Source organism: Lysinibacillus sp. PWR01, assembly GCF_043359455.1.
Lineage (GTDB): Bacteria > Bacillota > Bacilli > Bacillales_A > Planococcaceae > Lysinibacillus > Lysinibacillus fusiformis_F.
Map to the genome: position 1 here is coordinate 1 of NZ_JBHERJ010000100.1, position 89,487 is coordinate 89,487.

An 89,487-nucleotide genomic window follows, 5' to 3' on the forward strand; every position below is an offset into this window, starting at 1 on the left:
TTGACTCCCTTGGGATAGCGAGATAGGCAAAACTCTAAACGAAGCGGCTCGGCGCTCGCCCACAGGAAAGCAAGTAGCCTGCAACAGAAATCCATTTCTACCTTTCAATTGACTGTTTTGTTTTTCAACACTAAGAAAAGGCGACTACGCTATAAGAGCGTGGTCGCCTTTTTGATGGTTTAACCCGTCTCTCAGAAATCTGCTTTGTATTGTAAAAGATAAATGAAGAATATGTAAAGCTGACATCTGCCTGACACAAAAGCCCTTTATAGTAAACGATGTAGACGAGAAATGAACAAAGGGACGAGCATCAATAAGGGTTTGTCGGTTTGACACTAATAATAAGTAGGGAGAGTGATGAAATGCCAATAGTTACTTCATTTAATCCAAATGGTCGTCAAGAAATTAAACAAGCGATCTCTTATCCAGATTATGCGTTATTAAAAACCAAGCTTCAGCATGTTATGCAGCGGGACAAGCATGCGGGTTTAGACGGTAAATATTTGATACGTAGTACGTACTTCGATAATTTTTCCAATAAAGTGTTAAATGAAAAAAAAGAGGGCTTTATCAATCGAGACAAATATCGGGTTCGCATATACGGCAAGTCTAGTGCTGTTATTAATCTGGAGCGGAAGAGTAAACGTAACAATGTTACCTTTAAAACAAAATGTGCAATATCTCAAGCTGAGTATGAAAAAATGCGTATCGGGGAGATATCCTGGATGGAGAATGATGACCGAGGGTTAATTCGAGATTTATATCAAGAGATAAATTACAACCAGCTAAGACCTACTACGGTAGTGGATTATGAGCGAGAGGCCTATATCTATCCGTTTGGTAATGTGCGTGTGACGTTTGATAGTAAGGTGCAATCAAGTCTACGCAACACTGATATGTTTAATCAAAACTTGCCGATGGTGGATGTACTGGAGCCAAATCTTGTGATCTTAGAGGTAAAGTACGATGAATATCTGCCAGACATCATCAAGTATTTACTACAGTCGGTGGATACTCGTGCAGAGGCCTATTCAAAATATCAGCTTAGTCGTATGTACGGCTAATAATAAAGGAGAATGAACAATGGATACAATTAAATTTAGTGATATTTTTAAATCCAACTTTTTAGAAAAAACAACCTCATTTTCATTAATCGATTCCATTATTGGTTTAGTAGTCGCGTTTTTTATTGGGCTTTTCATTTACGCTGTTTATAAGAAAACCTTTAATGGTGTCATTTACTCACATTCATTCAATATCTCATTACTTATTATGACAATGGCAACAGCATTAGTGATTATGGGAATCAGTTCAAATGTTCTGCTGTCACTTGGTATGGTTGGTGCTTTATCCATTGTACGTTTCCGTACACCTATTAAGGACCCAATGGATTTAGTCTATATTTTCTGGGCAATTGTTTCAGGTATTTTATGTGGTGCTGGCTTTATCCCATTAGTGATTATTGGTGCTGTTTTAATCGGACTTGTATTGCTAATATTCGTTAATAAAATAACAGTAGAAAACCCTTATTTATTGATTGTAAAGTTTGAAGAAGAGCTAGCAAACGCTGAGATCGAGCGAATTATTGCTGCACAAACAAAAAAGTTCGCTCTCAAATCCAAATCCATTATGCAACAGAATGAAATCGAAACTACTTATGAAATTCGTGTAAAACAAAATGATGCAAAATTGATGGATGAGCTAACAAAGGTAGCAGGTGTAAAATCAGCCATTATGCTGAGCTATGATGGGAATTTCACAGCGTAATGACCTCATTAGCAAAAAGGACTACGATGAGAGGTGACGGCTATGATTAAAACACGAATTGTCTACCTGTGCATGGCAATTTTACTCCTTCTCTTTGTCGTGATATATGCTGTACTTCCGAATGTAGGCATTGAAACGAAAAATTCAGAGTTCTCCTATGAGAATATAGTATTTAATAAAAATAAAGTAACCACAGTTGATATTGAAATTGCGGAGGAAGATTGGGCTGATATGCTCGAAAATGCTTCGGCTGAGGAATTAAAACAGGCAGATATTACAGTAAACGGCAAGAAAATTGAGAATGTTGCTATTCGTACAAAGGGCAATCTATCATTACGATCGGTTGTCAATAGTGACTCAGATCGCTATAGTTTAAAAATCGATTTTGATTATTATGATGATACACAAAGCTTATATGGCTTAAAAAAATTAAATTTAAACAATAATTATAGTGATTCTACATTAATGAGAGAGTACATCTCCTATGAACTGATGGAGCAAATGGGTTTACCAACACCGGCACACTCCTATATGTATGTCACAGTGAATGGTGAGGAACGAGGCTTGTTCTTAGGAGTAGAAGCAGTGGATGAGACATTCCTAGCTAATAACTATGGCTCTAATGATGGCTTTTTATTTAAGCCAGATGGGACAGGCAGCGATTTAAAATATATTAGTGACGATATCGAAGACTATACAGGCATCGGATTAAAAACAAATGAAGGTAATATTGATCAATCCAAGTTGGTTGAAATGCTAGATGCTATTAATAATGGTGGAGACATAGAAAAGTATATTGATGTTGATGAAATGTTACGTTATTTTGCCGTCAACACAGCTCTTGTGAATTTAGATAGTTATCAAGGGAATATGAAACATAACTATTATTTATATGAACAGAACGGTGTGTTTTCTATTATTCCTTGGGATTACAACATGTCCTTTGGTGGCTTTGGGGCTGGAGGAGGTAGAATAGCAGGAGGAAACGGAGAAAATCCAGCTGACGCTTCTACTAATATGGAAAAACCAGTGGCACAAAACAATGGACAACCCGCTCAGGCAGGTGATGGGGGTATGCAACAACGAGGTGGCGGATTCAACATGGGAATGGGCATTTCTGGCGACTTGTTAGCTGATAGTGCTATTAATTTTAGTGTGACAACCCCTGTTTCTGGCACAACATTAGAGGAGCGACCACTCCTAAATGCATTACTTGCTAATGAAGAATACCGTGCCAAATATGAAGGGTATCTAGAAGAACTAGCAACAACCTATTTAACAGAAGACTATGTCCAATCTATTACTAAAAACTTAGCGGTGCTATTAACTACCTATGTGGAGGCAGATCCAACTAAATTCTCTACTACGGAGCAGTTTTTGGAAGCAGTTGAAGGTGAAGAAAGCTTGCCTGAATTTGCTAAACAGCGCTCAGCATCTATATTAAAGCAGCTGTCTGGGGAGCTTGTAGTGGAAGCATCTACGTCTTCTCAGGGCAATATGGGTATGCCAATTCCAAATGAAAATGGTGAAATGAATTCGATGCCAGACGATTTTGATCCAAGTCAGCTACCAGAGGACTTTGATCCATCAAAGAGCCCGCCTTTTAATAGAGAGGGCGAGGGTCCGAGAGCAGGACAAAATGGGGAACAAATGCAACGCCCAGATGGAAACGGGGCTCCAATGGGTATGCCGGGTGCGAATGGTGAAGCAGCCAATCAGGAACCTGTTATTGATAAAAATATGGTGTTTACAGCCATTACATGCCTAGTGCTACTCCTTTTCGCACTTCTCTTTGTTGTTAAATTTAAACGCAGAGGTCGTTAAAAAATAACCATATCCAATATCTTTGGGTATGGTTTTTGCTTTTTATCGTGTTAAAATAAAGCATTCTTTTCTGAGGGGTCTTTTCATATGAATGAACAGCAATTTGATAAACATTTGCACATTAACACGGTGGGAGAGCAATATGGTTTTCCTAAACTTGCACACTATCACCGTTATGAGCCAACGCCATACAGTGGGTTGGAGCAATTATTCGCAGCGTATGAGATGCCTGACAATCCAGTATTTATTGATATGGGGTGCGGGAAAGGGCGAGTTCCCATTTATGTGCACCATAAGTTCCATATTCCAACTGTTGGGATAGAAATGGATGCAGGATTTTATGCAGAGGCAGAAGAAAATAAACGTAGTTATCTTCAAAAAATGAGAGCACATGCACCCATCAAATTTATTCATACAATAGCAGAAGCTTATGAAATAAAGTCACGTGACAATGTGTTTTTCTTTTTTAATCCTTTTTCCATTCACATTTTTCGTTCAGTCATTCATAATATTTGGAAATCCTACGAGCAGCGAATGCGAGATATTCATATAATTTTATATTATCCGCCTTACGATTATTTACAATTTTTACATCATGGAACACCATTTGAATTGCTTCATGAAGTACATTTAGAAAATGAAACAAATATAAATGAGCGCCTTTGTGTGTTTGAATTAAAAAAAGCTTAGAGTATGGGGGAACCCACTCTAAGCTTTTTCCTATTTACAGTACAGATATAAACAATTTGTTACTCTTATTCTCATAATTATTTTCAGGGAAATAATCGTAATAGATGGAGGGGGTGTTTAAATCAACTAGACTTTATTGTGAAAAAACAATTTCATCTGATAGTTTTGTACTAGTCTATGGTTTGAATTAAAAGATAATTCACAAATAACTAATTATACTGAAAAATCACTCTAGACTAAATATAAAGAATGTTTTACAATGAAAAAGGCTTATATGAATAATATTTTTCTTTTGTTTTTAGATAGTTATAAATAATTATTTTAGCTATTGAGTAAATGATTTTAATTGTTTATAATTATCAGAAATATCTAATATTTGAGAAATTTTCAGGGGGAATTTAATTATGAGAGAGAGCAAAAAGCTTAAGAAGTTCGGTTCACTTTTAGTAGCATCTTCATTACTTGCTGGTGTTCTTGCTGGTTGCGGTAACGGAGACGATTCAAGTTCTGGCGGAGGCTCATCATCAGGCGGAGGTTCATCTGATGGCGATACAATTAAAATTGGTGCCAACTTAGAACTTTCAGGGAATGTAGCATCTTATGGTTCCTCTATTGGGCTAGGTGCAGAGCTGGCTGTAAAAGAAATTAATGATGCTGGCGGTATTGATGGTAAGAAAATTGAACTGATTAAAGTAGATAATAAATCAGAGAACTCTGAAGCAACTTCAGCTGCTATTAAACTAGCAACGCAGGATAAAGTAGTAGCAATGCTAGCACCTGCAACTTCAGGTAATACAGTAGCAACTGTTCAAATTGCAAATGATAATAAAATTCCTATTGTTACTGGTTCTGGTACAGCACCAAATATCACAGTAAACGAGGATGGCAGTGTTAATGAATATGCTTTCCGTACATGCTTTATTGACCCATTCCAGGGGATTGTAGCGGCTAATTTTGCTTCAGGTGAGCTAGATGCGAAAAATGTAGCTATTTTCGCAGATAATGCATCAGACTATGCAAAAGGTTTAGCAAAATCATTTAAAGAAACGATTACGAAGAGTGGCGGAAAAGTTGTAAAAGAAGAAGCTTATGTAGCGAAGGATACAGACTTCCGTACACAATTAACAAATATTAAAGCGGCAAATCCAGACTTTATCTTTATCCCTGGATATTATGAAGAAGTTGGTTTGATTGTTAAACAAGCACGTGAAATGGGCATTGATGTACCTCTAATGGGGGCTGATGGTTGGGATTCTCCAACTTTAATCGAATTAGCTGGCGCGGATGCATTGAATAACACATTCATCACAAACCACTATTCTGCTGAAGACCCAGATCAAAAAATTCAAGATTTCGTAAAGGCATTTAAAGCTGCAAATGGTGACAAAGCGCCTGACGCATTCAACGCACTTGGTTATGACACAATTTACTACATTGCGGATGCGATTAAACGTGCAGGCTCTACGGATGGGGAAGCAATTAAAAATGAATTAGCTGCAACAAAAGATCTTTCTTTAGTAACAGGTACTTTCTCAGTTGACGAAAATCATAACCCAATTAAAACAGCAACAGTTCTTGAATTTAAAGACGGTAAACAAGTGTTCAACTCTAAAGTTAATCCTTAATGTTTTGTAAGCAAGGGGGAGGCGGGTAAACACGCCTTCCTTTTTTGTGTGCTAGATAACTAGAATCGTAGTGCAAAACATAACTATTAGTATCGATCTATGTACTTATTTTTCAATTTTCAGAAAATTTAAAGGAGTGAATGCACATGGAATGGATACAGCAACTTGTGAATGGTATTTCACTTGGAAGTATCTACGCGTTAATAGCGCTAGGGTATACGATGGTATACGGTATTATCAAGCTGATTAACTTTGCTCATGGTGATGTCTTCATGATTGGGTCATTTATTGGCTTTTACGCAATTGCTAAATGGGAGCTTGGATTCTTCCCAGCACTATTATTGGCGATGTTAGTTTGTGCGATCTTTGGTGTTTTAATTGAACGTATTGCCTATAAACGATTACGAAATGCTACACGTATCGCAGCTTTAATTACAGCGATTGGTGTATCGCTATTAATCGAATATACAACGATTTTCTTCAGAGGGGCTCAGCCAGCAGCTTATCCTGAAGTTTTCAAAAATAAATCACTAGATATTTTTGGCGTACAAATCAGCAGTACATCCATCTTAATTTTATCAGTCGCAGTTGTACTGATGATTCTTTTACAATTCATCGTACATAAAACAAAAATCGGTAAAGCGATGCGCGCCGTTTCCCATGATGCAGATGCTGCTCGCCTAATGGGTATTAACGTTGACAATACAATTTCTGCAACGTTTGCGATTGGTTCAGCTTTAGCTGGTGCAGCAGGTGTTATCTTCGGTGTTTATTATACAAAAATTGACCCATTAATGGGTGTTATTCCTGGTGTTAAAGCATTTATCGCAGCTGTTCTTGGTGGTATTGGTATCATCCCTGGCGCTATGGTTGGTGGTATGTTACTAGGTGTTGTAGAGTCCTTAGTAAGTGCACTTGGCTTCTCGTTATGGCGTGATGCAGCGGCATTCGTTATCTTAATTTTAATCTTAATCTTCAGACCATCGGGTATCTTTGGTAAAAATGCCCGTGAGAAAGTGTAGGTGAGCGGTTTTATGAAAAAGTCTAAAGTTTTCTGGGGCTATGCCGTAATAGCGCTAGTCATCTATGCAGTTGTACAGTTATTGATTACGACAGAAGTAATTGATTTGTACTATAAAAATATGTTGATCACGATGTGTATTAACATCATGCTAGCTGTCAGCTTGCATATTGTTATTGGGGTTACTGGGCAATTCTCTATTGGGCATGCTGGGTTCCTTGCAGTTGGAGCATATGTATCGGCTATCATTACAACAAAGTTAATGCTGCCATTCCCATTGGCTATCCTTTTAGGGGCTGCTGCAGCAGCAGTTGCTGGTCTCATTGTAGGGATTCCAACGCTTCGTTTAAAAGGGGATTATTTAGCGATTGCCACACTAGGGTTTGCCGAGATTATTCGTATTATCTTTTTAAATACGGATTATGTTGGTGGCGCAGCAGGGATGCAGGTTAAATATTTATCTAACTGGACGTATGCATTCTTTGGCGTAGTGTTAACGATTCTAGTCATCTCGAACTTTACAAATTCTCGACATGGGCGTGCGTGTATTTCCATTCGAGAAGACGAAATAGCAGCGGATGCTATGGGTATTAACACAACTTACTATAAAGTTGTTGCATTCGCTATTGGTTCTTTCTTCGCTGGTCTAGCTGGCGCTATTTTTGCACATAACTTTTACATTATCCAACCGACAACATTCGGTTTCTTAAAATCATTTGATATTTTAATTTACGTTGTACTCGGTGGTTTAGGAAGTCTTTCTGGTTCAGTGATTGCTGCGATTTTCTTAACATTCGTGTCTACTTATCTCGCAAATTTCCCAGAAACGCGTATGATTATTTACAGTTTAGTATTAATTATCGTAATGCTTTATCGTCCAACAGGCTTGATGGGAACGAAAGAGATCACGCAATTATTTAAGTTTGGTAAAAAAGGAGGTACAAAATAATGACTGGAAACCTTCTTATCAATGTTGAAAACATGGGTATTCAATTCGGCGGTTTAAAGGCAGTACAGGGTGTTAATATGTACCTTAATCAAGGCGAATTGGTAGGACTTATTGGACCAAATGGTGCTGGGAAAACAACGAGCTTTAATATGTTAACAGGGGTATATACACCAACGGAAGGTACAATTACTTTTAATGGTATGAAAATAAATGGACTTGCACCCTATCAGGTTACACAGAAAGGGATCAGCCGTACATTCCAAAATATCCGCTTATTTAAAGAGCTATCTGTACTAGACAATGTGAAGGTAGCCAACCATTCTCTTGCTAAGCATTCTATGTGGTCTTCTATTTTTCGTTTGCCAAACCATTTCAAAGGTGAGGCCGAAATGGAAAATCAATCAATTGAGTTCTTAAAAATCTTTGGCTTAGATGTCTATAAGGATGAGCTGGCAAAAAATTTGCCATACGGGATGCAGCGTCGTTTAGAAATTGCTCGTGCGTTAGCGGCAAATCCAAAACTACTGTTATTGGATGAACCAGCAGCAGGGATGAACCCACAAGAAACACATGATTTAATGGAGTTAATTGCATTTATTCGTAAAGAGTTCGGCTTAACAATTTTGCTGATCGAGCATGATATGAGCTTAGTCATGGGAATTTGTGAACGCATTTATGTACTCGATCATGGACAATTAATCGCTGACGGGACGCCAGAAGAAATTCGCAACAATCCAAAGGTAATAGAAGCGTACCTTGGTGAGGAGGTTATCGGCTAATGCTAAAAGTACAAAATATCGATGTTTATTATGGCAACATCCAAGCATTAAAGGGCCTCTCTTTAGAAGTAAACGAGGGTGAAATTGTAACGTTAATCGGAGCAAACGGTGCTGGAAAAAGTACGCTCTTAAAGACATTGTCAGGTTTATTGAAGCCAAAAGGCGGCATTATTGAATACGAAGGCTTCTCTATTGCTGGGAAAGCGGCACAAACTATTGTGAAATCAGGAATTTCCCACGTTCCAGAAGGTCGTCGTGTTTTTGCCAATATGTCCGTTGAAGAAAACTTAGAGCTTGGAGCATATCTGCGTAATGATAAAGCAGGTATTAAAAAAGATATGGATCATGTTTTCGAGTTATTTCCACGATTATTAGAGCGTCGGAAACAGCAGTCAGGCACATTGTCTGGTGGGGAACAGCAGATGCTTGCGATGGGTCGTGCTTTAATGGCCAAACCAAAGCTATTATTAATGGATGAACCTTCGATGGGTCTTGCACCGTTAATGGTTAAAAATATCTTCAATATTATTGAGCAGGTCAATAAAGAAGGAACAACCGTATTACTTGTTGAGCAAAATGCTAATATGGCATTATCGGTCGCTAACCGTGCATATGTACTTGAAACGGGACGTATTGTTCTATCCGGTTCAGCAAAAGAGCTACAAGAGAGCGAGCAAGTAAAAGCAGCTTATTTAGGCGGATTATAAAAATGGTAGGGCATCTCATTTATGAGATGTCCTTTTAGTGTTGAAAAACAAAACAGTCAATTGAAAGGTAGAAATGGATTTCCGTTGCAGGCTACTTGCTTTCCTGTGGGCAAGCCGCTTCGTTTAGAGGCTTGTCTGTCCTGCTATCCCACGGAAGTCAAGTAGCCTTCCACTCCAACCCACTAACTTTTTAGTAAAGGTGCTCATTACTCATTTTATTGAGGGGTGTCGTAACGAATCACTTCTCCATATTGAAAATAAGAGTCTATCCTACAAATAATGGGCAGTTTTGTTCACTACCGCTAGTATGAAAGATAAGGAAAAGACACTTTTGCACATGGTTGATTGGAGTGACTCTGGTGGAACGGAAATCAACCCCTCGCCTTTCAAAATTCCTTTTTCCTCCGTTATAATCACTTTTTTCTTGCATGATGAAAGAAAATCAGAGGTAGCATTTCTACTTTACTTTTTGGTAAGGTTGAAAAAAGGAGTGATGCTTTTTGAAGAATTCAGCACAATATTTTATTGAACATTTAAAGTTAGCCGAACATCCAGAAGGGGGCTATTACATTTCATCATTTCGTGCATCAGACGATATAGCCGTGAGAGATGTTCAGAGGCCCATTTATACAAGTATTTATTTCCTATTACGCTCACAAGATATTTCCCATCTACATCGCTTGCAATCGGACGAGCTATGGTATTATCATGCAGGCAGCCCACTAACCGTTCATATGATTTTCCCAGATGGTACATATGAAGCGAAGAAGCTTGGTTTGAATGTAGAAGCAGGGGAAGTACCCCAAATTGCAGTGCCAAAGCATACAATTTTCGGTTCGTCGGTGGAAGAGTCTGATACGTTTAGTTTAGTTGGATGTATGGTGGCGCCAGGCTTTGACTTTGAGGACTTTGAATTGTTTACACAGGAAGAGCTTTTAGCAGATTATCCTCAGCACGAGGAAGTCATTCGTAAAATGGCCTACAAAACAATTGAATAGAAAAATAGCCGTCTCAATTATTTTGAGACGGCATGATTTATTCACCATAATATTTCTTCAGGATAATTAAGTTGAATTTGAATATCATGCAATGCTTGTTTCGTTGCAATAGCTGCTTCCATCAGGTGGGATTTTAATGCTACATATTCATGGTCCTCTATCATTAATCGTACAGCAAATGCCGCTAAATGTGCTTGACGTTCCTCTTTACTTAATTCGATATATTCTAGATTCAGAACATCCACGTACTGTGTTGCAAAACGGAAGGTAAATGGATTTTTAGCATGTAACATTCTTAAAAACACAACATAATCTTCTTCACTCACCTCTTGTTCCAAACAATCAGCAATAGCCGCTTGAAATTTGCGTATAATAGCTATCTCATGATTCCACATTGAAGCATTGTTTAATTTTTGGTGCAAATCAATAAAATCATTTAATGCGATTGCACTAAAGATAATTTCTGGCCAAAGAATTTCTGTTGAAAAATAGACATTCTTATTTGGAAAGATTAATTCATGTTGTGTTAGAACACTCTTATTAAGTCCATTACTAACAAAATCTAGGTGATGTTCGCCAAGCATAGCATGTCTTAGTTTATAGCAAACGCTTAAAATACGTAGTCGAGGACCCTGATAATCATAGTATTTATTTTCATCACCAGTTACTTTATAAATAGCATTAATTAGTTCATCTAAATCCCAATAATCGGCGCTAATTCGAACTCCTGTTAATTGCTCTGTGCTTTGAATGGATATCATAGTCCTCGTCCCTCCTCTTGAATGCCTATTTGAGTGTGTAATTAAGTAGTTTGAATAGTTCTGTACGTTCCTTCTCTGTTAAATCACGCCATTGCCCCACCTTTAAGTTACCAAGCTTAATATTCATAATACGAATACGTTGTAGCCGCTTAACGGAATACCCTAGTGCAGAACACATTCGGCGAATTTGGCGGTTTAAGCCTTGCTCTAAAATGATTTTAAACACCTTATCCGAAATCCTTTCCACATGGCATGGTAAGGTTGTTGTATCTAAAATATCGACACCACTACCCATTTTTTGGATAAATTGTGTCGTTATAGGCTTGTCAACTTGAACAATGTATTCTTTTTCATGATGATTTTCAGCACGTAGAATTTTATTGACGATATCGCCATCATTCGTTAATAACAATAACCCCTCTGATTCCTTATCAAGACGTCCGATATGAAAAATACGCAAGGGATGATTGACAAAATCAACCACATTGCCTTTTATATGTCGTTCTGTCGTACTTGTAATACCAACAGGTTTATTTAGAGCAATGTAAACAAGTTGTTGTTCTTTCTTTACCTCTTTTCCATCAACGCAAACAATGTCCCCTGCTTCAACTTGACTACCAACTGTCGCCAGTTCCCCATTAATCGTTACTTTTCCTTCTTCTATCCATTTATCAGCGCCACGACGAGATATGATGCCTGTTTCACTTAAATATTTATTAATACGCATAATGTTCTCCTATATTTTATATTATTTTTAAGTATACCTTAACGCCATGCTTACAGTGAATGCTAGAAGCTTTTCTAGCAAAAATAAATTAGTTGGAAAAGTTTTTGAAAAAGTTGAAATTATTTTATGTTTCTGACAATATATTAGATGAGAGGGTTTCTATGAAAATATTGTTATTCCGATATAAAATAACGTTTTTTCTAGATAGTTCTCATTAAATTGTGTAAAGGGGAGAAGTAAAATGGTTTATGCATTTCCAAACACTGAAGGATCGGTAGTTCAATTCAAAGAGAAATATGATAATTATATTGGTGGCGAATGGACACCCCCAGTGAAGGGTCAGTACTTTGATAACGTTACTCCTGTTACTGGACAAGTTTTTACACAAGTAGCACGTTCCACAGCTGAGGACATTGAACTTGCATTAGATGCAGCACATGCTGCTAAGGATGCATGGGGCAAAACATCACCGACAGAACGCGCAAACATTTTACTTAAAATTGCGGACCGTATCGAGCAAAATTTAGAAAAGCTAGCCGTTGCCGAAACATGGGATAACGGTAAAGCGGTACGCGAAACATTAAACGCAGACATCCCTCTTGCAATTGATCATTTCCGTTATTTTGCTGGGGTATTACGTGCTCAAGAGGGCTCAGTAAGCCAAATTGATAATGATACAGTTGCTTATCATTTCCATGAGCCAATTGGTGTAGTTGGTCAAATCATTCCTTGGAACTTCCCATTATTAATGGCTGTATGGAAGCTTGCACCAGCACTTGCAGCTGGAAACTGTGTCGTATTAAAACCTGCAGAGCAAACACCAGCATCGATTATGGTGCTTTTAGAATTAATAGAAGACCTACTACCTTCAGGTGTCATTAATGTTGTGAATGGATTTGGCTTAGAAGCAGGGAAACCGCTTGCATCAAATCCACGTATTGGTAAGATTGCCTTTACAGGTGAGACGACGACAGGTCGTTTAATTATGCAATATGCTTCTCAAAACCTTATTCCAGTAACATTAGAATTGGGTGGTAAGTCACCGAACATCTTCTTTGAAGATATTATGGATAAAGATGATGCCTTTTTAGATAAAGCTGTTGAGGGCTTCGTACTATTTGCTCTAAACCAAGGAGAAGTATGTACATGTCCTTCACGTGCACTGGTTCAGGAATCTATTTACGATAAATTTATGGAACGCGTATTACAACGAGTAGAAGCCATTAAAGTTGGTAACCCACTTGATCCAAACACAATGATGGGTGCACAGGCTTCTAGTGAGCAAATGGAAAAAATTCTTTCTTATTTAGATATTGGTAAGCAAGAAGGTGCAGAATGTCTAATTGGTGGAGACAAAAATAATGTAGGTGAAGGCTTTGAAAATGGCTACTACATTAAACCAACTGTTTTCAAAGGGCATAATAAAATGCGTATATTCCAAGAAGAAATTTTCGGACCAGTTGTTGCTGTCACAACGTTTAAAACGAAAGAGGAAGCATTGGAAATTGCAAATGATACATTATATGGCTTAGGTTCCGGTGTTTGGACGAGAGATATTAATACAGCATATCGCTTCGGTCGTGAAATCCAAGCTGGCCGTGTTTGGACAAACTGTTACCACGCTTATCCTGCACATGCTGCATTCGGTGGCTACAAAATGTCAGGTGTTGGTCGTGAAAATCATAAAATGATGTTAGCTCATTACCAACAAACGAAAAACTTATTAGTGAGCTACAGTGAAAACAAACTTGGTTTCTTCTAAATCGTAGGGAGGTGCATGAGCGTGGTTGAACGTGTATTAGCAACGGAAGAAGCGCTGGCACTAATCGATCTATTAAAAGAGAAACATGGGCCCGTTATGTTTCATCAATCGGGCGGATGCTGTGATGGCTCCTCGCCAATGTGTTATCCAGAAGGCGACTTGCTAATAGGTGATCAGGATGTGTGCCTTGGTGAGATTGGTGGTGCTTCCTTCTACATGCACAAAAATCAATATGATTACTGGAAGCATACACAAATCATATTGGATGTGGTGGATGGCAGAGGTGGCATGTTCTCACTTGAGGGCGTAGAAGGCAAACGATTTCTAACAAGGTCAAGAGCCTTCACATCAGAAGAGCTACAAGAGCTAGGGTTAATTTAACGAAGTATTGGTACAGCGGCAAAGTTTTTCTGCCGCTGTTTTTTATCTTGAGTCAGAAATGTTTATTGTATGGAAAGTGAAGCGTTAGGACACACGACTTTCTATTTTTTAGGAGAGATCAATAACTGTTTTGGTATTCAAGTGTCCTCTGGAAGCCTCGATATTAATTTTTATGAAAAAGAGTATGTAAAGCGATATTTTTCGATGAATTTCGTAGAAAAAGGAATAGATTTAATCGATCCTTTAAGGTCATGGAAAATAATAGTTTTCTTGTGGTTTTTGCTAACATCGGCAATACCTCCTTTTTAGGTTGTTAATATTTTCTATTAAATCAAATAAAGTAAGTAACATACATTAAATTATGTTTACTTTTTATGTTAATTGTTACAAAGAGGGTGAATCTTTCTTACATTATGTAACGTAAAACGAGTAAAGGAGTGTGCTAAATATGGATTATGTGATGATTGAAAATGAATTTGCAACTACGGTAGAGGATGTATCAAAAGCTGCAGGATGGACAGTGGACCGTAAAATTGTTTTAGCTATTGCTAGTACATTTGTAGCGTCAGGAAAAACTTTTGATGCAGCGAAGTATAAAAATGTTTTACAAGAAATGAAGAAGCAATCTTCATGGATGTCTCCTTTACGAACAACAGTTGGGTATAGTATTGCTGCCAATTTGATGGGGCAAGATGATGCTGAAAAGGCAGTAAAGAATATACTTACAAACGTGGGCATCTTAAAGGAAGAGAAATTCAGAAGCGGCAATTTTAGCTATATCGGGGCACAATTCTTGACAGAGGATGAAAACGATAAAAAGGCGCATGCACAGGCAGCTAGAGCCTTATTTGATGCTATTCGTAAACATCACCCATTTTTAACATCTTATGAGGACATTCCTTATGCAATATTATTAAGTAGTCCATCTGATGATGTTGAGCTGCGTGCGGAAACAATGAATCGATACTATAAAGAACTACGAACATATAATTTTAATGCTGGTAATGAGCTCCAATGGCTTTCACAGGTATTAACATTTTTATCACCACAATTTGATGGTCAGCTAGTACCAGATGTTGTAACACTTCGTGATACGCTCAAAAAGCAAAGTGTGAAAGTCAAGGCCATGCATTATCCTTTACTTGGCTTTTTAGCCATACTTAATCTAAATAAAGCGCAACTTCAAGGGATGATTGATTTATATCATGAATTAAAGGCCATGAAATTATTAAAATGGCATCATGAATTTGTGCTCTTTATGGCTGTACAAATTGCTATTTATGATATGGCCAAGGTGCAAAAATCTTTGTCCATGACCATTATGTCTTCGATAGAGTTATTAATTCAAGCACAGCAAGCAGCAATGATCGCAGCGGTTAGTGCAGCCGCCATTGCATCTAGTTCAAGTTCTTCGTGATAGAATAAAGAAGAACTTAATTATTTGGAGGTGCATTTGAAGGATGAAGGAAACAAAACTGTGGATTAATGGTCAGTGGCAAGGTGCAGAGGAAAGCTATGAGCTAGCTTCTCCATATAGCGGTGAGGTTATTGCTCATGTAGCAAAAGCATCTATTCAAGATGTAGAGAGAGCTATCGAAGGTGCACAGCAGGCATTCCAATCGTTAAAAAAAACAACAGCCTACGAACGTGCCGAAATATTATATAAAGTTGTTGATAGAATGCGACAACGAAAAGAAGAACTTGCAGAGATTTTAGCCTTAGAGGCAGGAAAGCCTTTAGTCGCAGGATTAGCGGAAATTGATCGTACAATCGCAACCTATCAATTTGCAGCAGAGGGAGCTAAACAGTCAAAAGGTGAGACTGTTCCAATGGATGCAGCCCCTGGAGCAGGGGATCGAATAGGCTGGACAAAAAGGGAACCCTTAGGTGTGATATCGGCCATTACGCCATTTAATTTTCCATTCAATTTAGTGGCACACAAGTTAGGTCCAGCATTTGCAGTAGGTAATACGGTTGTATTAAAGCCAGCAACACAAACACCACTAAGTGCTATCGTTATGGCTGAAATTTTCCGTGAGGCAGGATTACCAGATGGAGCATTGCAGATTGTGACAGGAAGTGGAGGCGAGCTTAGTGACACACTGGTCACACATCCATACGTCAAAAAAGTAACGTTTACAGGTAGTGGTAAAGTTGGTTTGAGAATCAAAGAAAAAGTCGGTTTACGTAAAGTAACTTTAGAGCTAGGTTCTAATGCAGCAGTAATTGTCGAACCCTCTACGCCAATAAATAAAATTATCAGTCGTTGTGTAAGCGGTGCTTTTAACTTTGCTGGACAAGTATGCATTTCGTTACAACGTATTTATGTGCATTCTTCCATTATTGATGAATTTACTAAAGCATTTGTTGCAGAAACTGAAAAGCTTATAGTTGGAGATCCATTAAATAAAACTACAGATGTCAGTGCCATGATTCATTCAAACGAAGTGGAACGCATCAGAGAGTGGATTGAGGAGGCACAACAACAGGGTGCCGTGATTGCAACTGGGGGCGTATTTACAGAACGTACTTTAACACCAACAGTAATGACTAATGTGACAGCTGATATGAAAATTGTCTGCCAGGAAACATTCGCACCAATCGTCTCAATTGTTTCATATGAAACATTAGACGACGCAATTCGACTAGTAAACGAGTCGGACCTTGGCCTAAATGCAGGTATTTACACGAATATATTGTCAGATGCTTTATATGCAGCAGATGAATTACAAGCTGGTGCTGTCATTATTAATGATATTCCGACATTCCGGGTAGATAACATGCCATATGGTGGTGTAAAGATGAGTGGTTATGGACGTGAAGGAATTAAGTGGGCAATAGAGGAAATGACTGACATGAAATTTATTTCGATGAAAAAATCGTTCTAAATTTGCATCAGCTCTTTTTCTGCGATACGATGACGAAAGAAAATCATGAGAAGGGAAGTTGCAAGAATTATGCCAAACAACGCTGTACCAATGAGCCAATCGCGTACGGTTCAATCGCGTCTCGTATTACCCCCAGACACAAATAATCACAATTCTATTTTCGGTGGAAGAGTGTTAGCTTATATTGATGAAATTGCTGCTATTACAGCAATGAAACACGCAAAAGGTCTTGTAGTGACAGCTTCTATTGACTCGGTTGATTTTTTATCCGCTGCACATGTAGGAGATATTCTTGAAATTGAGAGTATTGTTTCGTCTACAGGACGTTCTTCAATGGAGGTTTATGTTCGCGTTGTTTCTCGCAATATTGAGACTGGCGAGGAAAAATTAACGACAGAATCATTTGTCACGATGGTTGCAGTAAATGAGGAAGGGAAACCAGTACCAGTTCCTTCGATTTACCCTGAAACAGATGAAGAAAAGCGTTTATTTGAAACCGGGCCAGCAAGACGAGAGCACCGTAAACAAAAACGTGCATTGCCGCATTAAGGAAAAAGGGAACTCTAAATGAGTTCCCTTTTTTTACATATTTAGCTCATTGACAACATTAATGAGTGAGTCAGAAGAAGAGGAGACTAGCGTAGCCCCTTGCGATAATTCCGTAATTAAATTAGAAATGGCTGAAATATCTCTTGATGTATTTACATATTGTTGTTGAATGCCAGAAACTGCATCAGCAATATCATTAAATGACTTGGATAAACTTTCTTGTGTATTGACACTATGCTGAATTTTTTGATCGACATTCACAACTGAATTAGCCATTGTCGTAATATTACTTTCCGTTTCCTTAATGAGGTGAGAAACATTTTGTACGGCGTTTTTAGTTTCTTCAGCAAGTTTACGCACTTCCTCAGCTACTACCGCGAAACCTTTCCCATGTTCTCCAGCTCGAGCAGCCTCAATAGAAGCATTTAATGCTAATAGATTTGTTTGATCAGCAATGCCTGTAACAAGCCCAACGATTTCGGAAATTTTTTGAGAAGAGGTACGTAATTGATTCATCGTTACTTCAAGACCGTTGACACTTTGCAAAATAACTTGGATTAAATCATTTTGTTCTTTCAACTGCTGTTGGCCCCGTCTTGATTTTTCTTGTGTATCTGCTACGAAGCTCAATCCTTGCTTGGTCGCTACAGCAATATCATCTGTTTGCGAGGAAATCACTAATAATGATGCGGCCGTTTCTTCACTAATGGCATTAAGCTCCTCTGCAGTACTTTGAATCGTCGTTACAAGGGAATTTTTTGTTGCATCCGCTGCAGAGCGAATACGTTCTTCCTCTTTTTCATATGCCTCAATCACAAGTTGTTGCTCAAAGTTAATGATTTTACAAAAAGCATTTATAGCACGAATAGCATCTGTTTTGGAGATATCTACTTCGTTCACAAAGTTTGCGAAAGTAGTAGTGAGTGACTGAAATGAGGCAATATACCATTTTGACTGCAAGCCAATTCGAACGTGGGCCTCAGCAATGGCTTTTCGTTCAGCAATGTAGGCATCATTAATACGACTTTCAAAAATGTCACTTAAATGTTTATGTAACGTAATCTTCAAACGATCAATATGTGATGTTCTATTAATAATATCAAGTAAATCTTGGCTCAAACTAATGGCTACATAAAATTTCTCCACCATTTCAGGAATTAAGTCTTTAGCTAAAGGCTGTAGTTGCTTAATGATGGCTAAATCTTCAAGTGTTAAATTTAAAAGTTGTAATTGTTTTTGAAGATTGGGGTGGTTCAATACATCTAATTGTACACCGCTCTTAAAATTTTCAGGTGTTAATGTAATTGAGTAGCTAGAACTACTGTTTTTTGAAAACCAACTCATTATTATTTGCTCCATTCTTAATATCCATAATAAATTGTAAGTAAATAAGCACTTTTAGAATTTGTTAGGTTTGTAAACTTAATAAATAAATGGGATTAAATCTATTTTACTATTATTTGCTGAATATTTGGTTAAAAAATTGGTTATTTCTTTATTTTTTTACTTTATTGTTAGTCCAAATGGTGAAGCGATGTAGATTTGAATTTAAAATAGGAAACCTGTAAAATACGAACTGTTTAGTAATAGAAAAATTGTACGTAAAAAGAATAGGAGGAGGGATGGTATGGAGAAAAAACGTTTTAAATTTGTTATTCCAGTCATGGTGATTGTCGCCATTGGTTCCGTTTATATGCTACGAAACTATCATGCTGAGGTACCAGATGTTGATCAATTATTAATTACAATATGCGCATCTTTAGGATCAGGGGTACTAGCCTACTTTTTATTTCCACAGCAGGGCGATAATAAAATTGATGACAGAGGACCGTATTAATAGATTGAAAAAACTGCTCGTTTGCGCAACAAAACGAGCAGTCTTTTTTATGGTTTAAAGAGTTTAAACCAGCCCTTATGTTTAAAGATGGCCAACATAAAGATAACGATAATAATCATAATCCCAAGTACAATAAAATAGCTATATTGTCCATGAAGCTCCGGCATATTATCGAAATTCATCCCATACACACCAGCAATGAAGGTAAGTGGGATAAAGATTGTTGAGACAATTGTTAAAGTCATCATAATACCATTCATGCGACTAGAACTCATAGCCATATAACTATCCCGCATATCCGCTGTAAGCTCTCGATTGGATTCAACCATCTCTGTTAGCTTAAGTAGATGGTCATAGATATCTCCAAAATAAGCTCTTTCCGATTTCTTTAGTGAGAAACGGTAAGAATTAAGAACGCGATATAAAAGATCACGCATTGGTAAAATAGTACGTCTTAAGTCAAGCAAGTCACTACGGAACTCGAAGACAATCTTCATGGCATTTACGTTGCTTTGGTATGTAAGTTCACCTTCTAATGCATTTAGATGATCTTCAATTTTGTAAACGAGTGGAAAATAACTATCAACAATTTTATCAATGGTTTGATACGTTAAGTATACGGTACCGCGCTCCCAATTCTTCGGTTGGTTTTCTAGCATCTTCTGCACCTTATCTATTTCAGGGACAGGACTTTTATGGAAGGTTACGATAAATTTATTGGAGGCAAATATATTAACCTCCTCCGCAGCTAACGTCTCTTCGTTTACTCGATGAATGACAAAAAAATGAAAATCATCATAAAAGTCGAGCTTCGGACGCTGTAATCTCATTAAGCAATCCTCAATAGCAAGAGGGTGAAAGTGAAAAAATGTATCCAACAATGATTCTTCCTCGGCTGTAGGACAATTAAAATCAACCCAATACCATTCAAATTCTTGCTGATGTATCTCTTCTAATGGAAAATCCTTTAACAGTTGTTGTTGTTTTGTAATGCCAATGGTGCTTATCACGGTTTTCACCTCAAATTATTTACTACAAAATATAGTTAGTGCTCCTCTTTAAAGCATACCCAACCACCAAACAAAGTAGTGGCAAAAAATCTAGAAGGTTTTGTAAAGCCTGCACTTTGTAAAAGTGTTAAAATACCCTCTTCACTCATAAAAGAAAGAGAGCGAATGGATTTCTCCATCTCTGCTACATCAGACACAGAAAGTCTAGTATGTTGTAGCCAATAGGAACGCCATAAATCAAATTGTAGCTCTGTTTCTAAAGAGCCTTGCTGACCATACTTTGCAACAAGGACAAATGGTGCTCCAGGTTTTAAATATTTTGCTATTTCTTTTAATGTCACCAGCTTTTCTTCATCATCCCGAATAAAATGCAAGACGAGAATACAGCTTGCTGCATCATACTGTGTGGAGGGCAGCGGAGCATCGAGTATTGTAGCCTGATGGAATGACATATTATTAGGTAGAGCGAGCAAACGCTCTTTAGCTATGTTAAGCATGGATTCTGATGGATCAATGCCCGTGAATGACCAGTGTGGTCTTCCTTCTGCAAGCTGTAAAATTTCATTGCCACTCCCTGCACCCACAACTAACATGTTAGCATTTTCTGGAAGTTTTGAATGATAAAAGGTTTGTATTAAACGCAGCATGGCATCATAACTGGGCAACGTACGGCGAATTCCCTTTTCATATTCATTTGCTAATGTGTTGTTAAATTCCATCTCTCATCACAGCCTCTCAAAAAATTTTTAAAAAATCCTTTTTAATGTGAAACTATTGCGGGTATAGTTCCGTAAATAGTAGTACATAAAACATAGATAATGTTCAAAGAAAGGGTTGATATATATGGAGACTAAATGGTCTAAAGTAATCATACACGCAAGTGCATTTTTTGCGCCATGGTTAGTGCCCATTATTTTCTTTTTAATTAGTTCGGATGAGGAAGTTAAGGCAATTTCTATTCAAGCATTGCTATTCCAAATTGTCATGGGCGTTTTAATTGCTATCTCTGTTGTTTTAAGCTTCGTCCTTATTGGCTTACCATTTTTAATCATTTTCGGCATTATGCTATTTGTTGTACCGATTATCGGTATCGTAAAAGCATTGTCTGATGAGCCTTGGCGTTATCCAATTGTTGGTCGTTGGGTATAATTTTCATAGACGCAAGTATATGCTAGTTGCATATGCTTGCGTTTTTTCTATGACTAATAAGGGTACATTAGGTATATGAGGAAATTATAAAACCGTACACAAATGATCGAAAAGGTGTTATTTTCGGCGCTTAAAAAGGTATTTTCAAGACTTTCCACTTTTCTATGGGCGAAATCATTGCAATTTTTTTCAAGCGTTTTGTATAATATACTCAAAGAAAGTCAAAGATAGTCAAAGTCAGTGAAGCAAGCGAGGTGTATTCCTAAAATGCGTAATATATCAGACATCATAGAAGGTTACTTAAAGCAAGTACTTGAATTAGGTGGAGAAGGGCATATTGAAATTAAACGTAGTGAAATCGCTGATAAATTTCAATGTGTACCATCACAAATAAATTATGTCATTAATACAAGATTTACTGCCGAGCGGGGTTACCTTGTTGAGAGCAAACGTGGTGGTGGTGGATACATTCGAATTTTACGTGTCCGCGCGAATTCACAGATTGATTTAATCGACGATGTTCTCAGGCAAATTGAAGGTGGGGCATCACAAACGATGGCAGAAGATTTGGTTTATCGACTGATTGATGAGCAGGTAATTTCAAAGCGAGAAGCGAAATTAATGTTAGCAGCAATTGATCGCTCCACGATCGACTTGCATCTCCCATTAAGAGATGTCATTCGATCAAAAATATTGCGAGCAATGCTGACAACAATTAAATATGAACAGCAAAAATAGTGAGGTGATGGAAATGATATGCGAACATTGTAAACAACGTAATGCAACAGTTACAGTAACACAAGTTCAAAGTGGGCAAAAGGTGGAGCACCATTATTGTGACGTCTGCGCCTCACAATTCCATCCATTTCATGCAGAGTTTAAACAAGAGCCAGTATCTATTCAACAGTTATTGTCTAACTGGTTTGGCTCTCCTACATGGCAAAAGGTGGGGGAAAAACAACAGGTACAACCACAACAGCAAACATGCCCACAATGTGGATTTTCGTATAAGCAATTTTTAAAAGAGGGAAAATTCGGGTGCCCAAGCTGTTATGACACATTTAGTGAACATTTGCCGAAGCTTTTTAATCGCATTCAGGCAGGTCCACAACACATTGGTAAAATGCCTGGTGCTCGCAGCAATGTGTATGTTATTAAAAAGCAAATAGAGGATATCCGCAAGCGTATGAAGTCCGCCGTAGAGGAAGAACAATTTGAAGAAGCGGCGAAGCTACGTGATGAAGTTAAAGAGCTAGAAAAACATCTACAATTTGAAGGTGGTGATGTGTCATGATGATTGAATCATTTTTAGAGCGTGCGACGCCAACCTGGATGCATATCAAAGATGATTACTCAGATATTGTCATTAGCACACGGATACGCCTTGCTCGAAATTTAGATGGGTATCGTTTTCCATTAGCCTTTTCAGAGAATGAGGCATTGCAGGTGGAACAGGCCGTTACACATGCTGTAAGCGATAGCCCAACGCTTCAAAATGATTATGCTTATTTTGCTATAAAGGATTTAACGCCTTTACAGCGTCAAATTCTTGTAGAAAAGCATTTGATTAGTCCGCAGCTGGCTAAAAAAGAGCAAGTGGGCTCTATACTACTTTCTGAAGATGAATCCGTTAGCATTATGGTGAATGAAGAGGATCATTTACGCATTCAATGTATGACAGCAAGTTTTCAACTTCAAAGTGCCTATGAACAAGCAAATAAGATTGATCGTATCCTAGAGAAAGTATTACCGTATGCTTTTCGAGATACTTTTGGTTATTTAACAAGTTGTCCAACGAATATTGGTACGGGTCTACGAGCGTCCGTCATGATGCATTTACCCGCTCTAACACTAACGGGGCAAATGAATCAAATTATAAATGCCATGACACGCTTAGGAATGACTGTAAGAGGTATATATGGTGAAGGAAGCGAAAATTTAGGGAATGTTTATCAAGTGTCTAACCAAATTACACTTGGAAAGACAGAGGAAGATATTTTAGCAGACATACAAAGTGTCGCTGAAAAGATTATTCAAAAAGAACGACATGCAAGAGGTAAATTAATGGAAAAGGCGGAGCTTGCTCTAGAAGATAGAGTATATCGAGCTTTAGGCACCCTTACACATGCGAGAATTTTGACAAGTGAGGAAGCCGCGACTTGCCTATCTAATGTTCGTCTAGGAGTAGATTTACAGATGATTGATGGTATACAAGAAACAACCTTAAATGAATGTGTTGTTTGTATGCAACCAGGTTTTTTACAGCACTATGCAGGTGAGGTACTGCCACCTGCTGAACGAGATCGTGTACGAGCGGAAATGCTTCGCGAGACATTATCTCAAGAATATGCGAATAAGCCTATAAATGGGGAAAAAGGAGAGGATTTATATGATGTTTAATCGTTTTACACAACGCGCGCAAAAAGTATTACAGCTTGCTCAGGAAGAGGCTATTCGTTGGAAGCACGAATCTATCGGTACAGAGCATATACTATTAGGGCTTATACGTGAAGGCGGCGGTATTGCTGCGAAAGCGTTAGAAGCCATTGATATTAGTCCTCAAATGATTGAAGCTGGAATTGAAGAATTAGTTGGTAAGGGCAAAGAAGATGTCGGTCCAATCGTTCACTATACGCCAAGAGCTAAGAAAGTAATTGAACTATCTGTTGATGAGTCACGTAAATTAGGTCACTCCTATATCGGCACAGAGCATTTATTATTGGCGCTTATACGTGAAGGCGAGGGTGTGGCAGCTCGCGTTTTAAACAATGCGGGAGTCGGCTTAAATAAAGCTCGTCAGCAAGTATTATTGCTATTAGGTAATAATGATAATGCACAATCTGGTCAACAAGCAGCTCAAGCTGCCAATACGCCAACATTAGATAGCCTAGCACGTGATTTAACACAAATTGCACGTGAAGGTACATTAGATCCTGTTATTGGTCGAAGCAAGGAAATTACACGTGTGATTGAAGTTTTATCGCGTCGTACGAAAAATAACCCTGTATTGATTGGTGAGCCAGGTGTTGGTAAAACAGCGATTGCTGAAGGATTAGCACAGCAAATTATCAATAATGAAGTACCAGAAATCCTTCGTGACAAACGTGTGATGACACTAGATATGGGTACAGTTGTTGCAGGTACAAAATATCGTGGTGAATTTGAAGACCGTTTGAAAAAAGTGATGGATGAAATTCGCCAAGCAGGTAACATCATTTTATTTATCGACGAATTGCATACATTAATTGGTGCAGGTGGTGCTGAAGGTGCGATTGATGCATCGAATATATTAAAACCATCTTTAGCACGTGGTGAGCTTCAATGTATTGGTGCCACAACACTTGATGAGTACCGCAAGTATATTGAAAAGGATGCAGCTTTAGAGCGTCGTTTCCAACCAATCCAAGTGGATGAGCCGACAGTGGAAGAAGCTATTCTAATCATTCAAGGCTTACGAGATCGTTATGAAGCACATCACCGTGTAAAAATAACAGATGAAGCGATTGAAGCAGCGGCAAAAATGAGTGATAGATATATTTCAGACCGCTTCTTACCCGATAAAGCGATTGACTTAATCGATGAAGCAGGTTCTAAAGTACGCTTACGTTCATTCGCAGTGCCACCGAACTTAAAGGCACTTGAGGATAAGCTTGAAAATGTTCGTTCTGAAAAAAATGCAGCCGTATCAGGTCAAGAATTTGAAAAGGCAGCAGCACTAAGAGATACTGAGCAAAAGCTGAAGGATGAAATTGAAGCTACACGAAAAAATTGGAAAGAAGAGCAAGGTAAAGCCGAATCTAAAGTGACTGTGGATGATGTAGCAGCAGTTGTATCAATGTGGACAGGAATCCCAGTAGCTAAAATTGCTTCTGAAGAATCTTCGAAGTTATTACAGCTTGAAGAAGAGTTACACAAACGTGTAGTAGGGCAAAGTGAAGCGGTAGAAGCCATTTCTCGTGCAATACGTCGTGCAAGAGCAGGCTTAAAAGATCCAAAACGACCAATTGGTTCATTTATCTTCTTAGGACCTACAGGTGTTGGTAAAACAGAGCTTGCAAGAGCACTTGCTGAAGTAATGTTTGGCGATGAGGATGCGATGATTCGTGTTGATATGTCCGAGTATATGGAAAAACATTCGACTTCTCGCTTAGTAGGTTCACCTCCAGGCTATGTAGGCTTCGATGATGGTGGCCAACTGACAGAGAAAGTTCGCCGTAAGCCATATTCAGTCGTTTTATTAGATGAAATTGAAAAGGCACACCCTGATGTATTCAATATTCTATTGCAAGTGCTTGAAGATGGTCGTTTAACAGACTCTAAGGGACGTGTAGTAGACTTCCGTAATACAGTGGTCATTATGACTTCAAACGTTGGTGCGGATGCATTAAAATACCAAAAGAGCCTTGGTTTCAATGTAGGCGGTGCAGAGTCTAAGCATAAAGACATGAAGGGTACGATGTTAGAAGAATTGAAAAAGGCATTCCGTCCAGAATTCTTAAACCGTATCGATGAAATGATTGTCTTCCACGCATTAGATAAAGAGCATTTAAAAGAAATCATTGCAATGATGGGCAATGCATTAACAAAACGCTTGAAAGAACAAGATATTTCGTTAGAGTTAACAGATGCAGCACTTGAAAAAATTGCTGAAGAAGGTTATGACCCTCAATATGGTGCTCGTCCACTACGTCGTGCATTACAAAAGCAAGTAGAGGATCGACTATCAGAAGAATTACTAAAAGGTAATGTAGAGAAGGGTAATCAGGTTATCATTGATTATGTAAACAATGAATTCATTGTAAAGAAAAAAGAGGGAGTATCCATCTCTAAATAATTTCATGGAAAGACAGTGAGGCTTTAAGTGCCAAGCTGTCTTTTTTTCTGTACAATTAAGGATAAGAACAAATATTCGAGGTGAAAGCAATTTGGCAAAGAAAAAAACGAAATTTGTATGTTCAGGCTGTGGCTATGAATCAGCAAAATGGATGGGAAGATGTCCTGGATGTGGTGAGTGGAATAAAATGGTCGAAGAAGTGGAGATGGTTGCTAAAGGTCCACGTGGAGCATTTCAACATTCTGCTACAGTTACCCAAAAGGCAATTCCGATTATCCAGGTTGAAGCTACTGAGGAATCCCGTGTAGCGACGGAAATGGGCGAACTCAATCGCGTATTGGGTGGTGGTATTGTGCCTGGTTCTCTAGTATTAATTGGGGGCGATCCTGGGATAGGAAAATCAACATTACTATTACAAGTTTCCGCATTACTTTCGAATAAAGGGCATCGCGTACTTTATATTTCTGGAGAGGAATCCATTCGTCAAACTAAATTACGAGCAGAGCGTTTAGGGGTGATTTCTCAAGAGCTTTACATATACTCCGAAACGAACCTAGAGTTTTTAAACCAAACCATTGATGAAGTCAAACCTAAGTTTGTCATTGTCGATTCCATTCAAACGGTCTTTCATCCAGAAGTAACAAGCGCACCAGGTAGTGTATCACAGGTTCGTGAATGTACAGCAGAGCTTATGCGAATCGCTAAAACAAAAGGCATTGCTATTTTTCTAGTAGGGCATGTAACAAAAGAGGGGCAAATTGCTGGGCCTCGTATTTTAGAGCATATGGTTGATACTGTACTGTATTTTGAAGGGGAAAGACATCATAATCATCGTATTTTACGGAGCCAAAAAAACCGCTTTGGCTCTACAAATGAAATTGCCATATTTGAGATGCTTCAAGGAGGTTTAAAGGAAGTTCTAAACCCTTCAGAGTTATTTTTACAGGAGCGTTCACAGGGTGCAGCGGGTTCAACTATTGTTGCATCAATGGAGGGGACAAGACCAATTCTTGTGGAAATTCAATCCTTAGTTACACCTACAAGCTTTAACTATCCTAAACGTATGGCAACGGGTGTCGATCAAAACAGAGTACAATTGCTAATGGCTGTACTGGAAAAGCGTATGGGCCTCATGCTACAAGCTCAGGACGCATATATTAAAGTTGCTGGTGGTGTCAAATTGGATGAGCCAGCAATAGATTTAGCGGTGTTGACGAGCATTGTATCTAGTTTTAAGGATCAGGCAGTGCGTGCAACCGATTGTTTTATTGGTGAGGTAGGGCTGACAGGTGAAGTCCGCCGAGTGTCACGTATAGAGCAGCGAGTCATTGAAGCAGCGAAGCTTGGATTTAAAAGAGCTTTCATTCCAGCTTCGAATATTGGGGGCTGGGAATTTCCACAGGGAATTGAAATTGTTGGCGTAGAGACGATAAAAGATGCATTAAATGCTTGTTTTAGAGAGTTGTAAAAGAAAGTGTGCATGTTGGATATCATTCTGACATGCATTTTCCTTCATTTTTGAAGATCATATCGGAAACTCAAATAAAGGAATAATCGTCCTAAATAATAGCTGATGAAGGGATAAAGGATTGTCATTTTATACGTACTAAAATAGAAGTTTGTAAAATTATGTCTAACTGACCTATTCTTGTTTCACAACATCAAAAATAATGAGATTTTGACTGAGCTCATGAAAGATTTTCTACCGTAAACTATGTATAATCTTAACTAACAATTAGGAGGTGACAGCTTGTGAAAAAATTTGTTCAAATTGCGTTTTTACTGATTGGAGGAGCATTGGGCCTTGTTTTCTTACCGCCATTATACGAATTGCTTCATTTATCATCTAATCCTTGGCTAGATAATCCTTATGTATCAGTAGCTCTAGGCGCACTTTTACTGTTTACACTATCTTTTGCATTTTCCGATTACTTTGTAAGGCTCATTAGCTGGATGGAAGAAGTGCTGTTTAAGGTTCCTATCGGAGATTTATTATTTGGTACGTTTGGTTTAATAATTGGGTTGATTGTCGCTTACTTTTTAGGCTTTGCCATTGATAGTGTACCATTCCCTGTTATTACGGAAGTACTTCCAATTATCCTGTCATTTGTATTAGGGTATTTAGGGTTCCGTCTAGGTTTTAGAAAAAGAGATGAGCTCATACAGCTTTTTACATTACGTAGTACCAATACGAAGAAAAAAGCTGCTGAAGGTGCTGAACTTCAAGAAGTTCGTGGGAGCTACAAATTGCTAGATACAAGTGTTATTATCGACGGTCGTATTGCTGATATTTCTGAAACAGGTTTCATCGAAGGCGTTCTAGTTGTACCCCAATTTGTGCTCACTGAGCTTCAGCATATAGCTGATTCTTCCGATACATTAAAGCGCACAAGAGGTCGGCGTGGTTTAGATATTTTAAAAAAATTACAAGATGAGCGTAAGACAAAAGTTGAAATTACGGACGAGGATTTTGAAGATGTACAAGAGGTAGATTTAAAGCTTGTACGTCTTGCGAAAAAAATGGGTAACGACACACAAATTGTTACGAATGATTTTAACCTGAATAAAGTCTGTGAGCTCCATCATGTAAAAGTATTAAATATTAATGATTTAGCGAATGCAGTGAAGCCTGTGGTCATACCAGGTGAAGATATGCAGGTTGTGGTTATAAAGGATGGCAAAGAGCATAATCAGGGAGTTGCCTATTTAGATGATGGAACGATGATTGTTGTTGAAGGTGGTCGTAGTTATATCGGACAGGCAATTACAGTTACAGTTACTAGTGTGCTGCAAACATCAGCAGGTCGTATGATATTTGCTAAGCCGAAGGACGATTAGGATGTGGGAAAATGCAATATGAAGTAGTTCTACCTGCAGCAGGAAGTGGGAAGCGTATGGGTGCAGGGCAAAATAAATTATTTTTAAAACTTTTGGAGAAACCTATTCTGATACACACGCTAGAAGTGTTTCAACAAGATCCCTCCTGCACAGGTATTTGGCTTGCCGTTAAACCAGAAGAACGTGCATATATTCAAAAGCTGCTAGAGCAGTTTGAGATTACGAAAGTGAAGGGTTTACCTGATGGGGGGGCTGAGCGTCAGCATTCAGTTCATTCATGCATGAAAGAGATGCAACAGGTAGATATTGTGCTTGTCCATGATGCAGCACGTCCGTTTATTACGCATGATATCATTGCAAAGCTTGTACAGAACGCGCATGATCACGGTGCAGCCATTGCAGGGGTTCGTGCGAAAGACACGATGAAAAAAGTATCAACGAATGGCATTATTGAGGAAACGGTTGATCGCGAAAGCCTATGGATGGTACAAACACCACAAGCATTCCGCTTTGAGTTAATTATGGAAGCGGAGGACGTAGCTGAAAAAGTAGGTTTTCTTGGGACAGATGAGGCGATGCTAATGGAGCGTCTTGGACACCAAGTACACATCGTAGAAAGTAGTTATGAAAATGTAAAAATGACGACACAAGAAGATCTAGTATTTGGTGAGGCAATCTTGCGTAAGCGTGAATCGTTCAATCTTTAAGAAATATTATTTATATAGGCTATTCATTCGAAAGTGTTGAGGATGAATAGTCTTTTTATATGTTGTGATTCGTAAAATTACATCTTTGTTTCGAAATATGTCAATTCATATAAGTACGATAATGATATACGGATAGTCGAATGAGAAACGGAGGCGTGGGAAGTGGACGAAAGTTGGTAGTGGCTTAAATAAATTGGGTTTTATCCATGTGATCGTCTTACGTGTAATGAAATAGTGGATATATGTTTAATAAGGTAATAGAATAGATGAAAAAGATGTGAGGGGTGTTTATTGTGTCATTAAATGAATGGTTAAATCAAAAGGTTCCCGAAATTACAGGTTCATTAACAAGTATAAATAAACAGTACATCGACGTTGACAACTCAATAGGCTTTGATGGACGGGATCGGGTTATAAAAATAATAGATAATTTCCATGAGGTGCTGTTTCCTGGCATTTATACGAAAAGACCTATTGATGAAACAAGAGTGAACGTAGTTTGCAGTAATAAGCTGCGAGAAACAGCAATAGATTTACGGGATATTATCGAAAAAGTATTGTTTTATAATATGGAGGACAGTGATCCTGCCAATTGCGAGAAGTATTGCCGTGAACAAGCAGACAAAATTGTTATGAATTTGATTAATCGGTTTCCTGCCATTCGTCAAGTGTTACAAACAGATATTCAAGCGGCATATAATGGTGACCCAGCAGCTCTATCCACAGAGGAAATTTTGCTAAGCTATCCATCTATTGTGGCTGTTTATATTCACCGAATCGCACATGAGCTATATGAGATGGGCGTACAAATTGTACCTCGTATTATGTCAGAATACGCACATCGATTAACGGGTATCGATATTCATCCGGGGGCTACCATAGGAGAATCATTCTTTATTGACCACGGAACAGGGGTCGTCATCGGTGAAACTTGTACTATTGGAAAGAATGTGAAAATTTATCAAGGTGTAACATTAGGTGCACTAAGCTTCCCGTTAGATGAAAACGGTAATCCGATTAAGGGCATTAAGCGTCATCCGAATATTGCTGACAATGTTGTCATTTATGCTGGTGCTACGATTTTAGGGGGCGAGACGACGATTGGGCACGATTCCGTCTTAGGGAGTAATATTTGGCTAACACATTCTGTTCCCCCTTATTCACGTGTTTACAATTCACAGCCATCACCGAATATTAGCAACAGTCAAATGAAAAATATAGAGTATCATATTTAAAAAATGTTGGGCAGTCTAGGGAGTATAACTTTCTAAACTGCCCATTACTGCTAGAGAAGGATAATTATTAAAGCGCTTTTCAAACACCCTTTGGCAAACTTTGATATGATAATGATAAATATTAATTAAAGGAAGATGAATATGTTTCGAATTGGACAAGGTTTTGACGTACATGCATTTGAAGAAGGGCGTCCATTAATTATTGGTGGCATTACAATTCCGCATGAAAAAGGATTAGTAGGACATTCTGATGCGGATGTTCTTTTACACACTGTCACAGATGCAGCTCTAGGAGCAATTGGAGAAGGGGATATTGGCCGTCATTTTCCAGATACAGACCCTGCATTTAAGGACGCAGATTCAGCAAAATTATTAGAGTACATTTGGAAAATTGTTGAGGATAAGGGTTATGCTCTAGGTAATGTGGATTGTACCATTATGGCACAACGTCCTAAAATGGCACCCTATATTGGACAGATGCAACAGCGCATTGCTGAATTATTACACGCAGAGCCTTCACAAGTAAATGTTAAGGCAACAACAACCGAACGATTAGGCTTTACAGGTCGCGAGGAAGGTATAGCGGCAATGGCCACGATTCTTTTGATTAAGAAATAAATGTGGATGAACTCCGCTTTTATTTCCTGTAACAGAGTGGTAAAATGAACAAAGTCAATTTTTTGATCGAAAATTTAGGAGGCTTTTAATTATGACGAAAGAAGTTCGCGTTCGTTACGCGCCATCTCCAACAGGTTTTTTACATATCGGTGGAGCGCGTACAGCATTATTCAATTATTTATATGCAAAACATCATAACGGTAAATTCATTGTACGTATTGAAGATACGGATATTGAACGTAATGTAGAGGGCGGAGAAGCATCTCAGCTAGATAACCTAAAATGGTTAGGTATTGAATATGATGAGTCCATTGATATTGGTGGACCTTATGCGCCTTATCGTCAAATGGAACGTCTTGATATTTATAAAGAGCACGCTGAAAAACTATTAGAGCAAGGTGTAGCCTACAAGTGTTTCTGTTCCTCTGAAAAACTTGAAGCATCTCGTGAAGAACAAAAAGCAAGAGGTGTAGCAGCTCCAACTTATGATGGTACATGCCGCCACCTATCAGCAGATGAAGTCGCAGCGAAAGAAGCGGCGGGTGAGCCATATACAATCCGTATGCGCATTCCAGAAAATGTAACATATGAATTTGAGGACTTAGTTCGTGGACAAGTTACATTTGAGTCTAAAGATATTGGTGATTGGGTACTTGTAAAAGCAAATGGTATTCCAACATACAACTATGCAGTTGTTTTAGACGATCACTTTATGGAAATCTCTCACGTTTTCCGTGGTGAAGAGCATTTATCGAATACACCAAAGCAAATGATGATCTTTGATGCATTTGGTTGGGAATATCCACGCTTTGGTCATATGACATTAATTATTAACGAAAACCGTAAAAAGCTATCTAAGCGTGATGAATCGATTATTCAATTTGTTACGCAATATAAGGATTTAGGCTATCTTCCTGAAGCAATGTTCAACTTCTTTGCATTACTTGGTTGGTCTCCAGAAGGGGAAGAAGAGATTTTCTCAAAAGAAGAATTTATTAAAATCTTTGATGAAAAACGTCTTTCTAATTCACCGTCTATGTTCGATAAGCAAAAACTAACATGGATGAATAATCAATATATTAAAAAACTATCTTTAGAAGAAGTGGTCGCACTATCTTTACCTCACTTACAAAAAGCAGGCTTATTACCTGAAGAACTTACTGCAGAGCAACATGCATGGGCGACGGATTTAATTGCACTTTATCATGACCAAATGAGCTTTGGTGCAGAGATTGTCGAATTATCTAGCCTATTCTTTAACGAGCATATTGAATATGATGAAGAAGCAAAAGAGGTTTTAGCAGGAGAGCAAGTACCTGAAGTAATGGCAGCGTTTAAAGCGCAATTGGAGGAACTAGAAGAGTTTACACCGGATGCGGTAAAAGCTGCGATTAAAGCTGTACAAAAGACAACTGGCCATAAAGGTAAAAATCTGTTTATGCCAATCCGTGTTGTGACAACAGGTGAAACACATGGACCAGAGTTGCCAAACGCCATTTGTTTAATTGGTAAAGAGAAAGCAATTGACCGTGTAGAAAAATTTGCGCAATAAAGAGAAATTTATTGACAATTTATTCTTTCGTTGTAAAATGTATTTACATTGAAAAAGCGTTGATAAGGAGAAGTAAGTAGCGCATGCTCTTAAGAGAGGACCATCATCGGCTGAAAGTGGTCTGAGCCTAGGCAAAACTGAAATGCACCTTTGAGCATAAGGCTGAACGATAGTAGGCTTTATCGAGTCGTCCCCGTTAAAGGATGTCCAAAGTGGAAGGATTTTTCCTTCAATCAGAGTGGAACCACGCAAATCAAGCGTCTCTGTCATTCCTTTTAGGAGTGATAGGGGCGCTTTTTTATTCATCAGAAAAGGAGAGTGAAATACAATGGGTATTCAAATTTTTAACTCATTAACAAGACAAAAAGAAACCTTCGTCCCGCTAGAAGAAGGTAAGGTGAAAATGTATGTCTGCGGTCCAACTGTTTATAACTATATCCATATTGGGAACTCACGTCCTGTAATTGTTTATGATACAGTACGTCGTTATTTTCAATATAAAGGCTATGATGTAAAGTTTGTGTCCAATTTTACGGATGTAGACGATAAAATTATTAAAGCAGCAAATGAGTTAGGTGAAGAAGTGCATGAATTAACAGAGCGCTTTATTGCAGCCTATTTTGAGGATGTTATGGCACTAGGATGCAAAAAAGCAGATGTTCATCCACGTGTGACAGAGCATATGGACGATATCATTCAATTTATTCAAGTGTTAATCGATAAGGGCTACGCTTATGAGTCTGCTGGAGATGTGTATTATCGTACTCGTAAATTTGATGGCTATGGTAAACTATCGCACCAATCAGTTGACGATTTAAAAATCGGTGCTCGTATTGAAGCAGGCGAGAAAAAAGATGATGCATTAGATTTTGCTTTATGGAAAGCGGCTAAGCCAGGTGAAATTTTCTGGGAAAGCCCATGGGGAGATGGCCGTCCAGGTTGGCACATTGAGTGTTCTGTAATGGCTCGTGAACATTTAGGAGATACTATTGATATTCATGCTGGTGGGCAGGATTTAACTTTCCCACATCACGAAAATGAAATTGCCCAATCAGAAGCACACAATAATAAGACATTTGCTCGTTATTGGATGCATAACGGGTATATTAATATAGATAATGAAAAGATGTCCAAATCTCTTGGGAATTTCATTCTTGTGAATGATATTCGTAAACAAATTGACCCGCAGATACTACGTTTCTTTATGTTATCTGTCCATTATCGCCATCCAATTAACTTTGCGAAGGATTTAGTAGAAGCTGCTGCTGCAGGTTTAGAGCGCATTCGTACAGCTTACAACAACGTGAAACATCGCCTTACGACTACAGTAAGCTTAGGTGACCATTCAGAAGAATGGCTTAGCAAAATTGCGGAACAAAAAGCACAGTTTGAAGAGGCAATGGATGATGACTTTAATACAGCCAATGCGATTTCTGTATTATTTGAAATAGCTCGTATTGCTAATATTTACTTAAATGAAGCCAATACGTGCAAGAAGGTATTAGAAACCTTTATTGAAACTTTTGAAGTACTAGGTGACGTCCTAGGTATTGAATTCGCAAAAGAAGAAGAACTATTAGACGAAGAAATTGAAGCATTGCTACAAGAGCGCGTGGAGGCACGTAAAAATCGTGATTTTGCTCGTTCTGATGAGATCCGTGACCATTTGCAAGCCCAAGGTATCATTTTAGAAGATACACGACAAGGAACTAGATGGAAACGAGGGTAATTAAGTTGGATAAACTTCGCAATGAAGATGTTAAACAATTAAATGCGCTGGCGTTAGCCTATATGGGTGATGCTGTATTGGAACAAAAAATCCGAGAATATTTGTTACGCTCTGGTCGTGTTAAACCTAATACACTTCATCGAGAGGCAACTCGCTACGTATCAGCAAAAGCGCAATCTATGATTGTTCATCGCATGATGGATGAAAATTATTTAACAGAGGAGGAATTGGCTGTGTTCCGCCGTGGACGCAATGCCAAATCCGGCTCTGTACCAAAAAATACTGATGTCCAAACCTATCGTAATAGCTCAGGCTTTGAGGCGGTGCTTGGTAGTTTATATTTATTAAATGAACTAGAACGCCTCTACGAAATCATTGCATATGCTATTCAAATAATCGAGGAATCAAAAGGAGTGTCTAAATAATGGCAGAACAAAATGGTGAAATTATTGCCGGTAAAAACCCAGTGTTAGAAGCACTTCGTTCAGGCCGCGATATGAATAAAGTATGGATTGCAGAAGGAGTAAAAAAATCGGGTGTCAATGAACTGCTAGATTTAGCCCGAGAACGTGGTGTTATAGTTCAATTTGTCCCAAAAAAGAAAGTTGATCAATTATCAAGTGCCAATCACCAAGGAATCGTTGCTTCTGTTGCCGCATATGAGTATGCTGAACTTGAGGACTTATTTGCAGCAGCAGCTAATAAACAGGAAGATCCTTTTTTCTTAATCCTAGATGAGTTAGAGGACCCTCATAATCTAGGGTCTATTATGAGAACAGCTGATGCTATAGGAGCACATGGTATAATTATTCCTAAGCGTCGATCAGTGAGTTTAACAGCAGTAGTGGCAAAGGCATCTACAGGTGCGATTGAACATGTTCCCGTTGTACGTGTAAACAATCTTGCTCAAACAATCGATGAATTAAAAGAACGCGGCGTGTGGATTGCGGGTACAGATGCGAAGGGGTCTGCAGATTATCGAAAGATGGATGCAACATTACCATTAGCCATCATTATTGGCAGCGAGGGCAAGGGAATGGGTCGTTTATTAAAAGAAAAATGCGATTTTTTATATCACCTACCAATGGTTGGGCATGTCACATCACTGAACGCATCAGTAGCAGCGGCTCTTTTAATGTACGAAGTGTATCGTAAACGTCAAGAAGCGATTGAATAACAATGAAAAACATTTTGCTTGTTGATGGCTATAATATGATTGGATCTTGGAAAGAGCTGCGGCCATTGCGTGATACGAATTTTGAAGATGCGCGAAGAAGGTTGATAGAACTCATGGCTGAATATAAAGCGGCAATGGGTTGGCGCGTAATTATTGTTTTTGACGCACACCTTGTACCAGGAGTAGAGCAATCTTATATAGAAAATGATGTAGAAGTCATTTATACACGAAAAAATGAAACAGCAGATGAACGTATTGAAAAAATGACGCATGAATTAAAGGCTAGAAATGTACAGATTCATGTAGCAACCTCTGATATGGCAGAGCAAAGTGTTATATTTGGGAATGGCGCTCTTAGGAAATCGGCTAGAGAGCTAGAAATTGATACAAGTATTATCCAACATAAAATTACGCATGATGTGAAGCGAAAACAAGAAAGTAAGCCACCTTCTCGTATAGAATTAAAGCCAGATGTTGCGCTCGCCTTTGAAAAATGGCGACGAGGGATGAAATGATTGATTGACGCATATTTTCCAATTCCGTTATACTGATTCTAATTATCTGTTGTGGCTGAGGTGATACCATGTTTAAAAATAGCATTGTACAAGTGACACAAGATTTTGAACGATTCAATGATGAAGAGCTTATTGAAATGGTGCATCAAGGTAATACAGATGCGTTGGATTATTTAATTACGAAATACCGTTTGTTAGTAAGAGCGAAGGCAAGATCCTATTTCTTAATTGGAGCAGATAAGGAAGACATTGTACAGGAAGGCATGATAGGCTTATATAAAGCGATTCGTGATTTTAAAGGAGATAAGCTTGCATCTTTCAGGGCTTTTGCAGAGCTATGTATTACAAGGCAGATCATCACGGCCATTAAAACAGCAACTAGGCAAAAGCATATACCTCTAAATTCCTATATCTCTTTGGACAAGCCTATATTCGACGAAGAGTCAGACCGAACGCTTATGGATGTGCTAACAGGTGCTATTATGGATGATCCAGAAGAATTGATGATTCATAGAGAAGAGTTTGGATATTTAGAAGAAAAGATGAGTGAGATTTTAAGTGAATTAGAGCTACAAGTTTTAGCCTTATATCTAGACGGTCAGTCTTATCATGAAATTTCCGCTAAATTAAATCGTCATGTGAAATCTATTGATAATGCATTGCAGCGGGTAAAGCGCAAATTAGAACGTCATTTAGTGCTTGAGGAAATGTCTTAGTCTGTCTTAGTCCGTATAGGCCTTTATTGACATTGACAAATATAGGTGTTAGTCTTAAAAAGACAAAGTGCCGAAAAAGGTGATTATATGGCAAAAAAAGTCGTGCTAAATTGCGAGAAATGTGGTTCGAGAAATTACACGTTCCCAGCTAAAGAAGGCTCAACTGTACGTCTCGAATTAAAGAAATTTTGCTCGCATTGCAATGAACATACAATGCATAAACAAACGCTATAAAATGATATGTAAATAGACAGATTTGATTGATTCGGAGGTTAAGCTAGAATGGGCAAGATCAAAGGCTTTTTCAGCGATGTAATGTCGGAAATGCGCAAAACAAGCTGGCCGAAAAGTAAAGAACTGACGAAATATACAGTCGTTGTAATTTCAACTGTTGTCATTATGGCTTTATTTTTTGTGTTAGTTGACTTAGGTATTTCATCATTATTCCGCTGGTACTTAGATTTATAATTTAGTAAATAGCATATTTTTGAAATAGCCCGTCCATTGCAATAACGGGTTTTTTCGTTTGTTTTATCTTCATTCAGCAGAAAACGCCATCTAATGGATCGATGAAGTGGGTGGAGTGAAGAGCAGAGCAGTAAATCTCCTCATTATGATAAATACTACTAGGAGAGTATGATAGTAGCGATAGATGACTATGCTAGTTTCGGTATATATCATCGAGCTTTCGCAAGCAATTAGCGAAAGCTATATTTTTCTAATGAGATGTTTGTGAAAAGAGTAAAAATGCATTGAGCTTATCGCGATTCATTTTCACTTTTATTTGTAAGGGAGGGACGGACGAGAAGTCCTAGTAGTTATGGAGAAAAATTGGTATGTTGTTCATACGTATTCAGGGTATGAAAACCGTGTAAAAGCAAACCTAGAGAAACGTGTAGAAACAATGGGAATGCAAGATAAAATCTTCCGTGTGATTGTTCCTGAGCATGAAGAAACAGAAATGAAAGATGGGAAAAAACGTACAATGATGCGTAAAGTTTTCCCTGGTTATGTGTTAGTAGAGTTAATCATGACAGATGACTCTTGGTATGTAGTTCGAAATACGCCTGGTGTTACGGGCTTTATCGGTTCGTCTGGTGGAGGAGCAAAACCAACACCTTTATTACCAGAAGAAGCGGATCGTCTACTGCAACAAATGGGTATGACTGATAAAGTTGTAGAAGTGGATATTACTGTTGGTGAAGCAGTGGAAGTATTAGAAGGGCCGTTTGCTCATTTCCAAGGGCGTGTTGAAGAAATTGACACAGAAAAAGGCAAAATAAAAGTGACGGTTGATATGTTTGGACGCGAAACAATTATGGAACTAGATTTCGAACAAGTTCAAAAGTTATAGTTCTAACAATAGAATGTTACATGCTAATTGGTAGATGTTTCGCAGATTTTGTTAATTACTACTTGCTTAAAAAAATTAAAAGTGGTATCATTTCATAGGTCAGACTGTCATACTTTTGTTTGACGTCTGTAATGATAATTTTAATGTTATCGGCAATTAGCTGACAGACAGATATTGAGTGGGAGGGGCAACCCAATTACCACATCACGGACTTAAGGAGGTGTGTCTCGTGGCTAAAAAAGTTATTAAAGTTGTAAAACTTCAAATCCCTGCTGGTAAAGCTAACCCAGCTCCACCGGTTGGTCCTGCATTAGGTCAAGCGGGTGTGAACATCATGGGATTCTGTAAAGAATTCAATGCGCGTACTGCTGATCAAGCTGGTCTTATTATTCCAGTTGAAATTTCAGTATTCGAAGATCGTTCTTTCACTTTCATTACAAAAACTCCACCTGCAGCAGTTCTACTTAAAGTAGCAGCTGGTATCCAATCTGGATCTGGTGAACCAAACCGTAAAAAAGTGGCAACGGTTAAACGTGATAAAGTTCGCGAAATCGCTGAAACTAAAATGCCAGACCTTAACGCTGCTTCAGTGGAAGCTGCTATGTTAATGGTTGAAGGTACTGCACGAAGCATGGGTATTGTTATCGAAGACTAATCCCATTTACTTGATGTTTTGTTTTTTGGAAGGTTGCGAAGTTTCTTTGTGAACACGCAACCTTTATTCGTGGGAGGTAAAATCCGCTATAACCACAATCAAGGAGGAAATATATAATGGCTAAAAAAGGTAAAAAACTGCAAGATGCAGTAAAGTTAATTGATCGTAACTCACTATACAATGCACAAGAAGCAATCGAACTTGCTCAAAAAACTAGCACAGTAAACTTCGACGCTACTGTAGAAGTTGCTTTTCGCTTAGGTATTGATACTCGTAAAAACGACCAACAAATCCGTGGTGCAGTAGTGCTACCAAACGGTACTGGTAAAACTCAACGCGTATTAGTATTCGCAAAAGGTGAAAAACTTAAAGAAGCTGAAGCAGCTGGTGCTGACTATGTAGGCGATGCAGAATACATCCAAAAAATCCAACAAGGTTGGTTTGACTTTGATGTAATCGTAGCAACTCCTGACATGATGGGCGAAGTTGGTAAACTTGGTCGTGTATTAGGACCTAAAGGTTTAATGCCAAACCCTAAAACTGGTACAGTTACTTTTGATGTAACAAAAGCTATCGAAGAAATCAAAGCTGGTAAAGTAGAATACCGTGCTGATAAAGCTGGTATTATCCACGCTCCTATCGGTAAAGTTTCTTTCTCAGCAGAAAAATTAGTAGAAAACTTCTTAGCTGTTTTTGACGTAGTGCAAAAAGCAAAACCTGCTGCAGCTAAAGGTACTTACATGAAATCTGTAAATATTACAACTACAATGGGTCCAGCTATTAAAGTTGACGCTTCTAACGTAGTAGTAAAATAATTTATATATATGTATTGACGATAGTGGCTATACGTGATACTATAGTTGCTGTTGTGAATTATCCATTTGTACCGTAGACAGTAGGAGTGACTTGTCACTTAATGTTCCTACCGAGGACATCGGAATTCAGATTCTTATTTAAAGATGATGACTTTCAGCCTCTGTGTCTATTTGACTCGGAGGCTTTTCTTTTGTCGGTATAAATGACCCATTCTAATAGGAGGTGTCATCATGAGCAAAGCAATCGAAAACAAACAAGTACAAGTTCAAGAGATTACTGAAAAATTCCAAGGCGCTGCTTCTGTAGTAGTTGTGGATTACCGTGGTCTTAATGTTGCACAAGTAACTGAGCTTCGTAAACAACTTCGTGAAGCTGGCGTTGAGTTCAAAGTTTACAAAAACACTTTAACTCGTCGTGCTGCTGAAGCTGCTGGCCTTGAAGGAATCAACGAAGTATTAGTTGGTCCTAACGCAATTGCGTTCTCAAATGAAGATGTTGTAGCTCCTGCTAAAATCATCAATGAGTTCGCTAAGAAAAACGAAGCTTTAGAAATTAAAGCGGGTATTATTGAAGGTACTATCTCTTCTGTTGAAGATGTTAAAGCACTTGCAGAACTTCCATCACGCGAAGGTCTACTTTCTATGCTTTTATCTGTACTTCAAGCTCCAGTGCGTAACTTCGCACTTGCAACAAAAGCTGTTGCAGAACAAAAAGAAGAACAAGGCGCGTAATTTAATACGCACTAAAACTTCTGCGGCATGACCGCAAAAAATAAAACATTATCCAATTAGGAGGAAATTATAATGAATAAAGAGCAAATCTTAGAAGCTATCAAAGCTATGACAGTTCTTGAATTAAACGATTTAGTAAAAGCTATCGAAGAAGAATTCGGTGTAACAGCTGCTGCTCCAGTAGCAGTAGTTGCTGGCGGTGCTGCTGCAGCTGAAGAAAAAACAGAATTTGACGTAGTATTAGCATCTGCTGGTGCAGAAAAAATCAAAGTAATCAAAGTGGTTCGTGAAATCACTGGTTTAGGTCTTAAAGAAGCTAAAGAAGTAGTAGATAACGCTCCTAAAGCTCTTAAAGAAGGCGTTTCTAAAGATGAAGCTGAAGCAATCAAAGTTAAACTTGAAGAAGTTGGCGCATCTGTAGAAGTTAAGTAATCTCGCGTTACTTTTTAACAAAAGGAAAGCTCGTCATTTTGGCGAGCTTTTTTCTTCATTCTGAGGAGGCGTGAAAATGTCAGATCACTATTATACAAGTAAGCCTCAAACTGAAAGTAAACCACGTCACTGGACATTCAAGTTACTAGGGCATACGTTTTCATTTGAAACGGATGCAGGTGTATTTAGTAAAAGCGAAGTAGATTTTGGATCCCGTGTTTTAATAGACGCTTTTCAAATGCCTGATATTGATGGTGCGATTTTTGATGTAGGTTGTGGATATGGGCCGATAGGGTTATCGATTGCCAAAACTAATCCAGATCGTACCGTTTTTATGATGGATATAAATGAACGTGCAGTTGCGCTTTCGCAAAAAAATGCGCAAGTGAACGGTGTTCAAAATGTGCGAATATTTGTGAGTGACGGCCTATCGATGGTTGATAAAGATGTAGAAGCAGCAGCTATCTTAACGAATCCACCAATTCGTGCGGGGAAGGAAACGATTTTCCGCTTTTACGATGGAGCTTACGATCGGCTAGTGTCTTCGGGTGAGCTTTGGATAGTCATTCAGAAGAAACAAGGAGCGCCATCGACAGTAAGTTACTTGGAAGAAAAGTTTTCAGAAGTCGATATTGTAGAAAAGAAAAAAGGGTACTGGATAGTACGCGCAAAAAAATAAATGAAATATGTATAATTTATTGACTTGACAAATCGGCTATGATAATATGATACAATGCAAAAATATTATTTTGAGGTCGTATGCCCTTTTTGTATAGAAATGTTTTAATATGGGTATACTTGCCAAGATAAGTTTAGTTAACCGAAAATGAGATCTTTTTGAAGACTCGTTTTCTTTTTGTCTTTCGAAATCATACACTATTTGTATGAATTTGCAAAGACCTAATATCGCTTTATTGAGGGGTGAATGAGTTGACAGGTCAACTAGTTCAGTACGGACAACACCGCCAGCGTAGAAGCTTTGCGCGTATTAAAGAGGTGCTTGAGCTTCCAAATCTGATTGAGATTCAAACGGCGTCTTACGAGTGGTTCCTTGAAGAAGGTTTACGTGAAATGTTCCGTGACATTTCGCCGATCGAGGACTTTACAGGTAATCTTTCATTAGAATTCATCGATTATTCATTAGGTGATCCTAAATATGATGTTGATGAATGTAAAGAGCGAGATGTTACTTACGCAGCTCCATTACGTGTGAAAGTACGTCTTTACAACAAAGAAACAGACGAAGTGAAAGAACAAGATGTCTTCATGGGTGATTTCCCGTTAATGACAGAAACAGGTACGTTCATTATCAACGGTGCTGAACGTGTTATCGTTTCACAATTAGTTCGTTCACCAAGTGTGTATTTCCATGATAAAACTGATAAAAACGGTAAAAAAGGTTTTGGAGCTACAGTAATTCCAAACCGCGGTGCTTGGCTAGAGTATGAAACTGATGCCAAAGACGTAGTTTATGTGCGAATTGATCGTACTCGTAAGCTACCAGTAACAGTGTTACTACGTGCGTTAGGTTTCGGTTCAGACCAAGAAATTATCGATATTATCGGTGATAACGAGTATTTACGTAATACGTTAGAAAAAGATAACTCTGAAAGTACAGAAAAAGCACTTTTAGAAATCTACGAACGTTTACGTCCAGGTGAGCCACCAACAGTAGAAAGTGCGAAAAGTTTATTATACTCTCGTTTCTTCGATGCAAAACGTTATGATTTAGCGAATGTTGGTCGCTACAAAATGAATAAAAAGCTTCACATTAAAAATCGTTTATTCAATCAAACGATTGCTGAAACGCTTGTAGATCCAGAAACAGGCGAAATTTTAGTAGAAAAAGGTACTGTACTAGATCGTCGTACTTTAGATAAAATCCTACCTTACCTAGAAGATTCATCAAAAGGTATTGGTTATCGCACTTTATCACAAGTCGGTGGAGTGCTTGAAGATGATGTAACCATCCAATCTATTAAGATTTATGCTCCAAAAGATGAAGCGCAAAAAGAAATTAATATCATTGGTAATGCGTACATTGATGAAGAAGTGAAGAATATTACTCCTGCTGATGTTTTATCTTCAGTAAGTTATTTCTTCAACTTACTTTACCAAGTAGGAGCAACAGATGATATTGACCATTTAGGTAACCGTCGCCTACGTTCTGTTGGTGAGTTACTACAAAACCAATTCCGTATTGGTTTGTCTCGTATGGAACGTGTAGTACGTGAGCGTATGTCAATTAACGACACAGCTGCAATCGTACCACAACAATTAATCAATATCCGTCCAGTGATTGCGTCAATTAAAGAGTTTTTCGGAAGCTCTCAATTATCACAATTCATGGACCAAACAAACCCATTAGCAGAGTTAACGCATAAACGTCGTTTATCTGCATTAGGTCCTGGTGGTTTAACGCGTGAGCGTGCTGGTTTCGAAGTACGTGACGTTCACTATTCTCACTATGGTCGTATGTGTCCAATCGAGACACCAGAGGGTCCAAACATTGGTTTAATCAACTCATTATCTTCATTTGCCAAAGTAAATAAATTTGGTTTCATTGAGACACCTTATCGTCGTATTGATCACGAAACAGGTCGAGTAACTGAACAAATTGATTATTTAACAGCTGATGAAGAAGATAACTACTATGTAGCACAAGCAAATTCATCGTTAAATCCAGATGGTACTTTTGCTAATGATGAAGTTGTAGGTCGTTTCCGTGGGGATAACACTGTATTCAATAAAGCGCAAATGGACTACATGGATGTATCGCCTAAACAAGTAGTCTCTGCAGCGACTGCATGTATCCCGTTCTTAGAAAACGATGACTCGAACCGTGCACTTATGGGTGCCAACATGCAACGTCAAGCAGTTCCACTTCTTAACCCAGAAGCACCATTCGTTGGTACTGGTATGGAACATGTTGATGCGCGTGATTCAGGTGCAGCTGTAGTAGCGAAGTATGATGGTATTGTTGAGCATGTTGAAGCTCGTTCTATCCATGTTCGCCGCATTGAAGTTGTAGACGGCAAAGAGGTTAAAGGCGATTTAACAAAATATAAATTACAAAAGTTCATTCGTTCAAACCAAGGTACTTCATATAACCAACGTCCACTTGTAAAAGTTGGCGAACGTGTGAAGCCTCGTGATATATTAGCAGATGGTCCATCAATGGAAAAAGGCGAACTAGCTCTTGGACGTAACGTATTGGTTGCATTCATGACTTGGAACGGTTTTAACTATGAGGATGCTGTTATTATGAGTGAGCGCCTTGTAAAAGACGATGTCTATACATCTGTTCATATTGAAGAATATGAATCAGAGTCTCGTGATACAAAGCTTGGGCCTGAAGAAATCACTCGTGATATTCCTAACGTTGGGGAAGATGCACTTCGTAACCTAGACGAACGTGGAATCATCCGCATTGGTGCGGAAGTACGTGACGGTGATATTCTTGTAGGGAAAGTAACACCTAAAGGGGTTACAGAATTAACTGCTGAAGAGCGTTTATTACATGCAATCTTCGGTGAAAAGGCTCGTGAGGTTCGTGATACATCATTACGTGTACCACATGGTGCTGGCGGTATCATTCTTGATGTGAAAGTATTTAACCGTGAAGATGGCGATGAATTACCACCAGGTGTTAACCAATTAGTTCGTGCTTACATTGTTCAAAAACGTAAAATACGTGTTGGGGACAAAATGGCCGGACGTCATGGTAACAAAGGGGTTATCTCTCGTATCTTACCGGAAGAAGATATGCCGTTCATGCCAGATGGCACGCCTGTTGATATCATGTTAAATCCACTTGGTGTACCTTCTCGTATGAATATCGGACAAGTTTTAGAGTTACACTTAGGTATGGCTTCTCGCTACCTAGGCGTTCATATGGCAACACCAGTATTTGATGGAGCTAATGAAGAAGACGTTTGGGAAACAATGGAAGAAGCAGGGATGAACCGTGATGGTAAAACAATCCTGTATGATGGACGTTCTGGTGAACCATTTGATAACCGTGTATCTGTTGGGATCATGTACATGATCAAACTTGCTCACATGGTTGATGATAAACTTCACGCGCGTTCAACTGGCCCTTACTCACTTGTTACGCAACAACCACTTGGTGGTAAAGCGCAATTTGGTGGACAACGTTTTGGTGAGATGGAGGTATGGGCACTTGAAGCATACGGTGCTGCATATACACTTCAAGAAATCCTAACGGTTAAATCCGATGACGTTGTTGGTCGTGTGAAAACATATGAAGCCATCGTTAAAGGTGAAAGTGTACCAGAGCCAGGTGTTCCTGAGTCATTCAAAGTATTGATTAAAGAACTTCAATCTCTTGGTATGGATGTTAAGATGTTAACAGTTAATGATGAAGAAGTAGAGCTTCGCGATTTAGACGAAGAAGAAGATCTTCAACCAGCTGATGCACTTAACATTGCACCACAGCCAGATACAGAAGAAGAGCCAGTAGAGTCTTTTGAATAATGGAAACCCAAATTCACAATCGTGAATAAGGTCAAACTTATTTTTCAAATTAGCCGGGCAGGATTTAACGCCCTGCCTGGCTTTTTCTTTTAATAAATCATTCTATTTCTAATCCTTTGCCAAAGAAACAATACTTTGCAAGCGATTATCGAGCTGCGTAAAAGAGTCTTTATAAAGACCTATACTAGAGGGAGGTAGGCTCCTTGATAGACGTTAATGAATTTGAATATATGAAAATCGGTTTAGCATCCCCTGACAAGATTCGTTCTTGGTCATATGGTGAGGTTAAAAAGCCTGAAACAATTAACTACCGTACATTAAAACCAGAAAAAGATGGTTTATTCTGTGAACGTATCTTTGGTCCAACTAAGGATTGGGAATGTCATTGTGGTAAATATAAACGTGTACGCTATAAAGGCGTCGTTTGTGACCGCTGTGGTGTTGAAGTAACACGCGCTAAAGTTCGTCGTGAACGTATGGGACATATCGAATTAGCAGCACCAGTTTCTCATATCTGGTACTTCAAAGGTATTCCTAGCCGTATGGGTCTAATTTTAGATATGTCACCTCGTGCCCTTGAAGAAGTTATTTATTTCGCTTCATACGTTGTGATTGATGCAGGTGCTACTAATTTAGAAAGTAAACAATTACTTTCTGAAAAAGAATACCGTGCATACCGTGAAAAATTCGGAAACACATTCGAAGCATCAATGGGTGCAGAAGCAATCAAAAAATTATTAGGCAAAATTGACCTAGAAGATGAAACACAATCTTTAAAAGAAGAGTTAAAGTCTGCTCAAGGTCAAAGACGTACTCGTGCCATTAAACGTCTAGAAGTTGTTGAATCTTTCCGTAACTCAGGAAACTCACCTGAATGGATGATTCTGGATGTACTACCTGTTATTCCACCAGAGCTTCGTCCAATGGTGCAATTAGATGGTGGTCGTTTCGCGACTTCAGATTTAAACGATTTATACCGTCGTGTAATTAATCGTAATAACCGTTTAAAACGTTTATTAGATTTAGGTGCTCCAAGCATCATCGTACAAAACGAAAAACGTATGTTACAAGAAGCTGTTGACGCATTAATCGATAATGGTCGTCGCGGACGTCCTGTAACAGGCCCTGGTAACCGTCCATTAAAATCACTTTCACATATGTTGAAAGGTAAACAAGGTCGTTTCCGTCAAAATCTACTTGGTAAACGTGTTGACTATTCTGGTCGTTCCGTTATCGTAGTAGGTCCAAACTTAAAAATGTACCAATGTGGTTTACCAAAAGAAATGGCTATCGAGTTATTTAAGCCATTCGTTATGAAAGAATTAGTAGAACGTGGTCTTGCTCATAACATTAAATCTGCTAAACGTAAAATCGAACGTTTAAACAACGACGTATGGGACGTTTTAGAAGATGTTATCCGTGAGCACCCAGTATTATTAAACCGTGCACCAACGCTTCACCGTCTTGGTATTCAAGCATTTGAACCAACACTAGTTGAAGGTCGTGCTATCCGTCTTCACCCATTAGTATGTACAGCCTACAACGCTGACTTCGATGGTGACCAAATGGCGGTTCACGTACCATTATCAGCAGAAGCTCAAGCAGAAGCTCGTCTTCTAATGCTTGCTGCACAAAACATCCTGAATCCAAAAGACGGTAAACCTGTTGTTACACCTTCTCAAGATATGGTATTAGGAAACTACTACTTAACTCTTGAACGTGAAGACGCACGCGGTGAGGGTACTGTTTTCTATGGTCCAAACGAAGTTTTAATTGCATATGATACAGGTCATGTACACTTGCATACACGTATCGCGATTAAAGCAAGTTCATTAAATAATCCAACATTCACGGAAGAACAAAATAATATGTTCTTACTAACAACTGTTGGTAAAGTAATCTTTAATGAAATCTTGCCAAAATCATTCCCTTATATTAATGAGCCAACTGATTTCAACTTAGAGCAAGTAACACCTGAAAAATACTTCGCTAAGTTAACAATTGATGAAGAAACACTAAAAGAGCTTGAATCAGATAGTGCTTATAATAACTTAGATGAAAAAGGGAAAATTGATGCACAACGTACAGCTGTATTGCGCAAATACTTTGCATCAGTCCCTGTTGTAAATCCATTCCGTAAGAAGTTCCTAGGAAATATCATTGCTGAAGTATTTAAACGTTTCCACATTACTGAAACATCTAAAATGCTTGACCGTATGAAAAACCTAGGTTTCAAATATTCAACACGTGCGGGTATTACTGTAGGTGTATCTGATATCGTGGTATTACCTGATAAAGGTGAAATTTTAGCAGAAGCTCAAGAGAAAGTAGATAAAGTTCAAGCACAATTCCGTCGTGGTTTCATTACAGAGGATGAGCGCTATGATCGTGTAATCTCAAGCTGGAGTGCTGCAAAAGATGAAATTCAAGCGAAACTGATGAAGTCACTTGAGAAAACAAACCCAATTTTCATGATGTCTGATTCAGGTGCCCGTGGTAACGCATCTAACTTTACTCAGTTAGCTGGTATGCGTGGTCTGATGGCCAACCCGGCTGGTCGTATCATCGAACTTCCAATCAAATCTTCATTCCGTGAAGGTTTAACAGTATTAGAGTACTTCATCTCAACTCACGGTGCTCGTAAAGGTCTTGCCGATACAGCTCTAAAAACTGCCGATTCAGGTTACTTAACGCGTCGTCTTGTTGACGTTGCACAGGATGTTATTGTCCGTGAAGATGACTGTGGTACTGACCGTGGCTTAACGATTGGTGCATTAATGGAAGGCACAGAACTAATCGAGGCTCTAGATGAACGTATTGTTGGTCGTCATACTAAGAAAACAATCTTCCACCCTGAAACTGGTGAAGTTATTCTTGCAAAAGACGGTTTAATCGACCAAGATATCGCTCGTGTAATTATCGAGACTGGTATTGAAGAAGTGACAATCCGCTCAGCATTTACATGTAATACAAAACATGGCGTATGTAAAAAATGTTACGGCATGAACTTGGCAACAGGTGAAAAGGTTGAAGTTGGGGAAGCAGTTGGTATTATTGCGGCTCAATCAATTGGTGAACCAGGTACACAATTAACAATGCGTACATTCCATACAGGTGGGGTTGCCGGAGATGATATTACACAAGGTCTTCCACGTATCCAAGAGATCTTTGAAGCACGTAATCCAAAAGGTCAATCTGTTATTTCAGAAATCGAAGGTACTGTTTCAGATATCACAGAAATTCGTGAAGGCTTAAAAGAAATCACTATTCAAGGTGACGTAGAAACTCGTAAATATCAAGCACCTTATAATGCACGTTTAAAAGTTATCGAAGGTGATAATGTAGAACGTGGTCAAGTTTTAACAGAGGGTTCTATCGATCCAAAACAATTGTTAAAAGTCAAAGACGTTTCAACTGTTCAAGAATATTTATTAAAAGAAGTTCAAAAAGTATACCGTATGCAAGGGGTAGAAATTGGTGATAAACATATCGAGGTAATGGTCCGCCAAATGCTTCGTAAAGTACGTGTAATTGAAGCTGGAGATACAGATTTATTACCAGGTTCATTACTAGATATCCACCAATTTGCAGAGGCAAACGCAGATGCTGTCATGAGTGGCAAAAATCCTGCAACTTGTCGTCCTGTTATCCTGGGTATTACAAAAGCTTCTCTTGAAACAGAATCATTCTTATCTGCAGCATCGTTCCAAGAAACAACACGTGTATTAACAGATGCAGCAATTAAGGGTAAACGTGATGAGCTTCTTGGATTAAAAGAGAACGTAATTATCGGTAAACTTGTTCCGGCAGGTACTGGTATGCAACGTTACCGTCAAATCCGCATCGAAAAAGATGAGCTTGACACAGAAGGCGTTTCTGCTGAATAGACATTAAAATAGGACCGAAGAGATGGAATTCCACCGTCTCTTCGGACTTTTTAAAGATATTAGTTGACAGTGTAAATGAGTAATGATAATATATTGAAGGTTGATAGTTAACTGTCTATACTTCGGAGGATATGAAAATGTCTTATGATAGAGTAAGGGCTAGTCAAACAATCATAGGTACAAAGCAAGCAGTAAAAGCAATGCAAGCCGGTTCAGTGAAAGAACTTCTTGTGGCACTTGATGCAGACAATTGGGTAACCGATTCGGCCATATCTTTCGCGAGAGAAATCGGTATACCAGTTATTCTTGTTGAGTCAAAAAAGGAACTGGGCAAGGCCTGTGGAATCCATGTTGGAGCTGCGGTAGTTGCAATTACTGTAGAGTAGTTTTTGTGTATTAAACACAAAGACTTTGTTTTTACCCAAAAAATGAACCACCTGGATGTGTGGTATTAACAAGGAATAAATGAAGGGAGGAAATATCGATGCCTACAATTAACCAATTAGTACGTAAGCCTCGTCAATCTAAAATCACGAAATCAAAATCACCAGCGTTAAACAAAGGATATAACTCATTTAAAAAATCTTTAACTGATGTTAAATCACCACAAAAACGCGGTGTTTGTACTCGTGTTGGTACAATGACACCTCGTAAACCGAACTCAGCGTTACGTAAATACGCTCGTGTACGTTTAACTAACCAAATTGAGGTTACAGCTTATATCCCAGGTGAAGGCCACAACTTACAAGAGCACAGTGTTGTTCTTATCCGTGGCGGACGCGTAAAAGACTTAGCGGGTGTTCGTTACCATATCGTACGTGGAGCTCTTGATACAGCTGGTGTAAACGGTCGTTTACAATCACGTTCTAAATACGGAACAAAACGCCCTAAAGAAAAAAAATAATTTAACGTTAGATAACGTTATTTAATACTGAGCCTCATACTAATTGTCACAAATATCGAATCTTGCTAGCAGATTTGATATTTGATCGACAAATACGATAAGGCCAACTTTATAAAATAATCGATAACTATTCGAAAGGAGGAAAACACATGCCTCGTAAAGGTCCTGTTTCCAAACGTGACGTGTTACCAGATCCAATTTATAGTTCAAAACTAGTAACTCGTTTAATCAATAAAATGATGGTTGATGGTAAAAGAGGTACTTCTCAAAAGATTTTATACGGTGCGTTCGAACTTGTTAAAGAACGTTCAGGTGAAAATCCAATTGAAGTATTCGAAGCTGCTCTAAATAACGTAATGCCAGTTCTTGAAGTTCGCGCTCGCCGTGTTGGTGGTTCTAACTACCAAGTACCGGTTGAAGTACGTCCAGAACGTCGTACAACTTTAGGTCTTCGTTACCTAGTTAACTACTCTCGTCTTCGTGGTGAAAAAACTATGGAAGAACGTTTAGCTAACGAAATTCTTGATGCTTCTAACAACACTGGTGCATCAGTTAAGAAACGTGAAGACATGCACAAAATGGCAGAAGCGAACAAAGCATTCGCTCACTACCGTTGGTAATTTAGCCTATGTGTTAGCTAACAGGCTAACACAAGGTCTCTTATACAGTCTTTACCCCAATATGGAAGGAGAAATTTCCTATGAAACGCGAATTCTCACTTGAGAATACTCGTAATATTGGGATCATGGCTCACATTGATGCTGGTAAAACAACAACAACTGAGCGTATCCTTTATTACACTGGTAAGATTCACAAAATCGGTGAAACTCATGAAGGCGCTTCTCAAATGGACTGGATGGAGCAAGAGCAAGAACGTGGTATTACAATCACTTCTGCTGCAACAACAGCCCAATGGGCAGGCCACCGTGTAAACATCATTGATACTCCTGGACACGTAGACTTCACTGTAGAAGTTGAACGTTCATTACGCGTACTTGACGGTGCTGTTACAGTACTAGATGCTCAATCTGGTGTTGAGCCTCAAACTGAAACTGTATGGCGTCAAGCTACAACTTATGGTGTTCCACGTATTGTATTCATTAATAAAATGGATAAAACAGGAGCAGATTTCTTATATTCTGTAGGAACTCTACATGACCGTTTACAAGCAAACGCTCACCCTATCCAATTACCTATCGGAGCTGAAGATCAGTTCTCTGCAATCATCGACCTAGTTGAGATGAAAGCTACTTTCTATGGCGACGAAAAAGGTACAGCAGTAACTGAAGGAGAAATTCCTGAAGAATACCGCGAACAAGCTGAAGAATACCGTGAAAAACTAATTGATGCTGTTGCAAGTGTTGATGAAGAAATCATGGAAAAATATTTAGAAGGCGAAGAAATTACTGTTGCGGAACTTAAAGCGGCAATCCGTCGTGCTACAATCGCAGTAGAATTCTACCCAGTAATCTGTGGTACAGCATTCAAACACAAAGGCGTACGTCCAATGTTAAATGCTGTTATCGATTACTTACCATCTCCAGTTGATGTACCAGCAATCAAAGGTACTTCAGTAGATGGTGACGAAGAGTTAGAACGTAAATCTTCTGATGAAGAGCCATTCTCAGCTCTTGCATTCAAAGTTATGACTGACCCATTCGTAGGTAAATTAACTTTCTTCCGTGTGTACTCTGGAACATTAGATTCAGGTTCATACGTGCAAAACTCTTCTAAAGGTAAACGTGAGCGTGTAGGTCGTATCCTACAAATGCACGCTAACTCTCGTGAAGAGATTTCAAAAGTATTTGCTGGGGACATCGCAGCAGCAGTAGGTCTTAAAGACACTACTACTGGTGATACTCTTTGTGACGAGAAGAACCTAGTTATTCTTGAATCAATGGAGTTCCCTGAGCCAGTAATTTCTCTTTCTGTAGAACCAAAATCAAAAGCTGACCAAGATAAAATGGGTCAAGCTTTACAAAAACTTCAAGAAGAGGATCCAACTTTCCGTGCTCATACTGACACAGAAACTGGACAAACAATCATCTCAGGTATGGGTGAACTTCACCTTGATATCTTAGTTGACCGTATGCGCCGTGAATTTAAAGTAGAAGCTAACGTAGGTGCTCCAATGGTATCTTACCGTGAAACATTCCGTAGCTCTGCAAAAGTTCAAGGTAAATTCACTCGCCAATCTGGTGGTCGTGGACAATACGGAGACGTAACGATTGAGTTCTCTCCAAATGAAGAAGGTAAAGGATTTGAATTCGAAAACGCTATCGTTGGTGGTGTAATACCTCGTGAATACATCCCTGCAGTTGAAGCAGGTCTTCGTGACTCTCTTGACCGCGGTGTAGTAGCTGGTTACCCTCTAATCGACATTAAAGCGAAATTAGTATTCGGTTCTTACCATGACGTTGACTCGAATGAGATGGCGTTCAAAATTGCTGCATCTATGGCTCTTAAAGAAGCTTCGAAACTATGTGACGCTGTTATCTTAGAACCAATGATGAAAGTAGAAGTTGTAATTCCAGAAGAATACCTTGGCGATATTATGGGTAACATTACTTCTCGTCGCGGACGCGTTGAGGGTATGGATGCTCGTGGTAACTCACAAGTTGTTCGTGCAATGGTTCCTTTAGCAGAAATGTTTGGTTATGCAACAACACTTCGTTCTGCAACACAAGGTCGTGGTGTATTCTCAATGACATTCGATCATTATGAAGAAGTACCAAAATCAATTGCTGCTGAAATCATCAAAAAAAATAAAGGTGAATAATTGAATTTTCATCTTGCATAAAGTATAACTAATTTGTAAGCTATGATTGCAGGATAGGGGATGGGCCCGTTCTCTGTCGGCATTCATTCTATAAATTTCAAAAATAAAACATATAATTTTGAGGAGGCAATCTCTAATGGCTAAAGAAAAATTTGACCGTTCTAAAACGCATGCTAACATTGGTACAATCGGACACGTTGACCATGGTAAAACTACTTTAACTGCTGCAATCGCTACAGTTCTTTCTAAAAAAATGGGTGGTACAGCTAAATCATACGCTGACATCGATAACGCTCCAGAAGAAAAAGAGCGTGGTATCACAATCAACACTTCTCACGTAGAATATGAAACAGAAACTCGTCACTATGCACACGTTGACTGCCCAGGACACGCTGACTATGTTAAAAACATGATCACTGGTGCTGCACAAATGGACGGCGGTATCTTAGTAGTATCTGCTGCTGATGGCCCAATGCCACAAACTCGTGAGCACATCCTTTTATCTCGTCAAGTAGGTGTTCCATACTTAGTAGTATTCATGAACAAATGTGATATGGTTGATGACGAAGAATTATTAGAATTAGTAGAAATGGAAATCCGTGATCTACTATCTGAATATGACTTCCCAGGTGACGATATTCCTGTAATTAAAGGTTCTGCTCTTAAAGCTCTTGAAGGTGAACCAGAATGGGAAGAAAAAATCGTTGAATTAATGGACGCTGTAGATTCTTACATCCCAACTCCAGAACGTCAAACTGACAAACCATTCATGATGCCAGTAGAGGACGTATTCTCTATCACTGGTCGTGGTACAGTTGCAACTGGCCGTGTTGAACGTGGTCAAGTTAAAGTTGGTGACGTAGTTGAAATCATCGGTATCGCTGAAGAAGCAAAATCTACTACTGTAACTGGTGTAGAAATGTTCCGTAAATTATTAGACTATGCTGAAGCTGGTGACAACATCGGTGCTTTACTACGTGGTGTTGCTCGTGAAGAAATCCAACGTGGTCAAGTATTAGCTAAACCAGGTTCAATTACTCCACACACTAACTTCAAAGCTGAAGTTTACGTTTTATCAAAAGAAGAGGGTGGCCGTCATACTCCATTCTTCTCTAACTACCGTCCTCAGTTCTACTTCCGTACAACTGACGTAACAGGTATCTGTAACTTACCAGAAGGCGTTGAAATGGTAATGCCTGGTGATAACATCGAAATGACAGTTGAACTTATCGCTCCAATCGCTCTTGAAGAAGGTACTAAATTCTCTATCCGTGAGGGTGGCCGTACTGTAGGCGCTGGCGTAGTTGCTTCTATCCAAAAATAATTTTAGCTTTCGCTAATTTTCAAACCAATCTGTAGGGACGCTTACAGATTGGTTTTTTGTGTTAAAATAAGGGATATTAAATGGTTTTAAATAGTGTATGTATACATAATAGCTAGCATGTCATCTAGGATAAATAAAGGAGAGGAGAATTGAATATGGACATGAAAATCTTGCTCATTGAAGATGATCCATCAATTTTTAATATGATTCAAGAACGTTTTGCACAATGGTCATTACAAGTGGTTGGTCCAAAAAACTTTCAAAAGGTGATGGATGATTTTATAGAGGAGAAACCACATCTTGTGCTGATTGATATTCAATTACCTGCCTATGATGGCTTTCATTGGTGTCGAGAAATTCGTCATTTATCCAAAGTACCCATCCTGTTTCTCTCTTCTCGAGACCATCCAATGGATATGGTGATGGCTATGCAAATGGGAGCAGATGATTTTATACAAAAGCCATTCCATATGGAAGTGCTACTTGCGAAAGCACAGGCGATTTTACGAAGAACCTATGACTATGTTGAAGAGAAAATGGACGTTACACGTTTTAATAGTGCCGTTATTGATTATACAAGAAGTGAGATTATGTTTGATGGAGTCACTGCGTCCTTAACGAAAAATGAGCTTTTCATTTTACGAATTTTAGTAGAACAGGTTAATCAGATTGTTTCAAGAGACGAATTAATGAGAAAGCTTTGGGATGATGAACGTTTTGTTAATGATAATACTTTGTCGGTAAATGTTAATCGATTACGTACAAAACTAGAGGATATTGGTTTACCCGAAGTGATTCTAACAAAAAAAGGACTTGGATATATGGCAGTCAGCCAGGGGACGTGAAAAACATGCTATTATTATTTATAAGAGAACGCTTTGCATGGATCGGTTATTTCATTTTCATATTTACACTTCTAAATGTACTATTTTCTTTAGATGTTGGTTTAAATAGTATTTCAATATGGTATGTAAACATTAGTTTGCTTGTTAGTTTTACGCTCTTTTTTATCTGGCGTTATGTCACTGAAGTTGGGAAATTAAAAGATTTCCTGGGAAATATGGACGGCTACCACCTTGATGAAGCGCATAAAAATAGACTCGTTTTAACTCCTTTTCAGGAAGCAAGCTTTCGAAAAATAGAAAGTGTCTTTTATGAGAAGAACATGGAGTTAAATCAAGCTAAAGTGCTGCTACAAGAGTATTCAGATGAGTTGTTGGCTTGGGTTCATGAAGTAAAGGCCCCTTTAACAACTATTAATTTATTGTTAGAGCATGTTGAGGATATATCATTGCGTCGAAAATTAGAGAATGAATGGCTGAGACTACATCTTTTAGTCGATCAACAGCTACATCAAACAAGATTAGCCTCTATTGAAAAGGACAACTATTTAAATGAGGTTGAGCTGAAACCGATTGTCTATAAAGAAATTAGGGATATGCAGGCTTGGTGTATTGAAAAAGGCATTGGCTTTGAAGTCGCTGAGCTTACAGAGACAGTTCTGACTGATGGCAAGTGGCTGGCGTTTATTGTTCGACAAATTCTCTCGAATGCCATAAAGTATAGTCCAGCAAATTCTGAGGTCACAATTTTTACTGAACATGACCCAACAGGTGCGACATTATTACATATAAAAGATGTAGGTTTAGGTATTCCTTTAGAGGATTTACCTCGAATTTTTCAAAAATCATATACGGGAACAGCAGGGAGAGAATCCTCACAATCTACAGGTATGGGTCTTTATTTGGCATCTAATGTAGCTCGAAAAATCGGTATTCGTATTTATGTTCAATCGAATGTTGGAGAAGGCTCATTATTTACACTACGTTTTCCCTTACAAAATGAATATGTCAAACTAACAGGTAGATGACGAAATTGTCACCTACCTTTTTATATTGTCATGTAAAACGCACGAATGATTAGATGTGTCAGGGTACACTTGAACTATAGAAAGGGGTGTTATCAAGTGACAGTTTTAATTGGTCGTAAAATAAAGAAAGTGTATGGAAAAAAATCAACGGCTCAAGAGGTATTAAAGGGTATTGATTTAGAAGTGAATAAAGGTGAATTTGTAGGCATTATGGGCCCTTCTGGTTCAGGTAAAACCACGCTTTTAAATGTCTTATGCTCAATTGACTTTGCGACAGAAGGTGTTATTGAGATAAACGGTCACAGTTTACGTGGTATGAAAGAAAAAGCTTTAGCAAACTTCCGACGAGAGCAGTTGGGATTCATATTTCAAGACTATAACTTACTAGATACCCTCACAGTAAAGGAAAATATCCTTCTGCCATTAGCTATCAGTAAGTTACCGAAAGCTGTTGCGGAAAGTCGAGTGAAGGAGCTCACTTCTTTGCTTGGAATTACGGAAATTTTAAATAAATACCCCAACGAAATATCAGGTGGACAAAAACAGCGTACCTCTGCTGCACGTGCACTTATTACCAATCCATCATTGGTATTTGCAGACGAACCCACTGGTGCATTAGATTCTAAATCAGCCACAGCCCTTCTTCAAAATCTACAAAATATTAATGAAACAAAAGAGGCAACAATTATGATGGTTACACATGATGCTGTAGCTGCAAGCTTCTGTACACGTGTTTTATTTCTAAAGGATGGGCTTATCTATAGTGAACTTTATAAGGGCGATAAAACAAGGCAGGCCTTTTTCCAAGAAATTATGCATACACAAAGTGTGCTAGGCGGTGACGGGTATGAGTCTTAGTAAGCTAGTGCTTCAAAGTATGAAGAAAAATATGAAGCACTACTATCTGTATTTCTTTGCACTTATTTTTAGTGTTACATTATATTTTTCTTTTGTCACATTGCAAAATAATTCTGAAGTGTGGGCTGCTGTTCAAATGAGTGGAACGGCTGCGGCAGGATTTAAAGCAGCCACTTATATTCTCTATTTTATCGTTTTGTTCTTCGTTCTGTATGCAAATCATTTATTTATGAAGCGTCGAAGTAAGGAAATAGGCTTGTATCAATTGATTGGTATGACTAAGGGGCTAATCGTGCGCTTATTAGCGATTGAAAACATCCTCTTATTTGTTGGAGCCGTTATTATAGGTATGTTGGCTGGCTTCTTTAGCTCTCGTGTGTTTGCCATGATTTTGCTACGTATACTTGAAAAAGAGGCTCTTGTAACCATGACCTTTAGTACACAAGCTTTACAGCAGTCGATGATTGTATTTGCTATTTTATTGATCATCGTTCTTATATAGATGGCCTGGATGATTCATCGCGTTTCATTGTTATCACTATTTAGCGCAGCAAAACAAGCAGATGAGCGTGTGAGACGTTTTAGTGCATTACAGATGGTTATTGGCTTTATGGGTCTTATACTGATTGTTTATGGCTACTATGCGTCTACAAAGCTGTTTGATATCGAATCTGCTGGTAATTTATTTATTAATATGATTATTATTTTAGCTACTACAATAGGTGGAACATTCCTTGTTTTTCGTTTCTCTGTAGCATTTATTATGAATACTATTCGCTTAAAGAAAAAAGGGCATCTATCCATCCAAGATGTATTAGCATTAACACCCATAATGCACCGCATGAAGAGCAATGCAAAGTCATTAACGCTGATCACCGTGTTAACGGGCGTTTCTCTAGGTGTGACGACGCTGTCCTATATCGCCTACTATTCCTCAGAGGCGTCTGCATATAGCCAAGTACCTGGTGATTTCATATTGCTTGAAGAGCAGGGGCATTCATTCTTAGAGAAGTTAGAGGAAAATAACATTGCCTATGATAAAATAGACTATCGTTTGCAGGGAGTAACTGCTTCTGTAGGTCAATTGATGTCTAAAAAGCAGCAGGATAACCCTTTATATACGATGGAGGGGACGATCTATACCATTTCCCTTTCTGATTATCAGCAAAGTGTTCCAGAAGCCAAGTTATCGGGCAACGAGGTTATCCTAACAAACTATGGTGGTTATATGGCCGAGATGTTCCCGTTAGAGAAAGATCATGATTTAGTAGTATCTGCAGGAGAACTTGAAGAAACATTTCATGTCGTTGATGTTCATGATAAGAGTGTTATAAGTGGTATTGTAACGGCTGGGGGCGGAGGACCTATCTTTGTTGTGACAGATGATATGTTTAAAAGTTTAACTACGCAAGCAGCGCTTTATCCTTGGCATCATCAAACGACGATTACTTTAAAATCGAATGAAGATATAGCAGCAGCAGAGAAATTATATATTCAATCAAATGCAGGCATTATTATGGCTGTAGATGATAAGGGGAAAACACAGCAATATACACAATCATCCTACGAAGGAAAACGTAAAGACAATATTGAATCATTAGGTCTTACAATATTTACAACAGCATTTTTAGGATTAGCATTCTTAATGACAACAGGTAGTATTCTATACTTTAAACAAATGTCTGAGGCAGAGGAAGAACGTGGTTCTTATACAATCCTCCGAAAGATTGGATTTGCCGAAAAAGATATCATGAAGGGTATTTATATGAAGCAAGCCTTTAATTTCGGAGTTCCATTAGTTATTGGGTTATTGCATAGCTACTTTGCTGTTAAGTCAGGGTGGTTTTTATTCGGGACAGAGTTAACAGCTCCCTTGTGGATTGCAATGTGCTGTTATATAGCCTTATATACGATTTTTGCGATTCTTTCGGTAGGTTATTATAAAAAAGTTGTACGTGAATCGTTGTAATATTAAATAAGTAGAAATTCGAAAACAGTGTGGTGTTAATACATTACACTGTTTTTTAGTGCAAAAATATTGAAATTGCAAAAAGCCTTGACTTTCAATTATCAGAATAATAAAGTTTAACATGTTAGTAATTTAGTGTATGAAAGTAGAGTGTAACAATGAATGCAGTAATTGCGGCAGTCGCCGTTATGTTAATATTAAGCTTACTTCGTATCAATGTCGTTCTTTCCTTAGTTTTAGGCGCTTTTGTAGGTGGTCTTACAAGTGGGATGGGTATTGAGTCAACCGTTCAATCATTTACAGAAGGATTAGGGGCAGGGGCAACCATTGCATTAAGTTATGGCCTACTTGGGGGCTTTGCGATAGCAATAGCCAAAACAGGAATACCCGAATTAATGATAGCTGGGATGTTAAAGATTTTAAATGGTGAAAGTAATAGAAAAGGTCTAGTGAAGGTATTAATATTTTTCCTTATTTTTGTGATGTCTATTTTATCTCAAAATGTCATTCCTATTCATATTGCCTTCATTCCATTATTAATTCCGCCCATTTTAAAGATTTTAAATATGTTAGAAGTCGATCGACGTATAATTGCAACGTTAATTGCAGTAGGTTTAATTGGTACTTATAGTTTTGTACCTGCTGGTTTTGGAGCAATCTTTCAAGATATCGTTGCTACACAAGTGTCAGAAGCAGGAATGGCCGTATCTTCACGTGATGTACCTGCAGCAATGGGGATTCCTGTATTCGGAATGCTAATTGGATTGATAATCGCCTTTGTTGTATACCGCAAGCCAAGGCATTATAAGCATAGTGAAGTGGTTACGGAATCTTTAAATGTAAATGTCAGCAAATTTATGATGTTTTCGACGGCGCTTGCATTAGTGGTATCACTATGCGCTCAAGTGTTAACAGATTCAATGATTGTGGGTTCGTTTGCAGGTATTATGATTATGTATTTTACAGGTGCACTTAAATGGAAAGAAGCCGATGATATTCTTTCTGAAGGAATGAAGATGATGGCCTTTATTGGCTTTGTTATGATTGCTGCAAATGGTTTTGCAGCGGTTATAAATGCAACAGGTGATGTGGATAGCTTAATTACAAGCTCGATCACCTTACTAGAAGGAAATAGAAGTCTCGCTGTCTTCATCATGTTAGTAATAGGACTAGTTGTGACGATGGGGATAGGTTCATCTTTCGCAACGGTGCCTATCATTGCAACGCTGTTTGTTCCGCTAGCACAAGGTTTAGACATGAGTCCTTTAGCGATTCTATGCTTAATCGGTACAGCGGGTGCTTTAGGAGATGCGGGTTCGCCAGCATCCGATTCTACATTAGGACCAACAGCTGGGCTAAATGTAGACGGCCAGCATCATCATATTTGGGATACCTGTGTTCCGACATTTATCTTCATTAACATACCACTAATCCTGTTTGGCTGGATTGCCTGTGTGTTCTTTCTATAATAAAGAGGTGGTTTCTATAAAGATAGAAACTACTTTTCTTTTTTTGAGTTATTTGGAATGTGCGAAAATGTTGATATGACAACCTTTAGTGTTGCAATATGTAGAGAAATTTTATATACTAATAAACGGCTTAATAAAGCGAAGAAGTAGTAGTATTAAGAATATCTACAACATTTAAAAGAATTTAGCGAAAAGACTTGCTTATTCTTTTTTTATTGTATATAATGTTGAATGTTGGTCTTTGACTGCGATGAAACGAGAGGTTGCCGACACACCCGGCCGCTTTGCCATGGCGGTGTGTGGGAAAATTTTCGTGGAGAATGTCTAGAAAATAGGCGAGAAGGAGGGAAAATAATGGCAAAACAAAAGATTCGTATTCGTTTAAAAGCGTATGATCACCGTATTTTAGATCAGTCTGCTGAGAAAATTGTGGAAACTGCAAAACGTTCAGGTGCAAGTGTATCAGGTCCGATTCCACTTCCAACTGAGAAGTCTGTGTACACAATTCTTCGTGCGGTTCACAAGTACAAAGATTCTCGTGAACAATTCGAAATGCGTACGCATAAACGTCTGATCGATATCGTTAACCCAACGCCACAAACTGTTGATGCGTTAATGAAACTTGATTTACCATCTGGCGTTGATATCGAAATCAAACTTTAATGGTAAAAATAATATAACTTTTCAAAATTTACAGGAGGTGTGACAAATGGCTAAAGGAATCTTAGGTAGAAAAATTGGTATGACACAAGTTTTCGCTGAAAACGGCGATTTAATCCCGGTAACAGTTATCGAAGCTACGCCAAACGTAGTTCTTCAAAAGAAAACTGTTGAAACAGACGGCTACGAAGCAATTCAAGTTGGTTTCGAAGACAAGCGCGTTAAGCTTTCTAACAAACCTCAACAAGGTCACGTAGCAAAAGCGAACACTGCTCCTAAGCGCTTCATTCGTGAATTCCGCAACGTGAACGTTGGAGAATACGAAGTTGGTCAAGAAGTCAAAGTAGAAATTTTCGCAGAAGGCGATGTAATTGATGTAACTGGTGTTACTAAAGGTAAAGGTTTCCAAGGTGTAATTAAACGCCACGGACAATCTCGTGGTCCTATGGCCCACGGTTCTCGTTACCACCGTCGTCCTGGTTCAATGGGTCCAGTTGCTCCGAACCGCGTATTCAAACAAAAGAAATTACCTGGTCAAATGGGTGGCAATGTAGTTACAATCCAAAACTTAGAAATCGTGAAAGTTGATGCGGAGCGTAACTTACTACTTGTTAAAGGTAATGTTCCTGGTTCTAAAAAAGCTCTAGTTACAGTTAAATCTGCAATTAAAGCTAAGTAATCACTTAAGGAAAGGAGGAAACAGGAATGACAAAAGTATCTGTACTTAGTCAAACAGGTGCTTCAGTTGGTGAAATCGAATTAAACGATGCGATCTTCGGAATCGAGCCAAATGAAGCAGTATTATTCGACGCAGTAGTAGCTCAACGTGCTTCTCTTCGTCAAGGTAATCACAAGGTTAAAAACCGTTCTGAGGTTGCTGGTGGTGGTCGTAAACCATGGCGTCAAAAAGGAACTGGTCGTGCTCGTCAAGGTTCTATCCGTTCTCCACAATGGCGCGGCGGTGGTATCGTATTCGGTCCTACTCCACGTAGCTATTCTTATAAATTACCTAAAAAAGTTCGCCGCTTAGCTCTTAAATCTGCTTTATCAGCTAAAGTAGTAGAACAAAACTTCTTAGTTCTTGATGCTCTAACTCTAGCAGCACCAAAAACAAAAGAATTCACAAAAATTCTTAAAGATCTTTCTTTAGAGAAAAAATCTTTATTCGTAACTGCTGACCTAGATGAAAACGTAGCATTATCTGCTCGTAACATCCCAGGTGTAACAGTTTTAACTGCAAATGGAATCAACGTTCTTGATCTATTAGGTCATGAAAAAGTTGTATTCACTAAATCTGCAGTAGAAAAAGTTGAGGAGGTGCTTGGATAATGGAAGCACGTGATATTTTAAAACGTCCGGTCATTACTGAGCGTTCTTCAGAACTTATGGCAGAGAAAAAGTATACTTTCGAAGTAGACACTCGCGCTAACAAAACTCAAGTAAAAGACGCTGTAGAAGAAATCTTTGGCGTAAAAGTTGAGAAAGTAAACGTTCTTAACTACAAAGGTAAATTCAAGCGCGTTGGCCGTTACGGTGGTTACACTAACAAACGTCGTAAAGCGATTGTTAAATTAACTGCTGATAGCAAAGAAATTGAATTATTCGAAGTGTAATCCTTAATGGATTTATGATTTGAACACTCAAGAAGGAGGGAAAACACAATGGCGATTAAAAAGTATAAACCTACCTCTAATGGTCGTCGTAACATGACGTCATTAGACTTTGCGGAAATTACAACTAACAAGCCTGAGAAATCATTGCTTGAACCAACTAAACGCAAAGCTGGTCGTAACAACCAAGGTAAAATCACTGTTCGTCATCATGGTGGTGGTCATAAGAAGCAATACCGTGTTATCGATTTCAAACGTGTTAAAGATGGCATTCCGGCAAAAGTTGCTACTATTGAATATGATCCAAACCGTTCTGCGAATATCGCATTAATCAACTACGCTGATGGAGCAAAAGCTTACATCTTAGCACCAAAAGGTCTAGAGGTTGGTCAAACAATCGTTTCTGGTCCAGATGCTGATATTAAAGTAGGTAATGCATTACCATTAGCAAACATTCCAATGGGTACTACAATCCATAACATCGAGTTAAAACCTGGTAAAGGTGGACAATTAGTACGTTCAGCTGGTACTTCTGCTCAAGTACTTGGTCGTGAAGATAAGTACGTAATCGTTCGTCTTCAATCTGGTGAAGTACGTTTAGTGTTAGCTACTTGCCGCGCTACAATCGGTCAAGTTGGTAACGAACAACACGAACTTGTACACATCGGTAAAGCAGGTCGTAGCCGTTGGTTAGGTAAACGCCCAGAAGTTCGTGGTTCTGTAATGAACCCTAACGATCACCCACACGGTGGTGGTGAAGGACGTTCTCCAATCGGACGTAAATCACCAATGACTCCTTGGGGTAAACCAGCACTTGGTTACAAAACTCGTAAGAAGAAAAATAAATCGGATAAATTTATTATCCGTAGTCGTAAAAAATAAAGTGGTTAAACTACGGTTCTATGTGAGAGCCGTGGTGGAATCACGGAGGGAGGTTCCTACATGGGTCGCAGCTTGAAAAAAGGACCTTTTGTTGATGACCACTTAATGAAAAAAGTGGAAGTACAAGAGGCTTCTGAGAAAAAACAAGTTATCAAAACTTGGTCACGCCGTTCTACAATCTTCCCGAACTTCATCGGTTTAACGATTGCTGTATATGATGGACGTAAACATGTTCCTGTATACGTAACAGAAGATATGGTAGGCCATAAACTTGGTGAGTTCGCACCGACACGTACTTACAAAGGTCACGGTGCAGACGACAAGAAAACAAGACGCTAATTTTGAGAGGAGGTAAATCCTAATGACACAAGCTAAAGCTATCGCTCGTACAGTACGCATTGCTCCTCGCAAAGTACGTCTAGTTGTAGACTTAATCCGAGGTAAGCAAGTTGGTGAAGCAGTTGCAATTTTACGTCATACTCCAAAAGCGGCGTCTCCAGTCGTTGAGAAAGTATTAAAATCTGCAGTTGCTAATGCTGAGCACAACTACGATCTTGACATCAACTCTTTAGTAGTTTCTGAAGTGTTCGTTGATGAAGGTCCAACTTTAAAACGTTTCCGTCCACGTGCGCAAGGACGTGCAAGCGCAATTAACAAACGCACAAGCCACATCACTCTAGTGGTATCTGAGAAGAAGGAGGGTTAATCCGTGGGTCAAAAAGTACATCCAATAGGACTGCGCGTTGGTATTATTCGTGACTGGGAGTCAAAATGGTACGCTGAAAAAGACTATGCAACTCTACTTCACGAAGACATCAAAGTGCGTAAATATATTGAAACGGCTCTTAAAGACGCTTCTGTTTCTAAAGTAGAAATCGAACGTGCTGCAAACCGTGTAAACATTACAATTCACACTGCGAAACCAGGTATGGTAATCGGTAAAGGTGGTACGGAAGTTGAAAACCTTCGTAAATACCTTAGCGAGTTAACTGGTAAACGTGTACACATCAACATCATTGAAATTAAACGTGCAGATCTTGACGCTCGTCTAGTAGCTGAAAACATCGCTCGTCAATTAGAAAACCGTGTATCATTCCGTCGTGCGCAAAAGCAAGCGATCCAACGCACAATCCGCGCTGGTGCAAAAGGAATTAAAACACAAGTATCTGGTCGTTTAGGTGGCGCTGATATCGCGCGTGCTGAACACTATAGTGAAGGAACTGTTCCACTTCATACTCTACGTGCTGACATTGACTATGCACACGCAGAAGCTGACACTACTTACGGTAAATTAGGCGTTAAAGTATGGATCTACCGTGGTGAAGTTCTTCCTACGAAGAAATCTGTGGAAGGAGGCAAATAATATGTTATTGCCTAAACGCGTAAAATACCGTCGTGAACACCGCGGCAACATGCGTGGCGAAGCGAAAGGCGGCAAAGAAGTATCATTCGGCGAGTGGGGCTTACAAGCTCAAACTGCTAGCTGGATTACTAACCGTCAAATCGAATCTGCCCGTATCGCGATGACTCGTTACATGAAACGTGGCGGTAAAGTTTGGATTAAAATCTTCCCACACAAACCTTACACTAAAAAACCTCTAGAAGTCCGCATGGGTTCTGGTAAAGGTTCTCCTGAAGGTTGGGTAGCAGTAGTAAAACCAGGAAAAATTATGTTCGAAATTGCTGGTGTATCTGAAGAGATTGCACGTGAAGCACTTCGTTTAGCATCACATAAGCTTCCTGTTAAATGTAAGATCGTAAAACGTCAAGAAACTGGTGGTGAATCTAATGAAAGCTAATGAAATCCGTGACCTTGCCACTTCTGAAATTGAATTAAAAGTGAAATCACTGAAAGAAGAGCTTTTCAACCTTCGCTTCCAATTGGCGACTGGTCAATTAGAAAACACAGCTCGTATTCGTGAAGTGCGTAAAGCAATCGCGCGTATGAAAACTGTTATTCGTGAAAGAGAAATCAGTGCAAATAACTGATAAAGGAGGTTTTCAAGTATGACTGAGCGTAATCAACGCAAAGTTTACACGGGCCGCGTAGTTTCAGATAAAATGGACAAAACTGTTACTGTTTTAGTTGAAACTCACAAAAAGCACAAGCTTTACGGTAAACGTGTAAAATACTCTAAAAAGTTTAAAGCTCATGATGAGCAAAACCAAGCGAAAATCGGTGATATCGTACGTATCATGGAGACTCGCCCGCTATCAGCTACTAAACGTTTCCGTCTAGTTGAAGTTGTAGAAAAAGCGGTTATTATTTAATAACTATTTCGGAACAACCATTTCCGAAGGGAGGTAACCTAAGTGATCCAACAAGAAAGTCGTATGAAAGTTGCTGACAACTCAGGTGCACGTGAAGTTCTTACAATTAAAGTGCTTGGTGGCTCTGGCCGTAAAACTGCTAACATCGGTGATATCGTTGTTTGTACAGTTAAGAAAGCAACACCAGGTGGCGTTGTCAAGAAGGGTGACGTTGTTAAAGCTGTTATCGTTCGTACTAAATCAGGCGTACGTCGTAAAGACGGAACGTACATCAAATTTGATGAAAATGCTTGTGTAATTATTCGTGATGATAAATCACCACGCGGAACTCGTATTTTCGGACCTGTTGCACGTGAATTACGTGACAGCAACTTCATGAAAATCGTTTCTCTAGCTCCAGAAGTTCTTTAATTTCATGATAGTGCCAATCAAGGAGGTGCGACAGCATGCATGTAAAAAAAGGTGACAAGGTTAAGGTTATCACTGGTAAGGACAAAGGCAAAGAAGGAGTAATCCTAGCTGCTTTCCCTAAACAAGATCGCGTTCTTGTTGAAGGTGTGAATATCGTGAAAAAGCACGTTAAACCTAACCAATTGAATCCACAAGGTGGGATTGTAAGCCAAGAGGCTGCAATTCACGTTTCGAACGTAATGCTAATCGATCCTAAATCTGGCGAGCCGACTCGTGTAGGTTATAAAATCGAAAACGGTAAAAAAGTTCGTGTTGCAAAAAAATCAGGTGCAGTAATCGACTAATTAGTAAATAAAAGAAGGGAGGTACACACATGAGCCGCCTAAAAGAAAAATATTTAAATGAAGTTTCTCCTGCTCTTATGAGCAAATTTGGATATAAATCAGTTATGCAATTGCCGAAAGTTGACAAAATCGTTATCAACATGGGTGTTGGTGATGCTGTTCAAAACTCTAAAGCATTAGATGCAGCTGTAGAAGAATTAACAATTATCACTGGTCAAAAACCAGTTGTAACTAAAGCGAAAAAATCGATCGCAGGTTTCCGTTTACGTGAAGGTATGCCAATCGGTGCTAAAGTTACATTACGCGGTGAGCGTATGTATGAATTCTTGGACAAATTAATCTCAATCTCACTTCCTCGTGTACGTGACTTCCGTGGTGTTTCTAAAAAAGCATTCGATGGTCGCGGTAACTACACTCTAGGTGTTAAAGAGCAACTAATTTTCCCAGAAATCGATTACGATAAAGTTTCAAAAGTACGCGGTATGGACATCGTGATCGTAACGACAGCGAACTCTGACGAAGAAGCTCGCGAGTTATTGACACAATTCGGTATGCCGTTCCAAAAGTAATTTAAACAAGGAGGGCGAAAACGTGGCTAAAAAATCTATGATCGTTAAACAACAACGTAAGCAAAAGTTTAAAGTGCAAGAATATACACGTTGTGAACGCTGTGGCCGTCCACACTCTGTATATCGCAAATTTAAACTTTGCCGTATTTGTTTCCGAGAACTTGCATATAAGGGACAAATTCCTGGCGTGAAAAAAGCCAGCTGGTAATCCCCTAATTTGGGAAGGAGGTAAATGTAATGACAATGACTGATCCGATTGCAGATATGCTTACTCGCATTCGTAATGCGAACATGGTTCGTCACGAGAAGTTAGAAGTACCGGCTTCCAACGTGAAAAAAGAAATCGCTGAAATTTTAAAGCGTGAAGGTTTCGTACGTGACGTAGAATACGTGGAAGACAACAAGCAAGGTATTATCCGTATCTTCTTAAAATACGGTAAAGATAACGAGCGTGTTATCACTGGCTTAAAACGTATTTCTAAACCTGGTTTACGTGTATATGCTAAAACAAATGAAGTGCCTAAAGTACTGAACGGTCTTGGTATCGCTTTAGTGTCAACTTCACAAGGTTTATTAACAGATAAAGAAGCTCGCGCTAAACAAGTTGGCGGCGAAGTTCTAGCATACGTTTGGTAATTAGCAATAAATGAATGGAGGTGCAACTAAATGTCTCGTGTAGGTAAAAAAATTATCGAGGTACCAGCTAACGTAACTGTTACTGTTGCAGCTGACAACACTGTTACTGTTAAAGGTCCTAAAGGCGAACTTGTTCGTTCTTTCCACCAAGATATGAAAATTGAGCAAGAGGGTAACGTAATCTCTGTATCACGTCCTTCTGAATCAAAAGAACACCGCACAAACCACGGTACTACTCGTGCGCTTCTAGCGAACATGGTTACTGGTGTTTCTGCAGGTTTCGAAAAAGCTTTAGAACTTATCGGTGTTGGTTACCGTGCGCAATTACAAGGCAAAAAACTTGTACTTAACGTAGGTTATTCACATCCAGTAGAGTTCACACCTGAAGATGGTCTTGAAATTGAAGTTCCTTCTAACACTAAAATCATCATTAAAGGTATCAGCAAAGAGCGCGTTGGTGCTCTTGCATCTAACATCCGTGACGTTCGTCCACCAGAGCCATATAAAGGTAAAGGTATCCGTTACGAAGGCGAATACGTTCGTCGTAAAGAAGGTAAAACAGGTAAATAATGCTGCCTAAGCATTAGAAAGGAGTGACCCTTGTGATTACGAAACAGGATAAAAATCAAGTTCGTAAAAAACGTCATGCGCGAGTTCGTTCTAAAATTTCGGGTACTGCAGAGCGTCCACGCTTAAATGTATTCCGTTCTAACAAGAACATCTACGCTCAACTTATCGATGACGTAGCAGGTGTAACAATTGTTAGCGCATCTTCTCAAGAAAAAGGTTTTGAAGGTACTGGTAGCAATGTTGACACTGCATCAAAAATCGGTGAAACAATCGCGAAACGCGCTGCGGAAAAAAATATTACTGCTGTAGTTTTTGACCGTGGTGGTTACTTATATCATGGACGCGTAAAAGCTTTAGCTGAAGCTGCACGTGAGAATGGTTTAGAATTTTAATAAGAAGGAGGGACACATTTCATGAGTCGAATTGACGCAAACAAACTTGGAGAACTTGAAGAACGCGTAGTTACTATTAACCGTGTTGCTAAAGTTGTTAAAGGTGGACGTCGCTTCCGCTTCACAGCACTAGTTGTTGTTGGCGATAGAAACGGTCATGTAGGTTTCGGTACTGGTAAAGCTCAAGAGGTTCCAGATGCTATCCGTAAAGCTGTTGAAGATGCGAAGAAAAACTTAGTAGAAGTGCCACGTGTTGGTGGAACAACTCCACACTTAGTGCTTGGTCGCTTCGGTGCAGGAGAAATCTTAATTAAACCTGCTGCTCCTGGTACAGGGGTTATCGCTGGTGGTCCAGTACGTGCAGTACTAGAACTTGCTGGTATTACTGATATTCTTTCAAAATCTCTTGGATCTAACACACCAATCAACATGGTACGTGCAACTGTTCAAGGTTTAACTGAATTAAAACGCGTAGAGGACGTAGCTAAATTACGTGGTAAATCAGTGGAAGAAATATTAGGATAAGGGGGGAAAGATAATGGCTAACAAATTAGAAATCACCCTTACTAAATCTGTGATTGGTACTAAACCTGCACAACGCAAAACAGTTGAAGCTTTAGGTTTACGTAAATTACACCAAACTGTAGAGAAAGCTGATAACGCAGCTACTCGCGGCATGCTTGATAAAGTAGCTCACTTAGTTACTGTAAAAGAAATTTAATTTCCAATTATTGAACAAGGAGGTGCCACCCACTATGAAACTGCATGAGTTAAAACCAGCAGAAGGTTCTCGTAAGCAACGCAACCGCGTTGGTCGTGGTATCGGTTCTGGTAACGGTAAAACAGCAGGTAAAGGTCATAAAGGTCAAAACGCTCGTTCTGGTGGCGGTGTACGCCCAGGCTTTGAAGGCGGTCAGAACCCATTATTCCGTCGTTTACCAAAACGTGGCTTTACGAACATTAACCGTAAAGAATACGCTATCGTTAACCTAGATGCTTTAAACCGTTTCGAAGACGGTGCAGAGGTAACTGCTGCATTATTACTTGAAACTGGTCTAGTGAGCAATGAAAAAGCTGGAATTAAAGTTCTAGGCAATGGAACGCTTAATAAAAAGCTTACTGTCAAAGCTCATAAATTCTCAGCTTCAGCGAAAGAAGCAATCGAGAATGCCGGCGGAACTACTGAGGTGATTTAATGTTTCAGACAATCTCTAACTTTATGCGTGTTCGAGATATAAGAAATAAAATCATTTTCACACTTTTAATGTTAATCGTTTTTCGTATTGGAACTTTCATTCCAGTACCTAACGTTGACGCTAATGTATTAAAGGCAACTGATGAGTTTAACCTCGTTGGTTTCCTCAATACTTTTGGCGGTGGTGCTTTAAAGAACTTCTCGATCTTTGCGATGGGGATTATGCCTTACATCACAGCCTCAATTATTGTTCAGTTATTGCAAATGGACGTAGTACCGAAGTTTGCTGAATGGGCAAAGCAAGGTGAAGTCGGAAGACGTAAACTTGCACAATTTACACGCTACTTTACTATTATTCTTGCTTTCATTCAATCATTCGCAATGTCATTCGGTTTTAATAGAATGTATGGCGGGTCATTGATTAAGGAAGAAGGAGTTTTAACATACGTTATAATTTCTATTGTATTAACAGCGGGTACAGCATTCCTAGTATGGCTTGCTGATCAAATTACTGCGCATGGCGTTGGTAATGGTATTTCTGTTGTAATTTTCGCAGGTATCGTTGCGGCATTACCTACAGGTATCAACCAAATCTATGCACAACAAATCGAGGGTGCTGGTGATAAGTTATTTATCAACCTAATTATCCTTGGTCTACTTGTTTTAATTTTGCTTGCGGTTGTTATTGGAGTTATCTACGTGCAACAAGCACTACGTAAAATTCCAATTCAATATGCAAAACGAGTTACTGGACGTAACCAACAGACTGGTGGTCAACAAACGCATTTACCGTTAAAAGTAAATGCTGCAGGGGTTATTCCTGTAATCTTTGCTTCAGCGTTTATGATGACACCTCGTACGTTAGTTCCGTTCTTCGGTGAAAATAATGTTACAACATTCATAAATAACGCGTTTGATCATACAAAACCTGTTGGAATGATTATTTATGTAGCATTAATCATCGCATTCACATATTTCTATGCATTCGTACAAGTGAATCCAGAAAATGTGGCTGATAACTTGAAAAAGCAAGGTGCTTATATTCCAGGTATTCGTCCTGGTGAAAACACTCAAACGTATTTAACAAGCGTGTTATATCGTCTGACATTTGTCGGCGCGATTTTCTTAACTGTTATTTCAGTAATGCCGGTTATATTCATAAACTTTATGAATCTACCTGCCTCAGTGCAGATCGGTGGTACTAGTATTATTATCGTAGTCGGCGTAGCGCTCGAAACGATGAAGCAGCTAGAATCTCAACTTGTTAAACGTCACTACAAAGGCTTTATGAAATAATGTTGGTTTTTAGGGAACGTTCCATCGTTTCCTTTAATCAGCAAACCTTTTGTGGGAGGAATATTTCCTAATGAATATCGTTTTAATGGGTCTGCCAGGTGCTGGTAAAGGTACGCAGGCAGATAAAATTGTTGAGAAGTACGCAATTCCTCATATTTCTACAGGCGATATGTTCCGTGCTGCAATTAAAGAAGGTACTGAACTTGGCTTACAAGCTAAATCGTTTATGGATCAAGGTGCACTTGTACCTGATGAAGTAACGATTGGTATTGTTCGTGAGCGACTGGCTAAACCTGATTGTGAAAAAGGATTCTTATTAGATGGTTTCCCACGTACTGTTCCTCAAGCTGAAGCTCTAGATAGCATTCTTGCTGATCTAGGTAAAGCTATTGAGCATACATTAAACATTCAAGTTGAAAAGGATGAGTTAATTGCTCGCCTTTCAGGTCGACGTATTTGTAAAACTTGTGGTACATCCTATCATTTAATTTTCAATCCTCCTGCTGAGGAAGGGAAATGTGATAAAGATGGTGGCGAGCTTTATACACGTGCAGATGATAATCCTGAAACGGTTGCGAACCGTCTGGAAGTAAATATGAAACAAGCACAACCTCTACTTGATTTCTATCAAGCTAAAGGTGTGTTAACTAATATAGATGGACAGCAAGATATTAACAAAGTGTTTGCTGATCTTGATGCTCTATTACAGGGCAGCCGCAGCTGATACCCGGCTCCGGGCGCAGAGTACTGCTTCCGCGGGAGGCATGCGGGAGCAACAACGAAACATAATTTTTTTGAGAGTTGCAAAAGCATATTGTGCCCGGTATATATTTCTTCTTAAAAGTGCAACATACCTTTTGGAGGAGTATAATGGGTTTCGTGGAAGCATCTGTGTAACGGGTATGAATATCTCATCCAAGACATTCCGGTATTCGTGTAAACATGGGAGATTCAGTGCCCTTACTGGTTCTGTATATTCCGTGGATTGTGTGAAGCGAAACCAGACGAGCGTCTTTCAAACATCTCTCATACAATCCAAACATATGTTGAAACGAGGTTGCTTCTAAAGTTGCAGCAGATATCCGTTTGATGTAACGATGAGAACTTTAATTTGCATATAGAGAGGAGACAGAGTAGATGGCGAAAGATGATGTAATTGAAGTCGAAGGGACAGTTGTTGAGACTTTGCCAAACGCGATGTTTAAGGTAGAATTAGAAAATGGACATGTGATTCTAGCACACGTATCTGGTAAGATTCGTATGCACTTTATCCGTATTCTACCTGGAGATAAGGTTACTATTGAGTTATCTCCTTATGATTTAACTCGCGGTCGTATCACATACCGTTTTAAATAATCTTTTGCGCTCCGGACTACTAAGGAGGTTAGGTTAGATGAAAGTGAGACCATCTGTGAAACCGATCTGCGAAAAATGTAAAGTAATTCGCCGACGCGGTAAAGTAATGGTAATCTGTGAAAATCCTAAACATAAACAAAAACAAGGTTAATTCTAAAGGAGGTGCACAACGTACATGGCACGTATTGCTGGTGTTGATATTCCTCGCGACAAACGCGTTGTAATTTCATTAACGTACATTTTCGGTATTGGTAAAACTACAGCTCAGAAAGTACTAGCTGATGCAGGTATTTCAGAAGATACACGCGTACGCGACTTAACTGAAGATGAGTTAAACAAAATCCGTGAACAATTAGATTCTTACAAACTTGAAGGTGACTTACGTCGCGAAACTTCATTAAATATTAAACGTCTGATGGAAATCGGTTCATTCCGTGGTATCCGTCACCGTCGTGGCTTACCTGTTCGTGGTCAAAATACGAAGAACAATGCGCGTACGCGTAAAGGTCCTCGTAAAACAGTTGCGAACAAGAAAAAATAATTGGTAAAGGAGGTTCCTTCTTAACATGGCTCGTAAACAACAAACTCGTAAACGTCGTGTGAAAAAGAATATCGAATCTGGTATCGCACACATTCGTTCTACATTTAACAATACAATCGTAACGATTACAGATATGCAAGGTAACGCTGTATCTTGGTCAAGTGCTGGTGCTCTTGGTTTCCGTGGTTCACGTAAATCTACACCATTCGCTGCTCAAATGGCTGCAGAAACTGCTGCTAAAACATCCCTTGAACATGGTCTGAAAACGTTGGAAGTAACTGTTAAAGGTCCTGGTGCTGGTCGTGAAGCTGCTATTCGTGCACTTCAAGCTGCTGGTTTAGAAGTAACTGCTATTAAAGACGTTACTCCAGTTCCTCACAATGGTTGCCGTCCGCCAAAACGTCGTCGCGTGTAATGGGTGCGTCTCATATTGTATGAGAACATCATTTTTTGTACAGACTGTCTTGTGCAGATAATAAACGATACGTCATTGACGATCGAATCTATGATGGAAAGAACCTATACATTCGATGTTTTGAAGGAGGGTAAATAAAATGATCGAAATTGAAAAACCAAAGATTGAAACGGTGGAGATCAGCGAAGATTCCAAATATGGAAAGTTTGTTGTAGAACCGCTTGAACGCGGATATGGAAACACTTTGGGTAATTCTTTACGTCGTATCCTTCTGTCTTCATTACCAGGAGCTGCTGTCACTTCAATTCAAATTGATGGTGTTCTTCACGAATTCTCAACTGTAGAAGGCGTAGTAGAAGATGTAGCTTCAATCATTTTGAACGTGAAAAAACTAGCTCTTAAAATCTACTCTGACGAAGAAAAAGTTATTGAGATTGATGTTAAAGGCGATGGTACAGTTACGGCTGCTGACATTACACATGACAGTGACGTGGAAATTTTAAACCCAGATCTATATATTGCAACAATCGCTAAAAACGGTCATTTACGTATGCGTATGTATGCACAACGCGGCCGTGGTTACACTCCTGCTGATCAAAACAAACGTGAGGATCTTCCTATCGGCGTGATCCCGATCGACTCTATTTACACTCCAGTATCACGCGTCAATTTCCAAGTGGAAAATACTCGTGTAGGTCAGTCTTCTGACTACGACAAACTTTCTCTTGATGTGTGGACAGATGGCAGCATCGGTCCGAAAGAGGCGATTTCGCTCGGAGCAAAAATTTTAACCGAGCATCTTAACATCTTCGTTGGCATGACAGATGAGGCACAAACTGCTGAAATCATGGTCGAAAAAGAAGAAGATCAAAAAGAAAAAGTTTTAGAGATGACTATCGAAGAACTTGATCTTTCTGTTCGTTCTTATAACTGTTTAAAACGCGCTGGTATTAATACAGTACTAGAACTTGCGAATAAATCAGAAGACGATATGATGAAAGTTCGTAACCTTGGACGTAAGTCATTAGAAGAAGTAAAAGCGAAGTTAGAAGAGCTTGGTTTAGGATTACGCAAAGAAGACTAAGCGATTTAAACACAACTAACAAGATCAGATTTTTTTCTATAAAGGAGGGAAACATCCATGGGTTACAGAAAACTTGGTCGTACAAGTTCTCAACGTAAAGCGATGTTACGTGACTTAGCTACTGATTTAATCATCAACGAGCGCATCGAAACTACTGAGGCTCGCGCTAAAGAAGTACGTAAAGCTGTTGAAAAAATGATTACTTTAGGTAAACGCGGAGATTTACATGCACGCCGTCAAGCTGCTGCATTCGTCCGTCGTGAACTAGTAACAACGACTGATGCAGAAGGTAACGAAACAACATCATTTGCACTTCAAAAGTTATTTGATGATGTTGCACCACGTTATGCTGAGCGTCAAGGTGGTTACACTCGTATTCTTAAAGTAGGTCCTCGTCGTGGTGACGGTGCACCTGTTGTTGTGATTGAACTAGTTTAATCATAAGAGAAAACTTGTGGTGAAGAGGGTGGGAATCACCACCCTCTTTCTTTATAAATGATTTATACGACAAATAATTAAGCTGAGCGTTATGATGAGCGGACACTTAAGGGTGTGGCGTCTCGTTTAGCTCTCCGCACCTCATTCAGGAGAAATAAGGGCTTGAGCACCCGTATTTCTTGTAAATGTAACGACTAGCGCATTTCTATCGAATGAGGTGCGCGCTTTTTTATTAGATTAGATGGCGCCAATTTGTGGTGCTTTTTTTAATATATGGATGGTATTTTGTTATTTAATAAGCCATTATTAATTTGAGTTGTTATTGTAGTATTTTTCTTTTATCGACATACGGATTGTAGTAGAATTCATACATAAAAAAGTGTAAGTTAGTTAGTAGAGCTGAGCGTAGAGAGAGGAGTTCTAGATATGCCTGAAATTTTATCTTTAAATAATGTGACTTTTTCATATACACCAGAAATTCAAAACAGTCGTAATGCTGTTGAAAATGTTAGCTTTGCTGTTGAAGAAGGCGAATGGATAGCTATAGTCGGACATAATGGTTCGGGTAAGTCCACGATTGCTAAGCTGATGAATGGTTTATTATTTCCTCAGCAGGGAGATGTGCGAATACTACGAGAACCCTTAAATGAAGAAAATCTTTGGGAATCCCGCTCCTTAATGGGAATGGTTTTTCAAAATCCTGACAATCAATTTGTTGGTGCAACGGTACAGGATGATGTTGCATTTGCTTTGGAAAACAATGGCATCCCCTTTGAAGAAATGGTGAAGCGTGTACATGCGGCACTGGACCAAGTAAAAATGAGTCAGTTTTTAGACCATGAGCCACATCATTTATCTGGTGGACAGAAACAGCGTGTTGCCATTGCTGGGGCACTTGCATTAAAGCCAAAGCTTTTAATTTTAGATGAGGCGACATCCATGTTAGATCCTCAGGGACGTGCAGAGGTTTTACAAACTGTCCAAACATTACGTGCGGAAACAGGATTAACAGTTTTATCTATTACACATGATTTAGAAGAGGCAATGTTAGCAGATCGTGTTCTTTTTATGAATGATGGTAAGAAATTTGCAGAAGGCACACCTGCTGAAATCTTTGCACTAGGGGACAAGTTGGTTGAATTTGGACTGGATTTGCCATTTGCCTTAAAGTTATCAAAGCTATTGCAAAAGGAAGGTGTTCCATTAATGGGACAACATATGACAGAAGAAGAGTTGGTGAATGATTTATGGACATCAAACTTCAACAAGTAAGCTATGCCTATGCAAAAGGAACTCCCTTTGAAAAACGGGCATTATTCGATGTAGATTTTGACATCCCATCCCATACTTATCAAGCGATTATTGGCCATACTGGTTCTGGAAAATCAACGATTCTTCAGCATTTTAACGCACTTCTAAGACCTACTTCAGGAGAAGTACATATTGGGGATCGCATAATTGTCGCTGGTAAAAAAGCAAAGGATTTAAAAGCAGTACGACAAAAGGTAGGTATTGTCTTTCAATTTCCGGAGCATCAATTATTTGAAGAGACAGTGTTAAAGGATATTATGTTTGGTCCAATGAACTTTGGTATATCAGAGGAGGAAGCTGAAGCTCGTGCAAGAGAACTTGTCAGCTTAGTTGGTTTACCTGATAACGTTCTGGATAAATCACCATTCGATTTATCAGGCGGTCAAATGCGTCGAGTAGCTATTGCAGGTGTTTTAGCGATGGATCCAGAGGTTATTGTATTAGATGAACCAACAGCAGGCCTTGATCCACGAGGTCAAAAAGAAATTATGGATATGTTTTATCAGCTGCATCAAGAACGTCATCTTACAACCATTCTAGTGACCCATAGTATGGAGGATGCAGCTCGTTATGCAGATAATATTGTGATCATGCATGAAGGAAAGAATGTCTTAAGTGGAACACCACGAGTTATTTTTAAAGATGTTGATACCTTAAAGAAATTCCGTTTGGAGCCACCACGTATTGTCCGCTTTCAACAAAAGATCGAGCATATGATGGGTCATTCTTTGTCTAAGGTTTGTTTGACAGAGGAGGAGCTTGCTGCTGAAATTGCTCAAGCGCTCAGAGAGGAGCGTGCGGAGTCATGATGGAAAAAATGATCTTTGGCCGCTTCTTACCGGGTAATTCACCCGTGCATAAACTTGATCCACGGTCAAAGCTAATCTTTGTGTTCGCCTTTATTATTATTGTGTTTTTGGCTAATAATACGGTGACATATGCCATGTTACTCGCTTTCACGCTACTGATTGTCTTAGTATCGCGCATTCGTCTGTATTTTTTAATTAATGGTCTCAAACCTGTGCTCTTTTTAATGGCCTTCACATTCCTTCTCCATATTTTTATGACAAAGGAAGGCGTCCCTATTTTTGAATCAAAATTCATTACGATTTATGATGAAGGGATTAAACGGGGAATATTCATTTCAATCCGTTTTCTAGTATTAGTATTTATGACGTCAATTTTAACGTTAACAACATCACCTATTTCTATTACAGATGGTATTGAAGTTCTGTTGAATCCATTAAAAGCAATAAAAGTACCTGTCCATGAATTGGCTTTAATGATGTCCATCTCATTACGCTTTATTCCAACCCTAATGGATGAGACGGACAAGATTATGAAGGCTCAAATGGCACGGGGCTCTGATTTATCATCTGGACCAATTAAGGACCGTATAAAGGCAGTAGTGCCGTTGCTTGTCCCGCTCTTTGTCAGCGCCTTTAAGCGAGCGGAGGATTTAGCAACAGCGATGGAAGTAAGAGGCTATCGTGGTGGAGAAGGACGTACAAGATACCGTAGGCTAAAATGGGATATGGGGGACACATTTGCGCTTGTATTATTAGTAGCAATAGGCGTATTGCTATTCTTCTATAGAAGTTAAAGGAGTAGGCTTTATGCGACGATTAAAAGTAATTATAAGCTATGATGGAACGCTTTTTTCTGGCTACCAAGTACAGCCAGGGGAGCGCACAGTGCAGGCTGAGCTTGAGCGTGTTCTAGCCATTATGCATAAGGGAGAAAAGGTGAAGGTAACTGCAAGTGGCCGTACTGATGCTAGAGTTCATGCGACAGGGCAAACTTTGCATTTTGATACACCACTTTCCATCCCAACAGAAAAGTATAGTAAGGCTTTGAATGTGCAACTACCTAGAGATATTCGCGTATTATCGGTAGAGGAAGTGGCACATGATTTTCATGCGCGTTACAGCGTGGCTGGGAAGCGATACCGTTATATTTGGTCTTGTGAGCCTATTCAAAGTCCATTCCGCAGATATTACACTGTGGAGACAAATGGAGTTAAACCCGACGTAGAGGCGATGCAAGAGGCTGCTAAGGCTATCATTGGTACACATGACTTTTCTTGTTTTTGTGCAGCGAATACAAGCGTGAAAGATAAAGTACGCACAGTAACAATGCTGCAGTTTGAATGGCATGGAGAGGAGCTACATATGGTGATTGAAGGTAATGGCTTCTTATATAATATGGTACGTATTATTGCAGGTACTCTTTGGGAGGTTGGCATTGGTCGACGGAAGATCGACAATGTGTCGCAGGTAGTTGCTTTAGGGGATCGTGATAAGGCAGGAAAAACCGCACCACCACAAGGTCTATACTTAGAAAAAGTGTTCTATTAGTGGTGTTCTACAATTCTGAACAACTTCACCAGGTGTTTAATGAAATTGCTTGACTTTAAAAGTCATTCATTATATGATAACAGATGGTATTTTCATTACCACCACAAATAAGCCCCGAAACTTATAGTGTAGTCTAATGAAAAATAACGGTAATCGAATCGATTAGGAGGATATATACATGCGTACAACATTCATGGCTAAAGGTCACGAAGTAGACCGTAAATGGTTAGTAGTTGATGCAGAAGGCCAAACTCTTGGACGTTTAGCTTCTGAAGTAGCTGCAATCTTACGTGGTAAACATAAACCAACATTCACACCAAACGTTGACACAGGTGATCACGTAATCATCATCAACGCTGACAAAATCCATTTAACTGGTAACAAATTAGAGGGTAAACTTTACCGTCACCACACTCAATTTGCGGGTGGTTTAAAAACTCGTACTGCTGGTGAAATGTTAGATAAATACCCAACAAGAATGATCGAATTAGCAGTTAAAGGAATGCTTCCTAAAAACTCTTTAGGTCGTAAAATGTTCACTAAACTTAATGTTTACACTGGAACAGAGCATCCACATGCTGCACAAAAACCAGAAGCATACGAGCTTCGCGGATAATATAAATTAAGAGGAGGATATTACTTTGGCACAAGTTCAATACATCGGCACTGGTCGCCGTAAAAGCTCTGTAGCTCGCGTACGTTTAGTACCAGGTACAGGTAAAATTGTTATCAACAAACGTGAAATCGAAGAATACGTACCATTCGCTGCATTACGCGAAGTAATTAAACAACCATTAGTAGCTACTGAAACTACAGGAAGCTATGATATCCACGTAAACGTTAACGGTGGTGGATACACTGGTCAAGCTGGTGCTGTTCGTCACGGTATCGCTCGTGCTCTACTTCAAGTAGACCCAGATTTCCGTGCTGCATTAAAATCAGCTGGATTACTTACTCGTGATTCACGCATGAAAGAACGTAAAAAACCAGGTCTACGCGGCGCTCGTCGTGCACCTCAGTTCTCAAAACGTTAATATCGGCTTTTCAAGACTCTTTTCACTTATGTGGAAAGGGTCTTTTTTGTTTTTAGGTGCGTAGGATAAAAATCTCTAATACAGAATGGTCTTCTTAGACACATTTTTCAATCGCTAAGAAGTGATTTATTCATCATATAGATTCAAAATTCTAAAGAAACATGAAGACCTTAATCTATGTTGAGTACTTATAAAAAAGTTATGATAATCATTTACTAAAAGGAATATCTTATTCCATACAAATAAATATGTAAAAAGGATCTTCTGCCGCTCTTATGGTTGCTAGCAATAAGCCAGTCACCCTTATATTCAAGAATGATCTGAGCTAACACTATCCATTTAACAATCAGCCTGTACTTTTTTGCGATGGATGTTAAATCTAAATATTTTTCAGAAATATGGTAACTGATATTGATTATTATTCTCATTGATCCTACAATAAAAGATGGACTAAGTAAACTGGTCCAATCTAAAAGAGAATGGAGGATTATCTGTATTTTTTGGGTGTAAAAATGATTTTAGCGGTGCCGATGTGTTTGCTGCTTTCTTTATTATCGACATGCATGTCAACAGTACTAACGAGTAACATAGAGTTATCAAATGTGGCGTCTGCATAGTCAAAAACAAATAAAATATTAAATATGGAATGAACGGGAACACAAGTAGCGACGGGGATTGTTGTAACAGTATACAGGCGTGTGGAGGTGCCGGTTTTTTCACAGTGGACTATAATTGCACTTTTTACTCAGGTAGGGGGTGTTATTTTTTTTGCGAAGAAATTGGTAAGTTTGATAATAAATAAGAAGGGGTGTTTGTGGTATGAAGATTGCGTGGCGTATTTTGTATAGTGCTAAAAGATACTGGTTACAGCTAAGTTTTGGGCTTCTTGGTGTAATTGTAGCTACAATATCCGGATTTTATTTGCCATGGGCGTTAAGGGAACTGACTAGTCTTGCGACAGAGGGAAGTGAGAATTTTGCTACTGGTGCGCTGTATATTGGTCTTGCCTTGCTTGGGGCAACCGCCTTACAAGCAATCGCCACTTCAGCGGCTGGCTATTTGAATCATTATGCGGGTATGCATTATGTATCGGATTTGAGGACAAAGCTTTACGGAAAGTTTCAGCGAATGAGTTTGCGTTATTTTAATAAAAGCCGAACGGGTGATTTGACTGGTCGAGTAGTGAATGACGCGATGGAGGCAGAGATCTTTTTGGCGTATGTCATTCCTGAGTTTGTGATCAATGTATTGACTTTTATTGGCGTAGGAATTTTGCTACTAACGATCAATGTCAAGTTGGCTTTGCTTAGCCTCACTACGATTCCTTTTCTTTTAGCAATTACGATTTGGCAAAGTAAGCGCCTATCGCCGATGTGGAAAGAGAATGCCAAGGCACGTGGAGAAATATCGGGCAAAGTGCAGGAGAACTTATCTGGAATTAAAGAGATCCAGATTTTCAATCGTCAGCATGTAGAACAGCGTAGGATATCACAATTATCATTAAAACAAGCGAACACGTATTTAAAAGCACGCTTTCTCTATGAGACTTCGTATCCTTTGCTCGCCTTTGTAACAGCACTTGGAACCGTTCTAGTTGTCATTGTAGGCGGTAGATTGGTAGCAACAGGGGAAATTAGCATTGCTGATATCATCGGTTTTATTGCTTACTTAGGGCTGTTTTATACCCCAGTTAAGACGTTTTCGGCATTGGCAGAAAGAGCAGGGCAAGCGAGCGCGGGTTGCAAACGCGTGTTTGAAGTTTTGGATCAACAATCGGATATTCAAGAAAAGAAAGATGCGATTGTTCTACCTCGAGTAACAGGAAAAATTGATTTTCAGAATGTTTCTTTTGCCTATCAAGATGGGATACCTATTATAGAGAATGTTAATTTAACGATTGCCCCTGGGCAGTCCGTTGCTTTAGTTGGTACAACGGGTGTAGGTAAATCGACGCTGGCTAGCTTAATCAACCGTTTTTATGATCCCCAAGAAGGTTCAATCGAAATTGATGGCATTGATCTTCGTGATGTAACGTTGGAAAGTCTACGAAGTAATATCTCGATGGTTTTGCAGGATACGTTTTTGTTTGATGGCACAGTGTATGACAATATTGCATATGGTTGGAAAGATGCGACGAATGAACAAGTTTTGGAGGCAGCAAAGGCAGCGAATGCCCATAGTTTTATTGAACAGATGGACGAAGGGTATGACACAATTATCGGTGAGCGTGGCGTGCGTCTGTCAGGGGGACAAAAACAACGGCTGTCGATTGCCAGAGCGATACTGCGCAATGCCCCCATTTTGATTTTGGATGAAGCGACCTCTTCTTTGGATACAAAGACGGAAAAAGAGATTCAGCAAGCGCTTGATGAGATTGCTAAAGGGAGGACGACATTGGTGATTGCCCACCGTTTGTCCACAATTCGTCGTGCCGATAAGATTGTAGTACTTGATGGAACGGGGATTGCCGAAGTTGGTACCCATGATGAATTAATCAGTCTCGATGGAATTTATGCACACTTGCATGCTACGGGAAATGACGAACATCCTGCAGTTACAATGGGATCAAGAGAGGAGAGTGGACCTCCGATTTTTCAGAATAGTTAATGAATAGATTAAGAACACGTGGTGTAGAAGTGACACCCGTAGTTTGGAGGAGCTAGCATAAATAATTCTTCCTAACCCCTACTCAGCCACAGCACAGCACACATAGGGTATTGTTCCCTAGAAGTGTAAAACTGATGCTGTGCTTCTTTTCTTGACGCTCAGATTTCGAATGCTCAGCGTGCTGTTTATAATCCCTCGCTCTCAGCGCATTTTAGCAAGTTTAATACGCTTTAGAACCCCTCCTTAAGTTAACGATTACAACTGCGCTCAGATTCCGCTTGTTTTAAAATCTGCTCAATTTCATAAAAACCTAGTTTTTTTGCATGCTGTAATGGTGTGACCCCATCTCGATCGCCAATAGTCATATCAGCACCATAATCCACTAATAACTGCACAATTTCTTGATGTTTCTCCCCACCATTTCCTAATATGACAGCCTCCAATAGAGCTGTCCAATGTAAATTGTTAATGTGATTGACATGAATGTCTGAGTGATTAAGTAGCTCACGGACTACCTCCACATGCCCACGTTCTGATGCGGGAATGATGGCAATTCCACCAAAGCGATTAGTCAGCTTTGTATCTGCCCCTGCCGCTATGGCAAGTTTAACGATTTCTAAATAACCCGATGCACCTGCATGTAAAAGAACGTTCTCAAGGTTATTATCTCTTATATTAATATCAGCACCATGTTGGATGAGTACCTTCACAGTATCCACCTGATTATGATAAGTGGCAGCTAGGACAGCGGTTCTTCCATACGGATCCGTTGTATTAATATTGATGCCATTTTGCAGAAGTGCTAATACTTTATCCTTATCACCGTTTGCTGCTGCAAGTATCAATTGATCAATCATTTTTCCACCTTCATTTCTTTGGGTTGTCCACTAGTGGTATAGAACTGTAGCCGACTTTTTGTTTATAAAAATATGGTAACACGTAGCGAATTGCACGAGTAATATTAAAAAAATATGCTAGGCTTAGCTTTTTCATATAATAAAAAATGGTGAGGTAGTTGTTTGCGATTAAGTATATCTAGAAAATAATAATTAGCTTTTTTACATAAACATCACTATTTCTGTACAGATTTAATATATATTAAAAATATTTTCGTATAAGTTTATGTTTTTTTAAGAAATTATTTAGGGGGAGTTTAACATTCCACTTTAATATAAGTTTCAGAAGGTACAACAAACCTTTCATTTTACTTGAGATTTGTCATTATGGGTTTGATGTAACTCAAAAATATAAACTAACCGATGGAGGTAAGTAGGTATGAAAAAATTATTGATAGTATCTGTTGCAGCAATGGCATTACTTGCAGCATGTCAAGATAAGGAGCCTGCAAAAGGCAATGCTACGAATAGTGAGGAAGTCAAAACAGAAAGTGCTGCAACAGAAAATACAGTGAAGGATCCATTAACGAAGGGACAAGAAATGGCCAATATCCTAGGTAGTACGAATTGGCAAGGTACAAAAGTTTATGATAAAGATAACAATGATTTAACTGAGGCGAACGCAAACTTCATTGGTTTAGCAAAATACGATACTGAGACAGGTCATTATGAATTCTTTGATGCTACTACGGGTGAAAGCCGTGACGATAAAGGGACGTTTTTTATCACAAACGATGGGAAACAAAGAATTTTAATTTCTGATTCCAAAAACTATCAAGCTGTTGTAGAGATTACTGAGCTAAACGATAGCATTTTTACTTATAAAAGAATGGGTAAAGATACTGCTGGCAATGATGTAGAAGTATTTGTGGAACATATCCCATATAAAGAAAAAGAGTTGGCATTTACAGATTCAGATAAAACGCTAGTTGCTTCAACAGGTGATATTGTGACAGATGTTGACGGAGACAAAATTTTAGCTGGCACACTATGGCATGGAACTGTTGTGTTAGATGAAGCGGGTAATGATGTAACAGAGTACAATTCAAATTTCATCAGTATTGCAAAATATGATGCAGATACAAATAAATATGAGTTCTTTAATCCTGAAACAGGCGAGAGCCGTGGGGACTATGGTTACTTTGATGTCATTCATGATAATAAAATAAGAGCCCATGTTTCTATCGGTGATAATAAGTATGGTGTTGCTCTTGAAATTACTGAAATCAATGATAAGAAGTTCACGTATAAGCGAACAGGTAAAGACAAAGATGGTAATGAGATCACTGTATTTGTAGAGCATGAGCCATATGAAGGTGAACTTAACCCTACATTTACAATGCAATAAATTTGTTCTTCCTCCCTTAATATAGAAGAAATTAAAACTCTCAAGTTTGTGACTTGGGAGTTTTTTTTACTTTCTGGCATAGTTCATCCACTAATTTCGTACACTAAATGTAAAAGGGTGGTGGATATGGGTGAAGCGCTGGCTTGCACTAGGAGTAATTATGCTTATGAGTATAGTGGTCGTGGCATATGAAACAAATGCTTCGGACCGTAACTTCTTCTTACCGGACCCACTTGGTGGCATAAAAATTGTCATTGATGCAGGGCATGGTGGTGAGGATGGAGGAGCTTCAAAGGGCGAAGTGATTGAAAAGGATATTACACTTGCAATTGCTCAGCATGTGGAGAAGCAATTAAAGAAAAAAGGCGCAACGGTTATAATGACACGAACAAAAAATGGGGATGTAATTGATGAGCATGCGCCATCAGAAAAATATGGAACATTAAGAGAACGAAAAAAGCAAGATATCTTCCTTAGAAAGGATATCGTGGAAAAGGAAAAGCCTGATGTATTTATAACAATTCATGCTAATGCCATACCTGAATCAAAATGGCGTGGCGCACAGGTATTTTACCATAAGGAAGGACATGCTGATGGGGAGATTCTTGCCAAGAGTATTCAACAATCCATTCGCACTAATTTAAAAAATACAGACCGCGAAGCATTGTCTATTAAGCAAATTTATTTATTGAAGAAAGTGGAAGTACCTGCAGCATTAGTGGAGACTGGTTTCATTAGTAATGATGAGGAACGAGCATTATTAATTGACAAGAACTATCAAGAAAAAATGGCAGATGCCATAGTTGAAGGTATAGAAGAGTATCTATTAGCTAAAATTGAGTAGAGCAACATCTACAACGTAAATTAAATCATTATGATATACTAATATCGAGACAATATAAGGGGAGTGTTCGTCGTGATTACTGAACAACAAGTACGAGAAATACTAGGACAACTACAAGATCCATTTTTACATAAATCGCTTGCAGAAACAGATGGTATTACGAACGTAGCAATAAAAGAAGAAAAAAATCATGTCAGTGTAAAAATTGCGATTGCTAAACTGAATACACCTGAGCAATTACAGCTACAAATGAAAGTTGTTGAGGTGCTGAAAGAAGCGGGAGCAAGTACGGTTGGCATTCGTTTTGAAGAACTATCGACAGAAAAATTACAAAGCTTCCGTGGCACAGCAACAGAGTCAGAAGCACAAGATATTTTGTCTCCACTCAGCACAGTACAAGTAATTTCAATTGCTTCTGGTAAAGGTGGAGTTGGTAAATCTACAGTATCAGTTAACTTAGCTGTTGCTTTAGCACGTCTAGGAAAGAAAGTCGGCTTAATCGACGCAGATATTTATGGATTTAGTGTGCCCGATATGATGGGTGTGACGGATATGCCTAAAGTAGTGGATAATCGTATTTTCCCAGTAGATCGCCTTGGTGTAAAAATGATTTCAATGGGCTTTTTTGTGGAAAATAACGCACCGATCGTATGGCGTGGCCCAATGCTAGGTAAAGTATTAGACCAGTTCTTCCGTGATGTTGAGTGGGGTGAGTTAGACTATCTATTATTAGATTTACCTCCAGGCACAGGTGACGTTGCATTAGATATCCATCAAATGCTACCATCATCAAAAGAAATCGTTGTAACAACACCACATCCAACAGCAGCATTTGTTGCAGCTCGTGCAGGGGCAATGGCGCTTCAAACAGACCATGAAATTTTAGGCGTTATTGAAAACATGGCTTGGTTTGAATCTAAATCAGGTGACCGAGAATTTGTCTTTGGGCAAGGAGGAGGACCTAAGCTAGCTGACGAACTACGTACAGAGTTGCTTGGACAAATCCCACTTGGGCAACCAGATTGGACAGATGAAGATTTCGCTCCTTCTGTATATGCTGAAAAACATACAACAGGACAAATATATTTAGACATCGCGACGAAAATCATTGATAAATTAAATAAATAATAAAAAAAACGGATTTCCACCAATTTATTGGGGAAATCCGTTTTTACATGACCAAGGTTACTCGGTACTTTTTTGTTCCTTATCCGATCCGCCACCACTATCGCCACTTGCTTCTTTTTTATCGCCACTTCCTGATGAACCTGTTTCGCCACTTTTTTTAATAAGTTCCTGCCATTTAGATTGCATTAAAGGGCTTTCGATTGTTTCCTTTACGACTTCCTCCATTTGCTTGCGCATATTGGATGATTTGAGGATAGTTTCTAACTGCTTTTGCATATCGGGTTGTCCGAAAAATGCCTCCATATCCTTTTGGAAAGTCGGATCTTTTATTAAGTTCTTCATAATATCCTGTTGCTGTTTTTGCATGCTTTTCGCAACAGTTTCTTTAAACTTTGGATCTTCAAAGGTTTTCTTCCAAAAGTCTTCGGCTTCCTTGGAAAGTAAAGTTTCCTCGGTAGCTTTTTTCACTTCATCATGCTCTAAAATCAAAAGCTCACGGAAACTCGGCTCTTCCAAAAGCTGTCGCAATGCCTTTTTACCATCCTCTGTTTGCAAAGAGTCAATCATGATTTTTTTTATTTCATCATAGGACATGGTAGAGGTTTTATCTTGTGAACAGGCAGCAAGAAAAAGCATTAGAATCAGTAATAAGGTGAATTTTCGCATCGACAATCAGTCCTTTCTCTAGATAGACTCTTTCAATTATTGTTCACATTTCTCTGGACTTTATGTATTGGTTAGGATGAGAAATAGCTTTTTTAACAAGGCATTGATAAAATAAGGACAGATATATTGAGAAATTGGGGGACTTTTAGTTGTGACGATACGAAATTGGGCAAAGTTTTTCTTCTTTGCAATGCTCGTTGGTGGTGCAGTCAACGGAGTTTTTAGTTTATTTATTCGCTGGGAATTCTTCCAACCATACATAGCAAACGGTCAATGGGGTGAATTCTTCGCAGGACTTTTATGGATGGTTTTCTTAGGGTTTACAATGAGTGTTATTGCACAGGCTGGCTTTTTTGCTTATTTAACACTTCATCAAGTAGGTGTAAATATTTTTAGAACACTGACATTATGGAATTGGGTACAACTATTATTAATTGCCATCACGGTTTTTGATATTATTTTCTTCCGCTTTATTCCTGGTGTGAAGGATGGGCAAAGCTGGTTATTCTATGTTGGATTATTAATTGTTCTAATCTTCGGTGCTATAGCAACAGCTGTTCAAAAAGTAAAATTAACGGGGAAAAAACATGTAATGATTTCGGCTCTATTCTTTATGATTGTCATTACAACGTTGGAATGGACAATTGCATTGATGGGTCGCGATGAAAATATTAATGAGTATGTTGCGCTTTTATTATTCCCATTATTGGCGGTTAACGCGTATCAGTTATTAGTATTGCCTAAATATAATGCAAAATCCGATGAAGATCGTCAAAAATTAGAAGCACGCCGCAAAGCTCGTCGTGAACAGGCTAAAAATGCATAAGAAAAAAATTGCCCCACTTTGTGTGGAGGCAATTTTTTTATGGGGCTTTTTTAGTTTGAACTTTATAACCAAATATATTTTCTTCAACTGACATAAACTTATGTTGTTGTATTAGCGTGTTAAGCTCTTTAAAGGATATTTGATTGTTTTGATGGAGTGGGAAAAAGACAAAATCACCTTTTTGTAATTTAGGAGTTTTCTCACCTTGCCAAATAAGAGAAGGAGACAGCAAATTCATTTGTTGTTGAAATAAAGATTTCTGTAAATCCTGTGAATATTGATGGTTTCGGGTAGCAAACCATAAAGGCTTTTCTTTTAAATATTTTTCGTAGGTATCAATATCTTTTTGAATGAGTGTAATATCAACGGGTTTTTCTATTGAATCATCTGGACCAAGTAGCCCTGTTGGCAATTTTCGTTGTTGTATAATTTTTAAATGATCGGGTGAACGTTTAATCCAGTCAGCGTCCAAAAGTAGAAGTGGATAAGGCTCTTTCACCGTTTGAAGCCATTCTAATAGAGAGTCATCAGAGAAAGAAATCTCTACAATAAGAGATGTGCCATAATGTCCTTTTGTGACCACTACTGGTGCATTCGCAATATTAAATACAGAAATCATCGTTGAATTTATAGGCTTGAGAAAAGCAAAGAGCGTTACGATTAAAAGCAGTGAAATCAACGTTTTACGGACCATAATGATAACCTCGTTTCTAAAATTTAAAATAAAAAATGAATCTCTTTAAAAAAACTTATGATTTAGTGTTGACTTTCATGAATAATCGATGTTATTATGTATAAGTCGCCAAGAGATGACAACGAAATAAAGAACATGAACCTTGAAAACTGAACAAGCAAAACGTAATCAATAAAGTTTTAAGTAGCTAGCTTCGGCGAGTGAACGAAACAAAAA

General features: G+C 38.8%; 98 protein-coding genes, 4 pseudogenes and 2 other annotated features. Of the genes and pseudogenes, 93 read left to right on the forward strand and 9 right to left on the reverse strand.

The window, feature by feature from the left end; translation table 11 throughout:
• Positions 1 to 362: 362 nt before the first annotated feature.
• The 10 genes from ACEVFT_RS23715 to ACEVFT_RS23760 all read left to right on the forward strand — a co-directional run bounded on the left by ACEVFT_RS23715 (position 363) and on the right by ACEVFT_RS23760 (position 10,360).
• Positions 363 to 1,064 carry a polyphosphate polymerase domain-containing protein gene (locus ACEVFT_RS23715; protein WP_393951508.1) on the forward strand — a complete coding sequence of 234 codons (702 nt, stop codon included), beginning with the start codon at positions 363 to 365 and terminating at the stop codon, positions 1,062 to 1,064.
• A gap of 19 nt (positions 1,065 to 1,083) precedes the next feature.
• Positions 1,084 to 1,767 carry a DUF4956 domain-containing protein gene (locus tag ACEVFT_RS23720; RefSeq protein WP_131521792.1) on the forward strand — a complete coding sequence of 228 codons (684 nt, stop codon included), beginning with the start codon at positions 1,084 to 1,086 and terminating at the stop codon, positions 1,765 to 1,767.
• A gap of 42 nt (positions 1,768 to 1,809) precedes the next feature.
• A complete protein-coding gene (locus ACEVFT_RS23725) occupies positions 1,810 to 3,591 on the forward strand; it encodes a CotH kinase family protein (RefSeq protein ID WP_393951509.1) in 1,782 nt (593 codons plus the stop codon).
• Between the two features lie 87 nt (positions 3,592 to 3,678).
• A complete protein-coding gene (locus ACEVFT_RS23730) occupies positions 3,679 to 4,281 on the forward strand; it encodes a class I SAM-dependent methyltransferase (protein ID WP_205446204.1) in 603 nt (200 codons plus the stop codon).
• A gap of 404 nt (positions 4,282 to 4,685) precedes the next feature.
• Positions 4,686 to 5,906, forward strand: a complete 1,221-nt coding sequence (locus ACEVFT_RS23735) for an ABC transporter substrate-binding protein (protein ID WP_016992165.1) — start codon at positions 4,686 to 4,688, stop codon at positions 5,904 to 5,906.
• Positions 5,907 to 6,052: 146 nt separating this feature from the next.
• Positions 6,053 to 6,928, forward strand: a complete 876-nt coding sequence (locus ACEVFT_RS23740; protein WP_016992164.1) for a branched-chain amino acid ABC transporter permease — start codon at positions 6,053 to 6,055, stop codon at positions 6,926 to 6,928.
• Positions 6,929 to 6,940: 12 nt separating this feature from the next.
• A complete protein-coding gene (locus ACEVFT_RS23745) occupies positions 6,941 to 7,876 on the forward strand; it encodes a branched-chain amino acid ABC transporter permease (protein WP_205446203.1) in 936 nt (311 codons plus the stop codon).
• A complete protein-coding gene (locus tag ACEVFT_RS23750; RefSeq protein ID WP_205446202.1) occupies positions 7,876 to 8,655 on the forward strand; it encodes an ABC transporter ATP-binding protein in 780 nt (259 codons plus the stop codon). Before ACEVFT_RS23745 ends, ACEVFT_RS23750 begins: the two co-directional genes overlap by 1 nt.
• Positions 8,655 to 9,362 (forward strand): ABC transporter ATP-binding protein, encoded by a 708-nt coding sequence (locus tag ACEVFT_RS23755; protein WP_004233555.1) that lies wholly within the window; start codon positions 8,655 to 8,657, stop codon positions 9,360 to 9,362. The genes ACEVFT_RS23750 and ACEVFT_RS23755 overlap by 1 nt, the downstream gene beginning before the upstream one ends.
• A 500-nt stretch (positions 9,363 to 9,862) precedes the next feature.
• Positions 9,863 to 10,360 (forward strand): cupin domain-containing protein, encoded by a 498-nt coding sequence (locus tag ACEVFT_RS23760; protein ID WP_393951510.1) that lies wholly within the window; start codon positions 9,863 to 9,865, stop codon positions 10,358 to 10,360.
• A gap of 41 nt (positions 10,361 to 10,401) precedes the next feature.
• On the opposite strand, the gene ACEVFT_RS23765 is transcribed toward ACEVFT_RS23760, so the two are convergent.
• Positions 10,402 to 11,121, reverse strand: coding sequence for a DUF6904 family protein (locus tag ACEVFT_RS23765; RefSeq protein ID WP_205446200.1), 720 nt, complete (start codon positions 11,119 to 11,121; stop codon positions 10,402 to 10,404).
• Between the two features lie 25 nt (positions 11,122 to 11,146).
• Positions 11,147 to 11,848, reverse strand: a complete 702-nt coding sequence (gene rluF, locus ACEVFT_RS23770; protein WP_205446199.1) for a 23S rRNA pseudouridine(2604) synthase RluF — start codon at positions 11,846 to 11,848, stop codon at positions 11,147 to 11,149.
• A 241-nt stretch (positions 11,849 to 12,089) separates the two neighbouring features.
• Between rluF and adh the strand changes: the two genes are divergently transcribed.
• From adh to ACEVFT_RS23795, 5 genes are all read left to right on the forward strand, one after another.
• Positions 12,090 to 13,610: an aldehyde dehydrogenase gene (gene adh, locus ACEVFT_RS23775; RefSeq protein WP_205446198.1), complete on the forward strand. Its 1,521-nt coding sequence runs from the start codon at positions 12,090 to 12,092 to the stop codon at positions 13,608 to 13,610.
• A gap of 21 nt (positions 13,611 to 13,631) precedes the next feature.
• Positions 13,632 to 13,991, forward strand: a complete 360-nt coding sequence (locus tag ACEVFT_RS23780) for a DUF779 domain-containing protein (RefSeq protein ID WP_342442039.1) — start codon at positions 13,632 to 13,634, stop codon at positions 13,989 to 13,991.
• 448 nt (positions 13,992 to 14,439) lie between these two features.
• Positions 14,440 to 15,408, forward strand: coding sequence for a DUF4003 family protein (locus ACEVFT_RS23785; RefSeq protein WP_393951511.1), 969 nt, complete (start codon positions 14,440 to 14,442; stop codon positions 15,406 to 15,408).
• Between the two features lie 43 nt (positions 15,409 to 15,451).
• On the forward strand, positions 15,452 to 16,879 hold the full coding sequence (locus ACEVFT_RS23790) for an aldehyde dehydrogenase family protein (protein ID WP_393951512.1): 1,428 nt from the start codon (positions 15,452 to 15,454) through the stop codon (positions 16,877 to 16,879).
• 69 nt (positions 16,880 to 16,948) lie between these two features.
• A complete protein-coding gene (locus ACEVFT_RS23795; protein ID WP_004233566.1) occupies positions 16,949 to 17,428 on the forward strand; it encodes an acyl-CoA thioesterase in 480 nt (159 codons plus the stop codon).
• Between the two features lie 33 nt (positions 17,429 to 17,461).
• On the opposite strand, the gene ACEVFT_RS23800 is transcribed toward ACEVFT_RS23795, so the two are convergent.
• Together ACEVFT_RS23800 and ACEVFT_RS23805 are read right to left on the reverse strand one after the other, a co-directional pair.
• The gene (locus tag ACEVFT_RS23800; RefSeq protein ID WP_393951525.1) at positions 17,462 to 18,244 is read right to left on the reverse strand and encodes a methyl-accepting chemotaxis protein; all 783 of its coding nucleotides are present in this window, start codon (positions 18,242 to 18,244) and stop codon (positions 17,462 to 17,464) included.
• Positions 18,227 to 18,787: pseudogene (locus tag ACEVFT_RS23805) on the reverse strand (protoglobin domain-containing protein); the annotation flags it as partial. The gene ACEVFT_RS23800 and the pseudogene ACEVFT_RS23805, both read right to left, overlap by 18 nt.
• Positions 18,788 to 19,055: 268 nt before the next feature.
• On the opposite strand from ACEVFT_RS23805, the gene ACEVFT_RS23810 reads away from it, so the two are divergent.
• Positions 19,056 to 19,265 carry a hypothetical protein gene (locus ACEVFT_RS23810; RefSeq protein ID WP_342442035.1) on the forward strand — a complete coding sequence of 70 codons (210 nt, stop codon included), beginning with the start codon at positions 19,056 to 19,058 and terminating at the stop codon, positions 19,263 to 19,265.
• 47 nt (positions 19,266 to 19,312) lie between these two features.
• On the opposite strand, the gene corA is transcribed toward ACEVFT_RS23810, so the two are convergent.
• Positions 19,313 to 20,275 carry a magnesium/cobalt transporter CorA gene (gene corA, locus ACEVFT_RS23815; protein ID WP_342533608.1) on the reverse strand — a complete coding sequence of 321 codons (963 nt, stop codon included), beginning with the start codon at positions 20,273 to 20,275 and terminating at the stop codon, positions 19,313 to 19,315.
• A 35-nt stretch (positions 20,276 to 20,310) separates the two neighbouring features.
• Complete coding sequence (locus ACEVFT_RS23820; protein ID WP_205446191.1) at positions 20,311 to 20,994, reverse strand: class I SAM-dependent methyltransferase; 684 nt, start codon at positions 20,992 to 20,994, stop codon at positions 20,311 to 20,313.
• Positions 20,995 to 21,118: 124 nt separating this feature from the next.
• Between ACEVFT_RS23820 and ACEVFT_RS23825 the strand changes: the two genes are divergently transcribed.
• The 73 genes and pseudogenes from ACEVFT_RS23825 to ACEVFT_RS24190 all read left to right on the forward strand — a co-directional run bounded on the left by ACEVFT_RS23825 (position 21,119) and on the right by ACEVFT_RS24190 (position 82,869).
• Positions 21,119 to 21,424 (forward strand): DUF4870 domain-containing protein, encoded by a 306-nt coding sequence (locus ACEVFT_RS23825; protein ID WP_016992147.1) that lies wholly within the window; start codon positions 21,119 to 21,121, stop codon positions 21,422 to 21,424.
• Between the two features lie 267 nt (positions 21,425 to 21,691).
• Complete coding sequence (locus ACEVFT_RS23830) at positions 21,692 to 22,162, forward strand: CtsR family transcriptional regulator (protein ID WP_004233573.1); 471 nt, start codon at positions 21,692 to 21,694, stop codon at positions 22,160 to 22,162.
• Between the two features lie 13 nt (positions 22,163 to 22,175).
• Positions 22,176 to 22,718, forward strand: a complete 543-nt coding sequence (locus ACEVFT_RS23835) for a UvrB/UvrC motif-containing protein (RefSeq protein WP_205446188.1) — start codon at positions 22,176 to 22,178, stop codon at positions 22,716 to 22,718.
• Positions 22,715 to 23,824, forward strand: a complete 1,110-nt coding sequence (mcsB, locus tag ACEVFT_RS23840) for a protein-arginine kinase McsB (protein WP_393951513.1) — start codon at positions 22,715 to 22,717, stop codon at positions 23,822 to 23,824. The genes ACEVFT_RS23835 and mcsB overlap by 4 nt, the downstream gene beginning before the upstream one ends.
• Positions 23,814 to 26,258, forward strand: coding sequence for an ATP-dependent Clp protease ATP-binding subunit (locus ACEVFT_RS23845; RefSeq protein WP_205446185.1), 2,445 nt, complete (start codon positions 23,814 to 23,816; stop codon positions 26,256 to 26,258). The genes mcsB and ACEVFT_RS23845 overlap by 11 nt, the downstream gene beginning before the upstream one ends.
• Positions 26,259 to 26,349: 91 nt before the next feature.
• The gene (radA, locus tag ACEVFT_RS23850; RefSeq protein WP_342442032.1) at positions 26,350 to 27,726 is read left to right on the forward strand and encodes a DNA repair protein RadA; all 1,377 of its coding nucleotides are present in this window, start codon (positions 26,350 to 26,352) and stop codon (positions 27,724 to 27,726) included.
• Between the two features lie 284 nt (positions 27,727 to 28,010).
• Positions 28,011 to 29,096 (forward strand): PIN/TRAM domain-containing protein, encoded by a 1,086-nt coding sequence (locus ACEVFT_RS23855; RefSeq protein ID WP_205446181.1) that lies wholly within the window; start codon positions 28,011 to 28,013, stop codon positions 29,094 to 29,096.
• An 11-nt stretch (positions 29,097 to 29,107) separates the two neighbouring features.
• A complete protein-coding gene (ispD, locus tag ACEVFT_RS23860; RefSeq protein ID WP_205446180.1) occupies positions 29,108 to 29,803 on the forward strand; it encodes a 2-C-methyl-D-erythritol 4-phosphate cytidylyltransferase in 696 nt (231 codons plus the stop codon).
• Positions 29,804 to 30,096: 293 nt separating this feature from the next.
• On the forward strand, positions 30,097 to 31,038 hold the full coding sequence (gene epsC / locus ACEVFT_RS23865; protein ID WP_205446179.1) for a serine O-acetyltransferase EpsC: 942 nt from the start codon (positions 30,097 to 30,099) through the stop codon (positions 31,036 to 31,038).
• A gap of 141 nt (positions 31,039 to 31,179) precedes the next feature.
• The gene (gene ispF, locus ACEVFT_RS23870; protein WP_205446178.1) at positions 31,180 to 31,656 is read left to right on the forward strand and encodes a 2-C-methyl-D-erythritol 2,4-cyclodiphosphate synthase; all 477 of its coding nucleotides are present in this window, start codon (positions 31,180 to 31,182) and stop codon (positions 31,654 to 31,656) included.
• 91 nt (positions 31,657 to 31,747) lie between these two features.
• On the forward strand, positions 31,748 to 33,208 hold the full coding sequence (gene gltX, locus ACEVFT_RS23875; RefSeq protein ID WP_393951514.1) for a glutamate--tRNA ligase: 1,461 nt from the start codon (positions 31,748 to 31,750) through the stop codon (positions 33,206 to 33,208).
• A 50-nt stretch (positions 33,209 to 33,258) separates the two neighbouring features.
• Positions 33,259 to 33,476, forward strand: a binding site (T-box leader).
• A gap of 60 nt (positions 33,477 to 33,536) precedes the next feature.
• A complete protein-coding gene (gene cysS / locus ACEVFT_RS23880) occupies positions 33,537 to 34,937 on the forward strand; it encodes a cysteine--tRNA ligase (protein ID WP_342533604.1) in 1,401 nt (466 codons plus the stop codon).
• Positions 34,922 to 35,362, forward strand: a complete 441-nt coding sequence (locus ACEVFT_RS23885) for a Mini-ribonuclease 3 (protein ID WP_393951515.1) — start codon at positions 34,922 to 34,924, stop codon at positions 35,360 to 35,362. The genes cysS and ACEVFT_RS23885 overlap by 16 nt, the downstream gene beginning before the upstream one ends.
• On the forward strand, positions 35,362 to 36,114 hold the full coding sequence (gene rlmB / locus ACEVFT_RS23890; RefSeq protein WP_342442028.1) for a 23S rRNA (guanosine(2251)-2'-O)-methyltransferase RlmB: 753 nt from the start codon (positions 35,362 to 35,364) through the stop codon (positions 36,112 to 36,114). Before ACEVFT_RS23885 ends, rlmB begins: the two co-directional genes overlap by 1 nt.
• Before the next feature lie 2 nt (positions 36,115 to 36,116).
• Positions 36,117 to 36,629: an NYN domain-containing protein gene (locus ACEVFT_RS23895; RefSeq protein ID WP_205446173.1), complete on the forward strand. Its 513-nt coding sequence runs from the start codon at positions 36,117 to 36,119 to the stop codon at positions 36,627 to 36,629.
• Between the two features lie 68 nt (positions 36,630 to 36,697).
• Positions 36,698 to 37,345: an RNA polymerase sporulation sigma factor SigH gene (gene sigH, locus ACEVFT_RS23900; RefSeq protein WP_004233587.1), complete on the forward strand. Its 648-nt coding sequence runs from the start codon at positions 36,698 to 36,700 to the stop codon at positions 37,343 to 37,345.
• An 87-nt stretch (positions 37,346 to 37,432) separates the two neighbouring features.
• Entirely contained in the window at positions 37,433 to 37,579 is a 147-nt protein-coding gene (gene rpmG, locus ACEVFT_RS23905; RefSeq protein ID WP_004233588.1) for a 50S ribosomal protein L33, read from the forward strand.
• Positions 37,580 to 37,627: 48 nt separating this feature from the next.
• Positions 37,628 to 37,813, forward strand: a complete 186-nt coding sequence (gene secE / locus ACEVFT_RS23910; RefSeq protein WP_205446172.1) for a preprotein translocase subunit SecE — start codon at positions 37,628 to 37,630, stop codon at positions 37,811 to 37,813.
• A gap of 352 nt (positions 37,814 to 38,165) precedes the next feature.
• Complete coding sequence (nusG, locus tag ACEVFT_RS23915) at positions 38,166 to 38,699, forward strand: transcription termination/antitermination protein NusG (protein WP_004233590.1); 534 nt, start codon at positions 38,166 to 38,168, stop codon at positions 38,697 to 38,699.
• 229 nt (positions 38,700 to 38,928) lie between these two features.
• Complete coding sequence (gene rplK / locus ACEVFT_RS23920; protein ID WP_004233593.1) at positions 38,929 to 39,354, forward strand: 50S ribosomal protein L11; 426 nt, start codon at positions 38,929 to 38,931, stop codon at positions 39,352 to 39,354.
• Between the two features lie 116 nt (positions 39,355 to 39,470).
• Positions 39,471 to 40,169, forward strand: a complete 699-nt coding sequence (gene rplA / locus ACEVFT_RS23925) for a 50S ribosomal protein L1 (protein ID WP_205446171.1) — start codon at positions 39,471 to 39,473, stop codon at positions 40,167 to 40,169.
• A 53-nt stretch (positions 40,170 to 40,222) separates the two neighbouring features.
• Positions 40,223 to 40,368, forward strand: a sequence feature (ribosomal protein L10 leader region).
• A gap of 32 nt (positions 40,369 to 40,400) precedes the next feature.
• A complete protein-coding gene (gene rplJ, locus ACEVFT_RS23930) occupies positions 40,401 to 40,901 on the forward strand; it encodes a 50S ribosomal protein L10 (protein ID WP_103119000.1) in 501 nt (166 codons plus the stop codon).
• 72 nt (positions 40,902 to 40,973) lie between these two features.
• Entirely contained in the window at positions 40,974 to 41,333 is a 360-nt protein-coding gene (gene rplL / locus ACEVFT_RS23935) for a 50S ribosomal protein L7/L12 (protein WP_205446170.1), read from the forward strand.
• Positions 41,334 to 41,409: 76 nt separating this feature from the next.
• Positions 41,410 to 42,012 carry a class I SAM-dependent methyltransferase gene (locus ACEVFT_RS23940; RefSeq protein WP_205446169.1) on the forward strand — a complete coding sequence of 201 codons (603 nt, stop codon included), beginning with the start codon at positions 41,410 to 41,412 and terminating at the stop codon, positions 42,010 to 42,012.
• 242 nt (positions 42,013 to 42,254) lie between these two features.
• Positions 42,255 to 45,830, forward strand: coding sequence for a DNA-directed RNA polymerase subunit beta (gene rpoB / locus ACEVFT_RS23945; RefSeq protein ID WP_205446168.1), 3,576 nt, complete (start codon positions 42,255 to 42,257; stop codon positions 45,828 to 45,830).
• Between the two features lie 203 nt (positions 45,831 to 46,033).
• Positions 46,034 to 49,717 carry a DNA-directed RNA polymerase subunit beta' gene (gene rpoC, locus ACEVFT_RS23950; RefSeq protein ID WP_205446167.1) on the forward strand — a complete coding sequence of 1,228 codons (3,684 nt, stop codon included), beginning with the start codon at positions 46,034 to 46,036 and terminating at the stop codon, positions 49,715 to 49,717.
• 137 nt (positions 49,718 to 49,854) lie between these two features.
• Positions 49,855 to 50,103 (forward strand): ribosomal L7Ae/L30e/S12e/Gadd45 family protein, encoded by a 249-nt coding sequence (locus ACEVFT_RS23955; protein ID WP_205446166.1) that lies wholly within the window; start codon positions 49,855 to 49,857, stop codon positions 50,101 to 50,103.
• 98 nt (positions 50,104 to 50,201) lie between these two features.
• Positions 50,202 to 50,621: a 30S ribosomal protein S12 gene (rpsL, locus tag ACEVFT_RS23960; protein ID WP_010860613.1), complete on the forward strand. Its 420-nt coding sequence runs from the start codon at positions 50,202 to 50,204 to the stop codon at positions 50,619 to 50,621.
• 149 nt (positions 50,622 to 50,770) lie between these two features.
• Positions 50,771 to 51,241, forward strand: a complete 471-nt coding sequence (gene rpsG / locus ACEVFT_RS23965) for a 30S ribosomal protein S7 (RefSeq protein ID WP_155593039.1) — start codon at positions 50,771 to 50,773, stop codon at positions 51,239 to 51,241.
• Positions 51,242 to 51,321: 80 nt separating this feature from the next.
• Positions 51,322 to 53,400 (forward strand): elongation factor G, encoded by a 2,079-nt coding sequence (gene fusA / locus ACEVFT_RS23970; protein ID WP_205446165.1) that lies wholly within the window; start codon positions 51,322 to 51,324, stop codon positions 53,398 to 53,400.
• Between the two features lie 136 nt (positions 53,401 to 53,536).
• A complete protein-coding gene (tuf, locus tag ACEVFT_RS23975; protein WP_004233614.1) occupies positions 53,537 to 54,724 on the forward strand; it encodes an elongation factor Tu in 1,188 nt (395 codons plus the stop codon).
• A gap of 155 nt (positions 54,725 to 54,879) precedes the next feature.
• Positions 54,880 to 55,569 carry a response regulator gene (locus tag ACEVFT_RS23980; protein WP_342442027.1) on the forward strand — a complete coding sequence of 230 codons (690 nt, stop codon included), beginning with the start codon at positions 54,880 to 54,882 and terminating at the stop codon, positions 55,567 to 55,569.
• A 5-nt stretch (positions 55,570 to 55,574) separates the two neighbouring features.
• Entirely contained in the window at positions 55,575 to 56,594 is a 1,020-nt protein-coding gene (locus ACEVFT_RS23985) for a sensor histidine kinase (protein ID WP_393951516.1), read from the forward strand.
• Positions 56,595 to 56,690: 96 nt separating this feature from the next.
• Entirely contained in the window at positions 56,691 to 57,452 is a 762-nt protein-coding gene (locus tag ACEVFT_RS23990) for an ABC transporter ATP-binding protein (RefSeq protein WP_016995265.1), read from the forward strand.
• Positions 57,442 to 59,421: pseudogene (locus tag ACEVFT_RS24000) on the forward strand (FtsX-like permease family protein). Before ACEVFT_RS23990 ends, ACEVFT_RS24000 begins: the two are co-directional and overlap by 11 nt.
• A gap of 158 nt (positions 59,422 to 59,579) precedes the next feature.
• Positions 59,580 to 60,890: a Na+/H+ antiporter family protein gene (locus tag ACEVFT_RS24005; protein ID WP_205446162.1), complete on the forward strand. Its 1,311-nt coding sequence runs from the start codon at positions 59,580 to 59,582 to the stop codon at positions 60,888 to 60,890.
• 354 nt (positions 60,891 to 61,244) lie between these two features.
• The gene (rpsJ, locus tag ACEVFT_RS24010) at positions 61,245 to 61,553 is read left to right on the forward strand and encodes a 30S ribosomal protein S10 (protein ID WP_004233624.1); all 309 of its coding nucleotides are present in this window, start codon (positions 61,245 to 61,247) and stop codon (positions 61,551 to 61,553) included.
• 46 nt (positions 61,554 to 61,599) lie between these two features.
• On the forward strand, positions 61,600 to 62,229 hold the full coding sequence (gene rplC, locus ACEVFT_RS24015; protein WP_205446161.1) for a 50S ribosomal protein L3: 630 nt from the start codon (positions 61,600 to 61,602) through the stop codon (positions 62,227 to 62,229).
• 26 nt (positions 62,230 to 62,255) lie between these two features.
• A complete protein-coding gene (gene rplD / locus ACEVFT_RS24020; RefSeq protein ID WP_012296062.1) occupies positions 62,256 to 62,879 on the forward strand; it encodes a 50S ribosomal protein L4 in 624 nt (207 codons plus the stop codon).
• Positions 62,879 to 63,163 carry a 50S ribosomal protein L23 gene (gene rplW / locus ACEVFT_RS24025; RefSeq protein ID WP_036124663.1) on the forward strand — a complete coding sequence of 95 codons (285 nt, stop codon included), beginning with the start codon at positions 62,879 to 62,881 and terminating at the stop codon, positions 63,161 to 63,163. Before rplD ends, rplW begins: the two co-directional genes overlap by 1 nt.
• Positions 63,164 to 63,211: 48 nt before the next feature.
• The gene (rplB, locus tag ACEVFT_RS24030; protein WP_036124661.1) at positions 63,212 to 64,042 is read left to right on the forward strand and encodes a 50S ribosomal protein L2; all 831 of its coding nucleotides are present in this window, start codon (positions 63,212 to 63,214) and stop codon (positions 64,040 to 64,042) included.
• 60 nt (positions 64,043 to 64,102) lie between these two features.
• Positions 64,103 to 64,381, forward strand: coding sequence for a 30S ribosomal protein S19 (rpsS, locus tag ACEVFT_RS24035; protein ID WP_008181911.1), 279 nt, complete (start codon positions 64,103 to 64,105; stop codon positions 64,379 to 64,381).
• A gap of 22 nt (positions 64,382 to 64,403) precedes the next feature.
• Complete coding sequence (gene rplV / locus ACEVFT_RS24040; protein ID WP_004233639.1) at positions 64,404 to 64,748, forward strand: 50S ribosomal protein L22; 345 nt, start codon at positions 64,404 to 64,406, stop codon at positions 64,746 to 64,748.
• Between the two features lie 3 nt (positions 64,749 to 64,751).
• Positions 64,752 to 65,405 carry a 30S ribosomal protein S3 gene (gene rpsC / locus ACEVFT_RS24045; RefSeq protein ID WP_025116438.1) on the forward strand — a complete coding sequence of 218 codons (654 nt, stop codon included), beginning with the start codon at positions 64,752 to 64,754 and terminating at the stop codon, positions 65,403 to 65,405.
• 1 nt (position 65,406) lies between these two features.
• Positions 65,407 to 65,841: a 50S ribosomal protein L16 gene (rplP, locus tag ACEVFT_RS24050; protein WP_025116437.1), complete on the forward strand. Its 435-nt coding sequence runs from the start codon at positions 65,407 to 65,409 to the stop codon at positions 65,839 to 65,841.
• Complete coding sequence (rpmC, locus tag ACEVFT_RS24055) at positions 65,831 to 66,031, forward strand: 50S ribosomal protein L29 (protein WP_004233646.1); 201 nt, start codon at positions 65,831 to 65,833, stop codon at positions 66,029 to 66,031. The genes rplP and rpmC overlap by 11 nt, the downstream gene beginning before the upstream one ends.
• A gap of 18 nt (positions 66,032 to 66,049) precedes the next feature.
• Complete coding sequence (gene rpsQ, locus ACEVFT_RS24060) at positions 66,050 to 66,313, forward strand: 30S ribosomal protein S17 (protein ID WP_008181723.1); 264 nt, start codon at positions 66,050 to 66,052, stop codon at positions 66,311 to 66,313.
• Between the two features lie 42 nt (positions 66,314 to 66,355).
• Positions 66,356 to 66,724 carry a 50S ribosomal protein L14 gene (gene rplN, locus ACEVFT_RS24065; RefSeq protein WP_004233650.1) on the forward strand — a complete coding sequence of 123 codons (369 nt, stop codon included), beginning with the start codon at positions 66,356 to 66,358 and terminating at the stop codon, positions 66,722 to 66,724.
• A 35-nt stretch (positions 66,725 to 66,759) separates the two neighbouring features.
• A complete protein-coding gene (gene rplX, locus ACEVFT_RS24070) occupies positions 66,760 to 67,068 on the forward strand; it encodes a 50S ribosomal protein L24 (protein WP_004233652.1) in 309 nt (102 codons plus the stop codon).
• 29 nt (positions 67,069 to 67,097) lie between these two features.
• On the forward strand, positions 67,098 to 67,637 hold the full coding sequence (rplE, locus tag ACEVFT_RS24075) for a 50S ribosomal protein L5 (protein WP_008181719.1): 540 nt from the start codon (positions 67,098 to 67,100) through the stop codon (positions 67,635 to 67,637).
• Positions 67,638 to 67,659: 22 nt separating this feature from the next.
• A complete protein-coding gene (locus ACEVFT_RS24080) occupies positions 67,660 to 67,845 on the forward strand; it encodes a type Z 30S ribosomal protein S14 (RefSeq protein ID WP_004233656.1) in 186 nt (61 codons plus the stop codon).
• Between the two features lie 29 nt (positions 67,846 to 67,874).
• A complete protein-coding gene (rpsH, locus tag ACEVFT_RS24085) occupies positions 67,875 to 68,273 on the forward strand; it encodes a 30S ribosomal protein S8 (protein WP_008181717.1) in 399 nt (132 codons plus the stop codon).
• Positions 68,274 to 68,303: 30 nt separating this feature from the next.
• Entirely contained in the window at positions 68,304 to 68,843 is a 540-nt protein-coding gene (rplF, locus tag ACEVFT_RS24090) for a 50S ribosomal protein L6 (RefSeq protein ID WP_008181715.1), read from the forward strand.
• 32 nt (positions 68,844 to 68,875) lie between these two features.
• On the forward strand, positions 68,876 to 69,235 hold the full coding sequence (gene rplR / locus ACEVFT_RS24095) for a 50S ribosomal protein L18 (protein ID WP_205446160.1): 360 nt from the start codon (positions 68,876 to 68,878) through the stop codon (positions 69,233 to 69,235).
• Positions 69,236 to 69,256: 21 nt separating this feature from the next.
• Complete coding sequence (rpsE, locus tag ACEVFT_RS24100; protein ID WP_008181711.1) at positions 69,257 to 69,760, forward strand: 30S ribosomal protein S5; 504 nt, start codon at positions 69,257 to 69,259, stop codon at positions 69,758 to 69,760.
• 13 nt (positions 69,761 to 69,773) lie between these two features.
• Positions 69,774 to 69,956, forward strand: a complete 183-nt coding sequence (gene rpmD / locus ACEVFT_RS24105; protein WP_004233668.1) for a 50S ribosomal protein L30 — start codon at positions 69,774 to 69,776, stop codon at positions 69,954 to 69,956.
• Positions 69,957 to 69,990: 34 nt separating this feature from the next.
• A complete protein-coding gene (gene rplO / locus ACEVFT_RS24110) occupies positions 69,991 to 70,431 on the forward strand; it encodes a 50S ribosomal protein L15 (protein ID WP_004233670.1) in 441 nt (146 codons plus the stop codon).
• Entirely contained in the window at positions 70,431 to 71,726 is a 1,296-nt protein-coding gene (gene secY, locus ACEVFT_RS24115; RefSeq protein WP_342533601.1) for a preprotein translocase subunit SecY, read from the forward strand. The genes rplO and secY overlap by 1 nt, the downstream gene beginning before the upstream one ends.
• A gap of 70 nt (positions 71,727 to 71,796) precedes the next feature.
• Positions 71,797 to 72,450 (forward strand): adenylate kinase, encoded by a 654-nt coding sequence (locus tag ACEVFT_RS24120; protein WP_016992655.1) that lies wholly within the window; start codon positions 71,797 to 71,799, stop codon positions 72,448 to 72,450.
• A gap of 249 nt (positions 72,451 to 72,699) precedes the next feature.
• Positions 72,700 to 72,777: pseudogene (locus ACEVFT_RS24125) on the forward strand (type I methionyl aminopeptidase); the annotation flags it as partial.
• A gap of 86 nt (positions 72,778 to 72,863) precedes the next feature.
• Complete coding sequence (gene infA, locus ACEVFT_RS24130; protein ID WP_004233690.1) at positions 72,864 to 73,082, forward strand: translation initiation factor IF-1; 219 nt, start codon at positions 72,864 to 72,866, stop codon at positions 73,080 to 73,082.
• Positions 73,083 to 73,119: 37 nt separating this feature from the next.
• Positions 73,120 to 73,233 (forward strand): 50S ribosomal protein L36, encoded by a 114-nt coding sequence (rpmJ, locus tag ACEVFT_RS24135; protein ID WP_000868344.1) that lies wholly within the window; start codon positions 73,120 to 73,122, stop codon positions 73,231 to 73,233.
• A 24-nt stretch (positions 73,234 to 73,257) separates the two neighbouring features.
• Positions 73,258 to 73,623: a 30S ribosomal protein S13 gene (rpsM, locus tag ACEVFT_RS24140; protein WP_004233729.1), complete on the forward strand. Its 366-nt coding sequence runs from the start codon at positions 73,258 to 73,260 to the stop codon at positions 73,621 to 73,623.
• A 25-nt stretch (positions 73,624 to 73,648) separates the two neighbouring features.
• The gene (gene rpsK / locus ACEVFT_RS24145) at positions 73,649 to 74,038 is read left to right on the forward strand and encodes a 30S ribosomal protein S11 (RefSeq protein WP_004233731.1); all 390 of its coding nucleotides are present in this window, start codon (positions 73,649 to 73,651) and stop codon (positions 74,036 to 74,038) included.
• 139 nt (positions 74,039 to 74,177) lie between these two features.
• Positions 74,178 to 75,122 carry a DNA-directed RNA polymerase subunit alpha gene (locus ACEVFT_RS24150; protein WP_004233733.1) on the forward strand — a complete coding sequence of 315 codons (945 nt, stop codon included), beginning with the start codon at positions 74,178 to 74,180 and terminating at the stop codon, positions 75,120 to 75,122.
• 57 nt (positions 75,123 to 75,179) lie between these two features.
• Entirely contained in the window at positions 75,180 to 75,560 is a 381-nt protein-coding gene (gene rplQ, locus ACEVFT_RS24155; RefSeq protein WP_393951519.1) for a 50S ribosomal protein L17, read from the forward strand.
• Between the two features lie 426 nt (positions 75,561 to 75,986).
• Positions 75,987 to 76,832 (forward strand): energy-coupling factor ABC transporter ATP-binding protein, encoded by an 846-nt coding sequence (locus tag ACEVFT_RS24160; RefSeq protein WP_205446159.1) that lies wholly within the window; start codon positions 75,987 to 75,989, stop codon positions 76,830 to 76,832.
• Positions 76,808 to 77,680, forward strand: a complete 873-nt coding sequence (locus ACEVFT_RS24165; RefSeq protein ID WP_393951520.1) for an energy-coupling factor ABC transporter ATP-binding protein — start codon at positions 76,808 to 76,810, stop codon at positions 77,678 to 77,680. Before ACEVFT_RS24160 ends, ACEVFT_RS24165 begins: the two co-directional genes overlap by 25 nt.
• Positions 77,677 to 78,474 (forward strand): energy-coupling factor transporter transmembrane component T family protein, encoded by a 798-nt coding sequence (locus tag ACEVFT_RS24170; protein WP_393951521.1) that lies wholly within the window; start codon positions 77,677 to 77,679, stop codon positions 78,472 to 78,474. The genes ACEVFT_RS24165 and ACEVFT_RS24170 overlap by 4 nt, the downstream gene beginning before the upstream one ends.
• 13 nt (positions 78,475 to 78,487) lie before the next feature.
• A complete protein-coding gene (gene truA / locus ACEVFT_RS24175) occupies positions 78,488 to 79,228 on the forward strand; it encodes a tRNA pseudouridine(38-40) synthase TruA (protein WP_393951522.1) in 741 nt (246 codons plus the stop codon).
• Between the two features lie 178 nt (positions 79,229 to 79,406).
• Complete coding sequence (gene rplM, locus ACEVFT_RS24180; protein ID WP_004233742.1) at positions 79,407 to 79,844, forward strand: 50S ribosomal protein L13; 438 nt, start codon at positions 79,407 to 79,409, stop codon at positions 79,842 to 79,844.
• 25 nt (positions 79,845 to 79,869) lie between these two features.
• Positions 79,870 to 80,262 carry a 30S ribosomal protein S9 gene (gene rpsI, locus ACEVFT_RS24185; protein ID WP_004233744.1) on the forward strand — a complete coding sequence of 131 codons (393 nt, stop codon included), beginning with the start codon at positions 79,870 to 79,872 and terminating at the stop codon, positions 80,260 to 80,262.
• Between the two features lie 819 nt (positions 80,263 to 81,081).
• Complete coding sequence (locus ACEVFT_RS24190; RefSeq protein ID WP_393951523.1) at positions 81,082 to 82,869, forward strand: ABC transporter ATP-binding protein; 1,788 nt, start codon at positions 81,082 to 81,084, stop codon at positions 82,867 to 82,869.
• A gap of 248 nt (positions 82,870 to 83,117) precedes the next feature.
• On the opposite strand, the gene ACEVFT_RS24195 is transcribed toward ACEVFT_RS24190, so the two are convergent.
• A complete protein-coding gene (locus ACEVFT_RS24195) occupies positions 83,118 to 83,726 on the reverse strand; it encodes an ankyrin repeat domain-containing protein (RefSeq protein ID WP_393951524.1) in 609 nt (202 codons plus the stop codon).
• A 559-nt stretch (positions 83,727 to 84,285) separates the two neighbouring features.
• On the opposite strand from ACEVFT_RS24195, the pseudogene ACEVFT_RS24200 reads away from it, so the two are divergent.
• From ACEVFT_RS24200 to ACEVFT_RS24210, 3 genes and pseudogenes are all read left to right on the forward strand, one after another.
• Positions 84,286 to 85,113 (forward strand): annotated as a pseudogene (locus ACEVFT_RS24200) (DUF4822 domain-containing protein); the annotation flags it as partial.
• A 130-nt stretch (positions 85,114 to 85,243) separates the two neighbouring features.
• Entirely contained in the window at positions 85,244 to 85,957 is a 714-nt protein-coding gene (locus ACEVFT_RS24205) for an N-acetylmuramoyl-L-alanine amidase (RefSeq protein ID WP_205446152.1), read from the forward strand.
• Between the two features lie 72 nt (positions 85,958 to 86,029).
• The gene (locus tag ACEVFT_RS24210; RefSeq protein ID WP_342442013.1) at positions 86,030 to 87,085 is read left to right on the forward strand and encodes a P-loop NTPase; all 1,056 of its coding nucleotides are present in this window, start codon (positions 86,030 to 86,032) and stop codon (positions 87,083 to 87,085) included.
• Between the two features lie 57 nt (positions 87,086 to 87,142).
• Here the strand turns inward: ACEVFT_RS24210 and gerD are convergent, their stop codons facing one another.
• Positions 87,143 to 87,751: a spore germination lipoprotein GerD gene (gene gerD, locus ACEVFT_RS24215; protein WP_205446150.1), complete on the reverse strand. Its 609-nt coding sequence runs from the start codon at positions 87,749 to 87,751 to the stop codon at positions 87,143 to 87,145.
• Positions 87,752 to 87,902: 151 nt separating this feature from the next.
• Here gerD and ACEVFT_RS24220 point away from each other — a divergent pair, with 151 nt between their 5' ends.
• Positions 87,903 to 88,577, forward strand: coding sequence for a KinB-signaling pathway activation protein (locus ACEVFT_RS24220; RefSeq protein ID WP_205446149.1), 675 nt, complete (start codon positions 87,903 to 87,905; stop codon positions 88,575 to 88,577).
• A 37-nt stretch (positions 88,578 to 88,614) separates the two neighbouring features.
• Here the strand turns inward: ACEVFT_RS24220 and ACEVFT_RS24225 are convergent, their stop codons facing one another.
• Positions 88,615 to 89,271: a hypothetical protein gene (locus ACEVFT_RS24225; protein WP_243456355.1), complete on the reverse strand. Its 657-nt coding sequence runs from the start codon at positions 89,269 to 89,271 to the stop codon at positions 88,615 to 88,617.
• Positions 89,272 to 89,487 lie beyond the last annotated feature (216 nt).

Bases quoted from the DNA above. Each gene is read 5' to 3' on its own strand.
- ACEVFT_RS23715 (WP_393951508.1), top strand. From the start codon at position 363: ATGCCAATAGTTACTTCATTTAATCCAAATGGTCGTCAAGAAATTAAA.
- ACEVFT_RS23720 (WP_131521792.1), top strand. From the start codon at position 1,084: ATGGATACAATTAAATTTAGTGATATTTTTAAATCCAACTTTTTAGAA.
- ACEVFT_RS23725 (WP_393951509.1), top strand. From the start codon at position 1,810: ATGATTAAAACACGAATTGTCTACCTGTGCATGGCAATTTTACTCCTT.
- ACEVFT_RS23730 (WP_205446204.1), top strand. From the start codon at position 3,679: ATGAATGAACAGCAATTTGATAAACATTTGCACATTAACACGGTGGGA.
- ACEVFT_RS23735 (WP_016992165.1), top strand. From the start codon at position 4,686: ATGAGAGAGAGCAAAAAGCTTAAGAAGTTCGGTTCACTTTTAGTAGCA.
- ACEVFT_RS23740 (WP_016992164.1), top strand. From the start codon at position 6,053: ATGGAATGGATACAGCAACTTGTGAATGGTATTTCACTTGGAAGTATC.
- ACEVFT_RS23745 (WP_205446203.1), top strand. From the start codon at position 6,941: ATGAAAAAGTCTAAAGTTTTCTGGGGCTATGCCGTAATAGCGCTAGTC.
- ACEVFT_RS23750 (WP_205446202.1), top strand. From the start codon at position 7,876: ATGACTGGAAACCTTCTTATCAATGTTGAAAACATGGGTATTCAATTC.
- ACEVFT_RS23755 (WP_004233555.1), top strand. From the start codon at position 8,655: ATGCTAAAAGTACAAAATATCGATGTTTATTATGGCAACATCCAAGCA.
- ACEVFT_RS23765 (WP_205446200.1), bottom strand. From the start codon at position 11,121: ATGATATCCATTCAAAGCACAGAGCAATTAACAGGAGTTCGAATTAGC.
- rluF (WP_205446199.1), bottom strand. From the start codon at position 11,848: ATGCGTATTAATAAATATTTAAGTGAAACAGGCATCATATCTCGTCGT.
- adh (WP_205446198.1), top strand. From the start codon at position 12,090: ATGGTTTATGCATTTCCAAACACTGAAGGATCGGTAGTTCAATTCAAA.
- ACEVFT_RS23785 (WP_393951511.1), top strand. From the start codon at position 14,440: ATGGATTATGTGATGATTGAAAATGAATTTGCAACTACGGTAGAGGAT.
- ACEVFT_RS23790 (WP_393951512.1), top strand. From the start codon at position 15,452: ATGAAGGAAACAAAACTGTGGATTAATGGTCAGTGGCAAGGTGCAGAG.
- ACEVFT_RS23795 (WP_004233566.1), top strand. From the start codon at position 16,949: ATGCCAAACAACGCTGTACCAATGAGCCAATCGCGTACGGTTCAATCG.
- ACEVFT_RS23810 (WP_342442035.1), top strand. From the start codon at position 19,056: ATGGAGAAAAAACGTTTTAAATTTGTTATTCCAGTCATGGTGATTGTC.
- ACEVFT_RS23820 (WP_205446191.1), bottom strand. From the start codon at position 20,994: ATGGAATTTAACAACACATTAGCAAATGAATATGAAAAGGGAATTCGC.
- ACEVFT_RS23825 (WP_016992147.1), top strand. From the start codon at position 21,119: ATGGAGACTAAATGGTCTAAAGTAATCATACACGCAAGTGCATTTTTT.
- ACEVFT_RS23830 (WP_004233573.1), top strand. From the start codon at position 21,692: ATGCGTAATATATCAGACATCATAGAAGGTTACTTAAAGCAAGTACTT.
- ACEVFT_RS23835 (WP_205446188.1), top strand. From the start codon at position 22,176: ATGATATGCGAACATTGTAAACAACGTAATGCAACAGTTACAGTAACA.
- mcsB (WP_393951513.1), top strand. From the start codon at position 22,715: ATGATGATTGAATCATTTTTAGAGCGTGCGACGCCAACCTGGATGCAT.
- ACEVFT_RS23845 (WP_205446185.1), top strand. From the start codon at position 23,814: ATGATGTTTAATCGTTTTACACAACGCGCGCAAAAAGTATTACAGCTT.
- ispD (WP_205446180.1), top strand. From the start codon at position 29,108: ATGCAATATGAAGTAGTTCTACCTGCAGCAGGAAGTGGGAAGCGTATG.
- ispF (WP_205446178.1), top strand. From the start codon at position 31,180: ATGTTTCGAATTGGACAAGGTTTTGACGTACATGCATTTGAAGAAGGG.
- gltX (WP_393951514.1), top strand. From the start codon at position 31,748: ATGACGAAAGAAGTTCGCGTTCGTTACGCGCCATCTCCAACAGGTTTT.
- cysS (WP_342533604.1), top strand. From the start codon at position 33,537: ATGGGTATTCAAATTTTTAACTCATTAACAAGACAAAAAGAAACCTTC.
- ACEVFT_RS23885 (WP_393951515.1), top strand. From the start codon at position 34,922: ATGGAAACGAGGGTAATTAAGTTGGATAAACTTCGCAATGAAGATGTT.
- rlmB (WP_342442028.1), top strand. From the start codon at position 35,362: ATGGCAGAACAAAATGGTGAAATTATTGCCGGTAAAAACCCAGTGTTA.
- ACEVFT_RS23895 (WP_205446173.1), top strand. From the start codon at position 36,117: ATGAAAAACATTTTGCTTGTTGATGGCTATAATATGATTGGATCTTGG.
- sigH (WP_004233587.1), top strand. From the start codon at position 36,698: ATGTTTAAAAATAGCATTGTACAAGTGACACAAGATTTTGAACGATTC.
- rpmG (WP_004233588.1), top strand. From the start codon at position 37,433: ATGGCAAAAAAAGTCGTGCTAAATTGCGAGAAATGTGGTTCGAGAAAT.
- secE (WP_205446172.1), top strand. From the start codon at position 37,628: ATGGGCAAGATCAAAGGCTTTTTCAGCGATGTAATGTCGGAAATGCGC.
- nusG (WP_004233590.1), top strand. From the start codon at position 38,166: ATGGAGAAAAATTGGTATGTTGTTCATACGTATTCAGGGTATGAAAAC.
- rplA (WP_205446171.1), top strand. From the start codon at position 39,471: ATGGCTAAAAAAGGTAAAAAACTGCAAGATGCAGTAAAGTTAATTGAT.
- rplJ (WP_103119000.1), top strand. From the start codon at position 40,401: ATGAGCAAAGCAATCGAAAACAAACAAGTACAAGTTCAAGAGATTACT.
- rplL (WP_205446170.1), top strand. From the start codon at position 40,974: ATGAATAAAGAGCAAATCTTAGAAGCTATCAAAGCTATGACAGTTCTT.
- ACEVFT_RS23940 (WP_205446169.1), top strand. From the start codon at position 41,410: ATGTCAGATCACTATTATACAAGTAAGCCTCAAACTGAAAGTAAACCA.
- ACEVFT_RS23955 (WP_205446166.1), top strand. From the start codon at position 49,855: ATGTCTTATGATAGAGTAAGGGCTAGTCAAACAATCATAGGTACAAAG.
- rpsL (WP_010860613.1), top strand. From the start codon at position 50,202: ATGCCTACAATTAACCAATTAGTACGTAAGCCTCGTCAATCTAAAATC.
- rpsG (WP_155593039.1), top strand. From the start codon at position 50,771: ATGCCTCGTAAAGGTCCTGTTTCCAAACGTGACGTGTTACCAGATCCA.
- fusA (WP_205446165.1), top strand. From the start codon at position 51,322: ATGAAACGCGAATTCTCACTTGAGAATACTCGTAATATTGGGATCATG.
- tuf (WP_004233614.1), top strand. From the start codon at position 53,537: ATGGCTAAAGAAAAATTTGACCGTTCTAAAACGCATGCTAACATTGGT.
- ACEVFT_RS23980 (WP_342442027.1), top strand. From the start codon at position 54,880: ATGGACATGAAAATCTTGCTCATTGAAGATGATCCATCAATTTTTAAT.
- ACEVFT_RS23985 (WP_393951516.1), top strand. From the start codon at position 55,575: ATGCTATTATTATTTATAAGAGAACGCTTTGCATGGATCGGTTATTTC.
- ACEVFT_RS24005 (WP_205446162.1), top strand. From the start codon at position 59,580: ATGAATGCAGTAATTGCGGCAGTCGCCGTTATGTTAATATTAAGCTTA.
- rpsJ (WP_004233624.1), top strand. From the start codon at position 61,245: ATGGCAAAACAAAAGATTCGTATTCGTTTAAAAGCGTATGATCACCGT.
- rplC (WP_205446161.1), top strand. From the start codon at position 61,600: ATGGCTAAAGGAATCTTAGGTAGAAAAATTGGTATGACACAAGTTTTC.
- rplD (WP_012296062.1), top strand. From the start codon at position 62,256: ATGACAAAAGTATCTGTACTTAGTCAAACAGGTGCTTCAGTTGGTGAA.
- rplW (WP_036124663.1), top strand. From the start codon at position 62,879: ATGGAAGCACGTGATATTTTAAAACGTCCGGTCATTACTGAGCGTTCT.
- rplB (WP_036124661.1), top strand. From the start codon at position 63,212: ATGGCGATTAAAAAGTATAAACCTACCTCTAATGGTCGTCGTAACATG.
- rpsS (WP_008181911.1), top strand. From the start codon at position 64,103: ATGGGTCGCAGCTTGAAAAAAGGACCTTTTGTTGATGACCACTTAATG.
- rplV (WP_004233639.1), top strand. From the start codon at position 64,404: ATGACACAAGCTAAAGCTATCGCTCGTACAGTACGCATTGCTCCTCGC.
- rplP (WP_025116437.1), top strand. From the start codon at position 65,407: ATGTTATTGCCTAAACGCGTAAAATACCGTCGTGAACACCGCGGCAAC.
- rpmC (WP_004233646.1), top strand. From the start codon at position 65,831: ATGAAAGCTAATGAAATCCGTGACCTTGCCACTTCTGAAATTGAATTA.
- rpsQ (WP_008181723.1), top strand. From the start codon at position 66,050: ATGACTGAGCGTAATCAACGCAAAGTTTACACGGGCCGCGTAGTTTCA.
- rplX (WP_004233652.1), top strand. From the start codon at position 66,760: ATGCATGTAAAAAAAGGTGACAAGGTTAAGGTTATCACTGGTAAGGAC.
- rplE (WP_008181719.1), top strand. From the start codon at position 67,098: ATGAGCCGCCTAAAAGAAAAATATTTAAATGAAGTTTCTCCTGCTCTT.
- rpsH (WP_008181717.1), top strand. From the start codon at position 67,875: ATGACAATGACTGATCCGATTGCAGATATGCTTACTCGCATTCGTAAT.
- rplF (WP_008181715.1), top strand. From the start codon at position 68,304: ATGTCTCGTGTAGGTAAAAAAATTATCGAGGTACCAGCTAACGTAACT.
- rpsE (WP_008181711.1), top strand. From the start codon at position 69,257: ATGAGTCGAATTGACGCAAACAAACTTGGAGAACTTGAAGAACGCGTA.
- rpmD (WP_004233668.1), top strand. From the start codon at position 69,774: ATGGCTAACAAATTAGAAATCACCCTTACTAAATCTGTGATTGGTACT.
- rplO (WP_004233670.1), top strand. From the start codon at position 69,991: ATGAAACTGCATGAGTTAAAACCAGCAGAAGGTTCTCGTAAGCAACGC.
- secY (WP_342533601.1), top strand. From the start codon at position 70,431: ATGTTTCAGACAATCTCTAACTTTATGCGTGTTCGAGATATAAGAAAT.
- ACEVFT_RS24120 (WP_016992655.1), top strand. From the start codon at position 71,797: ATGAATATCGTTTTAATGGGTCTGCCAGGTGCTGGTAAAGGTACGCAG.
- infA (WP_004233690.1), top strand. From the start codon at position 72,864: ATGGCGAAAGATGATGTAATTGAAGTCGAAGGGACAGTTGTTGAGACT.
- rpmJ (WP_000868344.1), top strand. From the start codon at position 73,120: ATGAAAGTGAGACCATCTGTGAAACCGATCTGCGAAAAATGTAAAGTA.
- rpsM (WP_004233729.1), top strand. From the start codon at position 73,258: ATGGCACGTATTGCTGGTGTTGATATTCCTCGCGACAAACGCGTTGTA.
- rpsK (WP_004233731.1), top strand. From the start codon at position 73,649: ATGGCTCGTAAACAACAAACTCGTAAACGTCGTGTGAAAAAGAATATC.
- ACEVFT_RS24150 (WP_004233733.1), top strand. From the start codon at position 74,178: ATGATCGAAATTGAAAAACCAAAGATTGAAACGGTGGAGATCAGCGAA.
- rplQ (WP_393951519.1), top strand. From the start codon at position 75,180: ATGGGTTACAGAAAACTTGGTCGTACAAGTTCTCAACGTAAAGCGATG.
- ACEVFT_RS24160 (WP_205446159.1), top strand. From the start codon at position 75,987: ATGCCTGAAATTTTATCTTTAAATAATGTGACTTTTTCATATACACCA.
- ACEVFT_RS24165 (WP_393951520.1), top strand. From the start codon at position 76,808: ATGGACATCAAACTTCAACAAGTAAGCTATGCCTATGCAAAAGGAACT.
- ACEVFT_RS24170 (WP_393951521.1), top strand. From the start codon at position 77,677: ATGATGGAAAAAATGATCTTTGGCCGCTTCTTACCGGGTAATTCACCC.
- truA (WP_393951522.1), top strand. From the start codon at position 78,488: ATGCGACGATTAAAAGTAATTATAAGCTATGATGGAACGCTTTTTTCT.
- rplM (WP_004233742.1), top strand. From the start codon at position 79,407: ATGCGTACAACATTCATGGCTAAAGGTCACGAAGTAGACCGTAAATGG.
- ACEVFT_RS24190 (WP_393951523.1), top strand. From the start codon at position 81,082: ATGAAGATTGCGTGGCGTATTTTGTATAGTGCTAAAAGATACTGGTTA.
- ACEVFT_RS24195 (WP_393951524.1), bottom strand. From the start codon at position 83,726: ATGATTGATCAATTGATACTTGCAGCAGCAAACGGTGATAAGGATAAA.
- gerD (WP_205446150.1), bottom strand. From the start codon at position 87,751: ATGCGAAAATTCACCTTATTACTGATTCTAATGCTTTTTCTTGCTGCC.
- ACEVFT_RS24225 (WP_243456355.1), bottom strand. From the start codon at position 89,271: ATGGTCCGTAAAACGTTGATTTCACTGCTTTTAATCGTAACGCTCTTT.